Source organism: Pseudovibrio sp. Ad13 (genome assembly GCF_001623225.1).
Taxonomy (GTDB): domain Bacteria; phylum Pseudomonadota; class Alphaproteobacteria; order Rhizobiales; family Stappiaceae; genus Pseudovibrio.
In genome coordinates this window covers 460,164-573,164 of record NZ_LMCC01000005.1, presented here as the reverse complement: position 1 = coordinate 573,164, position 113,001 = coordinate 460,164, and the positions used below count along the sequence as shown (strand labels likewise).

Annotated in this window: 112 protein-coding genes and 2 tRNA genes (2 of these 114 running past the window's edge); 43 read left to right on the top strand and 71 right to left on the bottom strand. The window is 51.7% G+C overall.

Annotated features, from left to right (window positions below; translation table 11 throughout):
- Both iolB and iolG read left to right on the top strand, forming a co-directional pair.
- On the top strand, positions 1-756 hold the 3' portion of the coding sequence (gene iolB, locus PsAD13_RS09460) for a 5-deoxy-glucuronate isomerase (protein WP_063317947.1). Its footprint begins 69 nt before the window's first position; the window shows 756 of its 825 coding nt (coding positions 70-825); the start codon falls outside the window, past its left edge; its stop codon occupies positions 754-756.
- Between the two features lie 132 nt (positions 757-888).
- Positions 889-1,881: an inositol 2-dehydrogenase gene (iolG, locus tag PsAD13_RS09455; RefSeq protein ID WP_063306639.1), complete on the top strand. Its 993-nt coding sequence runs from the start codon at positions 889-891 to the stop codon at positions 1,879-1,881.
- A 75-nt stretch (positions 1,882-1,956) separates the two neighbouring features.
- Here the strand turns inward: iolG and paaN are convergent, their stop codons facing one another.
- Entirely contained in the window at positions 1,957-3,621 is a 1,665-nt protein-coding gene (gene paaN / locus PsAD13_RS09450; protein WP_063317946.1) for a phenylacetic acid degradation protein PaaN, read from the bottom strand.
- Between the two features lie 367 nt (positions 3,622-3,988).
- On the opposite strand from paaN, the gene paaG reads away from it, so the two are divergent.
- The 4 genes from paaG to PsAD13_RS09430 are packed head-to-tail and all read left to right on the top strand — an operon-like array spanning position 3,989 to position 7,209.
- Positions 3,989-4,804, top strand: a complete 816-nt coding sequence (paaG, locus tag PsAD13_RS09445; RefSeq protein WP_208986506.1) for a 2-(1,2-epoxy-1,2-dihydrophenyl)acetyl-CoA isomerase PaaG — start codon at positions 3,989-3,991, stop codon at positions 4,802-4,804.
- Complete coding sequence (gene paaI, locus PsAD13_RS09440; RefSeq protein ID WP_057465005.1) at positions 4,804-5,235, top strand: hydroxyphenylacetyl-CoA thioesterase PaaI; 432 nt, start codon at positions 4,804-4,806, stop codon at positions 5,233-5,235. Before paaG ends, paaI begins: the two co-directional genes overlap by 1 nt.
- A gap of 34 nt (positions 5,236-5,269) precedes the next feature.
- Complete coding sequence (gene paaK, locus PsAD13_RS09435; RefSeq protein WP_063317945.1) at positions 5,270-6,583, top strand: phenylacetate--CoA ligase PaaK; 1,314 nt, start codon at positions 5,270-5,272, stop codon at positions 6,581-6,583.
- A 14-nt stretch (positions 6,584-6,597) separates the two neighbouring features.
- Positions 6,598-7,209, top strand: a complete 612-nt coding sequence (locus PsAD13_RS09430; protein WP_063301759.1) for a TetR/AcrR family transcriptional regulator — start codon at positions 6,598-6,600, stop codon at positions 7,207-7,209.
- A gap of 16 nt (positions 7,210-7,225) precedes the next feature.
- On the opposite strand, the gene PsAD13_RS09425 is transcribed toward PsAD13_RS09430, so the two are convergent.
- On the bottom strand, positions 7,226-7,813 hold the full coding sequence (locus PsAD13_RS09425) for a TetR/AcrR family transcriptional regulator (RefSeq protein WP_063317944.1): 588 nt from the start codon (positions 7,811-7,813) through the stop codon (positions 7,226-7,228).
- Positions 7,814-7,881: 68 nt separating this feature from the next.
- Between PsAD13_RS09425 and PsAD13_RS09420 the strand changes: the two genes are divergently transcribed.
- Entirely contained in the window at positions 7,882-8,511 is a 630-nt protein-coding gene (locus tag PsAD13_RS09420) for an SDR family oxidoreductase (protein ID WP_063317943.1), read from the top strand.
- A gap of 26 nt (positions 8,512-8,537) precedes the next feature.
- On the opposite strand, the gene PsAD13_RS09415 is transcribed toward PsAD13_RS09420, so the two are convergent.
- Positions 8,538-9,077 (bottom strand): hypothetical protein, encoded by a 540-nt coding sequence (locus tag PsAD13_RS09415; RefSeq protein WP_063317942.1) that lies wholly within the window; start codon positions 9,075-9,077, stop codon positions 8,538-8,540.
- Positions 9,078-9,276: 199 nt separating this feature from the next.
- Here PsAD13_RS09415 and PsAD13_RS09410 point away from each other — a divergent pair, with 199 nt between their 5' ends.
- Complete coding sequence (locus PsAD13_RS09410) at positions 9,277-9,828, top strand: sugar O-acetyltransferase (RefSeq protein WP_153040721.1); 552 nt, start codon at positions 9,277-9,279, stop codon at positions 9,826-9,828.
- A gap of 57 nt (positions 9,829-9,885) precedes the next feature.
- On the opposite strand, the gene PsAD13_RS09405 is transcribed toward PsAD13_RS09410, so the two are convergent.
- Entirely contained in the window at positions 9,886-10,461 is a 576-nt protein-coding gene (locus tag PsAD13_RS09405; protein WP_082830458.1) for a cytochrome b/b6 domain-containing protein, read from the bottom strand.
- A gap of 141 nt (positions 10,462-10,602) precedes the next feature.
- Here PsAD13_RS09405 and PsAD13_RS09400 point away from each other — a divergent pair, with 141 nt between their 5' ends.
- The gene (locus tag PsAD13_RS09400; RefSeq protein WP_063317941.1) at positions 10,603-11,505 is read left to right on the top strand and encodes a LysR family transcriptional regulator; all 903 of its coding nucleotides are present in this window, start codon (positions 10,603-10,605) and stop codon (positions 11,503-11,505) included.
- A 102-nt stretch (positions 11,506-11,607) separates the two neighbouring features.
- Entirely contained in the window at positions 11,608-12,225 is a 618-nt protein-coding gene (locus tag PsAD13_RS09395; RefSeq protein WP_063306634.1) for a glutathione S-transferase family protein, read from the top strand.
- 80 nt (positions 12,226-12,305) lie between these two features.
- Here PsAD13_RS09395 and PsAD13_RS09390 read toward each other — a convergent pair whose 3' ends face one another.
- Positions 12,306-12,803, bottom strand: a complete 498-nt coding sequence (locus PsAD13_RS09390; protein ID WP_063317940.1) for a MarR family transcriptional regulator — start codon at positions 12,801-12,803, stop codon at positions 12,306-12,308.
- 263 nt (positions 12,804-13,066) lie between these two features.
- Entirely contained in the window at positions 13,067-14,287 is a 1,221-nt protein-coding gene (locus PsAD13_RS09385) for a serine hydrolase (protein ID WP_063317939.1), read from the bottom strand.
- 332 nt (positions 14,288-14,619) lie between these two features.
- On the opposite strand from PsAD13_RS09385, the gene PsAD13_RS09380 reads away from it, so the two are divergent.
- Positions 14,620-15,045 carry a PACE efflux transporter gene (locus tag PsAD13_RS09380; RefSeq protein ID WP_084404675.1) on the top strand — a complete coding sequence of 142 codons (426 nt, stop codon included), beginning with the start codon at positions 14,620-14,622 and terminating at the stop codon, positions 15,043-15,045.
- 94 nt (positions 15,046-15,139) lie between these two features.
- Here PsAD13_RS09380 and paaE read toward each other — a convergent pair whose 3' ends face one another.
- From paaE to yacG, 8 genes are all read right to left on the bottom strand, one after another.
- Complete coding sequence (gene paaE / locus PsAD13_RS09375; protein ID WP_063317937.1) at positions 15,140-16,222, bottom strand: 1,2-phenylacetyl-CoA epoxidase subunit PaaE; 1,083 nt, start codon at positions 16,220-16,222, stop codon at positions 15,140-15,142.
- Positions 16,223-16,265: 43 nt separating this feature from the next.
- Complete coding sequence (paaD, locus tag PsAD13_RS09370) at positions 16,266-16,775, bottom strand: 1,2-phenylacetyl-CoA epoxidase subunit PaaD (protein WP_063295676.1); 510 nt, start codon at positions 16,773-16,775, stop codon at positions 16,266-16,268.
- 14 nt (positions 16,776-16,789) lie between these two features.
- Complete coding sequence (gene paaC, locus PsAD13_RS09365; RefSeq protein WP_084404674.1) at positions 16,790-17,548, bottom strand: 1,2-phenylacetyl-CoA epoxidase subunit PaaC; 759 nt, start codon at positions 17,546-17,548, stop codon at positions 16,790-16,792.
- Between the two features lie 7 nt (positions 17,549-17,555).
- Positions 17,556-17,843, bottom strand: a complete 288-nt coding sequence (gene paaB, locus PsAD13_RS09360; protein WP_054664467.1) for a 1,2-phenylacetyl-CoA epoxidase subunit PaaB — start codon at positions 17,841-17,843, stop codon at positions 17,556-17,558.
- A gap of 13 nt (positions 17,844-17,856) precedes the next feature.
- Positions 17,857-18,840: a 1,2-phenylacetyl-CoA epoxidase subunit PaaA gene (gene paaA, locus PsAD13_RS09355; protein WP_057464988.1), complete on the bottom strand. Its 984-nt coding sequence runs from the start codon at positions 18,838-18,840 to the stop codon at positions 17,857-17,859.
- A 129-nt stretch (positions 18,841-18,969) separates the two neighbouring features.
- The gene (locus tag PsAD13_RS09350; protein ID WP_152986801.1) at positions 18,970-19,860 is read right to left on the bottom strand and encodes a PaaX family transcriptional regulator C-terminal domain-containing protein; all 891 of its coding nucleotides are present in this window, start codon (positions 19,858-19,860) and stop codon (positions 18,970-18,972) included.
- Positions 19,861-20,017: 157 nt separating this feature from the next.
- Positions 20,018-21,616, bottom strand: a complete 1,599-nt coding sequence (locus PsAD13_RS09345; RefSeq protein ID WP_063287348.1) for a 5'-nucleotidase C-terminal domain-containing protein — start codon at positions 21,614-21,616, stop codon at positions 20,018-20,020.
- Between the two features lie 344 nt (positions 21,617-21,960).
- A complete protein-coding gene (yacG, locus tag PsAD13_RS09340; protein ID WP_057464985.1) occupies positions 21,961-22,158 on the bottom strand; it encodes a DNA gyrase inhibitor YacG in 198 nt (65 codons plus the stop codon).
- A 382-nt stretch (positions 22,159-22,540) separates the two neighbouring features.
- On the opposite strand from yacG, the gene PsAD13_RS09335 reads away from it, so the two are divergent.
- Positions 22,541-22,900, top strand: coding sequence for a hypothetical protein (locus PsAD13_RS09335; RefSeq protein ID WP_063317935.1), 360 nt, complete (start codon positions 22,541-22,543; stop codon positions 22,898-22,900).
- Positions 22,901-22,911: 11 nt separating this feature from the next.
- Here the strand turns inward: PsAD13_RS09335 and PsAD13_RS09330 are convergent, their stop codons facing one another.
- The 8 genes from PsAD13_RS09330 to PsAD13_RS09295 form a co-directional block, all read right to left on the bottom strand.
- Positions 22,912-23,547, bottom strand: coding sequence for a Maf family nucleotide pyrophosphatase (locus PsAD13_RS09330; RefSeq protein ID WP_057464983.1), 636 nt, complete (start codon positions 23,545-23,547; stop codon positions 22,912-22,914).
- 77 nt (positions 23,548-23,624) lie between these two features.
- The gene (gene infA / locus PsAD13_RS09325; RefSeq protein WP_008549604.1) at positions 23,625-23,843 is read right to left on the bottom strand and encodes a translation initiation factor IF-1; all 219 of its coding nucleotides are present in this window, start codon (positions 23,841-23,843) and stop codon (positions 23,625-23,627) included.
- A 172-nt stretch (positions 23,844-24,015) separates the two neighbouring features.
- On the bottom strand, positions 24,016-24,447 hold the full coding sequence (locus PsAD13_RS09320; protein ID WP_208980475.1) for a low molecular weight phosphatase family protein: 432 nt from the start codon (positions 24,445-24,447) through the stop codon (positions 24,016-24,018).
- Positions 24,448-24,449: 2 nt separating this feature from the next.
- Complete coding sequence (locus PsAD13_RS09315; RefSeq protein WP_057464982.1) at positions 24,450-24,959, bottom strand: UPF0262 family protein; 510 nt, start codon at positions 24,957-24,959, stop codon at positions 24,450-24,452.
- 31 nt (positions 24,960-24,990) lie between these two features.
- Entirely contained in the window at positions 24,991-26,286 is a 1,296-nt protein-coding gene (gene hisD / locus PsAD13_RS09310; RefSeq protein WP_063295669.1) for a histidinol dehydrogenase, read from the bottom strand.
- 126 nt (positions 26,287-26,412) lie between these two features.
- Complete coding sequence (locus PsAD13_RS09305; protein WP_057464980.1) at positions 26,413-26,859, bottom strand: DUF2948 family protein; 447 nt, start codon at positions 26,857-26,859, stop codon at positions 26,413-26,415.
- Positions 26,860-27,065: 206 nt separating this feature from the next.
- Complete coding sequence (gene murA / locus PsAD13_RS09300; RefSeq protein WP_063302329.1) at positions 27,066-28,355, bottom strand: UDP-N-acetylglucosamine 1-carboxyvinyltransferase; 1,290 nt, start codon at positions 28,353-28,355, stop codon at positions 27,066-27,068.
- Positions 28,356-28,658: 303 nt separating this feature from the next.
- Complete coding sequence (locus tag PsAD13_RS09295; RefSeq protein ID WP_057464978.1) at positions 28,659-28,874, bottom strand: hypothetical protein; 216 nt, start codon at positions 28,872-28,874, stop codon at positions 28,659-28,661.
- 190 nt (positions 28,875-29,064) lie between these two features.
- Between PsAD13_RS09295 and PsAD13_RS09290 the strand changes: the two genes are divergently transcribed.
- From PsAD13_RS09290 to PsAD13_RS09280, 3 genes are all read left to right on the top strand, one after another.
- A tRNA-Thr gene (locus PsAD13_RS09290) sits at positions 29,065-29,139 on the top strand.
- A gap of 32 nt (positions 29,140-29,171) precedes the next feature.
- Positions 29,172-29,246 (top strand) — tRNA-Thr (locus PsAD13_RS09285).
- 527 nt (positions 29,247-29,773) lie between these two features.
- Positions 29,774-29,956, top strand: a complete 183-nt coding sequence (locus PsAD13_RS09280; RefSeq protein WP_057464977.1) for a hypothetical protein — start codon at positions 29,774-29,776, stop codon at positions 29,954-29,956.
- Positions 29,957-30,035: 79 nt separating this feature from the next.
- On the opposite strand, the gene PsAD13_RS09275 is transcribed toward PsAD13_RS09280, so the two are convergent.
- Complete coding sequence (locus tag PsAD13_RS09275; RefSeq protein ID WP_082597066.1) at positions 30,036-30,545, bottom strand: response regulator; 510 nt, start codon at positions 30,543-30,545, stop codon at positions 30,036-30,038.
- A gap of 301 nt (positions 30,546-30,846) precedes the next feature.
- Here PsAD13_RS09275 and hemA point away from each other — a divergent pair, with 301 nt between their 5' ends.
- Positions 30,847-32,124, top strand: coding sequence for a 5-aminolevulinate synthase (hemA, locus tag PsAD13_RS09270; protein WP_057464975.1), 1,278 nt, complete (start codon positions 30,847-30,849; stop codon positions 32,122-32,124).
- Positions 32,125-32,280: 156 nt separating this feature from the next.
- On the opposite strand, the gene ccoS is transcribed toward hemA, so the two are convergent.
- The 9 genes from ccoS to PsAD13_RS09225 form a co-directional block, all read right to left on the bottom strand.
- Entirely contained in the window at positions 32,281-32,469 is a 189-nt protein-coding gene (gene ccoS, locus PsAD13_RS09265) for a cbb3-type cytochrome oxidase assembly protein CcoS (protein ID WP_057464974.1), read from the bottom strand.
- Positions 32,470-32,477: 8 nt separating this feature from the next.
- Complete coding sequence (locus PsAD13_RS09260; protein ID WP_063317934.1) at positions 32,478-34,697, bottom strand: cation-translocating P-type ATPase; 2,220 nt, start codon at positions 34,695-34,697, stop codon at positions 32,478-32,480.
- Positions 34,698-34,709: 12 nt separating this feature from the next.
- Positions 34,710-35,237 (bottom strand): FixH family protein, encoded by a 528-nt coding sequence (locus PsAD13_RS09255; RefSeq protein ID WP_063292156.1) that lies wholly within the window; start codon positions 35,235-35,237, stop codon positions 34,710-34,712.
- 123 nt (positions 35,238-35,360) lie between these two features.
- Entirely contained in the window at positions 35,361-36,761 is a 1,401-nt protein-coding gene (gene ccoG / locus PsAD13_RS09250) for a cytochrome c oxidase accessory protein CcoG (protein WP_063292177.1), read from the bottom strand.
- Positions 36,762-36,932: 171 nt separating this feature from the next.
- Positions 36,933-37,808 (bottom strand): cytochrome-c oxidase, cbb3-type subunit III, encoded by an 876-nt coding sequence (ccoP, locus tag PsAD13_RS09245; protein WP_057464971.1) that lies wholly within the window; start codon positions 37,806-37,808, stop codon positions 36,933-36,935.
- On the bottom strand, positions 37,808-37,966 hold the full coding sequence (locus PsAD13_RS09240; RefSeq protein WP_057464970.1) for a cbb3-type cytochrome c oxidase subunit 3: 159 nt from the start codon (positions 37,964-37,966) through the stop codon (positions 37,808-37,810). The genes ccoP and PsAD13_RS09240 overlap by 1 nt, the downstream gene beginning before the upstream one ends.
- Before the next feature lie 10 nt (positions 37,967-37,976).
- Entirely contained in the window at positions 37,977-38,711 is a 735-nt protein-coding gene (gene ccoO, locus PsAD13_RS09235) for a cytochrome-c oxidase, cbb3-type subunit II (RefSeq protein WP_057464969.1), read from the bottom strand.
- Between the two features lie 14 nt (positions 38,712-38,725).
- Positions 38,726-40,378: a cytochrome-c oxidase, cbb3-type subunit I gene (ccoN, locus tag PsAD13_RS09230; RefSeq protein WP_057464968.1), complete on the bottom strand. Its 1,653-nt coding sequence runs from the start codon at positions 40,376-40,378 to the stop codon at positions 38,726-38,728.
- Positions 40,379-40,737: 359 nt separating this feature from the next.
- Entirely contained in the window at positions 40,738-41,850 is a 1,113-nt protein-coding gene (locus tag PsAD13_RS09225; protein WP_063317933.1) for an AbrB family transcriptional regulator, read from the bottom strand.
- A gap of 215 nt (positions 41,851-42,065) precedes the next feature.
- On the opposite strand from PsAD13_RS09225, the gene hemN reads away from it, so the two are divergent.
- A complete protein-coding gene (gene hemN, locus PsAD13_RS09220; protein ID WP_063287339.1) occupies positions 42,066-43,415 on the top strand; it encodes an oxygen-independent coproporphyrinogen III oxidase in 1,350 nt (449 codons plus the stop codon).
- Positions 43,416-43,566: 151 nt separating this feature from the next.
- Here hemN and PsAD13_RS09215 read toward each other — a convergent pair whose 3' ends face one another.
- The 5 genes from PsAD13_RS09215 to PsAD13_RS09195 all read right to left on the bottom strand — a co-directional run bounded on the left by PsAD13_RS09215 (position 43,567) and on the right by PsAD13_RS09195 (position 48,051).
- Positions 43,567-44,286 (bottom strand): helix-turn-helix domain-containing protein, encoded by a 720-nt coding sequence (locus tag PsAD13_RS09215; protein ID WP_063287338.1) that lies wholly within the window; start codon positions 44,284-44,286, stop codon positions 43,567-43,569.
- 235 nt (positions 44,287-44,521) lie between these two features.
- Positions 44,522-44,857, bottom strand: a complete 336-nt coding sequence (locus PsAD13_RS09210) for a response regulator (RefSeq protein ID WP_057464964.1) — start codon at positions 44,855-44,857, stop codon at positions 44,522-44,524.
- Positions 44,858-45,029: 172 nt separating this feature from the next.
- Positions 45,030-45,632 (bottom strand): response regulator, encoded by a 603-nt coding sequence (locus PsAD13_RS09205; RefSeq protein WP_181952038.1) that lies wholly within the window; start codon positions 45,630-45,632, stop codon positions 45,030-45,032.
- 52 nt (positions 45,633-45,684) lie between these two features.
- Entirely contained in the window at positions 45,685-46,791 is a 1,107-nt protein-coding gene (locus tag PsAD13_RS09200; protein WP_063317932.1) for a PAS domain S-box protein, read from the bottom strand.
- Between the two features lie 534 nt (positions 46,792-47,325).
- The gene (locus tag PsAD13_RS09195) at positions 47,326-48,051 is read right to left on the bottom strand and encodes a hypothetical protein (protein ID WP_063292159.1); all 726 of its coding nucleotides are present in this window, start codon (positions 48,049-48,051) and stop codon (positions 47,326-47,328) included.
- A 160-nt stretch (positions 48,052-48,211) separates the two neighbouring features.
- On the opposite strand from PsAD13_RS09195, the gene PsAD13_RS09190 reads away from it, so the two are divergent.
- Entirely contained in the window at positions 48,212-51,745 is a 3,534-nt protein-coding gene (locus tag PsAD13_RS09190; protein WP_208980477.1) for a PAS domain-containing hybrid sensor histidine kinase/response regulator, read from the top strand.
- 84 nt (positions 51,746-51,829) lie between these two features.
- Here the strand turns inward: PsAD13_RS09190 and PsAD13_RS09185 are convergent, their stop codons facing one another.
- Positions 51,830-52,489 (bottom strand): response regulator transcription factor, encoded by a 660-nt coding sequence (locus PsAD13_RS09185; RefSeq protein WP_008550072.1) that lies wholly within the window; start codon positions 52,487-52,489, stop codon positions 51,830-51,832.
- Positions 52,490-52,977: 488 nt separating this feature from the next.
- Between PsAD13_RS09185 and PsAD13_RS09180 the strand changes: the two genes are divergently transcribed.
- The 3 genes from PsAD13_RS09180 (at position 52,978) to PsAD13_RS09170 (ending at position 55,493) form a co-directional block, all read left to right on the top strand.
- Positions 52,978-53,274 (top strand): hypothetical protein, encoded by a 297-nt coding sequence (locus PsAD13_RS09180; RefSeq protein WP_208980478.1) that lies wholly within the window; start codon positions 52,978-52,980, stop codon positions 53,272-53,274.
- The gene (locus PsAD13_RS09175; RefSeq protein WP_063317931.1) at positions 53,271-54,983 is read left to right on the top strand and encodes a sodium:solute symporter; all 1,713 of its coding nucleotides are present in this window, start codon (positions 53,271-53,273) and stop codon (positions 54,981-54,983) included. Before PsAD13_RS09180 ends, PsAD13_RS09175 begins: the two co-directional genes overlap by 4 nt.
- Positions 54,984-55,130: 147 nt before the next feature.
- Positions 55,131-55,493, top strand: a complete 363-nt coding sequence (locus PsAD13_RS09170) for a hypothetical protein (RefSeq protein WP_057464959.1) — start codon at positions 55,131-55,133, stop codon at positions 55,491-55,493.
- Between the two features lie 13 nt (positions 55,494-55,506).
- Here the strand turns inward: PsAD13_RS09170 and PsAD13_RS09165 are convergent, their stop codons facing one another.
- Positions 55,507-55,911: a secondary thiamine-phosphate synthase enzyme YjbQ gene (locus tag PsAD13_RS09165; protein WP_206599618.1), complete on the bottom strand. Its 405-nt coding sequence runs from the start codon at positions 55,909-55,911 to the stop codon at positions 55,507-55,509.
- A 204-nt stretch (positions 55,912-56,115) separates the two neighbouring features.
- On the opposite strand from PsAD13_RS09165, the gene PsAD13_RS09160 reads away from it, so the two are divergent.
- Together PsAD13_RS09160 and PsAD13_RS09155 are read left to right on the top strand one after the other, a co-directional pair.
- A complete protein-coding gene (locus PsAD13_RS09160) occupies positions 56,116-57,081 on the top strand; it encodes an alpha/beta hydrolase (RefSeq protein ID WP_063317930.1) in 966 nt (321 codons plus the stop codon).
- Between the two features lie 69 nt (positions 57,082-57,150).
- Positions 57,151-58,020 carry a thioesterase family protein gene (locus PsAD13_RS09155; RefSeq protein WP_057464956.1) on the top strand — a complete coding sequence of 290 codons (870 nt, stop codon included), beginning with the start codon at positions 57,151-57,153 and terminating at the stop codon, positions 58,018-58,020.
- Positions 58,021-58,082: 62 nt separating this feature from the next.
- On the opposite strand, the gene PsAD13_RS09150 is transcribed toward PsAD13_RS09155, so the two are convergent.
- The 3 genes from PsAD13_RS09150 to PsAD13_RS09140 form a co-directional block, all read right to left on the bottom strand.
- On the bottom strand, positions 58,083-58,607 hold the full coding sequence (locus PsAD13_RS09150; protein ID WP_063317929.1) for a hypothetical protein: 525 nt from the start codon (positions 58,605-58,607) through the stop codon (positions 58,083-58,085).
- A gap of 143 nt (positions 58,608-58,750) precedes the next feature.
- On the bottom strand, positions 58,751-59,374 hold the full coding sequence (locus PsAD13_RS09145) for a 2-hydroxychromene-2-carboxylate isomerase (protein WP_063317928.1): 624 nt from the start codon (positions 59,372-59,374) through the stop codon (positions 58,751-58,753).
- Positions 59,375-59,674: 300 nt separating this feature from the next.
- Positions 59,675-60,067, bottom strand: coding sequence for a DUF4440 domain-containing protein (locus PsAD13_RS09140; protein ID WP_057464953.1), 393 nt, complete (start codon positions 60,065-60,067; stop codon positions 59,675-59,677).
- 350 nt (positions 60,068-60,417) lie between these two features.
- On the opposite strand from PsAD13_RS09140, the gene PsAD13_RS09135 reads away from it, so the two are divergent.
- Positions 60,418-62,946 (top strand): ligase-associated DNA damage response DEXH box helicase, encoded by a 2,529-nt coding sequence (locus PsAD13_RS09135; protein WP_063317927.1) that lies wholly within the window; start codon positions 60,418-60,420, stop codon positions 62,944-62,946.
- A 68-nt stretch (positions 62,947-63,014) separates the two neighbouring features.
- Positions 63,015-63,686 (top strand): ligase-associated DNA damage response endonuclease PdeM, encoded by a 672-nt coding sequence (gene pdeM, locus PsAD13_RS09130; RefSeq protein ID WP_193777037.1) that lies wholly within the window; start codon positions 63,015-63,017, stop codon positions 63,684-63,686.
- Positions 63,687-63,751: 65 nt separating this feature from the next.
- Here the strand turns inward: pdeM and PsAD13_RS09125 are convergent, their stop codons facing one another.
- From PsAD13_RS09125 to PsAD13_RS09115, 3 genes are all read right to left on the bottom strand, one after another.
- Positions 63,752-64,537, bottom strand: coding sequence for a TIGR02186 family protein (locus PsAD13_RS09125; RefSeq protein WP_063287329.1), 786 nt, complete (start codon positions 64,535-64,537; stop codon positions 63,752-63,754).
- Positions 64,534-65,463 (bottom strand): sulfite exporter TauE/SafE family protein, encoded by a 930-nt coding sequence (locus PsAD13_RS09120; protein ID WP_057465030.1) that lies wholly within the window; start codon positions 65,461-65,463, stop codon positions 64,534-64,536. Before PsAD13_RS09120 ends, PsAD13_RS09125 begins: the two co-directional genes overlap by 4 nt.
- A gap of 157 nt (positions 65,464-65,620) precedes the next feature.
- Positions 65,621-70,231, bottom strand: coding sequence for a peptidoglycan-binding protein (locus PsAD13_RS09115; protein WP_063317926.1), 4,611 nt, complete (start codon positions 70,229-70,231; stop codon positions 65,621-65,623).
- A 477-nt stretch (positions 70,232-70,708) separates the two neighbouring features.
- Here PsAD13_RS09115 and PsAD13_RS09110 point away from each other — a divergent pair, with 477 nt between their 5' ends.
- Positions 70,709-71,155, top strand: a complete 447-nt coding sequence (locus PsAD13_RS09110) for a MerR family DNA-binding transcriptional regulator (RefSeq protein ID WP_057464950.1) — start codon at positions 70,709-70,711, stop codon at positions 71,153-71,155.
- 139 nt (positions 71,156-71,294) lie between these two features.
- Here the strand turns inward: PsAD13_RS09110 and PsAD13_RS09105 are convergent, their stop codons facing one another.
- Both PsAD13_RS09105 and PsAD13_RS09100 read right to left on the bottom strand, forming a co-directional pair.
- On the bottom strand, positions 71,295-71,603 hold the full coding sequence (locus PsAD13_RS09105) for an antibiotic biosynthesis monooxygenase (RefSeq protein ID WP_063287327.1): 309 nt from the start codon (positions 71,601-71,603) through the stop codon (positions 71,295-71,297).
- Positions 71,604-71,632: 29 nt separating this feature from the next.
- Entirely contained in the window at positions 71,633-71,953 is a 321-nt protein-coding gene (locus PsAD13_RS09100; protein ID WP_063287326.1) for an NIPSNAP family protein, read from the bottom strand.
- A gap of 135 nt (positions 71,954-72,088) precedes the next feature.
- On the opposite strand from PsAD13_RS09100, the gene PsAD13_RS09095 reads away from it, so the two are divergent.
- The 5 genes from PsAD13_RS09095 to PsAD13_RS09075 all read left to right on the top strand — a co-directional run bounded on the left by PsAD13_RS09095 (position 72,089) and on the right by PsAD13_RS09075 (position 79,008).
- Complete coding sequence (locus PsAD13_RS09095; protein ID WP_063317925.1) at positions 72,089-72,769, top strand: winged helix-turn-helix domain-containing protein; 681 nt, start codon at positions 72,089-72,091, stop codon at positions 72,767-72,769.
- A gap of 245 nt (positions 72,770-73,014) precedes the next feature.
- Positions 73,015-74,811 (top strand): acyl-CoA dehydrogenase C-terminal domain-containing protein, encoded by a 1,797-nt coding sequence (locus PsAD13_RS09090; RefSeq protein ID WP_063309995.1) that lies wholly within the window; start codon positions 73,015-73,017, stop codon positions 74,809-74,811.
- Positions 74,812-74,911: 100 nt separating this feature from the next.
- The gene (locus PsAD13_RS09085; protein WP_057464945.1) at positions 74,912-75,550 is read left to right on the top strand and encodes a glutathione S-transferase; all 639 of its coding nucleotides are present in this window, start codon (positions 74,912-74,914) and stop codon (positions 75,548-75,550) included.
- Between the two features lie 21 nt (positions 75,551-75,571).
- On the top strand, positions 75,572-76,780 hold the full coding sequence (locus tag PsAD13_RS09080; RefSeq protein ID WP_063292170.1) for an acetyl-CoA C-acetyltransferase: 1,209 nt from the start codon (positions 75,572-75,574) through the stop codon (positions 76,778-76,780).
- A gap of 14 nt (positions 76,781-76,794) precedes the next feature.
- Complete coding sequence (locus PsAD13_RS09075) at positions 76,795-79,008, top strand: 3-hydroxyacyl-CoA dehydrogenase NAD-binding domain-containing protein (protein WP_063317924.1); 2,214 nt, start codon at positions 76,795-76,797, stop codon at positions 79,006-79,008.
- Between the two features lie 80 nt (positions 79,009-79,088).
- Here PsAD13_RS09075 and PsAD13_RS27260 read toward each other — a convergent pair whose 3' ends face one another.
- Together PsAD13_RS27260 and PsAD13_RS09070 are read right to left on the bottom strand one after the other, a co-directional pair.
- Complete coding sequence (locus tag PsAD13_RS27260) at positions 79,089-79,550, bottom strand: GNAT family N-acetyltransferase (protein ID WP_208986504.1); 462 nt, start codon at positions 79,548-79,550, stop codon at positions 79,089-79,091.
- 56 nt (positions 79,551-79,606) lie between these two features.
- Positions 79,607-80,056, bottom strand: coding sequence for a GNAT family N-acetyltransferase (locus PsAD13_RS09070; protein WP_208986503.1), 450 nt, complete (start codon positions 80,054-80,056; stop codon positions 79,607-79,609).
- 117 nt (positions 80,057-80,173) lie between these two features.
- On the opposite strand from PsAD13_RS09070, the gene PsAD13_RS09065 reads away from it, so the two are divergent.
- On the top strand, positions 80,174-80,980 hold the full coding sequence (locus PsAD13_RS09065) for a hypothetical protein (protein ID WP_063317923.1): 807 nt from the start codon (positions 80,174-80,176) through the stop codon (positions 80,978-80,980).
- Between the two features lie 9 nt (positions 80,981-80,989).
- Here PsAD13_RS09065 and PsAD13_RS09060 read toward each other — a convergent pair whose 3' ends face one another.
- A complete protein-coding gene (locus PsAD13_RS09060; protein ID WP_063317972.1) occupies positions 80,990-82,339 on the bottom strand; it encodes a GNAT family N-acetyltransferase in 1,350 nt (449 codons plus the stop codon).
- Between the two features lie 210 nt (positions 82,340-82,549).
- On the opposite strand from PsAD13_RS09060, the gene PsAD13_RS09055 reads away from it, so the two are divergent.
- Entirely contained in the window at positions 82,550-82,822 is a 273-nt protein-coding gene (locus PsAD13_RS09055; protein ID WP_057464942.1) for a DUF6460 domain-containing protein, read from the top strand.
- A 26-nt stretch (positions 82,823-82,848) separates the two neighbouring features.
- Here the strand turns inward: PsAD13_RS09055 and PsAD13_RS09050 are convergent, their stop codons facing one another.
- Both PsAD13_RS09050 and PsAD13_RS09045 read right to left on the bottom strand, forming a co-directional pair.
- On the bottom strand, positions 82,849-83,412 hold the full coding sequence (locus PsAD13_RS09050; protein WP_057464941.1) for a TetR/AcrR family transcriptional regulator: 564 nt from the start codon (positions 83,410-83,412) through the stop codon (positions 82,849-82,851).
- 157 nt (positions 83,413-83,569) lie between these two features.
- Positions 83,570-84,409, bottom strand: a complete 840-nt coding sequence (locus PsAD13_RS09045; RefSeq protein WP_063317971.1) for a histone deacetylase — start codon at positions 84,407-84,409, stop codon at positions 83,570-83,572.
- A 282-nt stretch (positions 84,410-84,691) separates the two neighbouring features.
- On the opposite strand from PsAD13_RS09045, the gene PsAD13_RS09040 reads away from it, so the two are divergent.
- Positions 84,692-86,023: an MATE family efflux transporter gene (locus tag PsAD13_RS09040; RefSeq protein WP_063317922.1), complete on the top strand. Its 1,332-nt coding sequence runs from the start codon at positions 84,692-84,694 to the stop codon at positions 86,021-86,023.
- Positions 86,024-86,096: 73 nt separating this feature from the next.
- Here the strand turns inward: PsAD13_RS09040 and PsAD13_RS09035 are convergent, their stop codons facing one another.
- From PsAD13_RS09035 to PsAD13_RS09020, 4 genes are all read right to left on the bottom strand, one after another.
- Complete coding sequence (locus PsAD13_RS09035) at positions 86,097-87,134, bottom strand: NAD(P)-dependent alcohol dehydrogenase (RefSeq protein ID WP_063317921.1); 1,038 nt, start codon at positions 87,132-87,134, stop codon at positions 86,097-86,099.
- A gap of 127 nt (positions 87,135-87,261) precedes the next feature.
- On the bottom strand, positions 87,262-87,861 hold the full coding sequence (gene wrbA, locus PsAD13_RS09030) for an NAD(P)H:quinone oxidoreductase (RefSeq protein ID WP_063295633.1): 600 nt from the start codon (positions 87,859-87,861) through the stop codon (positions 87,262-87,264).
- 214 nt (positions 87,862-88,075) lie between these two features.
- Positions 88,076-89,182 (bottom strand): quinone-dependent dihydroorotate dehydrogenase, encoded by a 1,107-nt coding sequence (locus PsAD13_RS09025; RefSeq protein ID WP_063317920.1) that lies wholly within the window; start codon positions 89,180-89,182, stop codon positions 88,076-88,078.
- On the bottom strand, positions 89,183-89,524 hold the full coding sequence (locus PsAD13_RS09020; protein WP_063317919.1) for a DUF952 domain-containing protein: 342 nt from the start codon (positions 89,522-89,524) through the stop codon (positions 89,183-89,185).
- 212 nt (positions 89,525-89,736) lie between these two features.
- Between PsAD13_RS09020 and PsAD13_RS09015 the strand changes: the two genes are divergently transcribed.
- From PsAD13_RS09015 to PsAD13_RS09005, 3 genes are read left to right on the top strand one after another with little or no spacing between them, the layout of a single operon-like run.
- Complete coding sequence (locus PsAD13_RS09015; protein ID WP_063317970.1) at positions 89,737-90,381, top strand: helix-turn-helix transcriptional regulator; 645 nt, start codon at positions 89,737-89,739, stop codon at positions 90,379-90,381.
- A 15-nt stretch (positions 90,382-90,396) separates the two neighbouring features.
- The gene (locus tag PsAD13_RS09010) at positions 90,397-91,293 is read left to right on the top strand and encodes a thermonuclease family protein (RefSeq protein WP_063317918.1); all 897 of its coding nucleotides are present in this window, start codon (positions 90,397-90,399) and stop codon (positions 91,291-91,293) included.
- A 36-nt stretch (positions 91,294-91,329) separates the two neighbouring features.
- On the top strand, positions 91,330-92,499 hold the full coding sequence (locus PsAD13_RS09005; protein WP_063317917.1) for a calcium:proton antiporter: 1,170 nt from the start codon (positions 91,330-91,332) through the stop codon (positions 92,497-92,499).
- Here the strand turns inward: PsAD13_RS09005 and PsAD13_RS09000 are convergent.
- Together PsAD13_RS09000 and PsAD13_RS08995 are read right to left on the bottom strand one after the other, a co-directional pair.
- Positions 92,437-93,213, bottom strand: a complete 777-nt coding sequence (locus PsAD13_RS09000) for an SGNH/GDSL hydrolase family protein (RefSeq protein WP_084404671.1) — start codon at positions 93,211-93,213, stop codon at positions 92,437-92,439. The two genes, PsAD13_RS09005 and PsAD13_RS09000, sit on opposite strands and share 63 nt — an antisense overlap.
- Positions 93,214-93,247: 34 nt before the next feature.
- Complete coding sequence (locus tag PsAD13_RS08995; protein WP_063317915.1) at positions 93,248-94,909, bottom strand: lysine--tRNA ligase; 1,662 nt, start codon at positions 94,907-94,909, stop codon at positions 93,248-93,250.
- Between the two features lie 266 nt (positions 94,910-95,175).
- On the opposite strand from PsAD13_RS08995, the gene PsAD13_RS08990 reads away from it, so the two are divergent.
- The gene (locus tag PsAD13_RS08990) at positions 95,176-95,589 is read left to right on the top strand and encodes a tellurite resistance TerB family protein (protein WP_057465028.1); all 414 of its coding nucleotides are present in this window, start codon (positions 95,176-95,178) and stop codon (positions 95,587-95,589) included.
- Between the two features lie 78 nt (positions 95,590-95,667).
- Here PsAD13_RS08990 and apaG read toward each other — a convergent pair whose 3' ends face one another.
- From apaG to PsAD13_RS08970, 4 genes are all read right to left on the bottom strand, one after another.
- The gene (gene apaG / locus PsAD13_RS08985) at positions 95,668-96,060 is read right to left on the bottom strand and encodes a Co2+/Mg2+ efflux protein ApaG (RefSeq protein ID WP_063317969.1); all 393 of its coding nucleotides are present in this window, start codon (positions 96,058-96,060) and stop codon (positions 95,668-95,670) included.
- Positions 96,061-96,168: 108 nt separating this feature from the next.
- Positions 96,169-96,795: a CDP-alcohol phosphatidyltransferase family protein gene (locus PsAD13_RS08980; RefSeq protein ID WP_063317914.1), complete on the bottom strand. Its 627-nt coding sequence runs from the start codon at positions 96,793-96,795 to the stop codon at positions 96,169-96,171.
- Positions 96,796-96,948: 153 nt separating this feature from the next.
- A complete protein-coding gene (locus PsAD13_RS08975; RefSeq protein ID WP_063287308.1) occupies positions 96,949-97,749 on the bottom strand; it encodes an ion transporter in 801 nt (266 codons plus the stop codon).
- Positions 97,750-98,309: 560 nt separating this feature from the next.
- Positions 98,310-99,128, bottom strand: coding sequence for an ion transporter (locus PsAD13_RS08970; protein ID WP_063287447.1), 819 nt, complete (start codon positions 99,126-99,128; stop codon positions 98,310-98,312).
- A 267-nt stretch (positions 99,129-99,395) separates the two neighbouring features.
- Between PsAD13_RS08970 and PsAD13_RS08965 the strand changes: the two genes are divergently transcribed.
- Complete coding sequence (locus PsAD13_RS08965; protein WP_063317913.1) at positions 99,396-99,839, top strand: DUF1810 domain-containing protein; 444 nt, start codon at positions 99,396-99,398, stop codon at positions 99,837-99,839.
- A gap of 19 nt (positions 99,840-99,858) precedes the next feature.
- Here the strand turns inward: PsAD13_RS08965 and PsAD13_RS08960 are convergent, their stop codons facing one another.
- Positions 99,859-101,994, bottom strand: a complete 2,136-nt coding sequence (locus tag PsAD13_RS08960; protein ID WP_208986501.1) for a glycosyltransferase — start codon at positions 101,992-101,994, stop codon at positions 99,859-99,861.
- A gap of 139 nt (positions 101,995-102,133) precedes the next feature.
- Between PsAD13_RS08960 and PsAD13_RS08955 the strand changes: the two genes are divergently transcribed.
- Positions 102,134-103,006 (top strand): transporter substrate-binding domain-containing protein, encoded by an 873-nt coding sequence (locus PsAD13_RS08955; RefSeq protein WP_063317911.1) that lies wholly within the window; start codon positions 102,134-102,136, stop codon positions 103,004-103,006.
- Here PsAD13_RS08955 and PsAD13_RS08950 read toward each other — a convergent pair whose 3' ends face one another.
- Positions 103,007-103,852, bottom strand: coding sequence for a sterol desaturase family protein (locus tag PsAD13_RS08950; protein ID WP_063317910.1), 846 nt, complete (start codon positions 103,850-103,852; stop codon positions 103,007-103,009).
- A gap of 132 nt (positions 103,853-103,984) precedes the next feature.
- Here PsAD13_RS08950 and PsAD13_RS08945 point away from each other — a divergent pair, with 132 nt between their 5' ends.
- Positions 103,985-104,635 carry an alpha/beta family hydrolase gene (locus PsAD13_RS08945; RefSeq protein WP_063317909.1) on the top strand — a complete coding sequence of 217 codons (651 nt, stop codon included), beginning with the start codon at positions 103,985-103,987 and terminating at the stop codon, positions 104,633-104,635.
- A 67-nt stretch (positions 104,636-104,702) separates the two neighbouring features.
- Positions 104,703-106,052, top strand: coding sequence for an anti-phage deoxyguanosine triphosphatase (locus PsAD13_RS08940; RefSeq protein ID WP_063317968.1), 1,350 nt, complete (start codon positions 104,703-104,705; stop codon positions 106,050-106,052).
- 109 nt (positions 106,053-106,161) lie between these two features.
- Here PsAD13_RS08940 and PsAD13_RS08935 read toward each other — a convergent pair whose 3' ends face one another.
- The 3 genes from PsAD13_RS08935 to PsAD13_RS08925 form a co-directional block, all read right to left on the bottom strand.
- Positions 106,162-107,148, bottom strand: coding sequence for an Hsp33 family molecular chaperone (locus PsAD13_RS08935; protein ID WP_063317908.1), 987 nt, complete (start codon positions 107,146-107,148; stop codon positions 106,162-106,164).
- Between the two features lie 121 nt (positions 107,149-107,269).
- Positions 107,270-108,208 carry an ornithine carbamoyltransferase gene (argF, locus tag PsAD13_RS08930; RefSeq protein WP_063317907.1) on the bottom strand — a complete coding sequence of 313 codons (939 nt, stop codon included), beginning with the start codon at positions 108,206-108,208 and terminating at the stop codon, positions 107,270-107,272.
- Complete coding sequence (locus PsAD13_RS08925) at positions 108,205-109,407, bottom strand: aspartate aminotransferase family protein (RefSeq protein WP_063317906.1); 1,203 nt, start codon at positions 109,405-109,407, stop codon at positions 108,205-108,207. Before PsAD13_RS08925 ends, argF begins: the two co-directional genes overlap by 4 nt.
- A gap of 803 nt (positions 109,408-110,210) precedes the next feature.
- Between PsAD13_RS08925 and PsAD13_RS08920 the strand changes: the two genes are divergently transcribed.
- Complete coding sequence (locus tag PsAD13_RS08920; protein WP_057464919.1) at positions 110,211-110,771, top strand: GcrA family cell cycle regulator; 561 nt, start codon at positions 110,211-110,213, stop codon at positions 110,769-110,771.
- 100 nt (positions 110,772-110,871) lie between these two features.
- Here PsAD13_RS08920 and PsAD13_RS08915 read toward each other — a convergent pair whose 3' ends face one another.
- The 4 genes from PsAD13_RS08915 to pstB form a co-directional block, all read right to left on the bottom strand.
- Complete coding sequence (locus tag PsAD13_RS08915; RefSeq protein ID WP_063317905.1) at positions 110,872-111,336, bottom strand: GNAT family N-acetyltransferase; 465 nt, start codon at positions 111,334-111,336, stop codon at positions 110,872-110,874.
- Between the two features lie 77 nt (positions 111,337-111,413).
- A complete protein-coding gene (phoB, locus tag PsAD13_RS08910; RefSeq protein ID WP_063287300.1) occupies positions 111,414-112,109 on the bottom strand; it encodes a phosphate regulon transcriptional regulator PhoB in 696 nt (231 codons plus the stop codon).
- 73 nt (positions 112,110-112,182) lie between these two features.
- Positions 112,183-112,887, bottom strand: a complete 705-nt coding sequence (gene phoU / locus PsAD13_RS08905; RefSeq protein WP_057464916.1) for a phosphate signaling complex protein PhoU — start codon at positions 112,885-112,887, stop codon at positions 112,183-112,185.
- A gap of 33 nt (positions 112,888-112,920) precedes the next feature.
- On the bottom strand, positions 112,921-113,001 hold the end of the coding sequence (gene pstB, locus PsAD13_RS08900) for a phosphate ABC transporter ATP-binding protein PstB (protein WP_063295624.1). It continues 723 nt past the right edge of the window; 81 of the gene's 804 nt are visible here — the last part of the coding sequence; its start codon lies off the right edge, out of view; it ends in the stop codon at positions 112,921-112,923.

Below are 113,001 nucleotides of genomic sequence, written 5' to 3'. Positions count from 1 at the left end.
GGTTGGGGCTACGTTGGTTTTGGCCTTTATCATCTGGAACCGGGCGCAAACGCCAAGGAGCTGGTGAAGGGTAAAGAAGCCATTCTGGTTATCGTGGAAGGCAAAGCTTCCATCACTTCTGATGGTCAGGACTTTGGTGTGCTTGGTGTGCGTAAGAACGTGTTTGAGCGCATCAAGCCATGGTGTGTGTACGTTCCTGCCGGAGCTGAGTGGAGCGCAACTGCTGTTACCAAGCTGACACTGGCTGTGTGTACTGCCCCTGCAAAAGACGGCAGCTACCCTGCCCGCGTGATTGGCCCGGATGACATTCCAAGCGTTGAGCGCGGCGTTGGTGCCAACACCCGCTACATCCACCCGATTGCCATGGAAGACCAGGACTTTGCAGAGAGCCTGCTGGTGACTGAGGTTTACACCCCTCAGGGCAACTGGTCGTCTTACCCTCCGCATCGTCATGATGAAGATAACTTCCCGGAAATGACCTATCTGGAAGAGACGTACTACCACCGTCTCAACCCGGACCAGGGTTTCGGTTTCCAGCGTGTGTTCACTGAAGATGGTGAGCTGGATGAGGCGATTGCCATGTCCAGCGGGGATGTTGTGCTTGTTCCAAAAGGGCACCACCCTTGCGGCTCTCCGTATGGCTACGAAATGTACTACCTGAATGTGATGGCTGGCCCGATGCGCAAATGGCGCTTCCAGAACCACCCTGACCACGACTGGATTGCACAGCGCGACGCAAAACCTGCGGACGCCTAAGGCACCTGATATCCGCGTGTTCCCACTGATATGTCCTTGGGAGCACGCGTTTAATAAGCGCGTAGGTTCTGCGGAAACCACCAGGCATTCGTTGGAAATGCGCGATATAAACGCTGTTGTGAAAGATAAGCTATGACTGTTTCAATTGGCCTGTTGGGAGCTGGCCGTATTGGCAAGACCCACGCAAAAGCTGTAAGCCAGCTTGAAAATGCCAAGCTGGCTGCTGTGTTCGACCCGTTTGAAGATGCTGCGAAGGAAATTGCAGCTCAGACAGGTGCACGCGTTGACGGCCTTGATGCCATCATGAACGATCCGGCTATTGATGCTGTGATCATTGCGACCCCAACTGATCTGCACGCTGAGCAGATTGAGCAGGCTGCGCGTGCTGGTAAGGCAATCTTCTGCGAAAAGCCAATCCATCTGGACGGCGACCGTGTGCGCGAATGCCTCAAGGTTGTTGAGGAGACCGGTGCCAAGCTGATGGTTGGTTTCAATCGTCGTTTTGACCCGAACTTCGCTGAAGTGAAGCGCCAGATTGAAGCTGGTGTGATTGGTGATGTTGAGATGGTTCAGATCACCTCTCGTGACCCTTCCCCGCCACCAGTCGACTACGTGAAGCGCTCTGGCGGTCTGTTCAAAGACATGATGATCCATGACTTTGACATGGCTCGCTTCCTGCTTGGCGAAGAAGTTGTTGAAGTGAACGCTATGGGCAGCGCAATCGTATCTGAAGAGATCGGTGCTGCTGGTGATGTGGACACGGCAACTGCAACTTTGAAAACTGCAAGCGGCAAGATCTGCACCATCACCAACTCCCGCCGCGCCACTTACGGCTACGACCAGCGCGTGGAAGTGCACGGTTCCAAGGGCATGGTGTCTGCAGAAAACATGCGCACCACCACTGTGACTGTTGCAAATGGTGACGGCTACACTGCTGAGCCACTCATGGACTTCTTCATGGAGCGCTATGAAGCAGCTTATCGCATTGAGCTTGCTGCCTTCGTTGATGCCTTGACCAGTGGTTCCGAGATCTCTCCAAACGGCTTTGATGGCCTGAAGGCTCTCGAACTTGCTGAAGCTGCAACTGAAGAAGTTGCCAAAGCACGCGATCTGGCAAACGCTTAAGCTGCTTTAAAAACTGAATATGAAAAGGGCCGATGCATTGCAACGGCCCTTTTTTATTGGTCTAAAGCCTTCGCTTTACGCCATTGCTGCCTGACGGCGGACGGTGGCGATGCGGAAGCGGTTGGCGACGTAGGCGCCGTCTGTGAGGCTGGCGTTGCCGGCCGGGTTGGCACCGGTGACGTGGAAGTCAGAGTACGCTGCTGACTGGTTCACGTAGATGTTGCCAGTCAGGTTCACAGAAAGCGGTGCGCCTGCCCATGCGTAGGCATCGGAGGCTTTGTCAATCACATCTTCATTGGTTGAGTACAGCGCTGCGGTGATTGCACCGTGGCTCTTGGCTGAGCCTGCTGCGCGGGCGATGGCGTCGTCGATGTCATCACAAGCGATGATGAAGGAGATCGGGCCGAAGCGCTCCTGCATGTAGGCTTCTTCCTCTTTGGAATCGACCGCCACAACAGTTGGCGTTGCAGAACGCGCGCCATTCATGCCTTCCACTGGCTCGGATGAGCGGATCACTTTACCCAGTTTTCCTGCTGCAAAAATACGTTCCAATGTGGATGGGTTCTGCACGGCACCGAGGATAGCAGCGGCACGAGCCGGATCGCCAAGAAGCTTGTCCAATGAGATCTTGATGGCTTGCGCCACTTCCTCAAAGCTCTTCTTGCCGTCGTTGGTTTCAATGCCGTCACGGGGAACAAAGATGTTCTGCGGTGTGGTGCACATCTGGCCAGAGTAGAGCGACAGGGAGAACGCGATGTTGCTGGCCATGCCGCGCAGGTTGTCTGTCGATTCAATGGTGATTGCGTTGACGCCAGCTTCCTCGGTGTAGACCAATGCATCGCCTGCGTTTTCACGCACCCATGCACCAAAGGCATTGGAGCCGGTGAAGTCGATGATCTTCACAGCATCATTGGTGACCAGTTCCTTGGTTTTTGGCGCTTCTGCGGTATCAGCAGCCAGCATCAGTACGTTTGGATCAAAGCCAGCTTCTTTGAGCACCTCACGGCCAATTTGAATGGAGATGGCCATTGGCAGGATCGCCATTGGGTGCGGTTTGATGATGACCGGATTGCCAGTGACGAAGCTTGCGAACATGCCCGGATAGGTGTTCCAGGTTGGGAAGGTCGCGCAGCCGATGACCAGCGCAACACCGCGCGGCACAACGCGGAATTTCTTGTCCAGCACAATCGGATCGTGCTTGCCCTGCGGCTTGGTCCAGGTCACCTCGGTTGGTGTCTGGGTCATCGCGTCATAGGCATAAGCGACGGCTTCCAGTCCTCTGTCCTGCGCGTGCGGGCCACCTGCCTGAAACGCCATCATGAAGGCCTGACCGGAGGTGTGCATCACCGCATTGGCGATGAGGAAGGACTTTTTGTTGATGCGGTTCAGCATTTCCAGCGCAACGCCAACGCGTTCTTCAACGGTTGCTTTCGCCCAGCTCTTGCCAGCTTCTGAGGCTGCTTTGACCAGTTCTGCGGGATCAGCATCTTCATAGGTGACGCCCAGCTCTTTGCCGTAGGGAGACGATTCTGCGCCTGTCCAGTTGCCGTTGGTTGGTTGGCCCAGTGCGAATGGCTTACTGAGAATCCCCTCAAATTCTGCAAGCTGATCGTCTTTTGCTGTTTCACCATAGATCTTACCGGATGCGATCTCAGGATAAGCGGACCAGTAATCTCTTGATTTACTTGTCTTTACTGCTTGAAAGAGCGTGTCTTTATGCGTTTCAAAAAAGTTACTCATTGTTCCTCCTCGAAAAACCTGCGCCTACCGCAGTGCTTCTTCGACCAATGTGTGACCTTAAAGCGCTCCGCAATTACTCCAGATCGCGCGAACACTTTAAGGTCTCTTGTTTCCTGCGTATTCTCTTCCCAAAACCGACTTCCACTTTTGGGGAATACGCTCTGAATTCCAATTGACAGCGGTTTCACTTCCAGACAATAATTTACCGACCGGTCAGTCATTTCAAGCAAAAAGTGCCAGAACCATCGACCAGCCTACGAAATGATTAGGTTTTCCAGAGGGCTCTCCTCATGAATTTGGAAGTTCATTGGGAGCAAATTGGTGGTTCACTGGTGAGTGATGATTGATCTATTTGGAGGGAGAGACCATGAGCGAGACCACAGTCATTTCCGAGCAGAGCATTTTGGTGGATGTGAAAGACACCTACCACGTGATTACGCTGAACCGCCCTGACAAGCTGAACTCGTTCAATGACGAGATGCACCGCGCGCTCTATGCAGCGCTGGAAGCTGCGGACGCAGATGACAACTGCCGCGCCATTTTGCTGACGGCTGTTGGCAAAGGGTTCTGCGCTGGTCAGGATCTTGGTGACCGCGTGAAGCCGACACCAGACTCCCCTCCACCAGATCTGACCCAGACCATCGGTGATTTTTATAATCCTCTCATCCGCAAGCTGAAGTCGATCAATATACCGATCGTGTGTGCGGTCAATGGCGTGGCAGCTGGCGCAGGCGCCAACATTGCCATGGCCTGTGACATTGTGATTGCCTCTGAGAAAGCCAAGTTTATTCAGGCGTTTGCCAAGATCGGGCTGGTGCCGGATTCTGGTGGCACTTACTTCCTGCCACGCCTTGTGGGTTCTGCCCGTGCACGTGGCCTTGCCATGCTGGGCACGCCGATCACTGCTGCGCAGGCCGCGGAATGGGGCATGATCTGGAAGTGTTCTTCTGCCGAGACCTTTCTGGAGGAAGCCACTGCCATGGTGCAGGAGTTTTCTGTTGGACCAACCATCGGCCTTGGCCTGATCAAGCAAGCGCTGAATGCGTCTGAAGGCAACACGCTGGATGAACAGCTTGATCTGGAGCGGGATTACCAAGGCGAAGCCGGACGGACACCGGATTATCTGGAGGGCGTGACGGCCTTCATGGATAAGCGGGCTCCAAAGTATTCAGGCAAGCGCTGATGAACAAGCAGGAATTAGCGGAGGCCGTTGCGGCCTCCATGTGGGACGAAGACGAGGCGACACAAGCGCTTGGGATGACGCTGGACGAGATTGCACCCGGACGGGCCGTGATCTCCATGAAGGTGATGGAACGCATGACCAACGGGCATAAGACCTGTCATGGCGGGTACATTTTTACCCTTGCAGACAGTGCCTTTGCGTTTGCATGCAACAGCCATAACCAACGTGTTGTCGCCTTCCAGTGTTCCATCACGTATCTCGCCCCTGCCTTTGAAGACGATGTTTTAACGGCAACAGCCGAGGAACTTACCGTGCAAGGCCGATCCGGCATTTACGACATTCATGTGCGCAATCAGGACGGCGCGCATATTGCAGAATTTCGCGGAAACTCGAGGACCATCAAAGGGACGCATATCGAGTTAAGCACCTAATATTTATGGATGACCAGCATTTGAGGAGGAGAAAATGTTGGAGGTTGAAGAACGCAGGCCCGATCTGGAGCCTATTGAAACGGCAGGACGGGAAGACCTGGCAGCGCTGCAACTGGAGCGCATGCGCTGGTCAGTGCGGCACGCTTATGAGAACGTAAAGTTCTACAAAGACAGCTTTGATGCAGCTGGCGTGCATCCTGATGATCTGCAAAGTCTTGCTGATCTGGCGAAGTTTCCATTCACCACCAAGCAGGATTTGCGCGACAATTATCCGTTCGGGATGTTTGCTGTTCCGGAAGAGGATATCTGCCGCATTCATGCATCCTCTGGCACCACAGGCAAGCCAACCGTTGTTGGCTACACCAAGAAAGACATTGAAACCTGGGCCGGTGTGGTTGCGCGTTCCATTCGTGCAGCAGGTGGTAAGCCGGGTGACAAAGTGCACATCGCTTATGGTTATGGGCTGTTTACAGGCGGTTTAGGCGCGCACTACGGGGCGGAAGCGCTTGGCTGTACTGTTATTCCAATGTCTGGCGGTATGACAGAGCGGCAGGTGCGGCTGATTGAGGATTTCAAACCAGAGATCATCATGGTCACCCCGTCTTACATGCTCTCCATTCTGGATGAGTACCGCAAAGAAGGGCTGGACCCGCGCAAGAGTTCCATCAAGATCGGCATCTTTGGAGCTGAGCCATGGACCAACTCCATGCGCGAAGAGATTGAACAAGCCTTCGACATGCATGCGGTTGATATCTATGGACTTTCAGAGGTTATGGGTCCGGGTGTGGCGCAGGAGTGCGTTGAGACCAAAGATGGTCTGCACATCTGGGAGGATCACTTCTATCCGGAAATTATTGATCCGGTAACGGGTGAGGTTCTGCCAGATGGATCAGAAGGTGAGCTGGTGTTCACCACGCTGACCAAGAAAGGCCTACCGATCATCCGCTATCGCACCCGCGACTTGACCCGCCTGATGCCGGGCACAGCCCGCAAGATGCGGCGTATGGAGAAGATCACTGGTCGGTCTGACGACATGATGATCGTACGCGGTGTGAATGTGTTCCCGACCCAGATTGAGGAGCAGATGCTGCGCTGTGACGGGCTCTCCCCTCACTACCAGATCCAGATTGCCCGTAAGGGGCGTATGGACCAGCTGACCGTCAACGTGGAAGCCGCTGCACATGCAACGTCTGACGCTGATCGGCTGGCAAGCGCCAAGGAACTGGCGGTTCATGTGAAAAACAACATCGGAATTTCGGTTGGGGTAGACGTGGGCCTGCCAAATTCCATAGAACGAAGCCAAGGCAAGGCCACGCGGGTTATCGACCTGCGGCCTAAAGAAGATTAACGGAATTAAAAAGCATGGCGCGCACCAGAGCAGCGGATTATGACGACAAACGCAAATCCATCTTAAAGTTATCGGCGCGCGCCTTTGCGCAGCAAGGCTATGACAAAACCTCGATGGCACAGCTCGCCAAGATCTGTGGGTTCTCCAAGGCTTTGCTCTATCACTACTACGAGAACAAGGAGACGCTGCTGATCGACATCATCAGCGCTCACCTTGAAGAGCTGGTTGATGCGGTGGAAAGTGTTGCTCAGGCAGAACAAGACCCACTGGAGCGTCTGCGCGGCCTGTGCCGTGCTTTACTGCTGGCTTATGAGGACGCAGATTCTGAGCATAAGCTGCAGATCAACGAGCTGTCCTTTCTTCCAACTGAGAAGAAACAGGACATCATTGAGCTGGAGCGCAAACTTGTTGCCATCTTCGCCAAAGCAGTTGCCGCCACAAACCCGCAGTTTGGCGATGGTAGTGCCCTGATCAAGCCCGTTACCATGAGTCTGTTTGGCATGCTCAACTGGTCTTATCTATGGTTTAAACCGGGCGGCGACCTGACCCGCGAAGGTTACGCGGATCTGGTGGTGCAGTTGTTGCTGAACGGCTCGCAGTCCATACAAGGTACGGTGGCGAGCTAAGCCTCGCCTGCCGCTCTTACGATTTCACCAGTGCCTGCGCTGCAAGTTGCTGCATCATGTCAATGTAGCGGGCTTGCGTCCAGTTGCAGTCGATACGCAGCTGTTCCCAATTGCGGACGGAGAGGATTGTGAGGAGCATATCGGTCGCTTCCACCTCGCTCATGCTGTCTGTTAGTGCGCCATCTGCTTTAAGCGCCTGAACCGCTTTTTCGCAGCCATCACGAATGGCGCAGATTCGGTCATTCCAAGCGGCAGCTGCCTCTTCATCGGTCTCCTGCATGGCCATCAAAGCTTTGGCCACACCAAAAATCGTCGGGGTGTAATTGCCCCAGGTTTCGACCCAGGCCTCCAGCCTTTGCGTACCGGATGCAGCGCTTCGGCTTTTAGCCAGCTTTGCCTCTATGTCGTGCACTTCATCCAGATAACGCGTTGTAGCGGTGAGCAAATCTGCCCGATTGGGAAAGTGCAGATAGAGCGCTTGGCGGCTGATTTTTGCTGCCTTTGCGATGTCTGACATGCGCACAGCACTGCCGTTTCCGGCCTCCAGCAACTGCCATGTGGATTTGAGGATGCGATCACGTGTGGGAATATTCTGACTTGACATGATGTCAATATAGGTGCAATTGACACGATGTCAACTTGACATCATGTAAAGCAAGAAAGGATAGGGCCATGAAAGTTATCGTATTTGGTGCAACGGGCACTGTTGGCAGGCTTGCCACGGAGAAGATGCTGGCAGATGGGCATGAGGTGACGGCCTTTGCCCGCAGCCCGAACAAGCTGCAGATTGAGCATGAAAGCCTGACGCTCCGAGCTGGTGATGCAACGTCCCGCGATGCTGTCGCAGCCGCAATTCAGGGCCACAATGCCGTGGTAATTACGCTTGGCGCTGGCATGTCGCGCAACAGCACCATCCGGTCTGTTGGTACGCGCAATGTCATTTTAGGTATGCAGCAACATGGGGTGAAGCGGCTGGTCTGTCAGTCCACACTTGGAGCACATGAGAGCTGGTCCAACCTCAACTTCTTCTGGAAGCGGATCATGTTTGGCGCGTTGTTGCGACCTGTGTTCAAGGACCATGAACTGCAGGAAGAGCTGGTGCGGGTGAGCGGTCTGGACTGGACTATCGTGCGGCCCAGCGCGTTTGCTCCAGAGCTTGCAACTGGCAGCTATAAAGAGGACTTCCCAGCCACAGACCGCCGTCTTTCTTTGAAGATTGCGCCTTCAGACATTGCCGGATTTCTCAGCCGCCAGCTCTCAGAGGCGCAGTACCTTCACCGTGCTGTGGGGATCTCCACTTGAGGTCTTATCGCGAGGGGCAACCGGAGTTAAATCAGAGATTTCTTGCATAAGCCGCTGCTTGCGTAGACCTCTTCAGCTGCCAAAACAGCTTCTTCTTTGCTGGCGCGTTGTCCGTCCTCGATGAACTCTGAGCCATCGCTTACAAGGAAGTACCAGACAATCTGACCTCCCTCCTCTGTGTATCTGTTCACCTGCATGAGGGCTTTGGGGTCGTCTGGTACACGGCCCACGCCTTTCCCGTCCCCAACCTTTGCTCCTTCAGCGGGACCCCAGATGTATTTCAATTTTCCCACTTTCTCTCCCTCTGATACCTTTGCCATGAGAGCTCCCACATAACGAGAATAAGCAATCTGAGAGGCTATTGTACCAAGCGCCTTTGTTGCTTCCCCTCCGGATGCTCTCACAAGAGCTTCATGCAAAATCTGCCATTGCCACATAAGGGATGGGGGCATCGCCAACTCTTCCCAAAGCAAGATTGCCACTTCAAGGGACTGAAAGGAGCCGCCGATGAAAGTGTTTCTTTTGCCGTCTTTCTCTTTCCAGTAGAAGCCAGGTAGCCATTGCATGCTTCCGCTCCATATGTTCACTTTATGTTCTACATCAGCAAATAGGTTTAAACAAGCCAGTAGAATGTACTGAGCGAGGGGGAGCTTTCACCCTGTACTATGTCTGTGTTTTGCCCGGATTGAGCTTTGCAGTAAAAATGCAGCTTGCAAGACTCTTTTATTTTTCCGAGAGTTACGGGAAGACTCAAGGAACAGACCCATCATGAAAACAGAACGCGAAAAGATGGAAGCGGGTGAATGGTACACCTGCATCGATGACGAGCTGGAAACGTTGCGGCAAGCGGCCTACCACGCTGTACATGAGCATCGTACGCTGCACCCGAGCAAGCGTGGCTGGATCAGCCCTGCCCTACGTGCGCTGCTTGGCAGTTCCACCGACAGCACAATCATCGAGGCGCCGTTTCATTGCGCTTATGGCATCAACATTCATTTGGGAGAACGGGTTTTCCTCAATGCGGGTTGCACCATTTTGGATACAGCGCCTGTGCGAATTGGTGACCAGACCATGCTTGGGCCGAATGTGCAGATCTATTGCGCCCAGCACCACAAAGATGCAGAGAAGCGCTGTGCGGGACTGGAAGTCGCAAAGCCGGTGACCATTGGCAAGCGAGCATGGATTGGCGGGGCTGCGATCATCATGCCGGGCGTGATTATTGGTGATGAGGCCATTGTTGGCGCAGGCAGTGTGGTGACCAAAGATGTGCCCGCCGGAGCCACCGTGGTAGGTAACCCCGCGCGGGCGAGAGGCTAACTCTCCAAAGAGAGAAACTGGCTGCCGGGTTTCCCATGCAGCCAGTTTGGATCGGGGTCAGGCTTCCAGCGTTTGGTGCCCGGCCTCTGTCTTTGGGGCTGCTTGTCTCTTTCCAAACCACATTCTGCTGATGAGGCGATCTCGCAGGATAAACTGGTGAAACGCCCATCCAACAACATGCAGCACAAGCAGAGCGGTCAGCACGTTTGCGATGACACCATGGGCGACACGTGCCGGATACACCGTGAGGTCTGCGGGGAGTGGGGCTCCGGAACCGCCCAGCGTTATTGCGAAGAGATCAGCGTTATAGGCCATGACGAGACCAGAGAGCACCATACCTGCAACCAGCGCATACATGGCCCAGTGGGTCAGCCCAGCGGCAGTATTGAGTGCGGCTTTTCCCGTGTCTGCTTTTGCAGGCTTTGTTGTTACAAAACGGGTGATGAGGCGCAGGAGGATGAGCACGCCGATGGTCATGCCCCAGATGATATGCCCAGTCATGCCAGTGAGTTTTTGCGGGTCAGTGCTTTCCATAGCTGCCATCATGGGCCCTCCCACCACCAGCGCCATAAATATCATCAGGGCGAGGATCCAGTGCAGGGCTACTAAGGCCGGGTGATAGCGTGTTGTCATCGGGTGTTCCAATCATCAATCTTCAACGGAACCAGCGGTGGGTTCCTGATTATGTCTGGAGTGCATTTTACGTTACCTAATGAGAACAAGAATGATATAATAAGAAACAAGGCATTACTCTGATGTAACAAGAGAGACACGATGAGGTCACTGGACTGGGAGCTGTTGCCGTCTTTTCTTGCTGTTGCGCGGGCGGGCAGTTTGAGAGCGGGCGCTGAGTTGCTTCATACCAATTATGGCACTGTGAACCGCAACATTCAGGCTCTCGAGGCCAGTTATGGCGTGGCATTGTTTAGTCGCTCCACCAAAGGCTTCAAACTGACTGATGCTGGCGACACTGTGCTTCCGTTTGCCGAGCAGGCAGAACAGGTGATCATCAATGCGCGCAAACGTGTTGAGGGGCTGGACAAGAGCGAAGCGGGGACGCTCCGCTTTTCTGTCACGCCCACGTTTGCCTATGATGTGATTTCTCCAATCATCAGCAGGTTTCAGGAGGCCTATCCTGATATTCAGGTGGAGCTGAGGCTCACTTCTGCCGTTGAGGAGATCAACAAGGACGAGACAGATGTCTCTCTGCGTGCGGCCTATGAAGTGAGCGAGGATGTGGTTGCCCGCAAACTCTACCCCATAGCCATCGGCATCTATGCAAGCCAGGCGTACATTGACGCCGCGTTTGCGCAGTCCGGGTCACAAGGCTCTGGTCTTTCCTGGATCGGCTGGCCAGGTGACGCACACACGACCAACTGGGTCGCTCAAAGCCCCTTTCCTCACGCTGACATCCGGCACATGGTGTCCGATGGATATATGCGCCTCCGGTTGTTGCGAGAGAACTGCGGTCTCTCTTACCTCCCTGTGGTTTTTGAACGGTTCTTTCCTGATTTGTGCCGCGTGCCCGGCACCAAGACTGAGTTGGGGCAGTCGCTTTGGATTGTGCTTCACGCAGACCTGCGCAAAACCGTCCGCATCCGCCGCTTTGTGGATTTTCTGGCTGAGGAACTCATGGCCCTGAGAGAGGACATGCAAGGCGAGCTTTACAGGCGCTAAAGCAGTTCGCTTAAGTGCTGGTCACAATAAGCTCAATTGCAGGTTGGTAAAGCTGCGTATAGGCTGTGGGCATCTGATCATTCCAGCAAACATAAGTGACCTATGAAACTGTTTTACGCTCCCGGCACCATTTCAATTGCCGTTGCCATTGCCCTTGAAGAATCCGGTGTCCCTTACACCACGCACAAGATCGACTTTAAGAACCCGGAGGTCAGCCGTCCGCAGCTGTTAGAGGTGAACCCGAAGGGACGTGTTCCTGTTCTGGTGACAGACCATGGCGTTTTGACAGAGGCCGGTGCGCTGCTCGATTACGTTGCTGATCTTGCCCCGGATGACAGTCTGAAGCCTTCGGATCCTTACAAGGCCGCCAAGATGCGGGAGGCCATGTACTATCTGGCTTCCACCATGCATGTGAACCATGCCCACAAACTGCGCGGTGCCCGTTGGGCAGACAAGGAAGCCAGCTGGGACGACATGCGCGCCAAGGTGCCGGAAACCATGACTGCCTGCTGCGCCTATGTGGAAGAGAACATCGTCACCGGCCCTTACGTGCTAGGCGACACTTTCAGCATTGCTGATGCCTACCTTTACGTGGTCAGCACCTGGCTCAAAGGCGATGGAGTGGACATCACACCATTTCCAAAGTTCCACGCCTTCCAGAAGCTGATGGAAGAGCGGGATTGCGTGAAAGCGGTGAAAGCTGCGGGGATGCTGGGTTAGGTTCTCAAGCCAGAGAATGCAGCTGCCGCTTTGTATCTGGGGCAGCTGCTTTACATGTGGTTAGAAGCATACGCCCTCCCCTATACCCCCAGCTTCACGACCACGTTGAGGAGGGTGTCGCGGAGGGATTGGACTTCTTGTGTGGTGAGATTTTGGTAGATGACACGGCGGTCGCCAGCCATGACACTTTCCATGGCTTTTTCAACCGTGGCTTTGCCTTTCTCTGTCAGGCGTACGATTTTGCTGCGTTTGTCGGTGTCGTGGTCAATGCGCGTGACGAGGCCGTCGGCTTCCAGCTGCTTGAGGATTTTGGTCATGCCGCCGGATGTCATGAGCAAGGAGCGGTAAAGATCACTGGGGGACATCTCTCTCGGCTCAGGGCGGCCACGCAGAGCAACGAGCACTTCAAAGGCGCCGTTGGTCAGGCCATAGGCTTCCAGCTCTTTGGTGCAGCTTTGATCAAGGACCTCGCTGAACCGGCTCATACTGAGAAACAACTCCGTTTCAACAGAGATGGCTTCCGGCCAGTTCTGGCGCATTTGTTCAAGGGATTTGGCCAGTGGAAAGGCTTTTGACATGAGATCCTCATCTGTCGGAGGGCAATAGAGCCTCATAGCGACAAGCTACCCGATTCCGGGAAGTGCGCCGATACCGATCACATAGCAGAAAATTAAGTTGCATACTGACATGCGTCAAAATTGCTTCCACGGCAACTTTCTTAGTCATAAAATGTCGTAGTTGTGAGGATTTCCCCTTCAAATCGGGGCAATTTTTGAACACCACAGATCGGCCAACCCTGCAATCTGTGGCGGCCAGAGGTCATCGAGGGTTGGGCTTTGCTTCAACCACTTTCTTCTCTTGCAGCAACAACCAATGATATTAGCTTTTCAAACTCGCGCCGAGCGATAAAGCGATGCTCGATGCAATATTCAGTTTCGCGGGCGGCGGGTTTGCGGCATGAGAGAATAAGCTGCATTATCGCCTCTTTTCCGGTCATTTTTTCACTACGGGTCAGGGGTATAAATCGCTTCAGGAACTCGGTGGTGTCTGACTGGTGGATGATAACCGTATTCCATTTGGGGATCACTATGAGTGCCTGATTTCCAAGCCCCCACGCCCAGAAAGTACCCTCAGGCAGACCAGTCTCTTCTGCGGGTATCCACCACAGATATCCATGCCCGTTTCGCAGCCCACCAAAGCCTGTTTCAGTGAAATCGGTCGTAATGAGGTCTATCCAGTTTTCAGCAAGAATGCGTTGTCCGCCAGCTGCTCCGCGATTGAGGTAGAGACTACCAACTCTTGCCAGATCACGTGCAGACATTTTGAACATTGCTGCCCTATGTTCGGATTGCTGAGGATCAAACATATAAGACACGGCAGAGCGATCAAAGTCTTGCATCCCGACAGGCTGTGCGACCCCGACATCAAACAGCTCTGCAATCTCGGAGCCTGTTGCATTCTCAAAGACTGTCGTCAGCGCGTTATAATCCCAGTTGTTGTAAGCCCAGATGGTACCCGGCTGGTTTTCTGTATGCCCCAAACGCCTGTCTATATCCGCTTGCAGGCTACCTGATGCGGCTGCAGGGTGGTTAATACCTGAAACACTTCGCAGCAAATGGCGAACGGTTGTTTGTCGCTGCAACTGCGTTAGCGGAACCGGGGCGTCATCAATGCCCTGTTCCAGCAGCGTCGCCTCCAGGCGCAGTTCGTTTGTGTGCGAAGCCAGTTGCTGACCAACCAGAGCGCTCAGAAGCGATTTTCTTATCGAATGAACACTGTAGGACTTTGAAAGATTACCGAATGCGCCAACTCTTTGACCATTGGTGACAATCATGAAGCTGTCAGTGCTCAAACCGGCAGCGTAGTTAAAAACTGCGTCCAGCCTCTTTGGGTCCCAACCCAAATCCTCGATCTTAGCTGCGTCAAGTCGGGTTACATTCAGATCTCGGATGGGCCGTTCCTGACGTCCCCGTCCACGTTCTCCGGTCTCTATGAGATAGGTCAGCACAGATGCAGCAACCAGCACAATGGCGAGCGCAATTAATAGGTAACGACGTTTCATAGGAAGCACACTTTCGAAAAGTCAGCCTTTGGAATTCATTAAAATCAATTGAGATTCGTTTCTAAATCAACCCAAAATCAGCCACAGTCTGGGAAAATAGTAAACTAGGAAATTGCATTTGGATAAAACACAGAGCGGTGGCAGCTTTGAGTTCTGCCGGACCGATTCCCAGTATGGCATTTCAATAGTCAGCATGAAACATGGTGGCTCAGTGTGATCGCTTATCATTCACTCAGATCATCACAGTTCTATCAGCTTTCCAAATTAAACCTTGCCAGAAAGATAGTTTGAATATATCTATCCAGAAAGCTACTTAGATAGATAGGTGTGACATGAGAAGTTTCTGGGACAGAGTTCGACACTCCGTGCTGTTTGAAGGGATCGCCCTTTCCATCGTCGCGGTATTTGGAAGCTGGATTACTGGTCATTCCATTTCAGAGATTGGTGTTCTTGGACTGGTCATGTCCCTGATCGCCATGGGCTGGAACTTTCTTTACAACTGGCTCTTCGACAAATGGTATGTGGCCAACCGTGGCGCCAAGCCAAGGACCGTTGCCTTGCGTATTGTGCACGCCCTGTTGTTTGAGGGCGGGCTGCTTGGATTTGGCATTGTCGCAATCATGTGGCTTCTGCAGATGAATTTTGTTCAGGCATTGCTGCTTGATATCGGCTTTGCGATGTTCTTTCTGGTTTACGCCTTCGTCTACAACTGGGTTTACGATCTGGTGTTCCCGGTTCCGGTTGCAAAAGCCGTTTGAACGTGTGGTGCTGACATAAGAACGCAAGAAAAGCCGGAATAACGCAAATTCCGGCTTTTCCTTTCAAACCAACGCAAACTGTCGTTTTGATAGATCAGATATCGTCGTAATCGACTGTTACATCATCTGTTTTCGGTCTGGACTGGCAAGTGAGCACGTAGCCGGCCTCAATCTCCCAAGGTTCCAGCGAGTAATTGACGGCCATGTCGACTTGACCGGAGACCACCTTGGCGCGGCAGGTGCAGCACATTCCGCCCTTACAGGAGAACGGTGCTTCTATGCCCAACCGCAGGGCACCATCAATGATGGTTTCACCCGGCTCCAGAGTGACGTCGTGGCGTGCACCATCAACGATCATGGAGACCTTGGCCTTATGGTCTACAGCGCTGGAATCCTTGGCTTTATGGGCTGCGTGCGGGTCACCGCCATCAGCAGGTACAAAGAGCTCGTTATGGATGTGTTCCAGCGGAATGCCATGACTTTGACAGGCTTGTTTGGCTGCCTCAATCATATCGCCCGGGCCACAAAGGAAGACGTGGTCGATGCTGTTCTCACCAACGGTTTTGGTGATGAATTCCTCAATCTTTTCAGATGTTAAGCGACCATTGAAGAGGCTCAGTTCCTGCTCTTCACGAGACAGAACATGGTAGACACTCAAGCGATCAAGGAAGCGATCCTTCAGGTCATCCAGCTGATCCTTGAAGATCACGCTCTGGGAATTCTTGCTGCCGTAGAACAGGAAGAAGTGGCTGTTTGGCTCGTCCTCCAGCACAGCCTGCACCATGGACATGATTGGCGTAATGCCGGATCCTGCTGCAAAAGCGGCATAAACCCTTGCTTCTTCAGTGGTTCCTCTTGGAAGATTGAAGCGGCCCATCGGGGTCATCACATCAATCTCATTGCCAACAGAGACATGATCCAGAGCGAAGCTTGAGAAGCGGCCACCCTCCACTTTCTTGATCGCAACGCGGATGTCATCATCCTTGGGAGACGAGCAAATGGAGTAGGATCGGCGGGTGTCTTCGCCATTAATAAATTCGCGCAGGGTGAGATACTGCCCTGGAATAAAAGAATAATCTGACTTCAGGTCCGCAGGAATTTCAAAGGCGATAGAGACAGCTTCCTCTGTTTCCTGATGGACTGACTTGATCTTCAATCTATGAAACCGTGGTGACATGGTTTCCTCCCTTACATCTGCCGGAGCCTTTCAGCCGAGCGGGTCAGATGCACTTGAAATAATCAAAAGGCTCAGAGCAATCGTTGCAGCGGTACAGCGCTTTGCAAGCAGTAGAGCCAAACTCGGAAATGCGACTGGTGTTGGCAGAGTTGCACTTGGGGCAACGGACTTGCTCCTCGCCAAACAAGGCCCGGCGCGAGGCCTTGCCGTTTGGAGGTGCAATGCCGTAAACCCTTAGTTTTTCACGCGCTTTTTCTGAGAGCCAATCGGTGGTCCAGGCTGGAGTGAGGACGGTTTTGACGTCCACCCTCTCAAAACCAGCGGTGAGCAGAGCCGCTTCAATATCGAAAGCGAACATGCTCATGGCCGGGCAACCGGTGTAGGTTGGTGTGATGGTCACCTCTACAGAACCATCTGCCTGCACGTGCACATCGCGCAAGACACCAAGGTCCTCAATGGTGAGCACCGGCACCTCAGGATCGGGCACATCGCACACCGCATTCCAGGCCTTTTGATCCAACTCAGATCTCAGAATTTTCGCTGCAACTGCCATGGGTTAGCTCCCGATCACCACTGGGCTTGTGGGAACGAGCGCTGCAGATACTGCATTGGCGACAGAATATGTCCCAGATGCTCGCTGTGCTCGCCCTTACGGCCACCTGTCTGCATCCAGCTTTCAGTCGGGCGCTCCAGATTGGCACGTGCCAGAACGGTGTTCACCGTCTCGTCCCATAAGTGCTTGATAGACATAGGATCTACAGCAACTTCTTTGGCAACTAATGATGATACAACTTCGTCACATTCAAACATCTCGCCGGTGTACATCCAGAGGAACTCCAACGCATCACTTATGCGATTGTGGCTTTCCTCGGTGCCGTCTCCCAGACGGATCACCCACTCAGCAGAATGGCGCAGATGGTAAGCTGCTTCTTTCTCTGCTTTCGCTGCCAGTCCGGCCAGTTGCTCGTCTTTTGAGTTCATCATCGCTTCCCAGAACGGGTGCATGAACGCGGAGAAGAGGAACTGGCGCATGATGGCATAGGCGAAATCATCATTGGGCTGTTCAACCAGCAGAAGATTGTTGAACTCACGCTCAACCCTATGAAAACACAGGGCATCTTCGTCGCGACCTTTGCCTTCGATTTGCCCTGCATAGGTGTAGAGCTCACGGGCATGACCGATGAGATCAAGCGCGATATTTGTGAGTGCGATGTCTTCTTCCAGGTGAGAAGCGTGACCACACCATTCGCCCAGTCGCTGGCTCAGAATTGCGGAATCGTCAGCCAGCCGCATGCAATATGTAAATAGTGCCGTATCTGTCATCATGGCCTCCTTACATATTCGCAACTTCATCAGGCAACTCATAGAACGTCGGGTGGCGATAGATCTTTGAAGCTGTTGGCTCAAACATCTCGCCCTTCTCGTCCGGATCATTCGCGATGATTGCTGCTGATGGGACAACCCAGATAGACAGCCCTTCTCCGCGGCGTGTGTAAACGTCTCGCGCTGCCTGCAAAGCCATCTCCGCGTCAGCAGCATGGACAGAACCTGCATGTCTATGGGACATGCCATTGCGCGCTCTGATGAATACTTCCCAAAGTGGTGTTGCTTGTTCGCTCATGTTCTGCCCTCCCTTAAGCAGCTGATTTCTTTGCGGCTTGCTTTGCAGCGTACGCCTGCGCAGCCTCGCGCACCCAGGCACCGTCCTCATGTGCCTTGATGCGGTCTTTCATCCGCTGCTTGTTGCAGATGCCATTGCCTTGAATGGTGTTGTAAAACTCGTCCCAGTCTGGTTCACCATGCTCCCAGTGCCCCGTTTCCTCGTTAAGTTTGAGGTCAGGATCCGGCAGAGAAATGCCAAGAACCTTTGCCTGAGGTACTGTGGCATCGACGAACTTTTGACGAAGCTCATCGTTGGTAAAGCGTTTGATCTTCCACTTCATGCTGGCGGCAGAGTGCTTGCTGTCCTTGTCAGAGGGACCAAACATCATCAACGCAGGCCACCAGAGGCGATTGACGGCGTCCTGTACCATCTCCTGCTGCTCTGCAGTGCCCTTCATCATAGCAACGAGAAGATCGTAGCCCTGACGCTGATGGAAGCTCTCTTCCTTACAGATGCGGATCATTGCACGGGAATATGGCCCGAAAGAACAGCGACATAGCGGGATCTGGTTCATGATCGCAGCACCATCAACCAACCAGCCAACGGCGCCAACATCCGCCCAGTTGAGCGTTGGGTAGTTGAAGATGGAAGAGTATTTGGCTTTGCCGGTCAGCAACTGATCCACCAGTTCCTCGCGGGAAACACCCAGGGTTTCTGCGGCGGAATAGAGGTAGAGGCCGTGACCACCCTCATCCTGAATCTTGGCAAGCAAGATGGCTTTGCGCTTCAAAGATGGAGCCCGCGTCACCCAGTTTCCTTCTGGCAACATGCCGACCACTTCTGAGTGCGCATGCTGAGAGATCTGCCGGACCAGCGTCTTGCGATAGGCCGCTGGCATCCAGTCGTTGGGCTCAATCTTCTCTTCACGATCAATGCGAGCTTGAAAAGCTGCAAGCTTCTCTTCGTCCTCAACACCAGCCTCAACTGCCGGGTTGTTCAATGCTTGCGTGTACATAGGTAAGGTCCCTCCCAAGAGCACACCAATGTTCGTTTCCGCTTCAATATGTCACAGAATACCATTCTCACAAGTATTTTTTGTAACATTTAAGGGTGCATTTTAGGACAATTCTAAATTCGCTAATGATTACAAAGGTTGGAACCGTTCAAAAAAAGCAGGTTCAGGAGATGGCAAAGCGCCCTCTGCATTCTTGGCGTTAGAATCAAGCCAGACCTCACCGTGATCTCTCAGGGTGTTGTAGATGCCCGCTGCAAGTTCTCGTGCGACGCTTCCCTCCCACTTATCTGGCAGGGCTTGTAAAGGCAGCTCAGGATCTCTGAGAACCAGTCGCCGGAGGTCATGGATCAGAATGATGCGGATGATCAGAGCTGTTTCTGGTGCAATAGGAGCACGGCTTCCACACTCAAGAAGTGCTTGCAAGCCGCTGTAATTCTCAATGAACTCGCGGTATCCCTGCTGCAAGCTCTCCAGGTTCCAGGCTTGCCGGGCAAGCTGCACGGCTTTGTCAGAAGGTGCCTTGGATTGCATAAACACGACCTTCTCTGAGGATTTGGGCAATTGCTGGCCGATGTCCGGTTTAATCAACACGTTCGGCGCGATCACGCCAAAGCCCTGATCTGTCAGGCGTTCCCGGCGTTCAGCCCGTCCCTCCCCTTCACTCAGAATTGCCGTGATCCAGTTGCCATTCCCGTTCGCCGGACCGCGGGCATAAATGCGCGGCGTTGCCTGATCAAAAGCCTCGCGGCCCATTTTGGTAAGGCGATAGAACGAGTTGCGACCGATGCGTGTGCGCTCCAGCCAGCCATCACTGGCCAGACGAGACATGGCGGTGCGGACCACTCCGGAGTTGATCCCAACCATCTGCATGATCTCGGTGATGTTTCCCATCCAGAGCTCGCCACCACGCGGAGCAACGCAGTCTCCAAAGATCGAGATGATCATGGACCATGAGCGGATTGGCTTTTGCGCGTGAAAGCGATCAATGAGCTTTTGTTGTTCCGTTTCGAGAATGCTCACGTTCACACGCCTTTTGAAGTTCAGAAGCTGCATATTTGTAAGGGGTCAATGCGCTTTTGTGCAAGTTTCTGTTTGAAAAGAGCAATAATGAGCAAGGCAAAGAAAAAGCCGTAGGCGTGTACCTCCGGCTTTAATTCATCTACTCAACAAGACCAGCTTATTTTGCAGTTGCGTCAGTGATGCGACCAGCCAGTTTAGGCTCGTATGCACCGCCCTGCGCTTTCAGGAAGTCAGCAAGTACGAACTCAAGGCCTGGGCCGTAGTCGTATGCGTTTTTACCTTCTGCTGCAAAGATCTTGTAGCCGTCACCACCGTTACGAACGTAGTTGTTGGTTGCAAGCTTGTAGACTTTGTCTGCTTCAATTGCAGAACCGTCTTCCAAGGTTACTTCAACAACACGCTCACCAGCAGGCTTGGATGCATCGAAGGTGAACTTCAGACCAGCAACCTGTGGGAAGCGTCCGCCGCCTTCTTCGATCTTGGACAGACCGTTTTCCAGAGCAGTTTTGATGAACTTACCCTGAAGCTCGAAGGTCGCCAGGGTGTTCTGGAAAGGAAGAACTGCCAGAGCTTCGCCCATGGTTACTTCGCCAGCGTCGATAGAAGCACGCAGACCACCACCGTTGGTGATTGCGATTTCAACGCCTTTGTCTTTGGTTGCTGCAATCATAGCGTCAGCTACGAGAACACCCATTTCACACTCACGTGCGCGGCAAGACTTGCGGTCACCATCTACTGGCGCTGCAGTTGCGCCGATAACTTCGGTGCGAATTTCGTCAAGCGGACCAGCAAGTTCTGCGATACGTGCTTTGGTTACTTCGTTTTCGGCAACCTTCGCGTCCATGATGATTGGCTCGCCAACAGCTTCGATCACGTCGCCGTTGTCGTCGAACTTCACGTTCAGCTCACCAAGGAATTTGCCGTAAGCGTATGCAGATACGATCGCAGCTTTCTTACCGTTTGGAGCTTCAACCCAAGTTGGGTATGGGCCTTCAGCACGGTCAGAAGTGTTGGACAGATACGTGTTGGTGTGACCGCCAACAATCACATCAATACCGTCTACAGCAGCAGCGATTTTCTTATCAACGTCATAACCGGAGTGAGACAGAACGATGATCTTGTTCACACCCTGCGCCTGAAGCTCAGCAACGTGTTTGTTAGCTGCTTCGATTGGGTCGTAGAATGTAACATGATCGCCAGGGCTGGACAGCTCATGAGTGTCATCTGGCGTCAGGCCGATGAAACCGATTTTTTCGCCGTCACGCTCAACGATAGAGGTAGGCTTCAGAACGCCGATCAGCTTGCCTTCTTTGGAGAAGTCAGCGTTTGCAAGAAGAACCGGGAAGTTCACGATATCCATGAAGCCACGCAGAACTTCTGGGCCATCGTCAAACTCATGGTTGCCGACAGTCATTGCGTCGTAACCAAGAGTGTTCATGAACTCAGCAGCAGCCTTACCTTTGTAGTAAGTGTAGAACAGAGAACCCTGGAACTGGTCACCACCATCCACGAGGATAGAGTTTTTAGCAGCCGCACGGCGCTCTTTGATTGCTGTTTCCAAACGGGCAGTGCCACCCAAACACTTGCCTTTTGCATCATCCTTTGCGGAACAATTCGAGTCGTACTTGTTGATTGGCTCAATGCGGGAATGGAAATCATTCGTATGCAAAATGGTCAGATCAAATTCTGCCATAGCCGGCGCGGAAACGCCAAAAGACAACAAAAGCGCAGTTGCGCCCAAGAGATGCTTTTTCATAGGTCTTGCCTTTATTCAATTGCCCCAAGCAATTTAACGAGACGGCTACGCGAGAATCTCTATATCCGCGCAAACCTCCCAAGAACACGCTCGGTACAATTGCCCATAACTGTGACAGGCACAAGACTAAAGGAGATATATTTCGCCATCTAACTGAAAAAAAATTCAGAGCCTGACTTTTTAATCGCGAGCCTTATTAGTACCTATTACAAGGGGTAGGATTGTTGAGAATCCTTATAATATATCAACTTGTTGGCTCAATAAATCAGAGGTAGAAAACACCCGAATTTGGTAAAATTTATCGAAAAAACCCTTAGATTCTCGAAATATTTATCCCCAAATGCTCAGTGCAGAATACGTGAATTTTCTAGGTCAGTGATATCAGATTCAGAGAACTCTTCCTCAACCGCGGGTACGGAATAATGACCACTCAACCACTTGTTGAGATCCACCTGTTTACACCTGTCTGAGCAAAACGGCTTTGTTGCCTCTTGCGCTGGTTTCTCGCAGATCGGGCATTTTACTGATGGCTTCTTCATCATCTCTCTCAACTGCTAGTTTTGATCTTCGCAGATATGGCTGTTCACCTATCCGGCTCAGCAGAGCATCTGCCAGTGCCTCTAGCCAGAAATCTACAGGACATCAAGAGATAAAATCAGATCATTTTGATGGTTTTGTCGAATTTGGAGTAACGTTGCGTCAGCCCCCCCTTCACAACTGCAAATTATCTCCTAAATTTAAGGCGTTAAACAGTTTAGGTGCAAACAACTTTGCAGTAATTAGAGTTCAGACTAAGATTAGCCATAGGCAGGCACTTTTGAACATGTTCGTATCCTTATCCGAACACCAGAACCACCTTTCAGGGATATACTCTGAGTTCTGCATGGATTTGAAAGTATCTCGCGAACACCGGGGAAGCGTATAATGAACAATGAAGTTTCTTGGATCCTGACAGCGCACCTGGTCACCGCGGAACCAAAAGTCTTTGAAGGACTGATGGTAGAGATGGTGAAAGCAGTCCAGCAAATGCAGGGTGATACCACAGCTTATGTCTGGTACCTGAGCGAAGACGGGCAATCCTGCGAGATTTTTACGAGCTTCAAGGACAGCAACTCAGCAATGTTGCACCTGACGTGGTTCTCCAACACCTATGCCAAGCAGTTTATGGACACATTGCACCCAACAGGCATGACGGTTTATGGCAAACCAACTCAGGAGCTGCGAAATGCACTTGCGAGCCTGTCACCACGATATGTGCAAACTGTTGGTGGGTTTGCGCGTTAACCTTCTCCTGCCTATGCAGCAGGTACGGCATCTTCGTCCCATGTTTTTTGGGTTGGATAGCCAGCTGACTGTAAAAGGCTTGCGGTCTCCAGCAGAGGCAAACCGACAACGCTTGGGTAAGATCCAATCACACGCGCAATAAACGCGCCAGCAAGGCCCTGAATAGCGTAGCCGCCTGCTTTACCACGCCACTCCCCTGAGGCGAGGTACTTTTCTGTGTCATGAGAAGACAAACGACGGAAACGTACGCGGGTTTCAACCAGTTTTGTGCGAACCACGCCATCAGGCATGTTCACGCAAACGCCGGTGTAAACCTTGTGCATGCGACCGGAAAGCAGTTGAAGGCAGACGCTGGCCTGCTCCTTACTCTCGGCCTTCGGCAGGATGCGGCGTCCTACTGCAACAACTGTGTCAGACCCCAGGATGATGGAATGCGCTTTTTCGTCATCCCGGTCGATCAGAACACGTGCAGCGGCGGCTTTGCCGCGTGCAAGTCTTTGAGCCAGCGCGCGCGGGCTTTCCCCACGCACAGGCGTCTCATCAATGTCTGCAGGCAGGAGGAATTCCGGTTCTATACCAATCTGCTGAAGCAACGCCAGACGACGTGGTGACCCGGAGGCCAATACTAGCGGCAGTTCTTTGGTCATATGCCAGTTCCCCGATGAATTACAGACCAGAGCTCAACTAAGGCAGGCTCATCATGAACCCGCGCTCAGTGGATCGCTTATTTATAGCGATAGGTGATACGACCCTTTGTCAGGTCATATGGTGTCATTTCCACGAGCACTTTATCGCCAGCCAGAACGCGAATACGGTTTTTACGCATACGACCAGCAGTGTGAGCGATAATTTCGTGATCGTTTTCAAGTTTCACACGAAAAGTCGCATTAGGAAGGAGTTCGACGACGACGCCTGGAAACTCCAGCATTTCTTCTTTAGCCATTAGGATTCCTGATTAGTTAAATGGAATTTTCGCGGAACCTACCGGATAACTCGCCAAAAGTGAACAGGCTACCTCCATTTCTTGGAGGGCAGTTTGACGAGTTTTACCGCTTATTCCTTGTTTTGGGGTGGAAAACACATGCAAAGGCCACGCGTAGAGTATTTTCAGCAGCTTATTGCATACGTTGTTCTATCTTTCTCTTAAGCGTATCACGCACCGCTCTGTACGCATCCATGATCTGTGAACGGCTTCCTGTTGCCACTGTCGGGTCAATCGTCGGCCAGTACTCAACATCGACGTGCTGTGCGCGTGTCAGCTCCAATGCCATGTGGTGGGCCTCCGGAGCAAGCGTCACAATGAGGTCGAACCCGTCTTCGGCCAGATCCTCAAATGTTTTTGGATGGTGATTGCTCAGGTCCATCCCAAGCTCATCCATAACAGAGTCGACAAACGGATCACGTTCGCCTGCAAAGACGCCACAGGAGCGCGTGTAGACCTGTTTGGGGTAGAGCAGTTGGGTCAAGCCCTCTGCCATCGGAGAGCGTACGGCGTTCATTCTGCAGATAAACAGGATGGAACTTGGCCGTGACATAAACTCGGCCATACTTACCCCCGGTGCTGCAAGGCGCAAATGAGCGTAAACAGTCGTCGGGCGGTTTGATGGTCGATGGTGATTTTCCCTTTCAGGCGCTCTTCCAATATGCAGGCGCCGTCGTCGTGTAGTCCACGACGTCCCATATCGATTGCTTCGATCTGCTTTGGTGAGGCACTGCGAATTGCATCGTAGTAACTCTCACAGATCATGAAGTAGTCTTTAATGATCTTCCTGAAAGGGGTGAGCGAGAGGATGTGGGTTGCGATTTCGCTGCCCATTTCATCCCGAACTCCCAGCACAAGCTTACGCTTGATCATAGCCAGGTCCAACCGGTACGGGCCCTGATCGGGCCCGACCGGAGAAAACATGTTTTCCTCTACCAGATCAAAGATCGCAATTTTTCGCTCCCGCTCGACGTCTTTGTCGGCGCGCACAATAGAATCCGGATCAAGGACCACCTCAAAAAGGCGTTCTATTCCTTGTTGTCTCTGTTCTTCGTTTACAGGGACTTCCTTATTCATCAAGCGATCTTTTCCGTCCTGGATCAATTAACTAGTGGTTTAAGCGAATAGAGACTGAACGTCCATGCGCCTGCAGACCTTCCACTTCTGCCAGTGTGACGGCCGCAGGGCCGATCTGTGCGAGGTTTTCCGGGTTACAGCGCAGAAGCGAAGTTCTCTTTACGAACTCCAGCGTAGACAGACCAGAGGAGAAGCGCGCCGAGCGAGCCGTCGGCAGCACATGGTTTGAACCGCCGACATAATCGCCGATCGCTTCTGGTGTGTAACGTCCAACAAAAACTGCGCCAGCATTTCTCATTTTTGGCAGCAGTGCATCAGGGTCCTCAACACACAGCTCAAGATGTTCTGGTGCAAAACGATTGGAGAGCACCATTGCATCATCTAAATTGTCAACGGTGATGATCGCTCCGAAGTCATTCCAGCTCTGACGCGCAACGTCTGCACGTGGCAGCGTGGTGAGCTGACGCTCCACGGCCTCTTCTACAGCCGCTGCCAGTTCTTCGCTGTCCGTGATGAGAATAGACTGCGCAACCGGATCATGCTCTGCCTGAGAGAGCAGATCGACAGCAACCCAGTCCGGGTTGTTATCTTTGTCAGCAACGACGAGGATTTCGGATGGGCCAGCGATCATATCGATGCCGACAGTTCCGAATACGCGGCGCTTTGCTGCTGAAACGTACGCATTGCCAGGACCAACAATCTTGGAGACCGGTGCAATTGTTTCTGTGCCATATGCCAGCGCACCAACAGCCTGGGCGCCGCCTACGCGGTAGATCTCAGAGACACCAGACATTTTAGCTGCTGCCAACACGAGTGGGTTGAGCACGTCATCAGGGCTTGGAACCACCATCACGATGCGCTCAACGCCAGCAACCTTTGCAGGCACGACATTCATCAGCACAGAGGATGGATAGCTGGCAAGACCGCCAGGGACATACACACCAACAGCTTCCACTGCAGTCCAGATGGCGCCCAGCTCTACGCCGATGGCATCTTTGTAAGTGTAGCTTTCGGGCAGCTGCTTTTGATGGTGGGAACGAATACGATCGTGGGCAAGCTGCAAGGCTTCCAGTGTTTCAGCAGGGATTTGCGCAACAGCTGCCTCAATCTCCGCTTCAGTTACTTTCAGCTCGTCCATAGATTTGGCCGACATACGGTCAAATTTGTTGGTGTATTCGAGCACAGCTGCATCACCGCGCATTTCGACATCCCGCAGAATGTCGCGCACGATATGATCCACATCCTCTGAAGTTTCCCGCTTGCTTCCAAGCAGGGCACGAATTTCTTCTTCGAAACCTTCAGACTTTGAGGAGAGCTTAATCGCCACGTTATCGTTCCCAATTTACTATAATTCCCGGGACTGTTCTTCCCGAGATGATGTCAGAATTTTCGAAATGCAGTCCAAGCCTTCAGGTTGTGCCGGGATTTTACGAAACTATCCCGCGCTTTCCAACTAGCCTTCTAGATCATGTTCAGGTCTGCTTTCAGTTTCCCAAACGGAGCCCAGATCTGCCAGTTGCGCTTCGATGCACTCGATATTTGCTGCAATAGCAGCCCCACCGGAAAACTCAAGCTTCAACTGACCAGCCGGTGCATTTGTCTCTTCAAACAGCACACAGAGCAAAGACAGGACCATGTCTTTGTTTGTCTGGTTGATTTTCTGAGCTTTGACCGCATCCACCCGCGACACAGAAAGAACGGACCGTGCCCGCATTCTTCGTTTCTGGTTGTTTTCGTCTGTTTCCCAAAGGTATCGATTCATTGTCAGCACCAGACGGCGCTCAGCAGGTAAGTACTTGATATCTGCGAGTTTCAGAACACTGTCCTGCACCATGGAAGAGATGATCTGCAAATCTTCCTGATCCAGCGCCATCAGCTTCATTGGTTTTACCTGTTCCATATTAATCCCTTGCAGATTTTCCTAGCCTCACGCACCGTATATAGCGCGAGACATCCTTACTATTACAACAATTTACAGAAAAACATCTATGAATGAACGAAGCAGATTTCAAGCATGAAGGTGTGATCCAGTTTCTTTGAGAATATCTCCATGAAAAAACCCGGACTGAAAAACAGACCGGGTTCAAATCATTTGCTTCGTTTTCGTTAGGCCGAGATACGCTCGATCACCGCACCGCAGCGAGACAGCTTCTCTTCCAGCCGCTCAAAGCCGCGATCAAGGTGATAGACACGACTGACCGTCGTTTCACCTTCCGCCGCCAAACCAGCGATGACGAGAGAAACAGATGCGCGAAGGTCTGTTGCCATAACCTGAGCACCGCGCAGGGTTTCAACGCCCTCCACAGAAGCCACCTGCCCGTCCAATGTGATCTTGGCACCAAGGCGTGCCAGTTCCTGAACGTGCATGAAACGGTTTTCGAAGATGTTCTCAGTAATCTTGCTCACACCCTTGGAGCGGGTCATAAGCGCCATGAACTGTGCCTGCAAATCTGTTGGGAAACCCGGGAACGGCTCAGTGGAAACGTCTACCGGGCTGATACCAGCACCGTTGCGCTTAATTTTGAGACCCATATTGGTTTCAGTGATTTCTGTTCCGGTCTGACGAAGGACATCCAGTGCACCTTCGAGAAGATCGCCGCGCGCACCTTCCAGAGTTACTTCACCACCCGTCATTGCCACTGCCATGGCATAGGTCCCGGTTTCGATACGATCAGGAATAACCGGATGGCGATGTGCGCCCAGGCTGTCTACACCCTGAATATGGATTGTGTCGGTGCCAGCACCTTCAATCTTTGCACCCATGCCAATCAGGCAGTTTGCGAGATCGGTGACTTCTGGTTCCTGAGCGGCGTTTTCGATTACGCTCTCGCCCTTGGCCAGTGTCGCAGCCATCATGACTGTGTGTGTTGCACCTACGGAGATTTTCGGGAAGACGACACGGCCACCTTTCAGGCCGCCCTTGGCATCTGCCTGAACATAGCCGCGATCCATCTCGATATCAGCGCCAAGTGCTTTCAGACCGTCGATGAAGAAGTCAACCGGACGCGTCCCGATTGCACAGCCGCCTGGCAGAGACACACGGGCTGTATGCATACGTGCGAGTAACGGACCGATCACCCAGAAGCTTGCACGCATTTTGGACACCAGCTCATATGGAGCTGTTGTGTCGACAATGTTGCTGGCATTCAGGTGAATGGTCTGGCCAGTCATTGTATCCTGACCTGCCCGTTTGCCGTCGACCGAATAATCTACACCGTGATTGGAAAGAATCTGAGTGAGAAGTGCGACATCGCGCAAGCGGGGCACATTCTCAAGGGTCAACGTATCTTCGCAGAGCAGTGACGCGATCATCAAAGGCAGCGCAGCATTCTTCGCGCCTGAGATCGGAATAACACCATTAAGCTGATTGCCACCAACAATACGAATTTTGTCCATACTTCTATAACCTCAATAAAGCCCGCGGCGGGAAACACAAATTTGAAGAAGAATTGATCGTGTCCACTAACATCAGGGCTGTGGCATAAGCAAGGCAGCGCTTCTGCCTAGTTTCTTCCCCAACGGTTTTCCCCAATAGATCCTGCTGATATTTCGCATTAGCAGGACTTACAAGGACCGCAACATCCTACTCCGCCCAAAACCTGAAGTTTCGGCGAGATTTCCATATATTTCTAATTTAGCGATAAATGCTAGATTTTTACTTAACGCCCTCGCGATTGAGCAAAGCGCATGCAGCAATCTCTAGGCTTCGTCGGTGTTCTTCTTAGCTGCCTGTTTTCTGCGACGCAGATTGGCGCGTAAGGCTTCGGCCAAACGATCTGCTTTTGGGTCGTTTTTTGGCTTTGCTACGGACTTTGACTGGCTGCCCGTCGTTTCGGTTTTCTTTGAATCTGTCATGCTCAACAGGTACACGAGGACGGGATTGAAGCCAAGTGCCCTAATATACGACAAGTGCATGGCAATGCTCTCATTTCACTGTGTTATTCAGTTTCCACAGAACTGCCAATAAAACCCCTTGCAGGTTTAAAAGGGTTATGACATAAGCCTCCTCGTTCCGAGGGCGCTGCCTGCGGAGCACTTACCTCGTTGCAAAATACGCTGGTTTGGAAGATACGAGAAGCACTTAAGTGCTTCATATTTATGCGATGCTGCCGTAGCTCAGGGGTAGAGCACTCCCTTGGTAAGGGAGAGGTCGAGAGTTCAAATCTCTCCGGCAGCACCATTCTTCTAACAGCACTGCACAAATTTCGGCGCGCTGCCGTAGCTCAGGGGTAGAGCACTCCCTTGGTAAGGGAGAGGTCGAGAGTTCAAATCTCTCCGGCAGCACCATTCTTCTCTATAATCGATCGTTTCACCGATTAACGTCATGCGTATTGCTTTCCTGTTGCGCGTTCAGTGAAATCTGATTTTAAAAAATCACTGAATTTTAGAACAATCTACAACTCTGCCGTGAGCCCTCTCTAACGCGCAGACTTTTCTGAGGGCAAGCAATCGCACTTATCAACGGTAATCCATCGATAATCCAAAGCGGTCGCGAAACAAACAAACTCACCCGAACACATAAATATCAGCTCAATGAAATAAAATTCCACGTTCTTGAGCTGAGCTCTACATGCCTTTGCGGCACTGTGCCTGAGATGCAACGTGCCACAATTCGACCAAATTTCATCTTGGAGTTGGTTTACATGTGACGGGAGTCCTGCGACGTTTCTGTGGTCTTGGGGGCGTATTGGGGTAGTTTTCCAACCAACCGTTTTGCGGATCGGGGAAGAGGGTATGCCTCCCAAGCGCACTTGCATGAGCTCTCGCGCAAGTGTCCGCTGATATTCATTTTGTTGGAGTTTCAGGAGGTAAAAATGGATCAGGCAGTCATCGACGCAGATGTCCCGACAGCAGCACACGGAAAGTTTTCCGAAGCAGAGTTACAGATGCTTCGCTACCAACTTGAGGAAGCAGAGTTCGCCAAACTCATTCGATTGGTATCCAGTCTTCCATCAGAGAAATGGGATCAAGCGATCAAGGCCCTCTCCGCTCTGTAGGTGTCATAGATGATCCACCTTGGGGGCAACTCAACGCCTCCGAGGAGGTTGTTGCATGCCTCATTGCGAAAAAGAAAACTCAGACCATCGTGGCTGAGTTCGCCTCGCCAATGATGCTGTTTCCGTCCCAGTTCTTTTTGTGTCCGCGGATTTCACGCGGTGCTGGGCCGAAATAACCTGCTGTTTTCACAAAGTCTCTTGGCTGAAGAATAATCGATGCAATGCGTTGATAGAGCGCTTTGGCAGAAATCGGCTTACACAGCAACTCGTGGATGCCCAGCTTTCTGGCTTCGATAATGCGGCTGCGTTCGGTATGGGCCGTGACCATAATAATCGGGATATAAGCGTACGGATTATTCTGGGTACGGATCATGCGTACCATGTCTGCCCCGTCGAGAATTGGCATAACCCAGTCGAGAATCAGGATATCCGGATTAGCGCGATCCATCGCTTCCAGACCAGACGCTCCGTCTTCCGCTTCGACGATTTTCCGGGCTCCAAAACCTTGAAGCATTGTACGCAGGATTGTGCGCATATAAGCGCTGTCTTCAACCACCAAAAACGATAAGGATGAGAGGTCTATACTCACGCAGTCATGCCCCGGTCACTTGATGTAACCCAATTAAATTAGAACAGAAATTCAGTTATTAGTTACAAGGTGTGGCAGAGAACATAACAAATTGCAAGACTGCCCAATTATAGTTCTATGTCAAAGACTATGTCTGCGATATATATAGGCTGATATGCGTTAGGTGAAAAAATCCTTTGATAAATCCGCAATTCCATGGACCGCGTCAATGTGTCCTTCGACAGGGATAAGGATTATCGCTAAGTTTAGGCTAACTCTAAAGTATCGCCGAATAATACCGCCGCAATATAAGGGGCAAAAAATGGACTACCAAAATATCTTCAATGAGGCGATTGCTTCTTTGAAGGATGAAAAACGGTACCGCGTATTTGCTAATCTCGAACGCATTGCAGGGCGTCACCCACACGCACTGTGGCGTAAAGAAAATCAAAACCTCCGTGAAATCGTCATTTGGTGTTCAAACGACTACCTGGGGATGGGCCAACACCCTAAAGTTATTGATGCCATGACAGAAACCGTTCAGCGCATGGGAGCTGGCGCAGGTGGTACGCGTAACATCTCGGGCACGAACTACCCTCTGGTACAGCTTGAAGAAGAACTCGCAGACCTCCACGGAAAAGAAGGCGCCCTCGTTTTCTCAAGTGGTTTTGTTTCCAACGAAGCGTCCATTTCGACAATTGCAAAGTTGCTTCCTGATTGCCTGATCCTGTCTGACCAGCTGAACCACGCTTCCATGATTGCGGGTGTTCGCGGCGCAGGGACTTCTAAGAAAGTATGGCGTCATAATGACCTTGAGCACCTTGAAGACCTGCTCAAGTCTGCTGGGAACGACCGCGCAAAGCTGATCGTGTTTGAATCCGTGTACTCCATGGATGGCGATATCGCACCGATCGAGCGCATTTGTGACCTTGCTGACAAGTACAATGCGATGACCTATATTGACGAAGTACATGCTGTTGGCATGTACGGTCCGCGCGGCGCAGGTATTGCTGAACGTGATGCCGTCATGGATCGCATCGACATTATTGAAGGTACACTGGCGAAAGCATTCGGTGTGATGGGCGGTTATATCACTGCTTCTCAGACTATCATTGATGCGGTTCGCTCCTATGCTCCAGGCTTCATCTTTACCACTGCTATTCCGCCAGGACTTGCTGCGGCAGCAACAGCTTCCATCAAGCATCTGAAAGAATCCGGTGTAGAGCGCGAAGGTCAGCAGCGTCAGGCACAGCGTACAAAAGATGTTCTGAAAGCAGCAGGCCTCCCTGTGATGCCTTCTGACACACACATCATTCCAGTGCTGGTTGCTGATCCTGATCTATGTAAACAAGCAACCGATCTGCTGTTGGATAAGCATGGCATCTACATTCAGCCAATCAACTACCCAACAGTTCCACGCGGCACTGAGCGTCTGCGCATCACTCCGGGCCCAGTCCACAACGATGCCCTGATTGATCATCTGCGCGATGCTCTGGTGGATGTATGGCAGACTCTTGAGTTGCCATTCACCGACGCTCCAGCGGAAGAAGATTTGGACGCGGCGCAAGGACAAGCTGTTTATCAGTTTGCTGGCGGCTAAACGCCACCTCAATTCATTGCAAAAGGCCGGCAAATTTGCTGGCCTTTTTTGTTGCTTACAAAGCTGCATAGAAAAAGGCTTGAAGCGGATCGCTTACAAGCCTCTCATTTCATATTTCATTTCGCTAAATACAGCTCGTGAAGCTGAGGTCCCTGCTCAGGAAACCTTGCGTTTTGCAGCTTCTACCGGTGTACTGTTTTCCTGCAAATCACCATCATCCAGTATACGCCATTTCGGCCCTTCCATATCATCATACTGACCAGAGCGGAGGGACCATAAAAACGCTACCAAACCTGCGCCACCAAGAAACAACGCAATCGGAATGAGGTAGATTAAGACTTCCATAGTTCTGTTCAGGCCTCCGGATTAGGCTGAGTAGATGAGCCTGCGAGCATTCTCAGGCGTACAGCGTTGAGCGTCACAATAATGGAAGAACCCGACATAGCCAAGGCTGCAACAAGAGGTGTGACAAAACCTAGCACTGCAAACGGCACTGCAATCAAGTTATAGACAACAGAAATGGCGAGATTTTGGTTCATCACCCAGCGCGCTTTCTTCGAGATTGTCAGTGCGCTCATAACCGGCGCAAGATTATCTCCCAGGAAGACTGCATCTGCTGCTGCCTGACTGACGTGAACTGCTGAAACGGGCGAGATGGATACGTTTGCTGCCGCGAGCGAGGGGGCATCATTGAGGCCATCACCAACCATCAGAACCTTCTTGCCTTGTGCTTTCAGTTTTTCGATATGGTCGATCTTGTCTTGAGGCTTCATAACAGCTTGCCAACTTTCAACACTAAGCATCTGCGCTGCGTGTTCGACTGCACCTTTATGGTCACCACTGAGAATTTCAATTGTGTAGCCCGCAGTTTTGAGCTTCTGGATCGTTTCAGTTGCCCCTTCCCTCATAAACTGGCCAACGGGAAGCAATTGTGCAGGCTTGTCTCCAGATTGGAAAGCGACAAAGGAGGCATCCGGTTGCTGCGTTTTTGCTTGTTCGAGCTGCTCATCAGAAACACCGCAAAATGCGGGAGAGCCTAGCTTCGCACACATTCCATCGACGACAGCTTCCACCCCTTTGCCCGCACTCTCTTTTGCATCTGGCAGTGCTTGTTGTGCGCCGGTTGCTCTTGCGATGGCCTGAGACAATGGATGTGAAGAAGACAGAGCAAGACGACCAGCCAGTTCTAGCTGCTCCGCTGTGAGAACATGCTCCTTTGAGAGCGAAGCTTCTGGCAATGTCAGTGTGCCGGTTTTGTCGAACACAATGGTATCAACTGTCGCCAGACGCTCAATCGCATCACCAGCGTTCAGCAGCACTCGTTCATTAAAGAACAAGCCGCTTGCCACAACCTGAACTGCCGGAATTGCAAGCCCCAAAGCACAAGGGCATGTGATGATGAGAACAGAGATCGCGATGACCAAAGCCGGTTGCCATGCCATGCCGAGCATGATCCAGCCCACAAGCGTCAGTAGTGCAGCCGCATGCACAACGGGCGCATAAAGCTGTGAGGCGCGATCTGCGATATGAACGTACTTGGATCGACCTTCCATAGCCGTTTCCAGAAGTCTGTTCACTTCATCAAGCAGTGTGCCTTTTGCAGCAGCTGTGACTTCAATCTCCAACACGCCGTAGGTGTTCATGGTACCTGCGTAGACGAGGTCCCCTTCCCCAACGGGCTGCAACAAGGTTTCGCCTGTCACCAGACTCTGATCGACTTCTGATGTGCCCGTGGAGATCTTGCCATCGACAGAAATGCGTTCGCCAGCTCTGACCAGAACACGATCACCAATAGACAATTTGGACAGAGGCACATCGAGTGCGCTGCCGTCCTCTTGTATCTTAGCAGCACTCTCGGCTTTCAAAGTCGCGAGGTTTTCCGCAAAAGAACGCGTTTTTCTGCGCATGAGATGATCACAATAACGGCCAACGAGCAGGAAGAACAACAGCATCACTGCGCTATCAAAATAAGCGTGCTCTGCTTCCTGAACGGTTTGCCACATGGAAAGGCCAGTTGCGAGCAACACCCCGATTGTGATCGGCACGTCCATATTCAAACGGCCTGTCTTCACAGCCATGTAGGCACTGCGGAAGAAAATGCGGCCAGAGTAAACGACGGTTGGCAGTGCGATTAGTGCGGAAATCCAATGGAAGAAAGACCGGGTCTCAGGATCAATGTCGGATGCGTTACCAGACCAAATTGAGATGGACAACAGCATAATATTCATCGCTGCAAAGCCAGAAACAGCCAGTGCGCGCAAGATCTCTTTGCCCACAGCATCGCCGCGGGATTTTACCTGAGCAGGATCAAAAGGATACGCTTTATAGCCCAGCCTTTGGAGAAGATCGACAATAGGAGATGGATTGGTCTTCTCTCCATCCCAGTCCACTGAAAGACGGTGGGATGACAGGTTTACGCGTGCTTTTTCTACACCATCCAATTTCTGGAGGCCACGCTCGATTTCGTACATACATGCAGCACACGTAATACCGTCAACAGCAAGGTCCATATGAGCCTTACCGTCATCGGTATTTGTTACGAATGCAGCCCAATCCCTTTCAGGCGCAGACATGCTATTACCGCCTTACTCAGCGAAGAAAATCTTGTTTTTGGAACGGAAGATCGGAAGTGTTTTGTCACTTCGATCCGCGATTTCTACGACCACGTTCCAGTTGCCCGCGCCAATGCCAGATGCATTGGCTACATATTCACCTGCGGAGCGCTCAGACAGAATTAGGTCCTGATCAGCTGCGGTGATTGTTGGGCGGTGCAGTTTAACGGTGACCATTTCGCCAGTGATTGGAGCACCAGCTTTGTCTTTAGCCAGAACGCGAATATGGGCAGAGCCATCACCGTTGCGTTCAATGGCAGCATTTACGCTCCAGTTCAGAGCGGCCTGAGCATTCGCCTTGGCGATTTCTTTGTTGTATCGCTGGCTTACCTTGTAGGAGCTATCGACTTCCAGTCCTGGGAAGGTGTCGAGCGCAATATAGATCATAACAGCATTCATAGCGGCGATAGCACCGAAGAACGCGATAAGGCTGAACAGAACCATGCGGCCGGTAATCTGCCGTGGCTTGCGTGGAGACTTGTGGTCTACAGCCATTGTCATATCCTAGCTCCTTTTGGCGACTCATAAGATGGGGGGTGAGCTTCGCCTTTTGATTGTTAAAGTGATAAGGGGCGTACCCCTTATCACGCAAGTTTAATTAGGTGCTTTTACAGCCTGTGACTACTACTTGCCGGGTGCCCGGAAAAAGTCATTGATTACTGTTGTTTCACCCGTCTCTGTGTCCACCAGCTTAAAGCTCATAGGCAGAGAGCTTGGCATTTCAACGCCAGCTGGAGAGAACACCAGTGCTCGTACAGAACGGGTCGTATCAGCATCTACCGACAAGCTCAGCTGAGTATCCTTTGTCACGTCAGCCGCATTCTTGTGAATGCCCACAACCTCAAAGGTAGCCCCTGTAGGCATATCCTCAACGCTAAGCGTGAAAGATTGCTCGTTGTTGTGTTTGTTCAGCAGACGGAGTGAGTAGCCGTTTCTGAAGGACCCGTCACTTTGTTTAACATACAGTGGGTTCCGGTCATGAACGACAGACAAACTCGTCATGGAGCGATTGAGCTGGGCGTACAGCATCCCACCTGCAATCAACGCAATGATTGCTGTATAGACTACAGTACGAGGACGGATCAGACGGTAAACTGCTGTCTCACCTTTCTCACGACGCTCAATGTTATCGTCCGTGTCATATGCGATCAGACCCGTTGGCTTTCCAACCTTGGTCATGATTGAGTCACACGCATCAATACACAGACCACACTGGATGCAATCGAGCTGCGCGCCTTTACGAATGTCGACACCAGTCGGACATGCATAGAAACACTGATTACAGTCGATACAATCACCAGCTGGCAAGCCTTCTGCGATGCGCTTTTTGCTCTCTTTCAAGTGACCACGAGGTTCACCACGGTCGTAGCGATACGTCACATTGAGCGCATGCTCATCCGTAAGAGCTGCCTGAATACGTGGCCAAGGACACATATACACACAGACCTGCTCACGCATGTGACCAGCCAGCGAATAGGTGGTGAACGTCAGGATGCCGATCCAGACATAAGCAGAAAATGCAGCCTGACCGGTTGCCAGATCATACACAAGGGTTGGAGCATCCGCGAAGTAAAGAACCCACGCCCCACCAGTCCACCAGGCAATCATCAGCCAGAGGAAGTGCTTCGTTCCCTTTTTGAGAATCTTTTCTGCATTCCAGGGCTGTTTGTCCAGCGTAATCCTTTTGCGGCGATCGCCTTCAATCACGCTTTCTACGCGGAAGAACAGGTCTGTCCAAACTGTCTGCGGGCAAAGATAACCGCACCAGAGACGACCCGCGATAGCATTCATCAAGAACAGACCAACAGCTGCAATGATGAGCAATCCGGCGAGGTAATAGACTTCCTGTGGCCAGATTTCGAGAAAGAAGAAATAACCTCTTTTTCTCTCAAAATCGACGAGAACAGCCTGATCAGGGAGCAAAGGCCCTCTGTCCCAACGGATGAAGGGAGTAAAGTAATAAATTCCAAGGGTAATAAAAAGGATTGCCCATTTGATTTTCCGAAAACGGCCATTTACCTCCATAGGGTAAACTTTAGCCGCTGACGCGAACCAGGCTTCGTCCTCTTCTTTATCGATGGGTTCAACTTGGCTAGACATAATGTCTTCCTCAGTTGGCGATGTGCTTTGTGCAAGTGAAGCGAGGGCACTTACGCGTCCTCGCTTGTGTCGTCATCTCAAAAATATTCAGAGATCTTATTGACCGCCACCGAGTGAGTGAACGTACACAGCCAGTGATTTAACTGTGGTTTCACCCAGACGATCGATCCATGCAGGCATCACACCGTGACGTGGTGCATTCACCTGCGCGATGATGTCTTCTACGGACTTGCCATAGAGATAGGTTGGTGCTGTCAGGTTCGGAGAACCTGTTTCCAGATCACCCTTAGCGTTTTCCATATGACAGGCAGCACAGTTCTCTTCATAGATCACTTTGCCTGCTTCCAGATCAACGCCTTCTTGTGTTGGAAGACCTGCTATAGAACCAACATAGTTCGCAACCTGAACAATCTCTTCTTTTTCAAGTAGCTCATCACGGCCGAATGCAGGCATTTCCGCATACCGGGTTTCGTCATGTTCTGAACGAACACCATAAGAGATCGTGGTTGAGAGGGTGTCCAAGTCACCACCCCAGATCCAGCTGTCGTCCTGAAGGTTAGGATAGCCTTCAAAGCCTGTCGCACCAGTTCCATGACAAGGTGCGCAGTTGTCACCGAATGCCACTTCACCCTGAGCCATAGCAAACTCGAGCAGTTCCGGAGTATCACGAATTTCTTCGAGAGATGCTTCGAGAAGCATCTTGCCGGTTTCTGCGCGCTCTGCAGCCGCTACATCAAAGTTCTCCGTTGCAACCGCACGCTGGCTGTAGTTCAGAAGACCTTTTGTATAGCCGTTGACCAATGGCCAACTTGGCATGAGGATCCAGTAGATTACGGACCATACGATGGTGCCGTAGAACATATAGAGCCACCACTTAGGGAGCGGATGATTGAGTTCCTTCAGGCCATCCCATTCGTGACCAGTGGTTTCGACACCCGTTACCTGGTCGATTTCCTTTTTGTGCTCAGCCATTAATCGTCCTCCCGCAGCGGGATCTGTGAAGCATCGTTAAAGCGCTCCCCATTGCTTGGCCAGCAAGCGTAAAGAACTACGCCTGCAAAGATTGCCATGAAATAGAGCAGGCCACCAGTTTGCGCGAAGTGTGCAAGAGCGGTGTAAGTCGCGTCCATCATCTTCTCCTTAGCGCAAGTTGGCTTTTTCGTCGTAGAGGCTAAAGTCTACGAGTGTGCCAAGCATCTGCAGATAAGCCACAAGTGCATCCATCTCAGTCACTTCTTTGGCGTTGCCGTCAAAGTCGCGGATGAGAACATCTGGGTAACGCTCTTCGAACACTTCCGCTGCATCACTATCAGGCTCGGCCTGAGCGAGGAGATCCACTTTTGCGTTTGCAATCTGTTCCTCGGAATAAGGAACACCGTACAATGCATTCACTTTCAGATGGTTCTCGATCTCGATTGTAGAGAGCTTGGCATCCATCAGGAATGGGTAGCCAGGCATCACTGAGGTCGGAGACACTGAGCGTGGGTTGATCAGGTGATCACGCTGCCACTCATCAGAGTACTTGCCGCCTACACGAGCGAGGTCAGGACCAGTACGCTTAGAACCCCATTGGAATGGACGATCGTACATGGATTCCGCTGCCAGCGAGTAGTTGCCGTAGCGCTCCAACTCGTCGCGCATTGGACGGATCTGCTGTGAGTGACATGCATAACAGCCTTCACGCACATAGATGTTACGTCCAACAAGCTCAAGCGGAGTGTAAGGGCGCATGCCCTCAGTTTTCTCAATCGTGCTTTTCAGGTAAAAAAGAGGCACGATTTCCACGAGACCGCCGATTGAGATCATGATGATGATGCCAACAATCAGGATCAGCGAGTTTTTCTCGAAGATTTGGTGTTTTTTCCAAGCAGACATTCGTGATCTCCCGATTATTCCGCTGGCGTCAGAGCAGGTTGACCTGCACCTTCGCTCTCAACTGCTTCACCGGCACGAACTGTCATTACGAGGTTGTAAACCATGACGAGAGCACCTGCGAGGAAGAGCAGACCGCCGAATGCACGCATGACATAGAACGGGTACATCGCATCAACTGTTTCGATGAAGGAGTACTCAAGGAAGCCGAGGCTGTCGTAAGCACGCCACATCAGACCCTGCATAATGCCGGATACCCACATTGAACAGATATAGAACACGATGCCAAGTGTAGAGACCCAGAAGTGCCAATTAACCAAGCGCAAAGAGTACAATGACTTATTGTAAAGCCAAGGAACCAGACAATACAGAGCACCGAAGGAGATGTAACCAACCCAGCCGAGTGCGCCAGCGTGTACGTGACCAATCGTCCAGTCAGTGTAGTGTGACAGACCGTTCACAGCACGGATGGACATCAGAGGTCCTTCGAAGGTCGCCATGCCGTAGAATGCAACGGAAACAACCATCATACGCAGAACAGGATCTGTCCGCAGTTTGTCCCAAGCACCTGACAGAGTCATCAGACCGTTGATCATACCACCCCAGGAAGGCATCCAAAGGATGATGGAGAAGGTCATACCGAGCGTGCCCGCCCACTGAGGTAGAGACGTGTAGTGCAAGTGGTGAGGACCAGCCCAGATGTATAGGAAGATCAGAGCCCAAAAGTGCACGATTGACAGACGGTAAGAATACACCGGACGCTCAGCACGCTTTGGAATAAAGTAATACATGATTGCCAGGAAGCCAGCAGTCAGGAAGAAGCCAACAGCGTTATGGCCATACCACCACTGCACCATCGCATCTTGAACGCCGCCCCAAACAATATAGGATTTAGTGGAGTAGATGCTGACAGGAATAGACGCGTTGTTGAACAAATGCAGAACTGCAATTGTCACGATAAACGCGAGGTAGAACCAGTTCGCTACGTAAATGTGAGCTTCTTTGCGACGCCAGATTGGCCCCAAGAATGTCAACAGGTAGGCCACCCAGACAATAGTCAGCAGCAAATCTGCGTACCATTCTGGTTCGGCGTATTCTTTACTCTGTGTAACACCAAGCAGGTAACCTGTACCCGCAACAACGATGAACAGATTATAACCCAGAACAACAAACCAAGGCGAAATCGTACCCATCAGACGGGCCTGACACGTGCGCTGCACAACGTAGAACGATGTTGCAATCAACACGTTTCCGCCAAATGCGAAAATCACGGCTGAAGTATGGAGAGGACGGAGACGCCCAAAATTGGTCCAAGGCAGATCAAAGTTCAACGCTGGGAATGCCAACTGCGAAGCGATAATCACGCCGACGGAAAAGCCTGCGATACCCCAAAAAACAGAAGCCCAAGTCGCAAATTTTACGGGCCCCATATTATAGTTCGGTTTGCCGTTAATCTCTAACGGTGCCGGACTGTTATTTCCGTCGAAGTATCGGCGAAAAATAAAGAAGATACCCGCCAGTGATGCTAATGCAATCAAAGCGGTATGAAATGCCAAGACCTGATCCCAGGTTTTCCCTGCAATGATCAGACAGAAAATCGCTGCTACCAAAAGAAGTACGGTGTAACCGCCTTCTTCAAGTGACAGATATCTGACTTTCCGCTCACCCATGATGTTCGCCCCATATAAAGTAAACAAGTTCGTCCAGATAGGACTACTTGAGCATAGTTCTATGGGTGGCAAATTGCCCCGCCCTTGATACATGTCAAAAAGAACTCGAACAAAAAAAATAAAATTACTCTAATTCGCAACTACACCCCCCATTATTGGGTTTTCGTCATATATTACATGAATTTAGGGCAAGATGCGTTGTTTTGGCGCAGCTTGAAGCGAGTTTCACTGGTTCCTGAGAAAGTTAGCGTAATTTGATAGGTGAAGCGGAGGCGGCACGCATACATAGAATCATGATTAGCTAGATAAGTTCTCAATTTCATACCGCAGCGCACCAAACTCTCGCAGCGAAACTCGACCTAGGTGGCAACCGAATTTTCCGTAGGATCTGTTTTTTGCGCGCAGGTTGGCCCCAGCACGTATCTGGTCACAACCGGCATGAACGCTAAAAGTCCCATAAAGCGAGCTAACTGGTGGGTGGCAACGAACACCGGATCAATGTCCAGCAGGATCGATATAAGAAGCATTGCTTCCATACCTCCGGGAGCAAAGGCCAGAAAAACCTTATCGAATGAGATGTCCAGAGCCCAAGACGTCACCAGCGCCCCTGTTAGCGCAACTGACAGACTGATCGCAAACACCACAAGAGACGTGCCAAGCATGGGCTTTAGGGTGCTGCTTTCCATTTTCCCAATATAGAGGCCTACATTGGTTCCCATGATTACGTAGCAAGGTATGGCAAGCCAAGCAGGCAAGGTAAACTCTAAAATCCCCGTGGAGTTAAGAGCAGCACTGGCAAAGAATGCCCCGGTGAGCAGCCCAGCAGGCGCCTTCAGCCTTAAGGCCAGCATTGCAAAGATCGTGCAGATCAGAAGAGCAGCTATGAGTTCAACTACAACCGTTGGACTGAACGCCACTTCGGCATCTTTAGTTATAACGTCGGCTACCTCATTTGAATCGACCATATTTGTGACAATCAAAGGCAGAACAGCAATCAAAAGGAAGAGGCGCACGAGCTGGACAATCATAATTCGGTCCATGGGCGCTCCCCTCTCAAGGGCGAGCGCAGCCGTCATTCCCAGTGCGCCCGGCAAACCTGCGAAGAATGCCTCATCCCTACCCCATTTGCATTTTTTGTAAGCGTAAAGGTAGACCGTTGTGGTGATGCCGCCGACAACAGCACCCAGTGCTAACATCGACAAAGGCCACAAAGAGGCCCCCTCCCAGAAATCTGGAGAGACAGCAGTCCCCATTGCAGCTCCGATAAATATGGAATTTGTGGAGGTTAGATGCTTAGGAAACGTGAAATCCTGATTAGCGATCAAAGGCAGAGAAAGAGATTTCGCCAGAACCAAGACACCCATCGGCCCTGCCAGAAAACCAGCAGGAAGAGAAAGCAGTTCAAAGACAGCTGCTCCTGCCCCTCCAAGCGCAAGAACTCCAATTAAACTCAGAATGTCTTTTCCGCTCACGGCTTTACCTCCTCATGTCGTCACGACACAAGAAGTACAAATCGCAATTCATATGATCAATCTTGATAGAACCAATCAATATATAATTTCAATCAGAGAGTTTAGAACTGTTCGCAAACAGCCACGAATTGCTTGAAGGGACTTGAGTTTTTTAAAAACTCAGTGTTGTTGACAGGGATCAAAGTTCAATTAGTCCATTTGCGTATGGTAGCGTCATGACCGATCTAGAGCAAAAATATGCGTCCTTGAACGTACCCCGTTATACCTCCTATCCAACAGCTCCTCACTTCAGTGAAGCTGTGACGCCATCTCTCTATGGTGACTGGCTGGAGAGTATTCCTCATGACACTCCTTTGTCGCTTTATCTGCATGTGCCGTTTTGTCAGGAAATGTGCCATTACTGCGGATGTAACACCAAGGCGACACGCAAGATGGCGCCGGTGCTTGCGTATGTGGAGTTGATGCTCAAAGAGATCGACCTTGTGCTGAAGCGCCTTGGTACAGGCCGTCTGGTGCACCACATCCATTGGGGTGGCGGCACACCAAGCCTCGTTCCGCGCGAAGCCTTTCTGAAGATTGTCGAAAAGCTGAAGGACAACTTCGTTTTCTCCGAGGACATTGAGCACGCGATCGAGCTCGATCCGAGAACCGTTGGTGATTATCTGGCCGAGACACTTAAGATGGCTGGCATCACACGGACCAGTCTGGGCGTTCAGGACTTTGATGAAGACGTTCAGAAACAGATTGGCCGCATTCAGCCCTACAAAACAGTGATGAAGGCTGTTACCGCTCTTCGTAATGTTGGATTGAACGATATCAATTTTGATTTGATGTATGGGTTACCGGGACAATCTGAGCAGACAATTCGCGAGACAGTTGAGTACACCAAAGAACTTGCGCCGGGCCGTGTTGCTCTGTTCGGTTACGCGCACGTGCCTTGGTTCAAGAAACACCAACAGCTGATCAAAGAAGAGAACCTGCCAGGCGCGAACGAGCGTATCCGTCTTTCAGACGTTTCTCGCGATGCGCTTGTCGATGCAGGCTATGAAGTGATCGGTCTTGACCACTTTGCTCTGCCAACGGACGAGATGGCAATCGCCTTGAAGGAAGGCCGCCTACGCCGGAACTTCCAAGGGTACACCACCGACACTGCTGATACCTTGATCGGCTTCGGTTGCAGCTCTATCGGCTTCTTGCCACAGGGCTATGTGCAAACGACACCATCAGCTCGCGAATGGGAGCGTATGGTTGTTGATGATGTACTGCCGATCAAGAAAGGCATTGCCGTTGATCAGGTCGATCTGTGCCGTGCTGAAATCATCATGCAGCTGATGACCTACTATGAGGTCGATTACGCAGCCACTGCAGAAAAGCACGGATTGCCCGTCAGTGAGTTTGACAGCATTCCAGCTGAGATGCAGGAAATGATCGATGATGGCGTTGCGACCCTTGAGGGAACGGTTGTTACAGTGACAGATGCAGGCCGACGCTATGTTCGCGTCGTGGCAGCGGCGTTTGATACTTACCTTGCAACTCAGCAAGCACAGCACTCTGTCGCGGTATAATCCCGATCTGATCCAAAGATGAAAGAAGCGGCCTTTATGGGCCGCTTTTCTTTTGTCCATACAACAAAAAAGGCGCTGAGTTTTCAGCGCCTGTTTCATTCATGTACTGCGGATGCCTTATCAGGACATCTTTGCTCTAGAAGTGAGCTTCTTAGTGCATACCAGTCAGCTGACAGATGCCACAAATGTTGGTGATGTGGATGCTGTCCTGTTTTTCAACCTTGATCAGGCCGCGACGCTTCAACTGAGAGATCACACGGCTTACGGTTTCAATGGTCAGACCTAGATAGTCAGCGATTTCCTGACGGGTCATAGACAGAGCAACAGTCTTGGTATCTGGTCGACCCTCTTCATTCGGGCCTGAGCAGCCGTGTCCACCACGGTTTGGCACCAAGCTCATTAGAAAGGTAGAAACGCGCTCCAGTGCGGATTTACGGCCCAGCAGAACTGTGTGCTCGTGAAGGATCTCCATCTGGGACAGCAAGCAACGATTTACATAGTGCTGCATCATCGGAGAAGTAGAGATCTCGCGGCTTTCGAAAACCTGCAGCTCAACTTCGGTCAGCGCTTCAGCCGTGCAGTCAAAGAAGTCACGGTTAGAGAAACCGAGCATATCGCCTTCACGCAGAATATAGACCACCTGGCGACGTCCGTCCGGAAGCAGCTTGTAGAGCATCATAACCCCACGCACGACTTCATAGAGGCGCTCTGCCTTATCACCTTCATAGAAAAGCACGTCATGCGCAGACAAACGCTGCTTACGACCAAGATGCTTTCCCGCGGCTTCTGGCTGCTTGAAGTTTTCCTGACAACCGTTGAATGGTGCCTGGCCATCAAGGTCGCTAAGCTTTGTCAATGTGGCCGATACCATAATCCCTCCTCGCGGATATCTCCGCAAACATCGTGCCTGGGCAAGTAGCGAGAACTATTCGTCTATTCTCTAAATGCCGCTTGGCCATGGCAAACATCCGTCATTGCTTGCCTGACCTGTTGATGCAGATTTACTGATTAGAATGCAACGTCAAAATACGCATTAAAACTTATGGAGCAGGTTCATATCTTAGTAATTTGATCTGAAACAATCGAAATTTTGCGTTAGATCAAGTTTACACGTACACCAATAAATCCTGTTCTTTCAATGGCTTACGAACAACAGGCGTTGTGGTGATTTTTGGCAAATCTCGCGTGATCTTCCAGAGAGGCTGGCCGCTGATTGCGACAATTTGTGGCGCCTCATCCAAAGCAGCAACCTTCTCAATCAGATCAGATCCCGCCAATCCGGGAAGGTGCAGATCAACAAAGACAGTGTCATCTATACGAGGTGAAGCATCTGAGAGAAACGATTCTCCATCTGCAAAAGCAGCGCATGAGAGCTCGAGGCTCTCAAACATCCTGGCAATTGCATCTCGCACAGATACATCATCTTCGACAATATAGATCACAACAAACCCCAGCGTTGTTCTCGTAGCTCATGAGACAAAGCACAAAGGTGCAGCACTTTGTCTCACCAGTCACCATAACCAAGCGCCGGGGTCTTGTAATGCGTAGTAACACTCGGGAATAACAAGATTGGCCGAAAGTATAGCCAGTCATTCCCTATGAAGTTGCGCTACATCAAGCAGCTGGTGGCTCACCTGTGAGGACGATGCGGACGAGATCCGCAGCATTACGTGCACCAAGTTTTTCCATGATGCGCGCGCGGTGAACTTCAACAGTACGTGGAGAGATCTTGAGGTTTCTACCAGCTTCCTTATTGGAAGAACCAGCAGTGATCTCAGTCAGCACCTGACGTTCGCGTGGCGTCAAAGTTTCTGCGCCAGGGAATGTCAGTGTATTTGCACCACTCGCCTGCGCGTTTCTGGAAACAGCTTCACGCACACGGGAAATGATAGATTCAACGTCAAATGGCTTTTCAATGAAGTCGTAAGCGCCTGATTTGATCGCTTCAACAGCCATTGGGATATCACCCTGACCGGAAATGATAAAGATTGGTGCAGGGAAGTTCTCACCATTCAGGCTTTTCAGAATATCAATGCCTGAGCGTCCTGGCATATGAACGTCAAGAAGAACACAGTTCGGTGTTTCTTCTTCTACCCCACCAAGAAACTCTTCAGCATTCGCAAAGGATTTTACGCGAAACCCTTCTGTTTCAAACAGCAGAGAAAGCGCGTCGCGAACCGCTGGGTCATCGTCAACAATATGGATCACAGACGGCATGGTCATGATTGCTCAGGTCCTTATTCTTGTTGTTCTAAACAACAGCTTCAGCTTAGCTTGTTGCTTTTGAGTTTACCGGGAGCCTCAAAGTGAAGGTTGCACCTTTACCTTCCTCATATGGCTCAACAAGTAAATCGCCACCATGGTTTTGGGCTATACTCCGAGAAATCGCAAGTCCAATACCTAAACCGCGCCGCTTTGTCCCAGTAAAGGCCTTGAAAAGGTGCGACACTGCTTCCTCATCCAGCCCTGGTCCGGTGTCCATAACCTTAACAAACACATTGTCATCGTCACGTTCGACAGAAACAACTACTTGCTTAACAGGTTGATCCTTTACGGCTTCGCCGGCATTTCGGATCAAGTTTACAAGAATCTGTTGTATTTGTACGGAGTCCAACTCAAGCTGGTAGTTATAGTCCACGAAAGTAGAGATGAACTCGACATCATCCGCTTCGTGCCCTACCCGAACGAGCTCAAGGCAATCATCAATGAGTGTTGCAAGACCAGTTCCGATGCATTGCGGAGCCTGTCGTTCGACAAAGTTACGCATCCGCTGGATGATCTGACCAGCACGTTCAGCCTCCACCACAGCCTTACCCATTAGGCTGATCATAGGATCATCAGGCTGATCGGCAGCTCTTGCACGACGCGCTGCCGTTTGCAGATAGAGCATCAGAGCAGTGAGTGGCTGATTAACCTCGTGAGCAATCGCTGCGCCCATTTCGTCCAACGCGTTCACGCGGGTCATCGTCACCAGGTTAGATTGCAGCACACGAAGGCGTTCTTCATATTCCTTGGTTGCCCGAAGATCTTTCAGGACGCCAATGAACTGATGACCGCTTTCTGTCTGAGCTTCGCCAACGGACAGTTCTATTGGAATTTCGGTTCCGTCTTTATGGCGACCGACGACTTCGCGGCCAATGCCGACAACTTTCGGGTCTCCGGATTTCAGATAGTTCTGAATGAACTGGTCATGCTGCTTAGCAGTGGCGCTCGGCATCAGTGTGTTGACATTCTTGCCAACGACTTCGGCGCTCTTGTAGCCAAACATGTTCTCGCAAGCACGGTTATAGATCAGGATCGTTCCGTTATCATCAATGACGATGATGCCATTAACGGCTGTATCCAGAACACTGTGCAAGCATGAAGAGGAGACCATAGTAGTTTCCTAGTTGTTGTAGGCGCACCCGTACGCTTATCTAAACGGGCATCTAGATGGGTATTTTGACTAATCAGCTATCCCATGGCCTGAGCTAGGTCAATCACCTAGCCTGCGACTGATTTAACGATTAATTCCCGCTAATTCATTGATATATTATGTAGGAGACGAGCGTTCTCTAAACCTGAGCGTGTAAATCTAGAGTTTGAAGACATCGGGAGCGAGGCTGCCCTCCGGCTAGATAATGCATTTACCTATTGTAAAACCCAGAGAACCCTTAGGTTAGTTTATGTAAAATATTATTTTACGAGTTTTGGGTCGCGACGCAAAATCATTGCGGAATTTGGAATAAGACTAAGTAGAGTAAACCAAAAGTAGTAAGCGTGTTCACCTATACGGCGCGTATATGTCGCAGGATATATCATACTCTGAGCCCAGGTTTTCCACCGTAGCACAACGTTTCAGGCTCTTTTCGCCCGGTATCGAAGCCTCCTTCCTTGAGTCGTGTGCGGCGATTGAAATTTTATTTCGCACTCACAAATCGGGGTCAGGAGATCGGATCTGATGGTTTTGTGCCAGTTCTGTAAGTGCTTTGAAGTTGGCACGTATTGAAAACTCATGCTGCAGTTGCAAAAGGTTCAATCGCAATCCGTTGAGAAGCAACAGCTCATCATGACCATGCAGACGTTTGTGAACCGGTAGGCTACAAAAGATCTTCGAGACCTGTGTAGCCGCAATGTCTGCAACACTGCGGGCTGGCACTAGAGCATCCGTACGCATTTTGGTCGACATGTTCTGAGCTAAGGCATTCCATTCCTGCGCCGAACAAACGGAAGCTTCCTGATGTTCGACTAGGATTTCCTTGAGCAGCTGCCCGATCATGCCAGCAAGATCCTGCGGGTCCATTCTCGTTTTTTGCCGCAACACAATGAGAGCCATTTCGCCGACGAGCTCCACAGTGATGGAGAAGGAGCTCCAGCGAGAGGCTTCGAGAGCCTGCTGAAAATCTTCCTCGTCAAGCAGTGTCTTCCAATGAACACCAGCCCGAGAGCGGGAGTATTCCTGCACATTCTTATAAGTCAGGTACGCCGCACTGCGCCCAAGATACCCCTTTAACTTAAGAAGGGTATCCAAGTCGGATCTATAAAAGAAGAAAGCATAGATGCGCTTCAGCCAGCTTGGACTGTCGAGAGATACATTCTCGATATTTTCAAAGGCACCCAGCAGGTTCTCTTTGGTAGAATTGCGTTGTTGTCCCAACTCATAGCCTTTCGTCGCGGTCGGAAAAATCTACGGTTACAAAGACGCAATAACTCGTATTGAACTCTTGCCTTTCACAAAAGATCGGTCAACTGTGCAACATTGAGAGACAAAAAACACTTAATGGAAGTAACGGACCTACCAGTCCGGCGGGGGAAGCATGCTTCAAGGTTGGATCGTAGTCCTTGTCGCTTTGGCATATATACTGCTCTTATTTGTTATCGCGAGTTACGGTGACAAAGTCGCCAAGAACCGCGTTAAAAAGACAAGAGGGCGGCCACTCATCTATGCCCTCTCACTCTCCGTTTACTGTACATCATGGACATTTTTTGGATCTGTCGGATCTGCTTCGAGAAATGGTTTCGAGTTTATTGCCATTTACCTCGGGCCTATCCTCGTGTTCGCTTTTGGGTTTCCGCTGATCCTGCGGGTGATCCAACTTGCGAAGGCAGAAAAGATTACTTCCGTTGCCGACTTTATTGCCGCTAGGTATGGCAAAAACCCTATGGTTGGCGCGATTGTCACATTGATCGCCTTTATCGGCATGATCCCCTACATCGCCCTTCAACTGAAGGCGCTGGATCTGTCTGTCGGCACGATTGTGCTGCATCCCTTATTGTCGCTTGATGATGCGGAGATTTCGATCTTTGGTGATGAGACACTGATGATCGCCATTTTCATGGCTGTGTTTACGTGGTTATTCGGCACCCGCCATATTGATGCAACAGAGCACCAAGAAGGCTTGATGCTATCCATCGCGACTGAAGCTGTTGTTAAGCTCGTTGCTTTTCTTGCGATCGGCATTTGGGTTACCTTCATGCTGTTTGATGGGCCATGGGATCTCCTGCACGCTTCCTTTGCTAACACCAACAGCTCACAGGACCTGTTCACGAATATCAATGCCAGCAAGTGGGCAGTTATCACGCTCCTGTCTTTATTCTCGATTGTGCTTCTGCCGCGCCAGTTCCATGTGACTGTGACGGAATACAACAGTGAAGCTGAGTTGAAACGGGCGACATGGCTGTTTCCAAGTTACCTGATCGCTATCAATCTGTTCGTCGTGCCCATTGCCCTTGCAGGTATGACTATTTTGGGCAACACGGTCGACCCGGACATGTTCGTGCTGGCGCTGCCTCGTGCTTATGATGCTGACTGGTTGACCCTGCTGGTGTTTATTGGTGGTCTTTCTGCAGCAACAGCCATGGTGATTGTGACCACCGTTGCGCTTTCCATCATGGTTTCCAACGATCTGGTGATGCCGATTATTCTGCGTCGGCGTAGTGAAGACGAGATCATTTCGACTTCAGGCGAAGACATGAGCCAGCTGGTACTGGGCATTCGGCGCATGTCGATCTTCCTCGTCATTCTGGGAAGTTATGTCTACTATCGCGTTGCGGGTGATAGCGCGGCTCTTTCGAGCATCGGCCTTCTTTCTTTTGCAGCAATTGCACAGTTCGCTCCTGCCTTTATCGGCGGCTTAATCTGGCGCAGAGCGACGGCGCGCGGCGCAATTGCCAGTATGACGGCTGGATTTGCAGTCTGGTTCTACACGCTACTGCTTCCTGTCTTTGCGCGGGAGAGTATCTTTGGCTCAAACATCCTTAGTAACGGCCCGTTCGGCATAGGGTTCCTGAAGCCTGAAGCATTGCTTTACCTTGATATGGATCCGTTTGTGCACGGTGTGCTCTGGAGCCTTTTGTCAGGACTGCTGTTTTACGTGGTCTTCTCGCTCACGCGGCAACCGACTGCGATTGAGCGCATTCAGGCCAACACTTTTGTGCCCACTGGGATTGCACAGGCCCCTGCCCTGCGGAAACTGCGGACAACAGTGACGATCGGAGATCTACAAGCAACGATTTCTCGTTATGTTGGAGAAGAGCGGACACAGCGCTCCTTTGATACTTATGCTGCGGAGCATCGCATCACGATTGACAGCAGCGAAGAAGCCGATGCCGTGATCCTGCGTTTTTCCGAGCAACTGCTTGCCAGTGCAATCGGATCAGCATCCGCACGACTGGTGCTTTCTCTTCTGCTCAAACGGCGGGACCCGGGCACTCAGGAAGCCATCAAACTGCTGGATGATGCGACCGAGGCCATCCAATATAACCGCGATCTTTTGCAGATCGCGCTGGACCAAGTGCGGCAGGGTATCTCCGTTTATGACAAGGACTTGCGCCTGATCTGCTGGAATCGGCAGTATCGCGAAATGCTGATGTTGCCGGCCAAATTTGGACAAGTTGGCACTTCGCTTGAAGAGATGATCCGCCATATTGCAGAGGCAGGCGAGTTTGGTGATGGCGACGTTGACGAGATTGTCGGCCTGCGCATGCACAACTTCATCAATCGCCAAGAGACCTATCAGGAGCACCTGGTCAGCACTGGAACGGTGCTGGAAGTGCGCACCAGCCCAATGCCCTATGGTGGCCTAGTTACCAGTTACACTGATATTACTGAGCGTGTTTTTGCAGAGGAAGCTCTTGCCCGCGCCAATGAGAATTTGGAGCAGCGGGTTCGTGACCGGACTGAAGAGCTGACGAAGGTGAATGAGCAGCTCGAGACTGCCAAGAAGACGGCTGAGCTGGCTTATCAGGACAAAACGCGGTTCCTGGCTGCTGCAAGCCATGACATTTTACAGCCGTTGAATGCAGCACGACTTTATTCTTCTACCTTGACTGATCGTTTCATGGACGGAGACCCGGAAGACCGCAAACTGGTTAGCAATATCGAGGCATCGCTGGAGTCTGTAGAAGAGATCATTGGTGCTGTACTCGATATTTCCCGTCTGGATACCCGAGCGTTCAAGGCAGAGATTTCGACATTCCGCCTTGATGATATTCTCAATCCATTACGCGTAGAGTTTACTCCAATTGCCAAGGAAAAAGGGCTCAAGCTCACAATCCGCAGCACAGATGTTTGTGTGCGCTCAGATCGACGTCTTTTGCGGCGTTTGCTGCAGAACCTCATTTCGAATGGGTTGAAGTACACCACAAAAGGTGGCGTCGTAGTTGGTGTTCGCAAGACGAAGAACAATATGACAAATATTGAGGTCTACGACAGTGGGATCGGCATTCCAGAAAAGCAGCAGGAGCTGATTTTCAAGGAATTCCGCCGCCTTGATGATGGCGCACGCATTGCCTCCGGGCTTGGGCTGGGCCTTTCTATCGTAGAACGCATTAGTAAGGTGTTGGCGCTCAACGTGGCACTCAAGTCTCAGGATGGGAAAGGCTCTCGCTTCTCTCTTGCCATTAAAGAAGCTATGAGCGTACCGGTTGCTGCAAAACAAGCTCAGCCTAGTGCTATCGTCAGTCAGCTGGCTGGTCTCAATGTGCTGGCTATCGATAATGAACCGCAGATTCTGGAGGGTATGGAGTCTTTGTTGCGTACATGGAAATGTAACGTGCTGACGGCTCCAAATGCGCAGGATGCTGCCAAGGCAATCTATGCCAGTAAGACGCAACCAGACATCATTCTGGCAGATTACCATCTGGATCAGGGGACTGGCATTGAAGCCGTTGTTCACCTGCGTTGGAAGTTTGGCGTGCACTTCCCTGCCATGCTTATTACGGCAGACAGAACGGCAGAAGTGCGAACAGAGGCCTCTGACAAAGATATGGAGATGATCCATAAGCCGCTGAAGCCAGCGGTACTCCGAGCACACCTGATGCGGTGTAAGGCAGCTCTAGGAGACACATGATCTTTCATGGGTGGCACATTTGCGTTGCCAACAAAAAAGGCGCTCCAAAGAGCGCCTTTTTTCGTAGATCAACTCGAAGAATCCCTAGCCAGCAATGCTTTGCCACTGACCTGCTTCGATCTTTGCCGCTGCAATGACTGCCTGTGTCCGACTTTCAACGCCAAGCTTCTGCAAAATAGCAGAAACATGCGCTTTTACAGTCGCTTCCGATACAGACAATTCATAGGCGATCTGCTTGTTCAGCAAACCTTGCGAAAGCATCATCAACACGCGCACTTGCTGCGGTGTCAAAGAGGCCAGACGCTGAGCCATTTTGGTTGCTTCATCAACGGTGTTCAGGTCAATGTCTGGTGGAATCCAAACGCCTCCCTCCAGAACTACTGAAACACCATCCTGAATAACATCAATACCAAGTGACTTTGGAATATACCCGGACGCACCAAACTCAATGGCACTGCGAATTGTAGTCGGATCTTCTGTTCCGGAAACGACAACAATTGGCACACCCACATATTGAGCACGCAAGTACATTAATCCAGAGAACCCTCGCATGCCCGGCATGGACAGATCCAGAAGGATCATGTCTACGTCTTCCTCCCGATCGAGAGCAGCGGTGACTTCATCAAGGCTCCCAGCCTCGATAATCTTTACCGATGCGAACTGTTTCTCGATTGTTTGACGCATTGCACCACGGAACAGCGGGTGGTCATCAGCGATAATAAAGCGGTGGACCGCGTTGTGCACGCTGTGCTCCTCCATTTCTTGTCGTGGACTGCCTCTAATGACCTTCGATCCGTCTCGTCGAAATAAGATCATCAGATGTACAGTTTTCGACGCCTTGGGAGCTTGAACGAGATTTTCGCAGCTCTCCCAAAACGCCACGATAGATATTTTACAACCTTAGAACTCCGCAGAGTCTCAACCGGTCGCATCCCCCTATACAAAAGCATTATGCGAAACAGGGAGGTGCTGGCAAGCATGAAGTTGATTGTTTTCACTCATCTCACGCACTTTTACCACAAAACCGTCAGTAATCATTAAGATATTGCAAGAAGGCATGCATAGAACTCAAGAGTTGCTCCCAAAGTATGGGTCTCCCAAATCCTGCGGTTTTCTGTTTTCTGAACTTCGAGGATTGGGGATTAGTATTAGGTAGTAGAATTTTAGTCTAGCGGTTCGCTTGGGGGACTGTAGAGTATGTATACGTTGGGTAATCATTACTGGAGGTGGGAGTGCGTACACCAAATAGAGTCGCCTATTGGACCAAAACTCGTGCACTCATGGCTGCAACGCTCATTCTCTGGCTCATCTTCTTTGGCATCGCTGTCTATTATGGAGCACCCGGCTCTGATCCAAATGCGCCTCAAAATGAGTTGAGTGGGCTTTTGGGTTCTCTATCAAACAGTTATGTGTGGGGGTGCCTCCTGTTTTTTGTCGCCAGTATCCTGATCTCGTGGTTTTGCGGCGCACAAGACAGGCTTGATGAAAGCAACACAGGCTCTTCTCAGCAACAGGGGAGCACATCATGACACTCTCCAGCCTCGATCCTCATCCTTCACAATACAAAGGCCTTCCGCTTGCGCTTTGTCTGTTCACGCTCGCACTCTTTTTGCTGACCGGTCTACTCGCTGTTATGGAAAAAGCTGGCGTTGTTGTCGTGCTCATCGAAGCGTTGATGGCTTTGCTGCCATTGCTGGTATTTGCCATGGTGGGTATTCTGGCGCGGACGATGAAGCTCTCTGAGTATCATTGGGGCGGCAAGAATGTGCCGGCAGGCCTGACAGGTGTGACCTTAGCTGCGTGCTTTGTTGGTGGCAGCTTCTTTCCCCTGTTCCTCTCTGTGGTTTTCTTGCCAGAATACATCAGCTTCCCAATTGTTTTAGGATGGGTGAGCAGTCTTGTCTTATGTGCAGTGCTCTTTGCCTCTCCTCTCAGGAAGTTTGGTTCGGCGACGGTTCCGGAGTTTCTGGGTGTCCGTTTGCAGAGCAATTTGGTGCGGTTGATTGCCAGTGGTCTGGTTGTTCTCGTTGGTATTCCTCTCCTGTGCACCGAGATGCTGATTGGTGGTCAGGTTCTGGCAACATCTCTCAACGCGACCTCAACGACGGGCATTCTGCTCTTTTCAATGGTGTTGCTCATTTCTGTTGTGCTTGGTGGTATCAGCGGAGCTGTGTGGACACAGGCTCTGCAAGGTGTGCTGATGGTGTTTGCCTGCCTTTCGCCAGTCATCCTGCTTGGTTTAGACCAGCTAACCTCACCTATGGTTTCCGAGAATGTTGGTTTCACCAGTGTTGTCAGTACTTCGCTCACAGAGCAACTCGCCGCGATCATTGATATTGAGAATACAAGTATCGGCTGGTTCCTGATGCAGGGGCCATATGCTGGCGGTCTCTGGCCGTTGATTGGCACAGCTCTCTTCTTTGCTATTGGCATGGCTAGCCTTCCCCACCTTCTCAGCAAGTTCCAGGGAACAGGAAGTTCAGCATCTGCTCGTCGCGCTGCCGGATATTCTCTTTCTTTCCTTTTGCTCCTGATGGTTGTTGGGTCGGCCTATTTCCTGTTGCTGGCAGATGAACGGCTTCAGAACCTGCTTGGGCCGAATGCACTTGATCAGGGCCATCAAAGCGGTCTCATTGCGGCGTTGATCAGGTCTGGGATTGTTGCAGCCGCACTTGCTGCAAGTTCTGCACTCTTGATGACGCTTTCAACAAGCGTTTCGCGAGATCTCATTGAGACTTTGGTGTTGCCGCGTGCCTCACTCAACCAGAAAATCGTGCTGGCACGTGTTGTGGTTCTGGTGATCTGTGCCTTTGTCACCTATCTTGCCTATAGCGAGAGTTTGTTGTTCTTAGACATGCTGACATTGTCGCTCTCCCTTGCAGCTGCAGCCTTCTTTCCTGTGCTTGTACTTTCATGCTGGTGGAGCAGATTTCACGCAACAGCGGCATACAGTGCAATGCTCTCAGGCAGCTTGGCAACCCTGTTTTACGCTCTTGCCGTGACCAGTGGTTCCACGGGCTTCTGGTTTGGTTTTCCTGCTGAGATGGGCGGATTGCTCGGTGTGTTCTTAGGATTTGCTGTCGGAATCTCACTTTCCTACGTTACTTTTTCCGAGGATGAGCGTCATTTTTATCTGGCAAGTTTATTGGAGCAACCAGGCGAACGAGACCTCTCGATAGATCTACCTGACACTTCTGACAAGGATGAACCGGAAGAACTCATAGAGATTAAGATGTAATTTTCAGAAAGTTGTAAGTAAACTCTTACAAGCACTGACCGTCGTTTGTAGTCCATTTACGCCGATTCAAATTTACAACTTCCGCTAAGTCGAATTCAATAGAGCTGCGTCTATAGTTTATCTCCAATAGAAGCCTAGGAGAAACCTATGGACGCTTTACAACGTGCTGCCCGTGCCAGTGTTGCTCGTATCTGCGGATTTTATTGCCTCGGCGTGCTCCTGATTATGGCAGCGCTCAGCTTTGATCCGGCCAGTTCTTTCCGTACAGGCGCTATGCTTGCAATCACTCTGAGTGCTGTTCTTGTTTACAAAGCCTGGATTATGCCAAACGGTAAGCATGACGGCGATGATGCGTGGGCCTTGATCAAGGGGCAGGACAGCAGCGGGCAAGACCCAAACAAAATGCAAAGCGACGCGCTACGCACCGCCTATCATGAGTATTCCAAGCGGGCGATGGTTATCGCTCTAGGGCTCTGGTTCGTCAGCGTTGTGGCTAGTATTTCTGACTGAGGGCTGTCAGTCGTCAGGAACCAAGATAATGCAGGGTCATGGAGCGTCGATGCGGCGCTCTTCTATGTTCGATCAAGTAGATCCCCTGCCAGGTCCCCAAATCCAACTCGCCGTCGACCACCGGTATTTGCAGAGATACTCCTGTGAGCATGGTCTTGATGTGCGCAGGCATATCGTCCGGGCCTTCATAGGAATGGAGCCACCCACCATTTTCAGGCGCGAGATTTGTCAGGGCCTTTTGCAGGTCCTGCAGAACAGTCGGATCAGCATTTTCCTGTATGGTGACAGAGGCCGAAGTGTGGCGAACGAATAATGTGAGCAATCCATCTTTTAATTGGAGCGCCTTGGCCCATTCCCGGATCTCTTTGGTGACTTCATAAAAGCCCAATCCCTCCGTCATGAACACCAGTCGTCCCATGGACTGAGAAAGCTGCGTCTGACCACTATCAATGGTCCAGACTTCGCAGCTGTTCTTCGTTTTTGACCAACCCGACATGCTCGAAATCCATCCCCTTATTATTCGTTAATTAAGATCGTGTCGTTGTCATTGACGCGAGATTGCGCGACAACTTCTATAACAAACATATTGGCAACATTTTATTGTCGCTTCCGGAGAAACTACATGTCTGAGAATTTCGCTCCTCTGTCGATAAGTCAAGAGGCCGTCGCTGAAGCAAAGGCATTTAACAAGGAAATGACGGAGCAGCTGCGCGCGCTTCCTGATCCATGGAGTTTCCCCCCTACTGTCACCCGTGAACGCCGGTTACAGGGGCTTGGTGCGTTTCCTATCCCCACCTACTCGGAGCAAGCTGAAGATCTGGAGATTGAAGGGCAGCATGGTTCTATTCCCCTACGGCTCTTCAAAGCTGATAAAAACTCATCAAAAGGTGTGATAATTCATTTCCATGGTGGAGGGTTTGTTTTCGGCTCTGCTTCCTTTCAGGATCCTTATCTGGAGAACATGGCAAACAACACTGGGCTTGACGTAGTTTCAGTTGAATATCGCCTTGCTCCGGAACATCCTTTCCCGCAAGGACCAGATGATTGTGAGGCGGCTTGCCATTGGGTTTTGAATGAAGGTGCGAGCCAATATGGCTGGGATGCCTTTGCTTTGACCGGGGAAAGTGCTGGTGCGACATTGGCCCTTACGACCGCCCTGCGTCTGCGGGACAGGCATGGGATGATCCCCTTTAAGGCGTTGGTTTTGTTATCAGGTTGGTATGACATCGGGCTTACACCATCTGCCCGCCTCTGGGGTGAAGAGGTACTTTTTCCGACAACCCGTGACCTTCAAATGTTCGGGAGGCATTTTCTGCTTGGCGAGGAAAACGTGGAGGAACCAGCTGTTTCTCCTTTGTATGCCCGGCTGGAAGGATTGCCACCAACACTGCTAAGTGTAGGTACAGAAGATCCACTACTGGATGATACTTGTTTTCTCGCGTCCAGGTTGAAATCTGCTGAAGTGGAGACTTCACTTGAGGTTTATCCCCATGGATGTCATGTTTTTCAAAGTTTTGATCTTGCTCTTGCCAAGCTGAGCACCCAAAGGATAGATAGTTTTTTTCGGACGAAATTCGGTTCGACCTGACCTAATTATTAATAATTGGTGGGTTATCGCAGTAGCGCTTATGGACCGAGGCTGCACAAAGGGTTGGATATGGCAAGCTTAGAAACACTTCTCTCGTTTGTGAATACATGGGAATGCGACGAGAACGACCATTTGAACGTGCAGTTTTACTTCTCCAAATTTGAAGAAGCTGACCGTCAATTCAGAATGATGACCGGATTTAGCGAAGCACTGGTTGGTGCGCGCCGTGTTCGGCACGTGCGTTACCATGCAGAGCTGGTTGCTGCATCCCTGATTACCGTGAAGTCTTATGTGGCCTTTGACGGGCCGCACATGCTCTCTGTTGTGCATGAAATGATTGAAGGCTCCACCGGGGAGATCTGCGCAACCGCGATTGATGGCTATACGCCAAATCCTAGTTCTGCAAAGCAGTTGCGGGCGCGCTTCAAAGATGTTGAGGAGAATATCTCCAAGCCAGCGGTTCCACGTGGCATCTCTCCAAGCCCGTTCTCTGGCAAACCAACCATTGATGATTTGCTCAAGAGCGGTGCGCAGATTACTGGCCGCTCAACAGTTCTGCCACGGAATCTGAATGCTGAACAGAAAGCTGAAGACGCATTTGCACTTGCCTGCTTCTCTGATGCAGCGGCGCATGTGTGGGAGCGGACTCCGATGAACACGGCGTGGTTGGATGAGAATGAATATGGCCGGGTTGCTCTGGAGCAGAAGCTTTCCTGGATCAGCCCGCTGAAGCTGGGGGATATGGGTCTGGTGATTTCTACGCTGACCAGCGTTCAGGAAAACACCTTCACGATCCGCCATCATCTATTTGAATCTCGTACCAAGCGTTTGGCGGCGGTGTGTGATCAGGTGTCTATCAGCATGGATCTGAACAGCCGTAAGACTGTTCCTCTGACAGCAGATTTCCGCACAGCACTGGTGGCCTTACAAACACAGTAAGCTTTGCGATCAACGCGTTAAGAACCGCCTTCCTTTGAAGGCGGTTTTTTTATGCCCGCTTGTTACTGCGCTGGCTGTTCGTTTTCGCCTTTCTGGAAATCGTCTTTCATTTCTTCGACAACAGAGAAGAAACGGCGCATGGCGTTTTCGGTAAACTCCAGTGCTTCTTCCAGTTTTTGTTCTTCTTCATCGCCGAACCAGCCTTCTTCCTGTTGTTTGGCGATGGAGAGGTCGAGGCCTGCTTCGGGTTTGATGGCGGCGATGCTGGCGTCTTCGGTCAGGGTAGCAAGTGCTTCGGAGATGCGTCTAAGTTCTTGACGCATCTTGTTGTTTTCTGCTTCCAGACGGGTGATTTCGTCCTCGTAGACCATGATGCCGTCGAGGGAAGGCTGGCAGACGAGTTTTTCGGCCTTGGTGGCGCAGAGTGAGACTATCCCCGTGCGGGTGTCGAGGCGGATCAGTCCTTTATCCGTCTGCTGCATTTCAAAGCGAACGGGAACATCCTGCTCACTTTGGGCAAATGCGCTTTGTCCACTCAGCGCAAAGGTGACCGCAAGGATTCCACTGGCCAGATAAGACTGTTTCACGATTTCTTCCCATCTCTGTTTCAAATCAACGATTTAGAGCAGCTGGAGATTGCAGCGCCATACCTGCTGGCAGATATGGCTTTCAGTTTAACAGCAATCAGAGCGCCTTGACCATCCGATCAGACATAGGTGTGAAATGGGAACTACTCGAGGCTTTGATAAGGGCCGCGGCCACTTTTCAACGCATCTTCCAGAAGGTCGAGGCGGTCTTGTCCCCAAAATGGTTCGGAGTTGAGCAGATAGGTTGGTGAACCGACCGCATTTGCCGTTTCAGCCATGCGGGAGTTGACTGTGTAAGCTTCCAGCATCTCATCAGACTTTCCAGCCGTGATGAGGTTATCCGCGTCCAGACCGAGCTCATTCAGGATGGCTGTGAGGACGTTTTCATCGGCTGCGTTGAGGTCTTTTTGCCAGACCGCTTCAAAGACTTTCTGGGAATAAGTGCCAACCGGGCCGCCCTGCTCCTGCAGACGAATTGCGATGGAATCTGCCAGCGCGATGTCCGCCGGGAAATGGGCTGGCTTGTAGTTCATTGAAACGCTGCGCTTTTCTGCCCAGCGCTGAAGCTCAATAAACCGATACTTCTGGCGGGCCGGATGGCGTTTGCCCAGAGGCAAACCGCCTGTCAGCGGGAACAAGACAGCGAGATTGACTGGCCGAAAGGTCACTGTGACATCATAGTTTTCCGCGATGCGCAGAAACTCCTGATGGCCCAGATACGCCCATGGCGACAGGTGCGTATAGAAGTAATCGATCTGTGCAGTCATGATTGTTCCCCAATGTATACACTCAGCCTATCCTGTTGCAAAAACAGATAGATTTCAATGAGAAAGCCCTGTGTTGGCGTTCACAAAAACGCGCAGACCGTATGAGCAGCTGTAGAGTTTTGTTTTTACGGATGTTTATCTGAAAACCGGTCACATTGGAGTCGGATACACATCAGAACTCAGCTTTGCGTTCTTATGTGCGTTGGTTTGCGTTAAAGGCGTTTTTTGTGCGTTGGTTACAAAAAAGCCCCCAAACTTTGCAGTCGGGAGCTTCATTCTTCATTGCTGAGCCGAATTCAATCAGGCAGGCTCGTTCACAATGCTTGCGATCTTCCACCGGCCTTCGATGTTGATAAGCAGATAGTGGCAAGTGAAATCGAAGACTGCTTCGCCTTCGTCATCTTCCTGCTGCCAGTCGAGGCTGACGCTCGCGGTGGAGCCGGAGATGTGAGAGGACACCACTTCGTAGATGGAAGAGGTTACATAATGCTCGCGGTGCACTTCCAAGAGTGCTTCGATGTTCTCGCAAAGCTCTGCCTTGTCGTTGAAGACATGGCCTTCTTCCAGCTGCCAGATTACACAGGGAAATGCAAAGCAATCTGCAATCAGCCCGGCGTCATAATCCTCATAGGCATCTGCATAGCTATCAAACAACTCGGAGAGCATTAGTTCTGTTTCGTCCTGAACACTCATAGTGACTGCCCCTTTTCCCAGCTTATTGATGTGCCAGCATTTTTCACGAAGGTAAGGCTTCTGGAGCCCGTTTTCCCTTATATGCCGTGGATAGGGCTCAGTTTGCCAGTCCTTTTTTCAGAAGGAAACAAATTTCATGGGTATTTTCCGCTTTTTATGCCGATATCCCGACCACCTCACAGAATAAATCTCATGGTTTGACACCAATGGGTTGAGTGAGATCGGTTTATCCCCCTCCCTTCTCCTCTTTGCTAAAATGTTCTTGGTTTGCCCCATTTCTGATTGGCACATGTGATCATTGGTGGCAAAGTGCGCTCAACTGTTTTCAGGATCGGACCTTTTCGTCGTTTATGACAGACACCTCTCACCTTCCCTCAGTCTTTAACAACTGGTTTGGCAGCCGTGGTTGGGCTCCGCGTGCTCACCAGCTGGAGCTGTTTGAAAAGGTGACCGATGGCAACTCTGCCCTTTTGATCGCTCCGACTGGTGGCGGTAAGACACTGGCGGGCTTTTTGCCGTCACTGGTGGACCTGCATCACAAACGTCAGGCGGACAAACGCAAGGCCGGAGAAGCGAAGGCTGCTGGGACGGGTGGTCTGCACACACTTTACATGTCTCCCCTTAAAGCGTTGGCGACGGATATTCACCGGAACCTTGAAGTGCCAATTGAGGAGATGGGGCTTTCCATCAAACTGGAGACCCGTTCCGGCGATACGCCCAGCCACAAGAAGCAGCGACAGAAACGTCTTCCACCAGATATTTTGCTGACCACGCCGGAACAGATCTCGCTTCTGCTTTCTGACAAGAACGCAGAGCGGCTGTTTGCTGATCTGCACTATGTCATTTTGGATGAGTTGCACGAGCTGGTGACCTCTAAGCGCGGTGATCTGCTCGCGCTGGCTCTGACCCGTTTGCGCAAGCTGGCGCCTAACCTGCGCTGTATCGGGCTTTCAGCCACCATTGCGCACCCTGATGATCTGCGTGCCTATCTGGTGGAACAACCTTTATCGCAACAAGTTCACCATGCTGAGATTGTGAAGGCCAAAGGTGGGGCCAAGCCGCATATCAGCATCCTGGAAACACAGGAGCGTCTTCCGTGGTCTGGTCATTCCTGCATCTACGCCCTGCCGGAGATCTATGAGGAGATTAAAGCCCACACCACCACACTGGTGTTTGTAAACACGCGCTCGCAGGCAGAGCGGTTGTTTCAGGAACTTTGGCGTATCAATGAAGATACGCTGCCCATTGCGCTTCATCATGGCTCGCTGGATGTGGGACAACGCCGCAAGGTGGAAGCGCATATGGCCGCGGGCCAGCTTAAAGCCGTGGTGTGTACCTCATCGCTAGATCTGGGCATTGACTGGGGCGATATCGATCTGGTGATCAATGTGGGCGCTCCAAAGGGTGCAAGCCGACTGGCACAACGGATAGGCCGCGCCAATCACCGTATGAATGAAGCCTCCAAGGCCATTTTGGTACCCTCCAACCGGTTTGAAGTGTTGGAATGTCAGGCAGCCCTGGAAGCCTCTGAAGCAGGTGAGCAAGATACTCCTCCTCTTCGTGAGGGCGGGCTGGATGTTTTGGCTCAGCACATCATGTGCGTTGCCTGTGCTGCACCGTTTGAGCCTGAGCAGCTTTATGAAGAGGTGATCAGCAGTCAATCTTACAGGCATCTGGACTATGATCTGTTTGTGAAGGCCGTGGAGTTTGTGGCAACAGGTGGCTATGCCCTCAAAGCCTATGACAGATACGCCAAGTTGCGCCCGACCAAAGAGGGGTTGTTTCGGGTATCCCACCCGCAGTTTGCCCAGCAATATCGGCTGAACTCCGGCACGATTTTAGATGCAGCAACGCTTAAAGTACGACAGGTGAAACCACGGGGGGCCAACAGCAAGCGGCCTCTTGGGTTTGGCGGCAAGATGCTGGGAGAGATTGAAGAGTGGTTTATTGAGCAGCTTGCTGTAGGCGATACTTTTGTGTTTGCCGGTCAGGTGTTGAAGTTTGAAGGCCTTAAGGAGAGCGAGGCCTATGTGTCCCGTAGTGCTTCGCAAGACCCGAAGATCCCGAGTTATCAGGGCGGCAAGTTTCCGCTCAGCACCTATCTTGCAGAGGGCGTGCGCAACTTTGCCTCTGATCCTAACAGTTGGTCTTCTTTGCCAGGTCAGGTTCGTGAATGGTTGGAATTACAAAAAGAGAAATCACAGTTACCAGATTATGAACGTCTTCTGGTAGAGACCTTTCCGCGGAACGATAAGCACTACCTTGTGTGCTACCCGTTTGAAGGCAGATTGGCTCACCAAACGCTGGGAATGCTGCTGACACGCCGTCTTGAGCGCGCTGGCCTGCATCCTCTGGGGTTTGTGGCAACTGAGTATTCACTGGCCCTGTGGGGGCTGACAGATTTGGGCGCTACCATAAAAAGCGGGCGCTTGAAGCTGGATGATCTATTTGAAGAAGATATGCTTGGTGATGACCTTGAAGCGTGGCTTGCTGAAAGTAGTTTGATGAAACGAACCTTTAGAAATTGCGCTATGATCTCAGGTCTCGTAGAACGACGGCACCCTGGCAAAGAGAAAACCGGGCGGCAGATAACTATAAATACGGATCTTATTTATAACGTACTGCACGAACACGAGCCCGATCACCTGCTTTTACAAGCAACCTGGACGGATGCCGCTACAGGACTTCTGGATATCTCTCGTTTAGGTCACTTTCTTTCTCGTATCGACAAAAGAATCACGCATAGTGCTTTGGGTCGCGTTTCTCCTTTGGCTATTCCGGTTCTTCTTGAAATTGGGAAAGAGCCTATCTTTGGAAGTGCGACAGAAGAGCTGCTGGCGGACGCAGCAGATGATTTATTACTGGAGGCCCAATTGTGAGACTTAACAGTCAGTTGCAGCCACGAGTAGAACCGAGTTATCGTCAACCTATTCCTGTATGCCACGACTTGTCTCTCGCAAGAGAACTTGTTGGCCTTCACGACAGTGGAGCCTTGTGGTGGCCAGAAGAGCGGACCCTTGTGGTGTCCGATCTCCATCTGGAAAAAGCAGCCAGCATTGCCAAGAGCAAGGGCCTGATGCTGCCTCCTTATGATACAGCTGCCACACTGGAAAAGCTCTCCGCCCTGATCGATCTGTTCGATCCGCGTCGCGTGATCTGTCTTGGTGACAGTTTCCATGACTGCGAAAGCTCCGAGCGCATGCCTGCGGCGTATCTCGCCATGCTGGCAACCATGCAGCTGGGACGGGAGTGGATCTGGATCACTGGCAACCACGACCCTGAGATTGCCCGGCACATTTGCGGTGAGCGTTATCAAGAGCTCTCCATCAAATCCCTCAGTTTCCGGCATGAGCCGAATGAAGAGGCCGAGCGCGGCGAGATTTGCGGGCATCTGCATCCAGCCGCCAAAGTGCGCAGGATGGGCCGTACCATTCGCAGAGCCTGCTTTGCGACCAACGGCAACCGCCTTGTGTTGCCAGCCTTTGGTGCGCTGACAGGTGGCCTGAATGTGATGGACAGAGCTTTTTCTGATGTGTTTGCCGAGAAGCGGTTCTCGGTGTTCATGCTGGGCAACGGGCGATTGTTCCCATTCACTGCCTCCAAGCTCCTCAGCGAATAATAAAAAAGGGCCTTCTGATTTGAGGGCCTTTTCTTTTGTCTACCATCGATGGACGCTTTCACTTCCTAATCTTTCTTGAAGATCACGCCTGCGAGCCATCCGGTGAACAGGGCCAGAATAATGGCCAGTGCGCCGTAGACTGCCGGATGTTGCCGGGACAGGTTGAACGTCACCTGCTCAAAGCCTGTTTTCGCCACGGTCAGGACTTGCTCCTGCTGGTCCAGCAATACGCCTCCGCTGAAGAGGAAGGTCGTGACCTTGTAGTCCCCTGTCGGGATGGTGGCTGGCAGGTCCACGGTGGTGGAGAACAGGGTCGGGCTCAGGAAGTTGATGGACTTGGACATCTGCGAATAAAGGCCGTGCTGGACACGGGAGCGCAGAAACGCTGCCTTGAACGCATTGCGCTCTAACGCTGGCGCACGGGTGCCCAGGGCTGCAAGCGGCAGGTGTTCCAAACCAATGCGGTACTGTTTGAGCCAGTCGTCTGATGCGATGTTGCGCAGGTCATCCGTTGCATGGACGGCGTAGAAACTTGGGACAGCGATGTAGGTCTGTGAGGTGGCGTTGATCCAAAGGCCGACGATACGGTCCTTACGCCATGTGGTGACGCGTTCCAGCGGGCCTTCCACAACGACGACCACATCCTGATTGCCGGTTCTGGAGACGGTTTCTGCGTCTCTGGCGATCTCTCCGTAAACGAGGATCTGCGTTCCGGTGAAGTTGGAGGTGATGGCCACGTGAGAGGACGAGACGGCAGAAACGAGCTTTTCAGCCAGAGCGGGTGCGCCAGAGATGAGTGCCAGAAAGAGGACTGTCAGCAGTGTTGTGAGTGAGTGGAGCGCTCGTCTCATTTGACTGGCTCCTCAATCACGCTGACGGAATAGAGGTCTTCCGGTTCCACAATCAGATTGAACGCAAAGCGCAGGCCGACGAGCAGCACCAGCAGGCCGAGGCCGAGGCGCAGGTGTTCACCGCGCATGCCCTGCCCCACCTGAGCGCCGAACTGGGCGCCAATCACACCGCCGATCATGAGCGTCAGGGCGAGCACGATATCAACGGACTGGGTGTTGATGGCATGCAAGAAGGTTGCCACGGCCATGGTGCCGAGGATTTGCAGCAGTGAGGTGCCGATGACGATGTTGGCCGGTACGCGCAGCAGGTAAATAAGCGCTGGCACCATCATGAAGCCGCCGCCGATGCCAAGGACAGAACCTAGGAAACCGATGGAGCTGCCGATACCGAAGATCGGGATGACGCTCACATACAGTTTGGACCGGCGGAAGCGAACCTTGAACGGCAGGCCATGCACCCAGTTGTGTTGTCCGGGCTTGCGGCCAGCAGGTGCTTTCCCGCTTTTGCGGCGCATGATGGCCTTCATGGATTCACCCAGCATCAGCACGCCGATGGTGCCGAGGAAGGTGACGTAGGCCAGCGAGATCACCAGATCCAACTGCCCGAGGCTGCGCAGGATGCCGAAGATCCAGACGCCGATGGCCGAGCCGACGATACCCGAACACAGCAGAACACCAGCAAGTTTGAAGTCAATGCCCGCTTTGCGCCAGTACGACAAAACGCCGGAGGCTGAGGAGGCAACGATTTGTGTGGTGACGGTTGCAACAGAGACCGCTGGCGGAATTCCGGAGAAAATGAGCAGTGGCGTGAGCAGGAAGCCGCCACCAATGCCGAAAAGCCCTGAGAGGAACCCGACGGTTCCGCCCATGGCGAAGATCATAAAGACATTAATCGGCAGTTCTGCGATGGGTAGATAGATCTGCAAAATGGCACCGCGGGTCACTCAGGTGACCTGACAGTGCGCCCCGAGTCACCTTTTATCCAACAACATTGTAGAGTGTTAAGCGCCATTCCAGACGCTCTGTCAATCTACGCGGAGCAGCAAGTGCAAATCTAACCAGAAATCCCCTAGTAACGTGAAATTATATGGTCTGAGAGGCCAGCGCCGTCATCAGACGCCGGTCAGGTTCACCCGTTGCTTCCATTCCCAAACGCGCTTGCAAACTCTTGATCGCGCGCCGTGTATTAGGTCCCATTACACCATCTGGGTTGCCTGGATCATACCCCATATCGAGTAAGGCTTGCTGTATTTTTTTCACAGATGGAGAACCGGCCTGTGAAACTGTGGTTTTCGGCTTGCCGGACCACTTGGTGTCGATCATGACTTTGTTGGCGGCAGGATCAACCGGCTTCATCTGATAGGTCGCAACTGCTTCCAGAGCCTGTCCGTGCTGGCGCTTGGTCAGGCTGGCGGCGACTTCGTCGCGTTTTCCGGCGGCGTCATCGTCTCCCTGCAGGGCTGCGAGGGCGAACCACTTGTAGCTTTCCACCAGATCCTGCTTCATGCCAAGGCCACGCGCTGCGAGGATGGCAAGGTTGAACTTGCTGTCTGCTACGCCATGGTCAGCAGCAATGCGGAACCATTTGACGGCGGAAGTGTAATCCGGCTGGCCATCGATGCCTTCTACGAAGAGAACAGCGAGGTTGTGCATGGCTTTGATGTTGCCTTGCGCGGCTGCCAGAGAATACCAGTCCCGTGCCTGTGCCAGATCCTTCTCAACACCGCGGCCTTTTTCATAGAAGCTGCCGAGGCGGTATTGCGCTGGCGCCAATCCTTGCGCTGCCGCTTTGCGATACCAGTCCGCTGCTGCACCCAGATTGGCGGGAACCAGATTGCCCTCAGTGTAGCGGCGTGCGACTTCGAACTGGGCGGCAGCTTCGCCAGTGGCGGCGGCTGTGCGCAGATCAATCGGGCCGATTGCATATGGCAGATCGTAAGCTGACTGTTTTGGAGCAACCTGTTGAACTGGCTGCTGCGGAATGATTGGTGCCACCTGTTCGCCAAACCCAGAGGCTGTTGCCTGTGTGGTAGGAACGCTTGCCGTTGTGATCGGATCAGCGGCCACATTGGAAGCAACTTTTTGAGCTGGCTGTGCTTTGCTATTTCCCCCGCCAATGTCGGTTGCCTGACCAAAGATCAATTCTTTGGTTGGTTCGGACGGTGCGGTGGCGGAGCCAGACTGCCAGATGCTTGTGGAACTAACGGGTGAAGGTAACTCTACCCCAGAGGGCATGGAGGATACACGGCTGACAACATCAGGCGCTGCAATTGCGTCGACACCACCGCTCAGCAGCGAGGAGTTGTCTTTGCCTGGCATTGGTGCATCTGGCGCCATGATGCTTGGCGTTGTGTCAGATCCTGCTGTGTCTACGCCGTCTGAGCTGGAGAACAGACCTGTGTCGAACACCCGCAACGCGCCGATGGTCAAAAGAAGAGCTGCTGCTGCCAGCATGATTGCGCGGCGGCGATTGGATTTGCTTTCCTTCTTCTTGCCCTTTGTTTCTGTTTCAACCTTGCCCAGCTCAACTGGTGCAGCAGACAGATTGATCGGCTCTTTCACCGCAGTCTCTGTCTCGCTTACGATGTCTTCTGAGCTTAAAGAAATAGGCTCTTCGGCCACCTGAAGTTTGCTGAGAACCTCAGCCGTTGCAGCTGCCTTTTTGGCGCGCAGATTTTCAGGAACCTCAACATTTTTGGTCCGGTTCGGGCTGATGTAATCACGTAAACGGCGTGCCCGTTCTGGTGCTTTGCTCGTGCCGGATGCAGGCTTTTCGTCTTCCTGCTTGGCTGTCTTCGCTTCTTTGGCAGCCGCTTTTGCAGCACGGCGAGCCGCTGCGATGAAGTCTGCTTTACGGTTACGCGGACCTTCCGGTTCAGCTGCAGCAGCCTGTTCCGCTGAGTTTCCTTTGCGCCCCATATTGAAGGCGCCCAGAATGCTGCTGATTTGCGTGTCGCCAACCAGTTTCTGGTGTTCGTCGGAAATCTCTGTGTTGCCAATGGCGTTGCGGATGCTTTCCAGATTTTCCAGACGATGGGAAATGGTGCCCAGCACATCGCGCACATCTTGCAGAGCATGATGGTCTACATCGTCTTTCTGGCCGGATGCTTCCAGCAGGGACTGCAGGTCAAGACGCAGCGCAGAAATAGCGGCTTCAACTGCCTCACCCTGCTCAGTGCCATTGCCCAGAGCCAGATTGTCTGTTGCAGCCTTTACTGCATCCTGTGCGATCTGCTGCGCCTTATCCACCATGTCGGTGTGAAGGCCTTTGATCTCTTGCTCGATGGTGCCGAAGCTGTTTTCCAGATTGCCGATCGCGCCAAACTGGGTCTGAGACATATCCAGCTTTTGAGAAAGGTCTGCAATCTGCTGTTCCAGACGATCAATCTCTACATCTGAGGACAGGCCAGACGGGTTGGAGATGGTTGCAGCCAGCTCCTGTAGTTGGGATTCAATGTCGCCTGAGGTTGCCAATGCCCCGATGTGGCCGCGTAGTTCTGCGATCTCAGCGCGGATCATGGACATTGCTTTGTCGGAGGAACCGGCATGGGCACTGTCTTCAACCATCTGGGTCAGCGTCATCACACGCTGTTCAAGACGGGCAAGAGCTGCACTTTCGTTCTCGTTCAAAGCCACCTCGAAGGAGGTTTCCGTCAGGCGGACTTCGATGTCATCCACTTTGTTGCAGAGATGGTCGAGGCGACCTTCGATGGACGAGAACGCCTGATCGAAGCCTGTTGTGGCCTCCGGGCTTTTCTCCATACGGTCCAGCTTCTGGCCAATATCAGAAAGGCGATCTTCCAAGCGGTTCAGCTGATCGTTGTTGCCTGCTTTTTCCGGGCCTTCAGCCAGAATGTTGGAGATGGAGTCCAAACGGCCATGCAGACGGTCAATCACTTCACCATCCGGCATGCGTGTTTCAACGCTGCTGAGGCGGGACTGGATATCGCGCTGAATTGCAGAGAAATGGTCCAGCTCATCCATGCGGGCTGTCAGGAACCTGATGCGCTGATCCACATCATGGATCATGCGGCCTGAATCCAGACGATCAATAACTTGTTTCAGCTGAGCAACTTCATCGCGGACAACTTCCAGGCCAGCGGTACCGGAGCGAAGCAAAACATCTTCCAGACGGTCGCCCATGGAGGACAGACGGTTTTCCAGCGAGTTGAGCTGATCAACACGAGGCAGCTGGCGGATTTGGTTTTCCACCTCGGCCATCCGCTCAGACAGGCTCTCGTAAATCGCCGGATCAACATTCTTTTCTGCCAGTTCCTGCAAGCGAGACTGGATGGATGAATGCGCCATGCCCAGAGCATTGAGGCTGTCCTCAATGTCAGAGCGGGACAGCGCAGACTTCATCTGCTCCAGTTCGTGGCGCAGTTCTTTGAGCAGCAGGCTGTTGCCCTCTTCATCGCGCAGGCGCCCAATAATCTCGGAGAGCTGCGAGCGATTGTCGGAGGTGCGGTCCATCATTTCGTCGCGCAGGCTGTTGAGCTGTGTCTGCATGCCATCATGCAACTGCTCAAAGCGCGCCTCATCTGGCTCGCGCAACGTATCAAGCTGACTGGCCAGCTGCTTGAAGTGGCCGTCAATCATTGTGTTGAGTTCAGAATATTCCGCAGTTTGTGCTGGCTGCGGTGCTGCTGGTCTCTGGCTCTGCCGTGCTTCCACACCGTGCGGCATTGCACCTGCGTTGAAGCGAGGCTCCATCTGCGTGACCGGCGGACGAGCATAATCTTGCGCGGCGGGTGCCCAGTTCTGCTCCATAGGAGCTGGTTTCGGCTCCTGCATAGGCGCAGCATTTTCGGCTTTTGGCGGAACACCCTTCCCTTTTTCATTTTCGTTATGAGCAAGGGAGTTCAAGCGTTCATCCAGGGCGTTCAAGGCATCAAGCACAGAGCTGATGCGTTTTACCTTGGAATTCTCCGCGTTTGGATCTTCGTCCTGTCTGGCCACTGGTGCGGCCCATTCCTGATTTTCCGGCTGCATAGGGGCAGCAGGATGTGCGGATGGCTGGTGCGCACGCGGCTGCATTGGTGCAGGCTCAGCATATTGCTGGGCGCGGCGCTGCGGCGCATAAGCTTCAGGAGCCTGTGGTAAAGGAGCCTGTTCCTGTCTGCGCATAACTGGTGGACGCGGATGCAGGAGCGGATCACGAGAAATACCAGCGCGTGCATACAGGTGCTGGTCGGCAGACGGATCGTACTGATCTTCATAGGCATGTGGGCTTGTTGACTGGTCGAGACCGGATCTCAGGTCAGAGCGGTGCCATGGATCACGACTTTGGGGATCACGATTTTGGGGATCACGAACTTGGGCGTCACGAGTATGTGGGTCGCGAGCATGAGGATCACGTGCATGCGGCGCATGCATATGTTGATCACGTGCACGCGGCTGCGGTTCTGCATGAGCGAGGGGTGTACGGCCTTCAGACTGCATCAGGCGGCTTAGTGCCTGCGCAACTTCGTTCATCGCCGCTTCCTGAGACGTGGGATGAGGTTGTCCGTAAGGTTGCTGCGCCGCTGTACCAAATTCATCAGAATAGGGAGAATGGGCCGCATGCCTTGCTGCTGCAGGATTATGTTGCGCCATTCCACTTTCCTCCAACCACTTTACGTGGTCTGCATCCAGCCCTTCACCAAAGGACTTGTCTGAAGCGGATTTTCCAAATTCTGGTTTATTCCAAGACATGCCTGAAGGGCCTCATAAAACTGTCCGGACCGCGCCATGTCGTCCTTCCCTGCCCAAATCACATTATAAAAATAAACGTCAACCACTTTACGTGGTCTGTGAGTGGGTCAAGAAACGAATCACTTTGCGGTTTTGCACCGGTCTTAAAACTCGTAGGACTAGTTTTTTACTCGTTAGGGTAAATAGCGGGTTAATAGCTCGAATTCTGCGTGAAGAGCCCTTAAGGAATGTGAATTACGGCGGTTATCATGCAGATACCCTGCTATTTCAGGGAGTACGGAACAAACTCATGAAAATAATTCGTGTCCCGATTTACTAGAATTAAGGGTTATCAAGCCGCGCACGCTGGACCTACGTGTTCTTGCCAATGTATAAACTTGATGGAAATTGCGCGGTGCATCATTTAGCATGTACTTAAGTACGGATGTCGTACATTAGAGGCAGTGTCGTGAGAGCAAAGAAGAACAGGTCAAGCAGATGAGCGAAGCCCTACATATCAATGAGATGATTGTTGATGTTGTTGCCAATGAGCTGGGTAAGGGAAAGAAGACACAGTTTACCATTGGCGACCTGGCAAAAGAATTTGATGTTACCCTCCGCACTCTTCGATTTTACGAGGACAAGGGCCTCCTGAATCCTAAGCGTGACGGGCTTAATCGCATTTACAACCGTCGGGATCGTGCGCGTTTGAAGCTGGTCTTGATGGGAAAACGTGTTGGTTTTTCTCTCACTGAAATCCGCAGTATGCTGGATCTTTATGATCTGCGTGACGGTCAGGTCACCCAGCTTGAGGTGGCACTGAGCCGCTTTCAGGAGCAGATTAAAGTGCTTGAAGGTCAGCGCGCTAACATTGATGAAGCGATTGAAGACCTGCAGAGAACCGTCACGATTGTTGAAGGTATGCTGCGCGAAAAAAGAGGCTGATTTTCAGTCCGGTCAGGTGGGGCTTTTACCCCACCTTTTTGATTTATAGCCACTTATAGGTGCCTGAATTTATTCATGAAGAATACGTTCAATATTTTTCACCTATAAAATACCGGCATATCTCCCGAACTTTCTTAATTTAATTGTTATCCAAGCCATAATCTCGCAAAACGCTTGCCACACGGATGCGATACTTCTGGAAATATTCATTTTTTCCCAGTTGCTGCGCTTCCTGATGCTTTTCCTGAGTGCGCCAGCGCTTCACGGCTTCCTCGTCCTCAAAAAATGACAGTGACAAAATTTTCTCAGGATTGGTGAGACTCTGAAATCGCTCAACAGAGATAAACCCCGGGATTTTCTCCAGTTCAGGCTTAATTGAGGCGGCCACATCCAGATAACTGGCTTTGTGGTCTGCGAAGGGTTCAACTTCAAAAATAACGGCAATCATGCTGGAAACTTTCACGGCTTATTTGGCGATTACGGCTTTGCATGCGGCGTGGATGCAAGAGTGAGAAACGTTCTGTCTTCTTTCAGGATGAACTTTTCTCTCATAGCGAACTCATAGTTTTCGCGCCCGAGCGGGTCATTTGCAAGAGTGGCTCTGTATTCTTCATAGTGAGCCAAGCTTTGCACATTGTAGATGCCATAGGCCAATGTGGTGGAGCCTTCATGAGGGGCATAGTAGCCAATCAGGTCCGCTCCACAGCGCGGGATCGCCTGCCCCCAATTGCGCGCGTATTGTTGGAATTCTGCCTTTTTCGTCGGGTCTATCTGGTAGCGGATGACACAGGTGAGCATCACAAATCTCCGGTTCAGTTCATCAATGCCCCCGGTGTAGCAAGCTGGTCTGCGCTGTTGTTTCGATCGTGATCGAACTATCAATTTTGCGTGTGTGTTATAGTCATCGGGCAGAATTCAAGAATGGAGCCCCACATGAAAGAAGGTCCGAATATTGCCGGGATTGCCGCGCTCATTGGAGACCCGGCACGGGCGAACATGTTGCAGGCTCTTATGACTGGCGTGGCGTTAACGGCCAGTGAGCTGGCTCAGGAGGCTGGTGTCACGCCTCAGACCTCCAGTTTCCATCTGGGACGGCTGGCGGAGGCCGGATTGGTCACCCTGCGCAAACAGGGGCGGCACAAGTATTACAACCTTGCGGATGCTGATGTTGCGGCTTTGCTGGAGGCCATGAGCGGCATTGCCATGCGCTCTGGCATGACCCGTGTGCGGACCGGGCCAAAGGAGCCTGCCCTGCGCAAAGCTCGTATCTGCTACAACCATCTGGCCGGAGAGTATGGGGTGCAGGCCTATGACAGTCTGCTGGCGCGAGCGTTTTTGGTGGAAGATGGCGAGCAGCTTCATCTGACCGGAGATGGCCGATCCTTCCTGAGTGAGCTGGGCGTGGTGCTACCAGACAAGGAGACCAAGCGGCGGCCCATGTGCAAATCCTGTCTGGACTGGAGTGCACGGCGATCTCATCTGGCAGGAATTGCGGGCACCTCCCTGCTCTCCTTCTTTCTGGAGCAAGGCTGGGCCAAGCGTGTGGACGGGAGCCGCATAATCGAGTTTTCCAAAAACGGCGATTCTCGCTTTCACGCCATATTTTCCCTTTAAAATTGAGGGGCAGACAAAGCTTACCCGTCACTTTCATAGTGCTAGAGGCAGGGTCCACTAAGATTTCACAGGGAAGTTATCAGGTACAAACCCGCAGGATTCCGCGGATACGTACCTACCCCTAAGAAATTACACTTGGGTATAACTTGCCGCAGGCGCGAGGGCGCTCTATATTCCGTCACAAGTTGACGTTTACGCAAACGTTAAAGCCATGCCTCTAGGGTTGGTCGGAAGGAAAAATTGCTATGCCGAGTTATAGTGCTCCCGTCGAAGACACTCTCTTTTTGCTCAAAGATGTTTTGGGTTACGAAAAACATTCCAACTTGCCCGGGTTCTCCGAGGCGACGCCGGATCTGGTTGAAGCCATCTTGAAAGAAGGCGCAAAGTTCTCTGAGGAGATCGTGCAGCCGCTGAACCATTCTGGCGATAAAGCTGGTTGTATCCGCCATGATGATGGCTCTGTGACAACGCCTCCAGGCTTTAAAGAAGCCTACAACGCCTATGTTGAAGCTGGCTGGGGTGGTTTGTCCGTTCCTGAGCAGTATGGTGGTCAGGGCCTTCCGTCCATCTTCTCCGGCATTGTGAATGAGTACATCTGTTCGGCGAATATGGCGTTTGCCATGTATCCGGGCCTGACAGCTGGCGCGATGGCTGCCCTGCATACGCATGCAAGTGATGAGATCAAGGACACTTACCTGCCTAAGATGGCAACGGGTGAGTGGACTGGCACCATGAACCTGACCGAGCCACATTGTGGTACGGATCTGGGCATGCTGCGCACCAAGGCTGTTCCGCAGGCGGATGGCTCCTACAAGATTTCCGGCACAAAGATCTTCATCTCTGCAGGTGATAACGATCTTTCCGAGAACATCATTCACCTCGTTCTGGCTCGTATCGAAGGCGCTCCTGCCGGCACCAAGGGTATTTCCCTGTTTGTTGTGCCGAAGAAATCGCTCGATGCAGACGGCAATCCGGGTGAAATGAATGGCGTTTCCTGTGGTTCCATTGAAGAGAAGATGGGCATCCACGGCAATGCGACCTGCGTCATGAACTATGACGATGCGACTGGTTTCCTCGTTGGTGAGGAAAACAAAGGCCTGCGCGCCATGTTCGTGATGATGAATGAAGCGCGTCTTGGCGTTGGTATTCAGGGTCTGTCCCAGTCCGAAGTGGCTTACCAAAACGCGGTTACCTACGCGAAGGATCGCTTGCAGGGTCGCTCCCTGACCGGACCTAAGGCACCAGATAAACCAGCTGACCCAATCATTGTGCACCCGGATGTGCGCCGCGTGTTGATGACCATCCGCTCCTTTAATGAGGCAGCACGTGCTCTTTACATGTGGACTGGCCTGCATGGTGATGTCTCTCATCTTTCCGAGGATGAAGCTGAAAGACAGTCTTCTGACGACATCATGGGTCTCCTGACCCCAGTGATCAAAGGCGTTATCACCGATAAGGGCTTTGACAACGCTGTGATGGCTCAGCAGATTTATGGAGGTCATGGTTACATTCAGGAATGGGGTATGGAGCAGTTCGTTCGCGACGCTCGTATCGCCATGATCTATGAAGGTGCCAATGGCATTCAGGCGCTTGACCTTGTTGGCCGTAAGCTGCCAGCAAATGGTGGCCGCGCTATTCAGGCATGGTTCAAAGAAGTTGGCGCACTTGTAAAAGAGCATGAAGGCGACGAAGAGCTGAGCGTTTACACCACGGCGCTGAAGCAGTCTTTGAAGGACCTTCAGGCCGCGACCATGTGGTTTATGCAGAACGCAATGAAGAACCCAGACAATGCGGGTGCCGGATCCAACGACTACATGCACCTGTTTGGCCTTGTTGCCCTTGGTTACATGTGGACCAAGATTGCGATTGCAGCAAAAGGTAAAATTGCTGAAGGCGCAAACGGCAAGGAAGACTGGCTGAACACCAAACTGACCCTTGGTACCTTCTTCATGGAGCGTATCATGCCGGAATCTTCTGCTCATCTGGCTCGCATCTCCACTGGTGCGGACACAATGATGAGCCTGGACGCAGAAGCGTTCTAATCACATTACCGTAACTCAAGGGCCCGGGACCTATCCCGGGCTCTTGTCCTGCCCTATTCTCAATCTGATATATTAAGCTGACAGATTTTAGGAGTGCGATATGGCGGAATATGAACTTCAGTGTTTTGCGCAAAGCGGCAATGCCTACAAGGTTGCGCTGATGCTGGAGCTTTCCCAGGCATCATGGACCCCGACGTGGGTGGATTTTTTCAATGGTGCGACCCGCGATCCTGAGTTCCGCAGTGAGCAGAACGAGATGGGGGAAATTCCCGTGCTGATCCACGGGGAAACACGGCTGACCCAGTCTGCCGTGATATTGGAATACCTTTCCCAGCAGCTTGGCACATTTGGCTGGGAGAGCGAGGAAGAACGCCGGGAAATCCTGCGCTGGCTTTTCTGGGACAACCACAAGCTGACCAGCTATGTGGCGACCCTGCGCTATATGCGAGCCATGGTGAAGACCGGTGAAACCGATGTGACCCGCTTTTTTGAAGGCCGGACCATCGCCACTTTGAAGGTGCTGGACCAGCGCCTTGCAAACAGTGACTTCCTTGTTGGAAATCGCCCGACAATCGCAGACCTTTCGGTGTGCGGATACCTGTTTTGGCCAGAAGAGATTGGTGTGGACTTCGGCCCTTATTCAAATGTGAATGCATGGCTTGAGCGGATTAAGGCCCTGCCCCATTGGGTAGCCCCTTATGACCTGATGCCCGGCCACCCCTTGCCTACACCAGCCTGACCAATTTTTGCGGAGGACAATATGGCAGACGCCCTTATATTCGATCATGTGCGCACCCCACGCGGGCGCGGCAAGAAAGACGGCTCCTTGCATGAAGTTTCGACAGCGCGCCTTGCAGCGAACGCTCTTGAAGCCATCAGAGACCGTAATGAGCTTGATACCAAGCTTGTAGATGACGTTGTGCTTGGCTGTGTTGACCCAGTGGGTGACGCAGGCTCTGACATTGCACGCGCTGCTGTCTTCGCAGCAGATTATGACCGCTCAGTCCCTGGTATGCAGATCAACCGCTTTTGTGCGTCTGGTCTGGATGCGGTGAATATGGGTGCCTCCCAGATCATGGCCGGTCAGAACCAGCTGGTTATTTCCGGCGGTGTTGAAGCGATGAGCCGTGTTGGTCTTGGTGCTTCTGGTGGCCCTTGGCCTGCTGACCCACAGGTGGCTATTCCTGCTTACTTCATGCCTCAGGGTGTTTCTGCTGACCTGATCTCCACCAAATACGGTTTCTCCCGTGATGACGTGGATGCATATTCTGTAGAAAGCCAGCGCCGTGCGAAACAGGCATGGGATGAAGGCCGCTTCAAGAACTCAGTTGTTCCTGTGCGCGACATCAATGGACTGACCATTCTGGACCGTGATGAGCACATGCGCCCTGAAACAAACATGCAGTCCCTTGCAGGTTTGAACCCATCCTTTGAGATGATGGGCAGTATGGGTGGCTTTAACGCTGTTGGTATTCAGGCACATCCTGAGATCGAAAAGATCAACCACATGCACCATGCTGGTAACTCCTCCGGTATCGTGGATGGTGCTGCGGCTGTGTTGATGGGTACGAAAGAAGCGGGTGAGGCTTATGGCCTGAAAGCACGTGCACGCATTAAAGCGTTTGCAAACATCGGTTCTGATCCGGCTTTGATGCTGACAGGTCCGGTTGATGTGACCGAGAAGCTTTTGAAAAACGCTGGCATGGAAATTGGCGACATCGACCTGTTTGAGCTGAACGAAGCCTTTGCTGCTGTTGTTCTGCGTTACATGCAGGCGTTTGAGATTGACCACGCCAACATGAACGTAAACGGCGGTGCAATTGCAATGGGTCACCCACTTGGTGCAACTGGTGCAATGATCCTTGGTACAGTTCTTGATGAACTGGAGCGTCAGGACAAAAACACTGCTCTTGTTACGCTGTGTATTGGTGCTGGCATGGGCACGGCAACCATCATTGAGCGCGTTTAAGGGGAGAGACGAACATGACTTACACACACTTTACCCTTGAAACCGATGCAGACGGCTTTGCAGTTCTGAAATGGGACTCGCCTGAAAAGCCGATGAACGTGTTTGACGAGTCCGTCATTAACGAGCTGGACAAAATCATCGATGACATCACCGCTGATGACGCCATCAAAGGTGTTGTGGTTGCGTCTGGCAAGAAAGCGTTTTCCGCTGGTGCTGACCTTTCCATGATTGGCAAGGCTCTTGCCGGCTTTAAAAAGCGTCAGAGCGTTGATCCGGAAGGCGCTGCGAAAGAACTGTTTGAAGGCACTCGCAAGCTTTCTCTCGTGTTCCGTAAAATGGAAACCTCCGGCAAGCCATATGTGGCTGCAATCAACGGCGTTTCCATGGGCGGTGGCACTGAGCTGGCGCTGGCCTGTCACAAGCGTATCGGCGCTGAGGAAAGCCTGAAGATGGCTCTTCCTGAAGTGAAGGTTGGCCTGTTCCCAGGTGCTGGTGGCACACAACGTGTTATGCGTTTGGTTGGTGACCTCCAGGGCGGTCTGCAGTTTCTGCTGATGGGTCAGAACCTTGATGCGAAGAAAGCCATGCGCCTGAAGCTGATTGACGCTGTTGCGCCTGAAGCTGAGCTGGTTTCTGCTGCCAAGAAGATGCTGAGCGAAGGTGTTGACCCAGTTGCGCCTTGGGACAAGAAGGGCTTCAAAATCCCAACCGGTAAGGTTTACTCCCCATCCGGTATGCAGTTCTGGCCTGCTGCAAACGCGATTTACCGTCAGAACACCTACGACAACTACCCGGGCGCACGCTACATGCTGCACTCTGTTGTTGAAGGCCTGATGGTGCCAATGGACACTGGCCTGACCATTGAGAGCCGCTACTTTGCCCATGTTCTGCAGAGCAAGGAAGCTGCCGCTATGGTTCGCTCCCTGTTTGGTTCCATGCAGGAGCTGAACAAAGGGGCTCGCCGCCCAGCTGGTGTGCCTGAGACACAACTGAAAAAGGTTGGAGTTCTTGGTGCTGGCATGATGGGTGCAGGCATTGCTTACGTGACAGCAAAAGCTGGTCTTGAGGTTGTTCTGATCGACCAGTCTCAGGAAGCTGCTGACAAAGGCAAAGCTTACTCTGAAGGCCTTTTGGACAAAGCTATCAAGCGCAGCAAGTCTACTCCTGAGAAAAAAGAGAAGCTGCTGAGCCTGATCACTGCGACGACTGACTACAACGCCCTGAGCGATGTAGACTTGGTAATCGAAGCTGTGTTCGAAGACCGCGAAGTGAAACGCGTTGTGACCGAAAAAGCAGAAGCAGCAATGCCAGCTTCCGCAGTTTACGCATCCAACACGTCTACTCTTCCGATCACCTCACTGGCAGAAGCGTCATCGCGTCCAGCTGACTTCATCGGCATTCACTTCTTCTCCCCAGTAGACAAGATGATGCTTGTTGAGATCATTTTGGGTGAGAAGACTGAGGACAAAGCAACAGCTGTTGCTCTGGACTACGTGAAGGCCATCAAGAAGACCCCGATTGTTGTGAATGACAGCCGTGGTTTCTACACCTCCCGCGTGGTCGGCACTTACGTTCGTGAAGGCATCATGATGCTTTCCGATGGTGTTCCGGCAGCCATGATCGAGAACGCTGGCAAAATGGCAGGCATGCCTGTTGGTCCGCTGTCTCTGGGTGATGAAGTTGCTCTGGACCTTGCCTGGAAGATTAAGGAAGCGACCAAGAAAGACCTTGGCGATGCTTATCCTACCAGCGGTTTTGACACCATTTTGGATGCAATGGTTGTTAAGAATGAGCGTTTTGGCCGTAAGAACACCAAGGGTTTTTACGACTACAAAGGCAAGGACAAGGCTCTGTGGCCTGGCATTACTGACATCACAGGTCCATCCAAGTCTGCAGATGAGTTTGACGTTGAAGAACTGAAGGACCGTCTTTTAGGCATTCAGGCTCTTGAAACCGCACGCGTGTTTGAAGAGAACTGCCTGACAGACGTTCGTGAAGCAGACGTTGGCTCTATCCTCGGCTTTGGCTTTGCACCATTCTCCGGTGGCACACTGTCCTACATCGACGGCATTGGCACCAAAGAGTTCGTAGAGCGCAGTGACAAGCTGGCTGCCAAATGGGGCGACCGCTTCGCACCAAACAAACAGCTGCGCGCAATGGCAGACGCTGGCGAGACCTACTACGGTAAGTTCTCCCCTGCCGAGGCTGTCGCAGAAGCTGCTGAGTAAGACAGATTTGGCTGAGCTTTACTGCTCAGCCGTCTGGTTTAAATTTGAAGCGCCGGTGGGAGAAATCTCATCGGCGTTTTTTATGCAGAAACATCTAGACTAACAGGCTTGAACTCGTATTTCTTTTCACGGCTATTAGCCTCGATCAACTGGAAGCCATTTCGAGTATAGAAAGCGTTTACTCGACTTTCTGGAAAAGTTTCGAGGATGATCGGCTTGCCCTGCTCTCTTGCAAGGCATTTCATTTGCAACAGAACCTCACTTCCAACTCCACGACCTTGAGCTTCTGGCCGAAGATAAAGGCGCTCCAGATACAAGTGGTCTTCACGATCCCACAAAACGTAGAAGCCTAGGGTCTCACCTTCCATGATGATCTTTCGTGTGGATGTTGGATCAAACGTGCTCTGAAACTTCTCCCGATAAAACGCATGGTCAAACATTCCATTCGCAGCCCATTCATCTTTCATGGCCTCCTGCCGAATGTCCGCAAGTAGACCGAAATCGGACTTGGCCGCAGCTTCCAGAGTAAAACTCTTAACCACACATGAGCACTGCAAAGGCACCCACTCATACACCTTCTCCTCTTCCCTCTCCTCAATCAGCTCAAACCCATGGCGGAGGTAGAATGCGTTGGCGCGGCTTTGGGGGAGGACTTCGAGGCGGATGGGTTTGTTTGGGCGGTGGCTTGTTGTTTCAGAACCGTGAGGATGTCTGCACCAATGCCACGGTCTTGTGCTTTTGGGTGGAAGTAGAGGCGTTCGAGGTAGAGGTGGTCTTGTTTGTTCCAGAGGACGTAGAAGCCGAGGACTTCGCTTTCTTCAATGATCTTCCAGGTTGAAGTCGGATCGAAGCTGTCTTTGAAATACTGCCGGTAAAGCACATGGTCGAACAGACCGTTGGCTTCCATATTGGACTTCATAGCTTGCTGACGGATATCTGCGAGCAGGTCGAAGTCAGCGGAGTTTGCAGGTTCTAAGCGCCATGAGGGGCGCTCTAAAAGAGCCTGCTGGTCCTCACCGTGTTTGCCAATCTCATCCTGTTTCATCATACGCCCCATCCGGTGATGAAATTACACCTGCCTCTTGCAATGTGCTGAAGGACACTCGCGAAGCCTGTCAAATCCTATACCAGAGGTTGATGATAATAATGTAGCAAAGATCTCGCGATGCCTATTAATACCCAGAGCCTCACTAATGTTCAGTCCACACATCCGTTGCAATCGGCAGCTGGTGCACAAAACGTGCAAAGCGCTAACAAAGCTGTCGAGGTTGGGCAGTCCTGGAAAGGAAGCCTCAACTGGCAATCAGGGGCGACGCCGCTTGAAGACAACTCCCACTTTCGCGATCACCTGACCAATCAAGCTGCTTTGCTACAGCCCACTGCGCACAGCTGCATGAACTGCAAGGAAGCTGTTCTGCTGATGGGGCTTAAGGCCTATGCGGATACACCGGAGAGCAACCGGGTTATTCGCGAGCTGGAAGACAACCTCAACTACGACATTGGCTACAATGAAATTCTGGATGAGATTGTCGGGTACGACAACAGCGAGCCAGCAACCTCCTTTGAAGCGGGTGATGTGGTGTTCTTTTTTGCAGACACGCATGTGGCACTGGGAGCGGAAGACGGCAAGGTGCTGAGCCTGTGGTTTGGACCGGGCGATAGCAGCAATCTCCAGGAGGCTAGCCCGGAAGAGCTTTTTCAGCTGACAAAAGAAAATCCAGAGACCTACTATCAGGCAGCTAAAGGCTGGTTCAATGTGGAATCCGGCGATTATGAAATTGAACTCCAGTTTCTGGAGGTTAAATCTCAGCTACAGGATGCACTGGAAGAGAACGGAACACTCTCGGACACTCAGCGCTATGAGTTCAGAGATAAAATTGACGGACTGCTCCGGCAAGCAGGCGCTGATCCCAATAATGCCTGGGAGTTCATCACCGTCGCCAAGCAGCCTCTGGAAGTCCTTGGGGCGTAAAGACCAGGTTCATGCCTCACTTACTGTGAGAGAACACTTTGGCGCATACTCATAGTAGTTGTTGGAGCTTTCTGAATGGGTCACGCGAAAGCCGTAGCCCTGGTAGAAATCGTTAGCGCGGCTGATGCGGAGAGCGTCGAGGCGGATGGGTTTGTTTTGGGCGGTGGCTTGTACCTTGATCTGTTGCAGGATCTTTGAGCCGATGCCGAGACCTTGCGCTTCAGGCAGCAGGTAGAACATGTCCAGATACAGATGATCGGGGTGGTTCAGGACCACGAAAAAGCCGACTGTCTTGCCGCTCTTCTGGATCTTCCGGGTCTTCTCAGGTGCGTATTCGCTTAGGAATATCTCTCTGGCTTCATCGTGATGAAACAGCCCATTGGCTTCCGCGCTTTCCTTCATAGCGGTGTAGCGAATGTGCTGGAGTTCTTCGAAGTCTTCCTGAGAGGCGGTTTGGAGTTGGAAGGCTGGTTCAGGTGTGAACTCGTAGTAGTTGTTGAAGTCCACGTTGTGCGTGAAGTTGAAGCCTTGCGCCAGATAGAACTTGTTTGAGTTGCTGATGCGCAGAGCACCCAGGCGGATTGGTTTGTTCAGCTGCGTAGCTTGTTCTTTGATGTTTGTAACAATCTGCCCACCGATACCCTGCCCTTGTGTTTTGGGGTGCAGGTAGATCATGTCTAAATGGATATGATCTTCGTACTCATGCACCGCTGTAAAGCCGAGCAACTCTTCGCCTTGCATAATCTTTAGCGTGGCCACTGGCTTGAAGTCTTCAAGGAAATGCCTGCGGGCAAGGGCATAGTCTGTGAGATTGTTGGCTGCCCATTCATCTTTCATGGCTTCATGGCGCAAGTCTGCGAGCTGTTCGATATCTTTGGGTTCAGCGCGTTTCAGAATGAAAGTTGGTGCACTCTGCGGCATGCTTTCCAGCGGGAGTTCGTAGTAGTTGTCGAACTCTGCACTGTGGGTGTGCTGGAAACCGTGGCGCAGATAGAAGGCGTTGGCTTTGCTTTGTTTCAACGCACCGAGGCGGATTGTTTTTCCTTTTGAGAACGCATGCGCTTTGATCCGGGAGATCACGGCAGCTCCGATGCCACCTCCCTGGGCGCTTGGGTGGACGTAGAGGTGGTCGAGCCAGATGTAATCCTTGCGGTCCCGCAGTACATAGAACCCCAAAATCTGTTGTCCTGAGACGAGTTTGAAGGTGTCTTCACAGACAAAGCTGTTCAAGAAACGTTCGCGCGCTCGGTCAGGGTCGAAACGGCCCAGCGCTTCAAGGCTTTCGCGCATGGACTGGACGCGGATGTTTGCGAGGAGGTCTGCGTCTTCCGGTTCCGCAGCGTAGACAATAAACGGCACACCAATAACTTTCAGCAATAACCTGAGCGTACAATTTGGATTTGCATCTATGCAATATCCCTCAGGCTTCCTATATAGAAATCAATGTTAAGCAGTATGCACTAAACTTAGGACAGTCAAACTGCTTTGACCTTTTATTACAGTGCGTTTCCTTATCCGAAAAGCGGTTTTCAGCACTCGGGGATACGCTTTGGTGTAGCGGAGATTTTGATGTCAAACGATAAGTTCAACCGTTTTCTTGGAGACTCGCCGGGGCGCGTTCTCATTCGGCTGATTTTTCTATCTTTGATTGTCGGGATTGTTTTGTCTGCGCTGGACTTTTCACCGCTGAGCCTGATTTATTCCGTGCAGGATTTCTTTGTCAGGATCTGGAATATGGGCTTCTCAGCGATTGAACGCTTTGGCTCCTACTTCTTCCTTGGAGCCATCGTCGTCGTGCCACTGTGGTTCATTACTCGCCTTATGAACTGGCGCGGGCGTTAACCGCGCCTGCTCCGGCAGAGAAACCACTACTGCATACAGATGTTGTGTATGTTGGTTGACAGGTTGTCGAAGATCTCCGGATCTTCGCTCGTGTTGCCAATCAAAACGGCAACTTCCAGTGCTGCAAGCACGAAATCGGATTTCACCAGCGCTTCTTCAGAGGACCAGCTGCCACTGTATTCCAACAGGTCCGCCAACCAGACACGGTTGCGGCGCGCGAAAGTCGCGGCAAGTTCCTGAAGCTCATCTGGCAGCTCTTCATCCTTGTCGCCCAGCACTGCTGAGAGGAACAGCTCACCGCCATCTGCCATGCCTGCCTGAAAGGCGGCAATGTAGGTATCCAGCGCTCTGCGAAAGTGAAGAGTTTGCGTGGCAGGGTCACCCAGGATCTGCAGGAAGCGGTCGATATACCTTTGCAGCACGGCATGCTCTACCCCCTTTTTGGAAGAGAACATTTTCGAGATATCCTGCTCGCTTGTTCCAGTACTGCTGGCAAGCTGGTCGACATCCAAGCCCAACAGCCCGCTTTCCCGGATCATGTAATCCGCAGTATCCAGTACAACGCTTCTATTGGTGACTACAACACCCATATGTGTCTCCTAGCCTTCCGAGGCATTTTATTTGCACTTTACGGAGGGGATACTGCGCATTTTTCATAAAATGGCAAGACACATTTACCTATTCAGTTCTTCATGGTGGAATATTACATTTAACTAAAATTTTATATAAATAGGACTTGTTTTTGAATCATAAGTACTTCGCTGCCACTCGGTACAGATTTGAATGCCGGTTAACCAATAGTCGAAGATTATACGAATAACCACCTCCCAGCACACCTGCAAGTGGAAGCCCTTCATTCCTTACCAGTTTAAAGACCAGTTCCTCTCGTTTTCGCAGCCCCTCATCTGAGAGTGCAAGACGCCCTAAACGGTCATCATGATGAGGATCAACACCTGCATTGAAGAACACCAGGTCAGCTTTGAAACTGGTGAGAACTTGTTTGAGCGTGTCCTCCAGGATCTCAAGATATTCGTCATCCTCCATACCATCAGTCAGGGGTACATCCAGTGTGGAAGCTTTCTTGCGGACTGGGTAGTTCTTTTCTGAATGGAGGGAGAGAGTGAAGACGCTGGTGTCATGGGCGAAGATATCGGCAGTCCCGTCTCCCTGATGGACATCCAGATCAACAATGAGCACGCGGCGTACCATGCGCATGGCCTGTACCGCCCTCACTGCAACGGCGACATCGTTGAACACGCAAAACCCTGTTCCTTGTGCAATACGGGCATGGTGCGACCCACCGGCAGTGTTGCAGGCGACGCCATGCTCCAGTGCCAGCATTGCCGTGAGCAGAGACCCACCTGTTGCGCATTGCGCACGGAAGGAAACGCTTTGGGTCATAGGAAAGCCGATCTCACGCGCGATGGCGTGAGGAACATTACAGCTGAGAACCTGATCTACATAGTCTTTTGCGTGCACCCGCAGCAGGTCTTGTCTGGAGATTGGTTCCGGCTCGTGGAAATCATAGAGTGCACCATCTGGATCGGTTTGCTTCAACCACTGAGCCACTTCCGCATATTTGCGCATTGGAAACCGGTGGTTTTCCGGAATGTCTGCTGTGTAAGCAGGATGGTGCACGATTGGGAGCTTCACAGGGGCAGTACCTTCTTAGAATTCGCTTTTACTTTCTCGTTTCCTTATCCGAAAACCGGTTCCCACGTTTCGGAGATACATTCTTATCTATAGCAGTTCTGCGCAATATGGTATGGACAAACGCAGAACAAACAAATATGCAAATGATACTTTGATTATCCAATCCACTTTGAGCTGCTTGCTGGTGCTGCACTCGTGCGTTTGAAGGTTTCCCGCGTGTCTACAAGTTTCAAGGTGACGAACCGCTCTTTCCTTGCGCTCGCCGTGCCTATGACACTGGCGTATGTCTCCACTCCTTTATTGGGGCTGGTTGATACCGCGGTGATTGGGCAGTTGCATGATGCTGCCCTTTTGGGTGGTCTGGCTGTTGGTACAATCCTTTTTGATGTGATTGGCGCCTTCTTCTACTTCTTGCGAGCCGGAACGACAGGCCTTGCCGCACAGGCTCTTGGTGCCAACAATGGCAATGAACTGCGTGCAGTGCTCGCCCGTGCCCTTTTGCTGGGTATTATTGGTGGCATTGTCGTCATCTTTTTACAGTGGCCGCTTCTGACGTTTGGCTTGCCCATTATTGGCGGGACGGATGCGGTGCAGGAAGCCGCAGCGACATACTTTGCGATCCGAGCGTTTTCAGCACCATTTGTGCTTGCCAACTATTCTATTCTTGGCTGGTATCTGGGCCTCAGCAAAGCCGGTATCGGACTGCTTATTCAGACCTTCCTGAATGTCATCAATATGGTGCTTTCTGTTGTGTTTGTACTTGGGTTTGATTGGGGCATTCCCGGTGTCGCCGTGGCAACCTTTATTGCCGAGATGCTAACATTTGGCCTCGGTCTTTTTCTGATCAAGCGCGAACTCCACGGTGCACGTTTGCCTTCGTTTTCTCAAATCATCATTTGGGAGAAACTGAAGCCGATGCTGGCGTTGAACCGGGACATCATGATCCGGTCCATGGTGATGCTGTTTGCCTTCGGCTTCTTTACCTCTCGCAGTGCTGCCCAGGGAGAAGTGGTGCTTGCCGCCAATGCTGTGCTTGAGAAGTTCATTCTGATCGCAGCATTCTTTCTGGATGGTACGGCATCAGCTGCAGAACAGGTGATTGGCCAAGCAATCGGGGCTAAACAGAGGACTGCCTTCCGTAAAGCCCTGCGGCTCTCCATCGGCTGGGGCTTTGGGCTTTCCTTTGGTGCGGCAGTCGTGTTGTGGGTGGCTGGCGGACCGGTTATTGACTTGCTGACAACGCATACAGAGGTGCGAGAAACAGCGCGTACCTATATGATCTGGGCTGTACTGACGCCGATCATTGGCACACTGGCCTTCCAGATGGATGGTGTATTTATTGGCGCGACATGGTCTCAGGATATGCGGAACTCTGTTGTGGTCTCCACCATCCTGTTTCTTGCCAGCTATTACCTGCTTTATCCGCTCTACGGAAACCACGGCCTGTGGTTCTCATTGCTGGTGTTCTTCGGGGCGCGTGGTTTGACCCTTAGTTATCTGTGTGTCGTTCGCGAACGCCAGCATTTTGGAGCTCTCCAAAAGGCATAATTTCAGGACTACCTCAGCTGAAAGCAGCTTGTCTTGCCCGATATGCATACCCGGGCAAGACGCAAGTCACATGCTAAGCAATGTCGATGGTGATTTTGCCCATGTGCTGTGCCTGATCCATGTAGGCATAGGCCTCGTCGATCTGGGACATGGAGAAAGATTTGTCTATGAGCGGTTTGATCTGGTGCTTGGAGACAAACGCACACAGGTTCTCAAAATAAACACGGGAGCCGACCAGAACGCCTGATAGCGACGAGTTATTCAGGACAAGCTGGCTGATATTCTCAGGGGCGTGTGCCCAACCAGTCAGAACACCCACTTGTGTAATCAGGCCATGTGCGGCAACGGCACGTATGGATCGCTCCAGTGTTTCCTTCCCACCAAGGTCCAGAACCACATCAGCGCCATGCCCGTCTGTCAGTTCTCTCAGTTCGACGTCCCAATCTGGTGTTGTTTTATAGTTGATGGTGATGTCTGCTCCCATCTCCTTTGCTTTCTCCAGCTTTTCATCTGAGGAGCTGATGAGAACAACGCGGGCTCCAAACGCTTTAGCGAGTTGTAGAGCGAAGATGGCAACACCGCCTGTGCCTTGTATCAGGACGGTATCTTCTGGTCGCAAAGCCCTGTGTTGCTCAAAAAGGGCATGCCATGCTGTGACGCCGGCGCACGGAAGTGTTGCGGCTTCCTGAAAGCTCATATGGTCGGGGACATGCACGAGGGTATCCTGATGAAACTGCGCTTGCTCTCTTAAAACGCCCGGCTGATCAGCTGAGCTGATTGCGGAAGATAATGCGCTTGGCTGGAATGAGCCTTCGAGCCAGTCCTGAAAGAAGGTTGGCATGACACGGTCTCCAACAGACCATTTTGTGACTTGCTCACCTACAGCAATGACTTCCCCTGCCCCGTCGGACAAAGGTACAAGATCCTCTGGCATTTCACCGTACTGGCCTTTTCGGATCATCTGATCTCGTGCATTCAGGCTTGCAGACTGCAGGGCAATTTTCACTTCGAATGGTCCAAGCGGTTCTGCAGGGAACCTGTGGGAGCTGAATATATTGCCGTTTAAAACGATTCCCTGATGATGATTTTGCGCGTGATTAGGAACGGTCATTGAATGATCTCTTAATGAAATATATGAGGCAGGCCTTGGCAGCCTTGAAGGTTTTGTTGAGTTGATGCGCCTGATCACACAACGCAGGCAACGTGCTGCTTGATGTGATCAGGCGTGGCACTTGCTTTTAGCTGGCGAGTTTGCTTGCAATTGTTGCGACGTGGCGCCCCTGGTCACGGGCCAGTTTCAACTCATCCTCACTTGGCTGGCGAGAGCCATCCGGGCCAGCAATGGTGCTGGCGCCATATGGGGAACCACCGCGCACTTCAGTGATATTGAAGAGTTCCGGACTTGAGTACGGCAGGCCAACAATCATCATGCCGTGGTGCGCCAGTGTCGACCAGAAGCTGGTGATGGTTGTCTCGTTACCACCGCCTGTTCCGGTGGATGTGAACACCGAGCCGACTTTACCAATCAACTTGCCACCAGCCCACAACCCTCCGGTTTGATCCAAAAAGTTACGCATCTGCGATGCCATATTGCCAAAGCGCGTTGGGGTACCAAAAATGATGGCGTCATAATCCGCCAGCTCACCCGGCTGCGCAATCGGCGCCTGTTGATCAAGCTTGAAGTGACCGTTTACAGCAACTTCTTCCGGCACAAGTTCCGGTACGCGCTTTACAACCACAGTCGTTCCGGCGACATCTTCAGCCCCCTCACGGATGGCCTCTGCCATGGTTTCGATGTGGCCGTAGCTTGAATAATATAAAACGAGAACTTTGGTCATGGGTCTTCCTTCATGTTGCTCTTACAGTGAAGGTAAAGCACCGACATAAATGAACAATATCACATTAAATAGAATGTCTGTTCATTATATATTGACAGTTATAGAGATTTTCGTGCCACTCAGTGGACGGCGGATATCTTTGACTGGTGTTCTCACAGAGAAAAAGGCCAGACTTCCTGCGAAGCCCGGCCTCATTTATCGATAGGTGTGAGCCTCAGTTCTCCAGCGATTTATCGGCCCAGATGTCATTGTCGATGCCGACAAGTTCCTGCAAGTTGGCAACCTTGCGGGCAGCAACGAGGCGGGACAGATGGTGGTTGATCTTCTTCACCAGCGTTTGTCCTTCATAAACCATGCCGGAATAGAGCTGTATCTGGTTTGCGCCTGCAAAGATCTTTGCTGCGGCTTTTTCTGGCGTATCTACACCGCCGACACCAAAGAGCTGCAGATCCGGACCGACTGCACGTCGGGTTTTCGCCAATGCAATGGTGGCACGTTCAAACAGTGGTGCGCCTGACAGTCCGCCTGCTTCTTTGGCCTGCTGCTGGTCCCTCAGCGTGGCTGGACGGGCGATGGTGGTGTTGGAGACAATCATGCCATCAACCTTGTTGGTCAGGACGACTTCTGCGATTTCCTTGAGCGCCTCGTCGGTCACGTCTGGGGCGATTTTGAGCATGACGGGCACCTTACGGCCCAGGCGGTCTTCTTGCTCGTTGCGCGCTTCCATAATGGCGGTGAGCAGATGCCCCAGTGCATCCTTCTCCTGCAAGTCTCGCAGGCCGGGTGTGTTGGGAGAGGAAATATTGGCCGTCAGGTAATCCGCCAGTTCTGCAAAGCGCTTTACACCCAGAACATAGTCCGCAACACGATCCTCTGAAAGCTTGTTGGCCCCAACGTTGATACCGAGCACTCCTGGTGTGCGGCCTGCTTTGCGGATGCGCTCGTAGACGACATCGTGGCCGTCATTGTTGAACCCATAACGATTGATAACAGCGCTATCTGCACTCAGGCGGAAATTCCTAGGCTTTGGATTACCTTCCTGTGGCAGAGGGGTGACCGTTCCCACTTCAACGTGACCAAAGCCAAGTTTCATCAGCGGCGCGATGGCTTCGGCATTTTTGTCGAAGCCTGCTGCCATGCCCACCGGGTTCTTAAAAGTCAGATCACCCCACTTGTATTCGAGAGCTTTGTCCTCGATCTGGCCGAATGTCGGCGCCAGACCTGAGGCCAGCATCTTGATGGTTGCGTTGTGGGAGGTCTCCGGGTCCAGACAATGCAGTGCCCGGATACCGACTTTGTTTATGAGGTTTTCAATCGACATTTACAGCTCCGGAAACTCGTGATTACCATTTGCATTCAATGGCAAAGGTTTGACCCATATAGCTTTAGAGGCAGGAAACTTGCCATACAGATGCGGGAAGAGCGTTCCACCCCGGGAGGCTTCCCACTTCATCTGCTCTTCAGGGAAATCTTCGCTTTCAACGGCAATCAGCAGCAAGTCAGTTTGTCCCGCAAAGTACAGCGCTGCTGTTTCTTTCACGGTCTCGGCGCTGGAAAAGTGGATATAACCATCGGCCAGATCGATCGGTGCACCCGCAAAGAAACCGGCTGCTTCAGCTTCTTGCCAAAGCGCCTTGGGGGCGATCTTGAATATGAGGGACATGGGACTTGCCTTTCAGGAGAGACGTCTACTCAACTGAAGTCATGCTCTTACATCCACAAATCAGTGGCTGGCAACCCCTCTCTTTCGTCTAGAGCTTGCAATAGGATTTTATTCACCACATACAAGATTTCTTTGAGATGCGGGTGCAGTTAGTTTTTCTGATCTTATCTGCGTTCGTTTCAGGTGACGCCGGTGCTGCTACAGGAGGATATATGCTGGATCACGAACACCTTTGGGCCGCACTTGATAAGCTGGCTGCGCAGCATCAACTGACGCCTTCAGGACTGGCGCGCAGAGCTGGGCTTGATCCGACCTCTTTCAATCCTTCCAAGCGGTTCGCTGCAGATGGTCGTCCGCGTTGGCCTTCTACGGAGTCGCTTGCCAAGGTGCTGGAAGTCACCCAGATGCCTTTCTCGGACTTTGCCGCTTTGCTGCAAGATAAAACAGAGATCTCAAGTACACATTTCAGGTCTTTTCCAGCTTTTCTGTGCACGAGTGATGAGTTGAGGGAGGTTGATCCGCAGCAGCTTTCCGATTTTCAGTTGGATAAATTCTGCGATAGCTTCATTTTTCCGAGTTCTCAGAGTGAGAAATTCTTCGCGCTTGAAGTTTCGAGTAACAGTTTTGAACCATACTACAGGGAAGGACAAATTCTCATCGTCTCTCCCGAGGCTTCTTTGCGGCGGCATGATCATGTTTTGATAGCAACCACGTCCGGAGATCTTCATTGCGGTGCTTTGCAACGGCAAACAAACGAGCGCATTGAATTTCGACGGGACACTCCTGACGATAAGCCAAGGGTGGTTCAGGTTGCAGATCTGGTTTGGACAGCAAGAGTTTCATGGGTGAGCCAATAAGCAAACAGGGCGCTTATGCGGATTACCAAGACCACAAGTATTCTTTTTGGAGCTTTGCTTCTTGGCGCCGGGTTTTATGCGCTGACAGAGTACAATGCAGCGACAGCCTTGCGTGGGAATGCGCGCACATTGTACCGCCCTTCTTCGTTCCCTGTTGAGCATAAGCCGACAGCAGAAGAGAAGCAGCGGGAACTGGCGGCGCTTGAAGCTGCCCGAGTTGCAGCTGAGGCAAAAATTCCCAAGACGCCGCCCAAGCATCCTCAAACACTTCGTAATGTTGGCGGCAGTCGCACGCCCCCTCCTCCTGTAACGACGCAGCTCCAACGCGTTGCACATGTTAAAGTGCCTCGCAAATCCAAGCAGCCTCCTCCGAAGGAACTCGTGCTGTATCGCCCTGTTGCCGTTGACGGTGCAACTCTAAGTGATAAAAAGAAGAGAATATCCCTTCATCACATTCAGCCTGTACCGCTCAGCACAACATGCCCCAGTGAAGATGGTGAAAGATGGCCGTGCGGTATCAGAGCACGGACGGCTTTGCGTGCTTTTATCCGCCAGAAGCGTGTCACCTGCTCAGATATGAAATCAGTGCAAACAGATGAATATGCTGCTTCCTGCAGTGTGGGCAAACATGATCTTGCCACTTGGCTGATTGAAAATGGTTGGGCCAAGGCTGAACGGGGTGCCCCAGATTCACTGAAAGAGATCGCGGCACGGGCTCGGCGGTCTGAGCAAGGCATCTGGCGTTCCAAGCTGGTTCAGCTGAGCGAAGATGAAACCGCAACACTGGTAAACTCCTGGGAGGAGCTGGATGATGACAGCACCTCAACCACACCACTGGTGATGGAAGGAGAGCCTGCAATAATCTGGCGTCCACGCAACAGCACGGCTGCAGAGACGTCCGCCACCGAATAATTCACTTTTTACAGGGCCTTGGAGAATAAAAACATAATGTCAGGGTTTTGGAATACACTTAAACGAGAGGCCTGCTTTCTTGCAGGTGCTGCAACCACAGCCTTCTTCTTTCTGGCTGGGGCGGATCTCTTATTGCCCACCTCTGCTCTCTTTGTGCAGATGTTCTGTTTCATCTGGCTTTTTGGTGTCATGTTGTGGTGCGCCTTTGGCGTGGTGCGCCATGCAGACTGTCTGGCAGTCATTCTTGGTGAGCCTTACGGAACGCTGATCCTGACGCTCTCGGTGATCGGCATTGAGGTCTCCCTGATCGTTTCTATTATGCTGACAGGTGGGACGAATGAGCCTCTGGCCCGGGATACGATGCTGGCGGTGCTCAATATCGTGCTGAATGGCATGGTGGGCATCAGTCTGCTTCTGGGAGGGCTCAAGTACGGGGAACAGCCTTTCAACACACAGGGCGCCCGCTCTTTCCTTTCAGTCCTTATTCCGCTCGCTACTTTTTCTCTGATCCTTCCCCGCTATACGACCTCAACAGCTGACCCTTCCCTTTCGACGGGACAGCAGATCTCGTTTGCGGTGATGATCAGTCTGCTCTATGCGATCTTCCTTGCCACTCAGAGCATCCGGCATAAGTCTTTCTTCATTCAGCCAAAACCACACTCTGGTGTGGCTCTGTCCTTCCTGATGGCGAAGGATGAAGCGGAAGACGATAAGCATGCTCACGATGATGATGATCATCATGACCTGGAGATCTATTCAACCAGCTATCACGCGATCTTCCTGATCCTGACCATGCTGCCGATTGTTCTGCTTTCCAAAAAATTCGCGGTGCTGGTGGACTTTGGCATTGCCAGCTTTCATATGCCTGCTGCGTTTGGTGGTGTTCTCGTTGCGCTTCTGGTTCTTACTCCTGAAGGCTTGGGCAGCTTCCGTGCGGCGCTCTCAAACAGGTTACAACGCTCCGTGAACATCTGTCTTGGATCAGCTCTGGCGACCATCGGTTTGACAGTCCCGGCTGTTCTAATCGCAGCCGGGATCTTTGACATTCACATTGTGCTGGGTGTGAAGGATACGGACATGATCCTGCTCCTCCTGACACTCATTTTGAGTATGATCACGTTTACCGGCAGCCGAACGAACGCCCTACAGGGCGCTGTCCATCTGGTGTTGTTTATCTTCTACTTCATTCTGATCTTCCAGCCCTAGCAGATCACGCTCAACCAACTCGTTGATCACATGATCCACCCAGTGCTGATTACCAATCGGCGCTGCGTGGATTCCGTCCTTGCAGAAGCCCTCAGCCATGATCCCCGGAGTGACGGAGATAGCAATGGCACCGCGTTCATGGCACAGCTGCGTACCGACACGATTGATCATCTGTCGGCGAGGTTCCAGAACAGCGCCTAATCCCCACGAGAGCGCGGGCACGTTCATTGGTGACATGAGGTTGGACCAGTAAATCCGAGCATGAGGGTACTTACTACGCAATGCATAAATCAGCTCGCCGAACCCTTTCTTCCAGGCTTTGCCAGAACGGAAGTTCTTCAGGTCATTGAAACCGATACTGATGTAAATGTGTGTGTAATCGGCGTGCGGCAGATTGGGGACGACCACATCACGGATTTGGCTGGAGGTTGCAGAGTTGTTGCCAGCAGCCCGCCATTTAACAGGCCGTCCGGATACCTCTGCCATTTTGTGAGCCATCTTGCAGGTCAAGCCATTTGTCGTGTGGTCCAGCCCCACTCCGGCAACGGAGGAATCACCAACAACAAGTAGGTTGATCAACTGGCCCTGACCGGGAACCGCACCAAATTGCGGTCCTGGTGCTGGTGACAGCCTTAGGGAATTAGCACGGGCACGTAAGCCTTCGAAAATGTAGACGGGTAAAAGCGCCCAAGTTAGCCAGCTAGGAAAAGACATTAAAAAAGCCCCCTCGTTTGAGGGGGCTAATTCATCACGCTGCAAGCTCTCCTGCAAGTGCTTTTGCAATCAAACTACGAGTTTCCGGAATACCGTAGAGGGCGATAAAGGAACCAAAGCGTGGACCTTTCTCCTGCCCCAGAAGTACTTGATAAATCGCAGAGAAAAAGGTCTGCGCGACACCAGGGCGTCCATCTGGACCCGGCTTTGCGGTGTTCTGGTAACGCTCAATATTACGACCAATGTCGTAAATTGCGTTTTGGATATCGCCGCCGTCAGTCTCTGCTGGCAGGCCAGCAAGCACTTCATCCAGCTTGGTGAGCATTTCTGTCTCAACTTCATCTGCTGCTTTGAACTGCTTCGTTGGTTTCACGAAGTCGTCGTAGTAGCGGATGGCGTAGCCAACCAACTCATCCAACATCTTATGTGTTGCAGCAGAAGAGCCCGGTGCGTAGCGGGAGATGAACGCCCACAGCACGTCCTTGTTCTCTGCGTTAGATGCAGACACCAGGTTGAGCAGCATTGCGAAGGAGATCGGCATCTCTTCTTTCGGCGGTGTGCCGTAGTGGATGTGCCAGACCGGGTTCATCAGCTTCTGCGCTGCATCCATGTTGTCGAACTTGGACAGGAAGGTGCAGTACTCATCAACCGCTTTCGGGATGACGTCAAAATACAGCTTCTTTGCAGTTTTCGGCTTCTGGAAGTTGAACAGGGACAGGCTTTCCTGATTGGCGTACTGGAGCCACTCTTCCATGGTCAGGCCGTTGCCTTTGGACTTGGAGATTTTCTGGCCTTTGTCGTCCAGGAAGAGCTCGTAGTTGAAGCCTTCCGGAGCCGGACCGCCCAGAGCCTTACAGATCTTGCCAGACAGGTTCACACTGTCGATCAGATCCTTACCAGCCATTTCATAGTCGATACCCAGAGCGTACCAACGCAGCGCCCAGTCAGCTTTCCACTGACATTTGACGTTGCCGCCTGTCACCAGAACTTCAACACGCTCTTCAGTCTCAGGGTCAATGTAAGTCACAGTGCCTTTTTCGACATTGCGATCTACCATTGGCACCTGCAGCACAATACCTGTGCGCGGGCAAAGCGGAAGAAATGGAGAGTATGTGGCCTGACGCTCTTCACCCAATGTTGGAAGAATGATCGCCATGATCTTGTCGTAGACTTCCAGCATGCGCAGGAGCGCTTTATCGAACACACCAGACTTGTAGTAGTCGGTGGACGACACAAAGTCATACTCAAAGCCGAACTTATCCAGAAACGCCATGAGTTTTGCGTTGTTGGCCGCTGCAAAGCTTGGGTATTCGTTGGAGAATGGATCCGGCACGCTGGTCAGTGGCTTGCCAAGAAATGACGCCATCATCTCCTGATTAGGCACGTTGGTTGGCACTTTGCGAAAGCCGTCCATATCATCTGAAAAACAGATCAGCTTGGTCGGGATCTTGTCTTCTGTGAGCACACGAAAAGCGGTGCGCACCATGGTGGTGCGTGCAACTTCGCCAAAGGTGCCCATGTGCGGCAGACCAGATGGACCATAGCCGGTCTCGAACAAGACCGGCCCGGTCTTGGGTTTCTTCTCCAACCGTTTGACCAGTTTGCGTGCTTCTTCAAACGGCCAGGCTTTAGATACCTGTGCCGCCTCGATAAGTTCTGGGCTGAGATCGAGTTGAGGCAAACTGTTCATAGACATGGATTTTGAGATCCGTATTTGGAGATTAAATTGTAACTGAGTTTCGCTTTCTTCAGCAGGATTTAATGCCGGAAAGCTGCGCGAACTTATGTAAAACTAGCGCCCGCGTCAATGACAGTTCTCGGGTTTTCGGCTCTACCCCCTTGTATGAGGCCGGAAGCCCCCTTACCTTTGCAGTCATTAGCCGCCGCCAGACAATTTGGCAGAGCGAAAAACTAAAGCAAACCAAGAGGCAAAGCTTTTCGCTTTGGGGAGATATGGGTACAATAGAAAGATTACTGAGCGTAGAAGAAGCTCTCATTCATGTGATGGTGATGGTTTCCGCCGCAGACAGCGCGATGAGCGATGCAGAGCTTCGCCAGCTTGGCGATATTGTGGGCATTCTCCCTGTCTTCAAAGATTTTGACGACAATAACCTGATCAAGATTACCCAGCAGTGCGCTGAGCGTCTTTCCGGTGAAAACGGCATGAACGCAACACTGGCGCTTGTGGCAGAGTCATTGCCAACCAAATTGCATGACACGGCTTATGCTCTTGGTGTGGAGATTGCCGCGGCAGACTTGCGGGTAAGCCCTGAAGAAGTGCGTATGTTGCAGTTGCTGCGTGACCACCTGAAGCTGGACAAGCTGACGATCGCAGCGATTGAGCGCGGCGCTCAGGCCCGCTTCCGCACACAATAACTCAGTTCAATCTGATTGGCGGGCAGCACGACTGCCCGCAATCCTGCTCTTTGCGCTGCAAGATATTGTTTGCAGCTGTTAATGCACGGTCTTGACCATATCCGGCAGATCCAGCGAGAAAGCTGGAATTTTCACCGCAAAGGACTCCCCCTTTTCAGTTTGCATACGGTAATTGCCCGTCATGATGCCTGAAGGAGTATTGAGTGGACAGCCTGAGGTGTACTGAAACGACCCACCGGGTTCGATGACTGGCTCTTCACCAACCACACCTGCCCCGTTGACTTCCTGCGTGTTGCCGTTGGCGTCGATGATATGCCAGTGGCGAGACCGCAGTTGGATAGTATCAGAACTCAGGTTCTCAATTGAGACCGTATAGGCCCAGAAGAACTGCTCATCTTCGGGAGTGGACTCCTCAGCAAGATAATACGCTTCGACAGTGATCTGTATATTTCGGGTAACGGCACGATACATAGCACAACCCATTTCTAAGGAAAATTCCACTGCAAATACAACAGCAGTACGCATCCTATTTTTAATAAGTCTAGCCTTTTCACCCCGATCTTCGCAAGAGCAGCGATCTCACACCGAAGGATCTGGGTGGTTCAAAACCATATGTCGAACCATAAAAACGCGAGAAATGGCCGAAAGTGTGCAGATCGCAGCAAAAGTCCACGCAACCCATGAGAAGTAAGTGGGGAACAAGCAAAATGCGACGAAGACACCAATGGTTTCAAAGCCTTCAGCGAGCCCTCCCAGATAATAGAAGGACTTCTTGCCTCGCAATGAGGTTTGCATGCCCAACTTCTGTGCCAGCGTTGCAAATGCAAGGAATGTGGAACCGTTAATGTAAAAGCTGAAAAGTAGGGCAGCTGCGGCCAAAGCGTTCTGCTCAGGCGCAACGAAGGCAAAGGCCAGTGGGATTGCACCGTAGAAGATGAAGTCGAATGTGATGTCGTAAAACCCCCCGAGATGTGTGGACCCCGCCGCTCTGGCGATGGCACCATCCAACCCGTCTGCAAAGCGATTGAGCAGGATAAACAGCAGAGCTGTGTTAAATTGCCCAGCGGCCACTGCCGCCCCCGCAGCAAGGCTAAACCCAAGCCCGACCAAGGTCACTGCATTTGCAGTAATCCCCAGATCTGCCAGCGCTTTTCCCATTCTATTGAGAGGTGGGTCTATATAGCCGCGGAGTTTTGCATCAAACATATCGTATCCTATCAGATATGCTTTTCGTCTTAGGGCTTTTTTTCCAAGGTGCCTATAACAGCCCGCTCGCAATCCACACGCGCGGTGATCAAGATTACTTCATCAGAACTTGATCATGATCTTCAGCGTAAGTAGTTCTGCCGACGGATAATTTTATTCGCGGTTTTTCCGCAATTTTTCCAGCTCAACCATCAGATCAAGTTTCAGGTCTTTTAGTTCACTCAAGACAACCTTGGTCTCTTCATGCACGTTGATACGATCTTGCTCAATATCCTTATCGTGCTCCTGCTGCATTGCTGCAACGATTATACCGATAAACAAGTTCAGGACGGTGAAAGCGGTGCACAATATGAAGGGAATGAAGAACAGCCATGCATTGGGAAAGACCTCCATAACTGGCCGAACGATCCCCATACTCCAGCTTTCCAGTGTCATGATCTGGAACAACGAGTAGGCAGATGCTCCAATTGAGCCGAACCATTCGGGAAACACCAAGCCATACAAGCGCGTGGCCATTACGGAGAAGACATAAAAGACAAGAGCCATGAGCAGGACGATTGAGCCCATGCCCGGAAGTGCGAGGATCAACCCACCAATGACACTTCGCAGAGACGGGACAACCGAAATAAGCCTCAAAATCCTCAGGATCCTGAGTGATCGCAGAATGGTTGCCGGGCCGGTTGCCGGAATGACTGCAATCGTGATGATGAAGAAATCGAAGAGGTTCCATGGCCCCTTAAAGAAACCCGGACCAAACGCGATGATACGCAGTGTCAGTTCAACAACAAAAATTACAAGGATCAACTCATCAAGAAAGCGTAGTATGGGGCCGTACTTGGCAATAAGCATCTGGCTTGTATCCAAGCCAAGGACAACAGCGTTCAACGCGATTATACTTATGATTGTGAATTCCCATTGGCGGCTTTCAATGATGGATCGCAACTTCGCCCGCATTTCGACACTTGACCTCACATTTCGAATTTGGGCCCACCCTAAGTAATTATCTGATGGTTTCAAGTTGAAAGGGGCCAGCAAAATATTGACTGGTATAGATGAAGAAATCGCCAAGAACTTCAGGTAGTAAAGTCAAAACAACACTACCAAAATTAACTTATAGTTTTCATAGGCTTGATCATTTCCACAAGAGCTAACAAAAAATTGCATAAATTTTGTAGAAATCGCGGGTCTCGCTCAACATCAGAGCCGAAATCTCCTGAATGTATGACCTGAAGAATTAAGAGGCTGAGATTAACACCTGTCAAACGCATCCGGCTTGAAGCCTGCAATTGCAGCTTCCCCCTCTCCTCACGCCGGTTTGGTACATGGATGATGTTGCTTCTGGCACTCTCTGCAACTCATAAAACTCTGTATGCCTATTGGCAGATACAACCTAGGCTATTTTGAGAAGCGGCAGAGACGCCTTCTGAAGGACTGCGCACCAAGTGCTGGTGTTGGTGCACTGAGGTTGCCTCCATGCTGCACAAAGACTGTCGTCCACGATCTGATAGTGCTCTCTAGGTCAACTCTGCTGTTTTCTTTTGAGGGGCCTTACGATTGCGTCTCAGTTTCGCAACATCTTGCCGCAAAGTCCTGAGCTCTTTCATGATCGCATTTGCTTCCATTCGCACATAATGGTGATGCTCTTCCACATCCCTCTCATGCTCTTCCTCCATTGCTGCAACAATGACGCCGATGAACAAGTTCAGGACTGTTAGTGCGGTGGTCAGAATGAACGGTATGAAGAACAACCAGGCATTCGGATAGACATCCATGACTGGACGGACGATTGCATCACTCCACCCTTCCAGCGTCATAATCTGGAACAGAGAATAAGCGGAAGCGCCGATCGTTCCAAACCATTCAGGGAAGGTCTCGCCATAGAGCTGTGTCGCCATGACAGAGAACACATAGTAGACCAGAGAGAGAAGTAACATGATTGAGCCCATCCCTGGCAATGCCAAGACCAGCCCTCCGATCACGCGCCTCAGCGATGGGACGACCGAGATGAGCCGCAGAACACGAAGGATTCTCAGTGACCGCAGTATGGCTGCCGGGCCAGTGGCCGGAATAAGCGCAATGCTTACGATAAAGAAGTCGAAGAGATTCCAGGCTCCTCGGAAAAAGCGGAAGCCATATGCAAACACGCGAAGAGAAATCTCAATCACGTATATGCCGACTACGATATCGTCCAATGTGCGGAGTATTGGGCCGTAATGTTGTTGAACAGTCTGGCTGGTTTCAACCCCTAAAGTTATCGCATTTAGGGCGATGATAGATATGATCGTGTATTCCCAAGCCTTACTTTCAATGATCGCACGAAGTTTTTTTCGCATCGTCCACATGTCCAGACATTACGTTAGGGAATGACGATTTAAACTCTGAAACCAGTTGTTTTTATGTTTCTTCAATAACGAACTGAGAAAAACATCAGGAAAGAGAACAGTTCATTATGCTTGGGTCTAAAAATATACTTCACTCTTAGACGACTCTAAAATTCCACCAGGACTTTTCTGTTTCTGACCTCCGAGTTTGAGAAACAATATGAAACGCCGATTGGCGGAAGATAACTGCAACGATGGTGACCTGAGAGCGAGTATCAAATGATAAAAACGACCAAGGATGACATAACCCGGTTTGTAATTGCGCAGGACCCGGGTTTCTCAGAAGTGGTGCAGGAGCTCTCGCAAGGCCGGAAGACCTCACATTGGATCTGGTTTATCTTTCCTCAGTTACGTGAACTGGGCCGTTCCTCAACCGCGCATTTCTTTGGCATTGCAAATCTTGAAGAAGCTCAGCGATATCTTGCCTATCCTCTGCTGGCCGCACGATTACGTGGCTGCTGCGGATTACTTCTCAAGCATACCGATCTCACTTCCAAGCAAATCCTTGGCGAAATAGACAGCTTGAAGGTGCGCAGCTGTGCAACCCTTTTTGCATATGTTGCTGATGATCCAACAGTGTTTCATCAGTTACTCGATCAGCTCTATAACGGGCACCCGTGCAGTCTCACGATAGACGCTCTCGGGTTGCCTTGGAACGCCTAGTTTCTCTGCAGTCCTATCACTATTGGGCGTTCTTTCGTTCTCCCCGATGACGCACAATGCCATGCTCTGTTTTTCGCCAGTAATGCGGTTTTATGGCAAATTCAATAAGCGCTTTGTAAGAGGCAATGCAGCCAAGAACCCAATAGAATGGAATGCTTGCAATCTCCCAGGTGCGTGCCCGAAAGCCACGCTTTGCACTACCTTGCAGGACCGTGACAACAGTGCCACCGAGACCAAAGAGAAAACAAAACATGGCATAGATGCTGAAGGCATCAAATGCCTGCAGTCCGGTACTGTAAATGTTCAAAGTAAGCTTTCCAAACATCCAAACTGTCCATGGTGCAGCCCATAGACACAGCATGCCGCCAAAGAATGTTAGGAGCAGCAAGGCAAAGTTTTTCAGGCCGAGCTGCTTGTAAGCCAACCTTGGATTGCGCAGATGAACAGCCAGCGTTTGTATCCACCCTTTATGCCAACGCGTGCGTTGATGGAGCCATGCTTTGAGCGTAAGCGGTGCTTCCTCAAAAGTGGAGCTGTTTAGGGTGCGTGTCTTAAATCCTTGCCGCGCAAATCTGACTGCCAGATCTGCATCTTCTGTCACGTTAAATGGATCCCACCCGCCAACTTTCCGCAATGCGCTGACTCGGAAGTGGTTGGATGTCCCTCCCAGAGGCAGCAGAAGGTTTTTGCGAGACAGAAATGGCAGGAAGACATCGAAGAGTGCCGCATATTCAAAAGCAAACTGGCGGACCAGCCAGCTTTCTTCTGCATGGTCGATGGATAATGCGGCTTGTAAGCAAGCGACATCATGGCCCTCAAGAGCGAACTGGCAGATAGCTTTTTTCAATTGCTGTGGCTCGGGCCTGTCCTCAGCGTCAAAAACCGTTACGAACTCACCTTTTGTCGCGGCAAGACCAACGGACAGTGCACGGGGTTTGGTCTGAGGTTTTCCGGGAGGCAGGATGATCATCCGCATTGATTTCTTTAGCAGTTTGCGGAGATTTTTCTGTGTCAGCTCATCATCCTGCTCGACTAGAAAGATCACATCGAGCGCGTCTTTCGGGTAATCCAACGCATCCAACTCATCGACCAGCTGGCGACAGATTGCCGACTCCATGTAAAGAGGGACAAGGACTGTGTAGTGCGGCCATTTATCCAGCTTTGGGACCGTAAACTCTTGTCGATCAGAGTAGGTGAAAAAGGATGCAAGGCGAAGCAACCCTGTGACACCGAGTGACAAGGTCAGCAGGATAAAAAGGCCCCATAAAAATGCATCAAACGCGAAGCCAGCTGCACCCAGAAAGATGATTGGGGAGACTGTCAGTAGCTTTCGTTGTGAAGGCAAAAAGCGATACACTGCCGACATTGAAACATCGTCTTGTGCCAAGGCATTGGCACTGGCCGTCGTTACAGTCAACGCCTTTTGGTACTGCGGTGTCACGACCACAATCTTGCTCGTGGCTTCATCGAAATATCCAAGAGCCCGCTCAAAAGCCTCTAGCTGGTGACCAAGTGGGGCTGCCGCGAAAACGACCTTTTGGTTGAGGTCTAGTGCCGGGACAAACAATATTCCTTCAGTCTCAAACGGCTTTAACTTTTCATCGATTGGAGCAATGGCTGACAGGCTGCCATCAGATGCATAGCGAATGTTCATTTTGCCGGAAATTCCCCAGTAGAACACTGAGGCATCCAGAAACCCTTGTTCAATCAGGTAATTGCTGATGCACTTGTCTTCCACCGAGATCCTCGATTTTGCGAAGTCTATCAAGGCATCAGAGCAATTGCATTGTAGCAGCACTTCCCGTTCCAGCGCGTTCTTCAGACGCACAAATTCAGGAACATATCGGCCTTCAAGTGAACGCTTGGAGACATTTTTTATGAGAGGTCCAGCCCTTTCCCGAGGAGAAGGATCATCAATGGACTGCTCCAGGGGGGTAATCGCTGTCATACGGCTTCGCAGCGCTTGTCCCGCTTCAACGGAACGTGCGCTTTCAATGCGACCAATCGATAGAGCTAAAGAGCGCAAAGTGTTCGCCTGACGCACAGAAAATGGCAGCCCGTTAGCTGCTGATATCTCGCGATATTCCTGATCTCTCCCTGTTAATCTAGGAGGCTCATCTTCGGTGACAGGTCTTCCACTTACGCAGACATTCACTTAGTATCTCCTTGAGAATTTCCCGTTAGGCTTACGCTCTGTCGCAAACTGGATTGGATAGCTTTTGCGTTTCCCCATATTCTTCATATTGCTGATTTTATGTAGTGCCCAGCCGCTCATTTTCGCGGCGTCAAATGCTATGGCACAGAATGCAAATGGCTCGGATAGCTGGGAGGTTTCCCAGAGCTCTCCATTGTTGGGAGGGGGAAACAGTGGCTCGGAAATTGGAGTAAAGTCTCGATCAGACCCGTCATCGGTAGTTATCCCTTTGTTTTCTGGCGGGCAGTCCGGTCTTGCGACAACCGGCAAGGCGCCGGAGCGGATCCGTTTCATTGCTGCAGATAACTTTCCACCCTTCATTTTTCGAGATAGTGAAGAGCGTTTGATGGGTTACAACGTGGATCTTGCCCGCGAGATCTGTCAGAGTCTCAAGGCTGCCTGTAGTCTTAAGATCATTCCGTTTAACCACTTGGCCAATACTGTGTTTAATGGAGAAGCCGACGCTGTCATTGCTGGAGTGAGTATGACACCGGAAACCCTAGAAAAACTGTCATTCTCTCAGATCTACATGCGATTTCCAGGGCGCTTTGTCGTGGGCAGGAGCAGTACACTGGAACCTCTGCCAGAAACACTGGGTGGAAAACGCATCGCTGTGGTTGAAGGGTCGCGTCATGAAGCATTTCTGGAACGTTTTTTTACAGACGCAGTTGCAGTTCCATTTGAAAATGAAGAGCTCGTCCGCAATGCTTTGTCAACGTCAAAGGTAGATGCCCTGTTTGGTGATGGGATGAGATTGTCATTCTGGTTGGATACACGTACCGCCGACGGATGCTGCAAGTTTGCAGGAGGGCCGTGGCTGGACCCGAGCTACTTCAGCGGCGGATTGGCGATTGCAACAAAGGCAGGCAATGCCAAGATGTTGAATGCGATCAATCTTGGTCTTACCCGCCTTCAATCCAACGGTCGTCTCGGGGAACTCTATCTCAGATATTTCCCCCGCGGTTTCTTCTGATCATCCTTGTTTCGGCGTGCCATCTTTATTGACACGGCTGGAAAGCCAGCCTTGCACATGCGCTAAGGCTTTGAAGGGCAACAGTAATGACCAGCCTAACTGGCGTGGTTCTGTGCCCTGAAATTCACTCAGACCGAAGGTGATGTTTTCCTGACCGCCTTTGGGATCATTCACATAAGTGGAGAACAACCTGTCCCACCAAGGGAAGTTGAAGCCGTAATTGCTGTCCGTTTCAATCGGACGGGTAGAGTGGTGGATGCGGTGCATGTCTGGTGTCACGATCATCCAGCGCAAGATGTGGTCTGCTTTGTCAGAGAGCTTGATGTTGGCGTGGTTGAACATGGCGGCTGCGTTGAGGACAACTTCAAAAATCACTACGGAGAGAACAGGTGCACCAAGGAGTGCGACGACAATCACTTTCCAGAGCATGGAGACCGCGATTTCCAGCGGATGGAAGCGCAACGCTGTTGTGACATCGAAGCGTGGATCGGTGTGATGGACTTTATGCAGATGCCAGAGGAACGGGACTTTGTGACTGGCTACGTGCATGGCCCAGACCGCAAAATCGAGCGCAAAAAACGCGATTACGCCCGCTATAACAGGGTCGATTGCCAGCCAGTGCGCGAGACCAAACCCTTCCACCTGCGCCCAGTAAGCCGTTGATACTGCGGCAAAAGGCAAGGTGAACCGTAGCATCAGAGTGTTGATTATCGACAGGAGAAGGTTGGTTGACCATCGCCTTGGCCGCTCCTGGCTCTCTGAACGTCTTGGGATGAAGATTTCCAAGAATGCGAACACTAAGAATGCGCCCGCAAATATTCCCAGGCGAATGACGCCTTCTTCCATGATGAATTCCGTTCGATTAGCGCGTATTTCCTGCGCATTTATATTAGTTAATTTGAATATGGTGCTTATTGAAGACGGGGACAAGTAAATTTCCTGTCACTTTTGTCGTGAAAGAGGCGCTAAAATAGCTTCATGACTGAGATTTTATGGACACGTCCTGAAGGTGAGTGCCTTGGCACTCTTGTGTTGGCTCATGGTGCGGGTGCGCCGATGGATGCCAATTTTATGAACCGGTTTGCGGAAGCCGCGGCTGCGAATGGCATTGCTGTTGCGCGGTTTGAATTTGCTTACATGGCGAGGCGCCGGGAGACAGGCAAGAAGGCTCCTCCTCCACGGGCGGACAAACTCATTGGCGAATTTCAGAGCGCTGTGCAGGATATTCTTGAGCAAACTCAAGGCCCTGTCCTGATTGGTGGCAAGTCCATGGGTGGGCGCGTTGCTGCAATGCTGGCGGGTGGAGAGAGCCTGCCGAAGCGTATTGCTGGTGTTGTCTGTCTTGGGTATCCGTTCCATACAGAAGCGAAGAAAGAGCTGGCGGACTGGCGGCTTGAGCCATTGCAGAAATCCACTCGCCCTATCTTGATTACACAGGGTGACCGGGATCAGATGGGACATCAGGCTGAGGTGGAAGCTGTTGATTTACCTGAGTTTGTTCGGCTTTTCTGGTTGGAGGATGGAAACCACGACCTTGCCCCGCGCGGTGCTTCTCCCGCGACCTGGAAAGGCAATATTGAACAATCTGCCAGAGAGACCGCAGAGTTCTTTAAGTCGCTGATTTCCTGATAGTATTTTGCCCTGTGCCTTGTTGTGCGGGGCTTTTTTTTATTCGATTCATTGCGGAGTGGTTGAAGTGAGTGATGCTGTTTGGACGGCTCGTCAAAGCGGTTGGGTTCCCAAGTCGGATGATGCGCGGACACCCTATGATGTGGATTATGCCCGCATCGTTCATTCTCATGCCTTTCGCCGCCTGCAGGGGAAAACCCAGATTCTCAATCTGGGTGATAGCGACTTTTATCGCACCCGTTTGACCCATACACTGGAAGTTGCGCAGATCGCGTCGGGCATCACGCGTCAGTTCCGAACGTTCTTCAAAGATCATCCGGCTTACGACTACATTCCAGAGGAAAGCCTCGTCAATACAATCAGCTACTGCCATGACATCGGGCACCCACCCTTTGGGCACGGGGGTGAAGTGGCGCTCAATTACTGCATGCGCGGTGCTGGCGGATATGAGGGAAACGGCCAGACCCTGCGCATTGTTTCAAAGCTGGAGAAGATGTCTGCCAGACACGGGGCTGATCTGACGCGGCGGGCATTACTGGGCATGATGAAGTATCCGGTGGCGTTCTCAAAGGTCCATAATCCTGAATTATCCCCGCGGCTTAACCCCAACACCTCGACTGTGAGCCTGATTGACCGGAAGCGCTCTGCTCCGCCCAAGTGTTTTATGGATGGGGAACAAGAGATCGTCGACTGGGTGCTGGAACCACTCTCTGAGCGGGACCGCTCGCTGTTCTGTAACTTTAAGCGTAACGACGGAAAACACGGAAAATCCCGTTTTAAATCATGGGATTGTTCCATCATGGATCTGGCAGATGACATTGCCTATGGGGTCCATGATTTTGAAGATGCGATTGCTTTGGGGCTGGTTCGGGAGGAACAGTTCCGGGAGGATATCTCAGCAGAGGTTTGCGTGGCATTCTTGGATGATCTGATTGAGAGCAATCCGGAGAAGTATTCCGGCAATGCTTATGAGCAGATGATTGCCGGGCTGTTTGGCAATGCTAACCGGCGAAAGCAGTTCATCGGAAAGCTGGTCCACTTCTTTATCGTGGCTGCTCAGATCAAGGAAAGCGAGGCCTTCAGTGAGCCGCTTTTGAAGTACAAGGCGGTTCTGCCAGATGGCCATGCGAAGGTGCTGGATGCACTCAAAGGCTTTGTGTTTGAACGGGTTATTCAGGCACCAAATGTACAGCATCTTGAGTTTAAAGGACAAACCATGGTGGTGGCTGTCTTTGAAACCTTGATGAGCGAGCCGAAGGCTTTCTTGCCGGAAGAGGTTTATGCTGACTTCGAACAAACTGAAGAAGGTTCACGGATCGTCTGTGATTACGTGGCGAGCATGACGGATATGATGCTTCTAAAAACCTATGATCGGTTGTTCAGCCCGCGCATGGGGTCGATCTTTGACCGCGTGTAGCTTTAATTCCTGTTTTCTATCAATAAGTTAAAGAAAAACGCTGCCAAAAAATCTCTGACAGCGTTTTTTAATGCGTTGGTTTGCGTTATTTACGTTTTTCAACCGTTGATCAGTCCTCGAACACCTTGTTCGCGTCCAGCTCATAATCCTTGGAGCAGAAGTCGCACTTGATGTGGACGGTTCCTTCCGCTTTCATCTCAGTTTTGTCTGCCTCAGAAAAGTTCTGCATCATGGCAGTGATCTTTTCTTCTGAACAGGTGCATTTATCTGCCATCACCTGCGGGGAGAAGACGGATGCACCACGTTCGTGGAACAAGCGGTACAGAAGACCTTCGACAGTCAAGCTTGGATCGATGAGCTCGTCATCTTTTACGGTCTCGACCAGCGAGCGCGCTTCAACCCAGGCGTCGTCCTCGTCAATCTCGTGAGCTTCGTGTCCTTCCGGTGCATCGCCCGGATGGATGTCGGCCTGTTTGAGGCGATCCAGAGACTGAGGCAGGAACTGAACCATGATACCGCCGGCAGCCCAGGAGTGATCAGCGCCACCCTCTTCTGCTTTGGTCAGCACTTCAGCCACACCGAGGCGGACGAATGTCGGGATCTGCTCTGACTTTTGGAAGTACTCATGGGCAGCTTCTTCCAAGGTCGTGCCATTCAGGACCACGATACCCTGGTAGCGACTGGTGTGCACGCCCTGATCAATGGTGAAGGCCAGATGTCCTTTGCCGAGCAGATGGTCTGGTTTGAAACCATCATTGGCCGCGATTTCAGCAGCTTTCTCTTCGCTGAACTGTGCCATTGCCCGCAGTCCGTCAGGCGCGTTGAAATCAACAACCAGCGTGGAGACTGCACCATCGGTCTGGGCTTGCAAGGTCAGGCGACCTTCGAACTTGAGGGTACTGCCAAGCATGGCTGTCAGGACGATTGCCTCTGACAGCAGCTTGTTGACTGGCGCAGGGTACTTGTGCCGCGCCAGCATAGAGTTCAGCACCGGCCCCATATTGATAACCCGACCGCGCACGTCCAATGCCTCAACAGCAAAAGGAACAACAGCGTCAACGCCAGCGGCGGTCGGTTGAGCAGGTGTATTTGTCATTTTATTATTTTTCCTTGCGCATATCTTTATCCGAAAACCGGAAAACCACTTTTCAGCGATATGCTCTATCCTTGTGCATATCTTTACCTGAAAACCGGTAGCCACTTTTCAGCGATATGCTTTATCCTTCAGGCAAAGCACCCATGCACCACGCCATAATGCCTTTTTGGGCGTGGAGTCGGTTTTCTGCCTCGTCGAATACCACAGAATGCGGGCCGTCGATCACCTCATTTGTCACTTCTTCCCCACGATGCGCAGGCAGGCAGTGCATAAACAAAGATGAATCGTTGGCTTCGCTCATCAAGCGTTCATTGACCTGATAAGGAGCCAGCAGGTTATGACGAGTTTGTGCTTCATCATCTCCCATGGACACCCAGCAATCGGTGATAACACAATCACTGTTTTTCACAGCAGCAAACGGGTCGTCTGTCACGACGAGTTCAGCACCGGATGTATAGGCCTTTTCGATCCATTCAAGAGGTACTGTCAGTTCATTTGGTGCGGCGACGTTAATTTTGAAGTCAAACTTTGCTGCCGCTTCGATCCAAGAGTAAAGAACGTTGTTGCTATCGCCCACCCAGGAAACGGTTTTACCCTTAATGCTTCCGCGGTGTTCTTCGAAGGTCATGATGTCGGCCATGATCTGACAAGGATGCGAGACCTTGGTCAGACCGTTGATGACGGGAACGGTTGCGTACTCTGCCAGTTCTCTCACGGCATCATGGTCCAGCATGCGGATCATGATCATGTCAACAAAGCGGGACAGCACGCGGGCGGTATCTGGAATAGACTCTCCGCGACCAAGCTGCATCTCTGCGCCTGTCAGCATCAGGGTTTCGCCGCCAAGTTCCCGCATGCCTACATCAAAGGAAATGCGGGTTCTGGTGGAAGGCTGCTCAAAGACCATGGCGAGCACTTTGCCTGCCAACGGCCCCTGCCCGCGATGAACGCCATTGCGGGCGGCTTTGATCTGATTGGAGACCTGCATAATCTGGCGAAGGTCATCACCGGAAAAATCGCTGATATCGAGAAAGTGCTGTGGTTTTGTCAGTGTGGTCATTTGGCAGTCTCGGCGGTTTTCAGCTCGGTTTCCACATCCGCAGCAGCGGCTTCAATTTTTTGGACGAGCATGTCAATTTCTTCAGCGGTAATGATCATTGGCGGCATAATACGGAGCACGTTGTCTCCGGCACTAACTGGCAGCAGGCCGTTGTTGCGCATGTGTGCCAGAACTTGCGTGTTCGGCACTTTGCACTTCAGGCCAAGCATCAGGCCTTCACCGCGCACCAGCTCAAACACATCACTGTGCTGATCAACAGCGCAGGCCAGCTTCTGTTTCAACTGCAAGCCTTTTTCCTGCACAGCTTCCAGAAAACCTGGTTCCAGAACCGTTTCCAGAACAGCATTCCCAACTGCCATCGCCAGCGGGTTGCCGCCGAAGGTGGTGCCGTGAACGCCAGGAACCATGCCGCTGGCTGCTTCATTGGTTGCGAGGAACGCCCCCATTGGGAAGCCGCCACCGATGCCTTTTGCAATCGCCATCAGATCCGGTGCAACGCCTGCCCATTCATGGGCAAAGAGTTTGCCGGTTCTGCCAACGCCTGTCTGGATCTCATCGTAGATCAGCAACAAGTCATTCTCATCACAGATCTGGCGCAGACCTTTCAGGAAGGCCGGGTCCATGGTGCGGATACCGCCTTCGCCCTGAATGGGCTCCAGCATGATGGCAGCTGTTTCTGACACAACAGCTTTTTTAACCGCCTCCAGATCTCCAGCGGGCACCTGATCAAAGCCTTCAGGGGCCGGACCAAAGCCTTCGAGGTACTTTTGCTGTCCGCCAGCGGCGAGCGCTGTCATGGTTCTGCCGTGGAACGCATTTTCAAAGGTGATGATGCGAGTTTTTTCCGGGTTGCCTTTGGCATAGTGGTAGCGCCGGGCTGCCTTCATGGCCCCTTCTGTTGCTTCGGTCCCGGAGTTGGTGAAGAACACAACATCGGCAAAGGTGTTGTCAGTCAGCAGCTTTGCAAGTTTTTCGCCCTCAGGAATGGTGTAGACGTTGGACACGTGCCACAGCTTTTCTGCCTGAGACTTGAGCGCTTCAACCAGTTTTGGATGCGCGTGCCCCAAAGAGGATACAGCAATGCCTGAGCCACAATCCATGTATCGTCGACCATCAGCCGCAATCAGCCAGACACCTTCCCCACGCTCGAACGCGAGGTCTGAGCGTGCATAAGTCTGCATTAGCGACGAAGTCGTCATTTCTTACTCCTCATGGATTGAGCTTTCTCGATATGCTCAAAAGTCCTGGTTGCTACAAAAACAAAAAAACGCCGTGTGGCGTTTTGAAACTAAGAGAAGCGACATATAAACCGCGTTCCCTCAGGGCAGTCAATAACACGTATTGCCAGCAATACCTTACTCCCGTTCAGGAATTGGCTGCCAGCCTTGTGTCTCTCCCTCTGGTGCAGCTTAAACAGGCTACTACCGGAAGAAGCATGCATTGTGGCATTTTTAGAGGATAGAGTAGAGATTAAATCCCATGCTCTATGACCAGTTTTTTTCCACGGTTCTTAAGGTTTATTCAATACACCTCTAGCGTGTACTACGGCATATGAGAGAGGAGTGCGCTTAGTTCTTGTGTTATGCAATTTGTAGTTTACTAGTGTTTTTTACTAGTTGTTTTTCAGTGGTAAATATATGTATTAAATATCAACGGGGTAACGCTATCAGCTCTTACTTTGTGTTGGAAAGAATGCGGTGGAACTTGGTTTAACAAACAGCTCCTATTCTTTAGATTGATAATCTTCTCCCACCACAAGAAGGCTGTTATAGGTAAGTAGTAGTACGGCAATTCTGGGGAAAACCAGAGTCTTCCCCACCTCAATTCTTTGAGGTTATTGCTCGTATCAACGCCCATATAGTACTGTGTGATAAGAGTTATACACCATCTCGTAGTTACTGAACGCTGCAAGCACACACGCTCAGGTAAGCGGCACTTTCGGATGCGTCCGAACTGAGCGAATGCTGTTTTGCGCGCCACTGAAGGAAGACGGGGCCCTTTAATGAGCTGGACAGCAGAACGTGTAGAGTTACTAACCAAACTTTGGGCAGACGGGTTAAGCGCCAGTCAAATCGCGGGGGAACTTGGCAATGTGACCCGTAATGCGGTGATTGGTAAGGTTCATCGCCTTGGTCTTTCAGGTCGCGCCAAATCGGGAGGTGGTGCAACCAAAACGAGAAAGGCACCTGCCCCAGCGGCAAGGGTCGTCACCTCAACCAAACCAACAGTGGCTGAAGCGATTGCAGCTGTTGCGCCTTCCCCAAGTCCCCGACAAATTCAACCAACGATAGCCGGTGCCAACGCCCTTAAAGTTGAACCGATTGAAGCTATCCAACCAGAAATTTCTCCAGTCCCAACCTCCGATCTCTTTATTCCGGTTTCAGAACGCGCCTCCATCCTGACATTGAATGAGCGCACCTGTAAGTGGCCGATTGGTGATCCGAGTTCTGATGACTTCTATTTCTGTGGGCGCCAGTCTGATGCGGGTACACCTTATTGTGCGCATCACCGCAGCATTGCCTATCAGCCCGTCAGCGACCGCCGCAACCGCCGCGCAAGCTAATTTGAGCTGAAAAAGCAACGTATTGAGCCGGGTCCAAAGCCCGGCTTTTTGCTGTGTTTGGTGCCGTTCTGATCTGGCGCTTGGCGCTCTGGCCTGACAACTAGTGTGTTTTAAAGGTTTGGCGGGTGACGGCGCCCCAGTATGGGTCCGTATAATTTTCTTCCAAAAACTGACCTGAGGTGTAAGTGCTGATAACAGAACGCCAAAAAGCAATGGCCTGATCAGCGCCTTCAATCTGCTTGATCTGCCAGTTACCGGGCATTTGATCAAACAACGCAGCCGCAAAGCGCTGTCCCAGTTTATGTCTGCGGAACACTGGCACCACATAAAACTCGCAGACTTCAAAGTCGTGATGATCTTGCCGCCTGATTGCAGCTAACCCGGCGGGAATATCATCATTTAAAGCCAGATAGCCGGTGATGTTGCCTTCAAGAAGCGTGTCTTTGGCAAACAAACCATCCGCGTTTGGATGTTTGTGTGTGAGAGGTGAGAACTCTGCCTCATAGGCCTGACAGAGATTGTCGTAGATATGAGCGGTCGCTCGATCAACCGTCTTGATTATCATTTGTTATCCGCATTGTTTTTGGTCTGCACCTCTGGAAGGGAGATGCAGTTTCACAATGCGCATATAGCAGAGATCAATTACCCAACAGCGAACTGGTCGTTGAAAGCGTATCCGGCGCCGCGAACGGTGCGGATCGGGTCTTTCATGCGTCCTTTGTTGATGGCTTTGCGCAGGCGGCCTACGTGGACGTCTACGGTGCGCTCATCGACATAGACATCATGCCCCCAGACACCATCCAGCAGCTGTTCACGGGAGTAAACGCGGCCAGGTGCGCTCATGAGAAACTCCAGCAGGCGGTATTCTGTGGGGCCGAGGTGGATTTCGCGGCCTGTTCTGCGCACGCGGTGGGTTTCGCGGTCGAGCTCGATGTCACCAGACTTGAGCATTGTGGAGACAACTTCTGGCAATGCACGGCGGAAGATCGCGCGAACACGGGCCATAAGTTCCGGAACGGAGAACGGTTTGACGACGTAATCGTCGGCCCCGGTTGCCAGACCGCGGATGCGCTCGGATTCTTCACCGCGCGCTGTCAGCATGATAATCGGCATGCGCTCGGTTTCTGAGCGTGCCCGCAAACGACGGCAGAGCTCGATGCCAGAGAGGCCCGGAAGCATCCAATCCAGCAGCAGCAGGTCCGGCTGGCTTTCCTGCAGCAGGACTTCCGCCTCATCTCCTCTTGCGCACACGTCAACAGTGTAGCCCTCTGCTTCAAGGTTATAGCGCAGCAGCAGGCTTAGCGGTTCTTCGTCTTCTACAATCAGTATCTTAGGCATATTAAAGTGCTCTCTTTGCACCTTCTCTTATAAAGCAATTGCGTGTGTTCTGCTCGTTATAAGTGAACACACTCTACACGGTTGTGCTCTGCGCCAGCTCGTCCGTCTTTGGACGATCTGTTGGAAGGTGGCTTCCGGAGATCATGTAGTAGATGTTTTCTGCAATATTGGTTGCATGATCACCGATGCGCTCAATATTCTTTGCGCAGAACAACAAGTGCGCGCACATGGTGATGGAACGCGGGTCTTCCATCATGTAGGTGAGCAGCTGACGGAACAGGCTTGTATAAAGCGCATCCACTTCGTCATCGCGAACATGTACGCGCTGGACAACCTCAAGATCGCCAGAGGTGTAGGCATCCAGAACGGCTTTGAGCTGTTCAAGTGCCAGATCAGACATGTGCTCAACACCCACAGCGAGCTGCTTGTTGTTGAATTCAGATTCAATCGCCAGTGTTCGCTTGCCGATGTTCTTGGCCATGTCGCCAACGCGCTCCAGATCGTTGGAGATGCGCATGGCGGCGATGATGTCGCGCAGGTCGCTTGCCATTGGCTGGCGGCGTGCGATCACGGAGATGCACAGTTCTTCCAGCTCGGCCTGCATGTTGTCCAGGCGCTGGTCGGCAGCGATGGTGCGGGTTGCCAGTTCGCGGTCCTGTCTCAGCAGTGCGGTGACAGCATCGTGAACAAGGGTTTCTGCCAGTCCGCCCATTTCAACGACACGTCCGGCCAGTTCTTTCAGCTCTTCATTGAAGGAAGAGACAATATGATCTTTCATCGGATATCTCCTTAGAGTACCGCTCTTTTATTCTTAACCAAAACGGCCTGTGATGTAATCCTGCGTGCGCTGGTCTTTTGGGTTGGTGAAGATGTCGTTGGTCAGCCCCTCTTC

Bases quoted from the DNA above. Each gene is read 5' to 3' on its own strand.
- iolG (WP_063306639.1), top strand. From the start codon at position 889: ATGACTGTTTCAATTGGCCTGTTGGGAGCTGGCCGTATTGGCAAGACC.
- paaN (WP_063317946.1), bottom strand. From the start codon at position 3,621: ATGAGTAACTTTTTTGAAACGCATAAAGACACGCTCTTTCAAGCAGTA.
- paaG (WP_208986506.1), top strand. From the start codon at position 3,989: ATGAGCGAGACCACAGTCATTTCCGAGCAGAGCATTTTGGTGGATGTG.
- paaI (WP_057465005.1), top strand. From the start codon at position 4,804: ATGAACAAGCAGGAATTAGCGGAGGCCGTTGCGGCCTCCATGTGGGAC.
- paaK (WP_063317945.1), top strand. From the start codon at position 5,270: ATGTTGGAGGTTGAAGAACGCAGGCCCGATCTGGAGCCTATTGAAACG.
- PsAD13_RS09430 (WP_063301759.1), top strand. From the start codon at position 6,598: ATGGCGCGCACCAGAGCAGCGGATTATGACGACAAACGCAAATCCATC.
- PsAD13_RS09425 (WP_063317944.1), bottom strand. From the start codon at position 7,813: ATGTCAAGTCAGAATATTCCCACACGTGATCGCATCCTCAAATCCACA.
- PsAD13_RS09420 (WP_063317943.1), top strand. From the start codon at position 7,882: ATGAAAGTTATCGTATTTGGTGCAACGGGCACTGTTGGCAGGCTTGCC.
- PsAD13_RS09415 (WP_063317942.1), bottom strand. From the start codon at position 9,077: ATGCAATGGCTACCTGGCTTCTACTGGAAAGAGAAAGACGGCAAAAGA.
- PsAD13_RS09405 (WP_082830458.1), bottom strand. From the start codon at position 10,461: ATGACAACACGCTATCACCCGGCCTTAGTAGCCCTGCACTGGATCCTC.
- PsAD13_RS09400 (WP_063317941.1), top strand. From the start codon at position 10,603: ATGAGGTCACTGGACTGGGAGCTGTTGCCGTCTTTTCTTGCTGTTGCG.
- PsAD13_RS09395 (WP_063306634.1), top strand. From the start codon at position 11,608: ATGAAACTGTTTTACGCTCCCGGCACCATTTCAATTGCCGTTGCCATT.
- PsAD13_RS09390 (WP_063317940.1), bottom strand. From the start codon at position 12,803: ATGTCAAAAGCCTTTCCACTGGCCAAATCCCTTGAACAAATGCGCCAG.
- PsAD13_RS09385 (WP_063317939.1), bottom strand. From the start codon at position 14,287: ATGAAACGTCGTTACCTATTAATTGCGCTCGCCATTGTGCTGGTTGCT.
- PsAD13_RS09380 (WP_084404675.1), top strand. From the start codon at position 14,620: ATGAGAAGTTTCTGGGACAGAGTTCGACACTCCGTGCTGTTTGAAGGG.
- paaE (WP_063317937.1), bottom strand. From the start codon at position 16,222: ATGTCACCACGGTTTCATAGATTGAAGATCAAGTCAGTCCATCAGGAA.
- paaD (WP_063295676.1), bottom strand. From the start codon at position 16,775: ATGGCAGTTGCAGCGAAAATTCTGAGATCTGAGTTGGATCAAAAGGCC.
- paaC (WP_084404674.1), bottom strand. From the start codon at position 17,548: ATGATGACAGATACGGCACTATTTACATATTGCATGCGGCTGGCTGAC.
- paaB (WP_054664467.1), bottom strand. From the start codon at position 17,843: ATGAGCGAACAAGCAACACCACTTTGGGAAGTATTCATCAGAGCGCGC.
- paaA (WP_057464988.1), bottom strand. From the start codon at position 18,840: ATGTACACGCAAGCATTGAACAACCCGGCAGTTGAGGCTGGTGTTGAG.
- PsAD13_RS09345 (WP_063287348.1), bottom strand. From the start codon at position 21,616: ATGAAAAAGCATCTCTTGGGCGCAACTGCGCTTTTGTTGTCTTTTGGC.
- yacG (WP_057464985.1), bottom strand. From the start codon at position 22,158: ATGATGAAGAAGCCATCAGTAAAATGCCCGATCTGCGAGAAACCAGCG.
- PsAD13_RS09335 (WP_063317935.1), top strand. From the start codon at position 22,541: ATGAACAATGAAGTTTCTTGGATCCTGACAGCGCACCTGGTCACCGCG.
- PsAD13_RS09330 (WP_057464983.1), bottom strand. From the start codon at position 23,547: ATGACCAAAGAACTGCCGCTAGTATTGGCCTCCGGGTCACCACGTCGT.
- infA (WP_008549604.1), bottom strand. From the start codon at position 23,843: ATGGCTAAAGAAGAAATGCTGGAGTTTCCAGGCGTCGTCGTCGAACTC.
- PsAD13_RS09320 (WP_208980475.1), bottom strand. From the start codon at position 24,447: ATGGCCGAGTTTATGTCACGGCCAAGTTCCATCCTGTTTATCTGCAGA.
- PsAD13_RS09315 (WP_057464982.1), bottom strand. From the start codon at position 24,959: ATGAATAAGGAAGTCCCTGTAAACGAAGAACAGAGACAACAAGGAATA.
- PsAD13_RS09305 (WP_057464980.1), bottom strand. From the start codon at position 26,859: ATGGAACAGGTAAAACCAATGAAGCTGATGGCGCTGGATCAGGAAGAT.
- murA (WP_063302329.1), bottom strand. From the start codon at position 28,355: ATGGACAAAATTCGTATTGTTGGTGGCAATCAGCTTAATGGTGTTATT.
- PsAD13_RS09295 (WP_057464978.1), bottom strand. From the start codon at position 28,874: ATGCACTTGTCGTATATTAGGGCACTTGGCTTCAATCCCGTCCTCGTG.
- PsAD13_RS09280 (WP_057464977.1), top strand. From the start codon at position 29,774: ATGGATCAGGCAGTCATCGACGCAGATGTCCCGACAGCAGCACACGGA.
- hemA (WP_057464975.1), top strand. From the start codon at position 30,847: ATGGACTACCAAAATATCTTCAATGAGGCGATTGCTTCTTTGAAGGAT.
- ccoS (WP_057464974.1), bottom strand. From the start codon at position 32,469: ATGGAAGTCTTAATCTACCTCATTCCGATTGCGTTGTTTCTTGGTGGC.
- PsAD13_RS09260 (WP_063317934.1), bottom strand. From the start codon at position 34,697: ATGTCTGCGCCTGAAAGGGATTGGGCTGCATTCGTAACAAATACCGAT.
- PsAD13_RS09255 (WP_063292156.1), bottom strand. From the start codon at position 35,237: ATGACAATGGCTGTAGACCACAAGTCTCCACGCAAGCCACGGCAGATT.
- ccoG (WP_063292177.1), bottom strand. From the start codon at position 36,761: ATGGAGGTAAATGGCCGTTTTCGGAAAATCAAATGGGCAATCCTTTTT.
- ccoP (WP_057464971.1), bottom strand. From the start codon at position 37,808: ATGGCTGAGCACAAAAAGGAAATCGACCAGGTAACGGGTGTCGAAACC.
- PsAD13_RS09240 (WP_057464970.1), bottom strand. From the start codon at position 37,966: ATGGACGCGACTTACACCGCTCTTGCACACTTCGCGCAAACTGGTGGC.
- ccoO (WP_057464969.1), bottom strand. From the start codon at position 38,711: ATGTCTGCTTGGAAAAAACACCAAATCTTCGAGAAAAACTCGCTGATC.
- ccoN (WP_057464968.1), bottom strand. From the start codon at position 40,378: ATGGGTGAGCGGAAAGTCAGATATCTGTCACTTGAAGAAGGCGGTTAC.
- hemN (WP_063287339.1), top strand. From the start codon at position 42,066: ATGACCGATCTAGAGCAAAAATATGCGTCCTTGAACGTACCCCGTTAT.
- PsAD13_RS09215 (WP_063287338.1), bottom strand. From the start codon at position 44,286: ATGGTATCGGCCACATTGACAAAGCTTAGCGACCTTGATGGCCAGGCA.
- PsAD13_RS09205 (WP_181952038.1), bottom strand. From the start codon at position 45,632: ATGCCGTCTGTGATCCATATTGTTGACGATGACCCAGCGGTTCGCGAC.
- PsAD13_RS09200 (WP_063317932.1), bottom strand. From the start codon at position 46,791: ATGGTCTCCTCTTCATGCTTGCACAGTGTTCTGGATACAGCCGTTAAT.
- PsAD13_RS09190 (WP_208980477.1), top strand. From the start codon at position 48,212: ATGCTTCAAGGTTGGATCGTAGTCCTTGTCGCTTTGGCATATATACTG.
- PsAD13_RS09175 (WP_063317931.1), top strand. From the start codon at position 53,271: ATGACACTCTCCAGCCTCGATCCTCATCCTTCACAATACAAAGGCCTT.
- PsAD13_RS09170 (WP_057464959.1), top strand. From the start codon at position 55,131: ATGGACGCTTTACAACGTGCTGCCCGTGCCAGTGTTGCTCGTATCTGC.
- PsAD13_RS09165 (WP_206599618.1), bottom strand. From the start codon at position 55,911: ATGGGACGACTGGTGTTCATGACGGAGGGATTGGGCTTTTATGAAGTC.
- PsAD13_RS09160 (WP_063317930.1), top strand. From the start codon at position 56,116: ATGTCTGAGAATTTCGCTCCTCTGTCGATAAGTCAAGAGGCCGTCGCT.
- PsAD13_RS09155 (WP_057464956.1), top strand. From the start codon at position 57,151: ATGGCAAGCTTAGAAACACTTCTCTCGTTTGTGAATACATGGGAATGC.
- PsAD13_RS09145 (WP_063317928.1), bottom strand. From the start codon at position 59,374: ATGACTGCACAGATCGATTACTTCTATACGCACCTGTCGCCATGGGCG.
- PsAD13_RS09140 (WP_057464953.1), bottom strand. From the start codon at position 60,067: ATGAGTGTTCAGGACGAAACAGAACTAATGCTCTCCGAGTTGTTTGAT.
- PsAD13_RS09135 (WP_063317927.1), top strand. From the start codon at position 60,418: ATGACAGACACCTCTCACCTTCCCTCAGTCTTTAACAACTGGTTTGGC.
- PsAD13_RS09125 (WP_063287329.1), bottom strand. From the start codon at position 64,537: ATGAGACGAGCGCTCCACTCACTCACAACACTGCTGACAGTCCTCTTT.
- PsAD13_RS09115 (WP_063317926.1), bottom strand. From the start codon at position 70,231: ATGTCTTGGAATAAACCAGAATTTGGAAAATCCGCTTCAGACAAGTCC.
- PsAD13_RS09110 (WP_057464950.1), top strand. From the start codon at position 70,709: ATGAGCGAAGCCCTACATATCAATGAGATGATTGTTGATGTTGTTGCC.
- PsAD13_RS09105 (WP_063287327.1), bottom strand. From the start codon at position 71,603: ATGATTGCCGTTATTTTTGAAGTTGAACCCTTCGCAGACCACAAAGCC.
- PsAD13_RS09100 (WP_063287326.1), bottom strand. From the start codon at position 71,953: ATGCTCACCTGTGTCATCCGCTACCAGATAGACCCGACGAAAAAGGCA.
- PsAD13_RS09095 (WP_063317925.1), top strand. From the start codon at position 72,089: ATGAAAGAAGGTCCGAATATTGCCGGGATTGCCGCGCTCATTGGAGAC.
- PsAD13_RS09090 (WP_063309995.1), top strand. From the start codon at position 73,015: ATGCCGAGTTATAGTGCTCCCGTCGAAGACACTCTCTTTTTGCTCAAA.
- PsAD13_RS09085 (WP_057464945.1), top strand. From the start codon at position 74,912: ATGGCGGAATATGAACTTCAGTGTTTTGCGCAAAGCGGCAATGCCTAC.
- PsAD13_RS09080 (WP_063292170.1), top strand. From the start codon at position 75,572: ATGGCAGACGCCCTTATATTCGATCATGTGCGCACCCCACGCGGGCGC.
- PsAD13_RS09075 (WP_063317924.1), top strand. From the start codon at position 76,795: ATGACTTACACACACTTTACCCTTGAAACCGATGCAGACGGCTTTGCA.
- PsAD13_RS09070 (WP_208986503.1), bottom strand. From the start codon at position 80,056: ATGATGAAACAGGATGAGATTGGCAAACACGGTGAGGACCAGCAGGCT.
- PsAD13_RS09065 (WP_063317923.1), top strand. From the start codon at position 80,174: ATGCCTATTAATACCCAGAGCCTCACTAATGTTCAGTCCACACATCCG.
- PsAD13_RS09055 (WP_057464942.1), top strand. From the start codon at position 82,550: ATGTCAAACGATAAGTTCAACCGTTTTCTTGGAGACTCGCCGGGGCGC.
- PsAD13_RS09050 (WP_057464941.1), bottom strand. From the start codon at position 83,412: ATGGGTGTTGTAGTCACCAATAGAAGCGTTGTACTGGATACTGCGGAT.
- PsAD13_RS09045 (WP_063317971.1), bottom strand. From the start codon at position 84,409: ATGCGCAAATATGCGGAAGTGGCTCAGTGGTTGAAGCAAACCGATCCA.
- PsAD13_RS09035 (WP_063317921.1), bottom strand. From the start codon at position 87,134: ATGACCGTTCCTAATCACGCGCAAAATCATCATCAGGGAATCGTTTTA.
- wrbA (WP_063295633.1), bottom strand. From the start codon at position 87,861: ATGACCAAAGTTCTCGTTTTATATTATTCAAGCTACGGCCACATCGAA.
- PsAD13_RS09025 (WP_063317920.1), bottom strand. From the start codon at position 89,182: ATGTCGATTGAAAACCTCATAAACAAAGTCGGTATCCGGGCACTGCAT.
- PsAD13_RS09020 (WP_063317919.1), bottom strand. From the start codon at position 89,524: ATGTCCCTCATATTCAAGATCGCCCCCAAGGCGCTTTGGCAAGAAGCT.
- PsAD13_RS09015 (WP_063317970.1), top strand. From the start codon at position 89,737: ATGCTGGATCACGAACACCTTTGGGCCGCACTTGATAAGCTGGCTGCG.
- PsAD13_RS09010 (WP_063317918.1), top strand. From the start codon at position 90,397: ATGCGGATTACCAAGACCACAAGTATTCTTTTTGGAGCTTTGCTTCTT.
- PsAD13_RS09005 (WP_063317917.1), top strand. From the start codon at position 91,330: ATGTCAGGGTTTTGGAATACACTTAAACGAGAGGCCTGCTTTCTTGCA.
- PsAD13_RS09000 (WP_084404671.1), bottom strand. From the start codon at position 93,213: ATGTCTTTTCCTAGCTGGCTAACTTGGGCGCTTTTACCCGTCTACATT.
- PsAD13_RS08995 (WP_063317915.1), bottom strand. From the start codon at position 94,909: ATGTCTATGAACAGTTTGCCTCAACTCGATCTCAGCCCAGAACTTATC.
- apaG (WP_063317969.1), bottom strand. From the start codon at position 96,060: ATGTATCGTGCCGTTACCCGAAATATACAGATCACTGTCGAAGCGTAT.
- PsAD13_RS08980 (WP_063317914.1), bottom strand. From the start codon at position 96,795: ATGTTTGATGCAAAACTCCGCGGCTATATAGACCCACCTCTCAATAGA.
- PsAD13_RS08975 (WP_063287308.1), bottom strand. From the start codon at position 97,749: ATGCGGGCGAAGTTGCGATCCATCATTGAAAGCCGCCAATGGGAATTC.
- PsAD13_RS08970 (WP_063287447.1), bottom strand. From the start codon at position 99,128: ATGCGAAAAAAACTTCGTGCGATCATTGAAAGTAAGGCTTGGGAATAC.
- PsAD13_RS08965 (WP_063317913.1), top strand. From the start codon at position 99,396: ATGATAAAAACGACCAAGGATGACATAACCCGGTTTGTAATTGCGCAG.
- PsAD13_RS08955 (WP_063317911.1), top strand. From the start codon at position 102,134: ATGGCACAGAATGCAAATGGCTCGGATAGCTGGGAGGTTTCCCAGAGC.
- PsAD13_RS08950 (WP_063317910.1), bottom strand. From the start codon at position 103,852: ATGGAAGAAGGCGTCATTCGCCTGGGAATATTTGCGGGCGCATTCTTA.
- PsAD13_RS08945 (WP_063317909.1), top strand. From the start codon at position 103,985: ATGACTGAGATTTTATGGACACGTCCTGAAGGTGAGTGCCTTGGCACT.
- PsAD13_RS08935 (WP_063317908.1), bottom strand. From the start codon at position 107,148: ATGACAAATACACCTGCTCAACCGACCGCCGCTGGCGTTGACGCTGTT.
- argF (WP_063317907.1), bottom strand. From the start codon at position 108,208: ATGACCACACTGACAAAACCACAGCACTTTCTCGATATCAGCGATTTT.
- PsAD13_RS08925 (WP_063317906.1), bottom strand. From the start codon at position 109,407: ATGACGACTTCGTCGCTAATGCAGACTTATGCACGCTCAGACCTCGCG.
- PsAD13_RS08920 (WP_057464919.1), top strand. From the start codon at position 110,211: ATGAGCTGGACAGCAGAACGTGTAGAGTTACTAACCAAACTTTGGGCA.
- PsAD13_RS08915 (WP_063317905.1), bottom strand. From the start codon at position 111,336: ATGATAATCAAGACGGTTGATCGAGCGACCGCTCATATCTACGACAAT.
- phoB (WP_063287300.1), bottom strand. From the start codon at position 112,109: ATGCCTAAGATACTGATTGTAGAAGACGAAGAACCGCTAAGCCTGCTG.
- phoU (WP_057464916.1), bottom strand. From the start codon at position 112,887: ATGAAAGATCATATTGTCTCTTCCTTCAATGAAGAGCTGAAAGAACTG.